Annotated in this window: 83 protein-coding genes and 1 pseudogene; 41 read left to right on the top strand and 43 right to left on the bottom strand. The window is 63.0% G+C overall.

Going from position 1 to position 115,343, the window contains the following annotated elements; translation table 11 throughout:
• Window positions 1–38 precede the first annotated feature (38 nt).
• Both AD662_RS16790 and AD662_RS16785 read left to right on the top strand, forming a co-directional pair.
• Window positions 39–596 carry an NADPH-dependent FMN reductase gene (locus AD662_RS16790; RefSeq protein WP_053180211.1) on the top strand — a complete coding sequence of 186 codons (558 nt, stop codon included), beginning with the start codon at window positions 39–41 and terminating at the stop codon, window positions 594–596.
• 228 nt (window positions 597–824) lie between these two features.
• Complete coding sequence (locus tag AD662_RS16785) at window positions 825–2,108, top strand: arsenic transporter (protein ID WP_053189018.1); 1,284 nt, start codon at window positions 825–827, stop codon at window positions 2,106–2,108.
• 103 nt (window positions 2,109–2,211) lie between these two features.
• On the opposite strand, the gene AD662_RS16780 is transcribed toward AD662_RS16785, so the two are convergent.
• Complete coding sequence (locus tag AD662_RS16780) at window positions 2,212–3,177, bottom strand: DUF1853 family protein (RefSeq protein ID WP_018605803.1); 966 nt, start codon at window positions 3,175–3,177, stop codon at window positions 2,212–2,214.
• 105 nt (window positions 3,178–3,282) lie between these two features.
• On the opposite strand from AD662_RS16780, the gene AD662_RS16775 reads away from it, so the two are divergent.
• The 8 genes from AD662_RS16775 (at window position 3,283) to AD662_RS16740 (ending at window position 13,649) form a co-directional block, all read left to right on the top strand.
• Window positions 3,283–4,173, top strand: a complete 891-nt coding sequence (locus tag AD662_RS16775; RefSeq protein ID WP_003202709.1) for an NAD(+) kinase — start codon at window positions 3,283–3,285, stop codon at window positions 4,171–4,173.
• Window positions 4,170–5,144 carry a metallophosphoesterase gene (locus tag AD662_RS16770; protein ID WP_172681158.1) on the top strand — a complete coding sequence of 325 codons (975 nt, stop codon included), beginning with the start codon at window positions 4,170–4,172 and terminating at the stop codon, window positions 5,142–5,144. The genes AD662_RS16775 and AD662_RS16770 overlap by 4 nt, the downstream gene beginning before the upstream one ends.
• Window positions 5,141–6,013 (top strand): rhomboid family intramembrane serine protease, encoded by an 873-nt coding sequence (locus tag AD662_RS16765; protein ID WP_018605811.1) that lies wholly within the window; start codon window positions 5,141–5,143, stop codon window positions 6,011–6,013. Before AD662_RS16770 ends, AD662_RS16765 begins: the two co-directional genes overlap by 4 nt.
• Window positions 6,014–6,058: 45 nt before the next feature.
• Window positions 6,059–6,319, top strand: a complete 261-nt coding sequence (locus AD662_RS16760) for a YeaC family protein (RefSeq protein WP_018605813.1) — start codon at window positions 6,059–6,061, stop codon at window positions 6,317–6,319.
• Window positions 6,316–7,146 (top strand): DUF2797 domain-containing protein, encoded by an 831-nt coding sequence (locus tag AD662_RS16755; RefSeq protein WP_053189014.1) that lies wholly within the window; start codon window positions 6,316–6,318, stop codon window positions 7,144–7,146. The genes AD662_RS16760 and AD662_RS16755 overlap by 4 nt, the downstream gene beginning before the upstream one ends.
• Before the next feature lie 13 nt (window positions 7,147–7,159).
• Window positions 7,160–9,817: an aminopeptidase N gene (gene pepN / locus AD662_RS16750; protein WP_053189012.1), complete on the top strand. Its 2,658-nt coding sequence runs from the start codon at window positions 7,160–7,162 to the stop codon at window positions 9,815–9,817.
• A gap of 360 nt (window positions 9,818–10,177) precedes the next feature.
• Window positions 10,178–11,230 carry a WD40/YVTN/BNR-like repeat-containing protein gene (locus AD662_RS16745; RefSeq protein ID WP_053189009.1) on the top strand — a complete coding sequence of 351 codons (1,053 nt, stop codon included), beginning with the start codon at window positions 10,178–10,180 and terminating at the stop codon, window positions 11,228–11,230.
• A 43-nt stretch (window positions 11,231–11,273) separates the two neighbouring features.
• The gene (locus tag AD662_RS16740) at window positions 11,274–13,649 is read left to right on the top strand and encodes an efflux RND transporter permease subunit (RefSeq protein WP_053189006.1); all 2,376 of its coding nucleotides are present in this window, start codon (window positions 11,274–11,276) and stop codon (window positions 13,647–13,649) included.
• A 206-nt stretch (window positions 13,650–13,855) separates the two neighbouring features.
• Here the strand turns inward: AD662_RS16740 and AD662_RS16735 are convergent, their stop codons facing one another.
• From AD662_RS16735 to AD662_RS16725, 3 genes are all read right to left on the bottom strand, one after another.
• The gene (locus tag AD662_RS16735) at window positions 13,856–18,538 is read right to left on the bottom strand and encodes a dermonecrotic toxin domain-containing protein (protein WP_053189004.1); all 4,683 of its coding nucleotides are present in this window, start codon (window positions 18,536–18,538) and stop codon (window positions 13,856–13,858) included.
• A gap of 113 nt (window positions 18,539–18,651) precedes the next feature.
• The gene (locus AD662_RS16730) at window positions 18,652–19,377 is read right to left on the bottom strand and encodes a FadR/GntR family transcriptional regulator (protein WP_018605822.1); all 726 of its coding nucleotides are present in this window, start codon (window positions 19,375–19,377) and stop codon (window positions 18,652–18,654) included.
• 305 nt (window positions 19,378–19,682) lie between these two features.
• A complete protein-coding gene (locus AD662_RS16725) occupies window positions 19,683–21,419 on the bottom strand; it encodes an IlvD/Edd family dehydratase (RefSeq protein ID WP_053189001.1) in 1,737 nt (578 codons plus the stop codon).
• Window positions 21,420–21,612: 193 nt separating this feature from the next.
• Here AD662_RS16725 and AD662_RS16720 point away from each other — a divergent pair, with 193 nt between their 5' ends.
• The 7 genes from AD662_RS16720 (at window position 21,613) to AD662_RS29955 (ending at window position 27,978) form a co-directional block, all read left to right on the top strand.
• On the top strand, window positions 21,613–22,935 hold the full coding sequence (locus AD662_RS16720; RefSeq protein ID WP_018605826.1) for an MFS transporter: 1,323 nt from the start codon (window positions 21,613–21,615) through the stop codon (window positions 22,933–22,935).
• 151 nt (window positions 22,936–23,086) lie between these two features.
• Window positions 23,087–24,079, top strand: a complete 993-nt coding sequence (gene araD1, locus AD662_RS16715; protein ID WP_053188999.1) for an AraD1 family protein — start codon at window positions 23,087–23,089, stop codon at window positions 24,077–24,079.
• A gap of 12 nt (window positions 24,080–24,091) precedes the next feature.
• Window positions 24,092–25,672, top strand: a complete 1,581-nt coding sequence (locus AD662_RS16710) for an aldehyde dehydrogenase (NADP(+)) (RefSeq protein ID WP_053188996.1) — start codon at window positions 24,092–24,094, stop codon at window positions 25,670–25,672.
• A 208-nt stretch (window positions 25,673–25,880) separates the two neighbouring features.
• On the top strand, window positions 25,881–26,180 hold the full coding sequence (locus tag AD662_RS16705; protein WP_053189488.1) for a DUF5629 family protein: 300 nt from the start codon (window positions 25,881–25,883) through the stop codon (window positions 26,178–26,180).
• The gene (locus tag AD662_RS16700; RefSeq protein ID WP_053188992.1) at window positions 26,167–27,342 is read left to right on the top strand and encodes a lactonase family protein; all 1,176 of its coding nucleotides are present in this window, start codon (window positions 26,167–26,169) and stop codon (window positions 27,340–27,342) included. The genes AD662_RS16705 and AD662_RS16700 overlap by 14 nt, the downstream gene beginning before the upstream one ends.
• 156 nt (window positions 27,343–27,498) lie before the next feature.
• The gene (locus tag AD662_RS16695) at window positions 27,499–27,678 is read left to right on the top strand and encodes a hypothetical protein (protein ID WP_053188990.1); all 180 of its coding nucleotides are present in this window, start codon (window positions 27,499–27,501) and stop codon (window positions 27,676–27,678) included.
• A 174-nt stretch (window positions 27,679–27,852) separates the two neighbouring features.
• Window positions 27,853–27,978, top strand: a complete 126-nt coding sequence (locus AD662_RS29955) for a hypothetical protein (protein ID WP_003180680.1) — start codon at window positions 27,853–27,855, stop codon at window positions 27,976–27,978.
• A gap of 147 nt (window positions 27,979–28,125) precedes the next feature.
• On the opposite strand, the gene AD662_RS16690 is transcribed toward AD662_RS29955, so the two are convergent.
• The 10 genes from AD662_RS16690 to AD662_RS16645 form a co-directional block, all read right to left on the bottom strand.
• Window positions 28,126–28,728, bottom strand: coding sequence for a glutathione S-transferase (locus tag AD662_RS16690; protein WP_053188987.1), 603 nt, complete (start codon window positions 28,726–28,728; stop codon window positions 28,126–28,128).
• A complete protein-coding gene (locus AD662_RS16685) occupies window positions 28,725–32,366 on the bottom strand; it encodes an AAA family ATPase (RefSeq protein WP_053188984.1) in 3,642 nt (1,213 codons plus the stop codon). Before AD662_RS16685 ends, AD662_RS16690 begins: the two co-directional genes overlap by 4 nt.
• A complete protein-coding gene (locus tag AD662_RS16680) occupies window positions 32,363–33,607 on the bottom strand; it encodes an exonuclease SbcCD subunit D C-terminal domain-containing protein (protein WP_053188982.1) in 1,245 nt (414 codons plus the stop codon). The genes AD662_RS16685 and AD662_RS16680 overlap by 4 nt, the downstream gene beginning before the upstream one ends.
• Before the next feature lie 280 nt (window positions 33,608–33,887).
• The gene (locus AD662_RS16675) at window positions 33,888–35,525 is read right to left on the bottom strand and encodes a BatD family protein (RefSeq protein WP_053188978.1); all 1,638 of its coding nucleotides are present in this window, start codon (window positions 35,523–35,525) and stop codon (window positions 33,888–33,890) included.
• Window positions 35,522–37,258 (bottom strand): tetratricopeptide repeat protein, encoded by a 1,737-nt coding sequence (locus tag AD662_RS16670; protein WP_053180176.1) that lies wholly within the window; start codon window positions 37,256–37,258, stop codon window positions 35,522–35,524. The genes AD662_RS16675 and AD662_RS16670 overlap by 4 nt, the downstream gene beginning before the upstream one ends.
• Entirely contained in the window at window positions 37,255–38,334 is a 1,080-nt protein-coding gene (locus tag AD662_RS16665; protein ID WP_018614340.1) for a vWA domain-containing protein, read from the bottom strand. The genes AD662_RS16670 and AD662_RS16665 overlap by 4 nt, the downstream gene beginning before the upstream one ends.
• Window positions 38,327–38,821: a DUF4381 domain-containing protein gene (locus AD662_RS16660; protein ID WP_014339081.1), complete on the bottom strand. Its 495-nt coding sequence runs from the start codon at window positions 38,819–38,821 to the stop codon at window positions 38,327–38,329. Before AD662_RS16660 ends, AD662_RS16665 begins: the two co-directional genes overlap by 8 nt.
• On the bottom strand, window positions 38,818–39,762 hold the full coding sequence (locus tag AD662_RS16655) for a DUF58 domain-containing protein (protein ID WP_014339082.1): 945 nt from the start codon (window positions 39,760–39,762) through the stop codon (window positions 38,818–38,820). Before AD662_RS16655 ends, AD662_RS16660 begins: the two co-directional genes overlap by 4 nt.
• A gap of 9 nt (window positions 39,763–39,771) precedes the next feature.
• Window positions 39,772–40,731 carry an AAA family ATPase gene (locus tag AD662_RS16650; protein WP_003202654.1) on the bottom strand — a complete coding sequence of 320 codons (960 nt, stop codon included), beginning with the start codon at window positions 40,729–40,731 and terminating at the stop codon, window positions 39,772–39,774.
• Between the two features lie 1,410 nt (window positions 40,732–42,141).
• Window positions 42,142–43,848: an ATP-binding cassette domain-containing protein gene (locus AD662_RS16645; protein WP_053188975.1), complete on the bottom strand. Its 1,707-nt coding sequence runs from the start codon at window positions 43,846–43,848 to the stop codon at window positions 42,142–42,144.
• 269 nt (window positions 43,849–44,117) lie between these two features.
• Here AD662_RS16645 and AD662_RS16640 point away from each other — a divergent pair, with 269 nt between their 5' ends.
• Complete coding sequence (locus AD662_RS16640; RefSeq protein ID WP_053188972.1) at window positions 44,118–46,271, top strand: WG repeat-containing protein; 2,154 nt, start codon at window positions 44,118–44,120, stop codon at window positions 46,269–46,271.
• Window positions 46,272–46,441: 170 nt separating this feature from the next.
• Here the strand turns inward: AD662_RS16640 and AD662_RS16635 are convergent, their stop codons facing one another.
• Window positions 46,442–46,795 carry a hypothetical protein gene (locus tag AD662_RS16635; protein WP_053188969.1) on the bottom strand — a complete coding sequence of 118 codons (354 nt, stop codon included), beginning with the start codon at window positions 46,793–46,795 and terminating at the stop codon, window positions 46,442–46,444.
• Between the two features lie 429 nt (window positions 46,796–47,224).
• On the opposite strand from AD662_RS16635, the gene AD662_RS16630 reads away from it, so the two are divergent.
• A complete protein-coding gene (locus AD662_RS16630; protein ID WP_018614352.1) occupies window positions 47,225–52,093 on the top strand; it encodes an NAD-glutamate dehydrogenase in 4,869 nt (1,622 codons plus the stop codon).
• A gap of 195 nt (window positions 52,094–52,288) precedes the next feature.
• Here AD662_RS16630 and AD662_RS16625 read toward each other — a convergent pair whose 3' ends face one another.
• The 3 genes from AD662_RS16625 to pdxR all read right to left on the bottom strand — a co-directional run bounded on the left by AD662_RS16625 (window position 52,289) and on the right by pdxR (window position 54,787).
• Window positions 52,289–52,693, bottom strand: coding sequence for a cupin domain-containing protein (locus AD662_RS16625; protein WP_053179384.1), 405 nt, complete (start codon window positions 52,691–52,693; stop codon window positions 52,289–52,291).
• A gap of 258 nt (window positions 52,694–52,951) precedes the next feature.
• Window positions 52,952–53,233 carry an antibiotic biosynthesis monooxygenase family protein gene (locus AD662_RS16620; RefSeq protein WP_053179386.1) on the bottom strand — a complete coding sequence of 94 codons (282 nt, stop codon included), beginning with the start codon at window positions 53,231–53,233 and terminating at the stop codon, window positions 52,952–52,954.
• A gap of 120 nt (window positions 53,234–53,353) precedes the next feature.
• Entirely contained in the window at window positions 53,354–54,787 is a 1,434-nt protein-coding gene (gene pdxR / locus AD662_RS16615) for a MocR-like pyridoxine biosynthesis transcription factor PdxR (RefSeq protein ID WP_018614358.1), read from the bottom strand.
• A gap of 194 nt (window positions 54,788–54,981) precedes the next feature.
• Between pdxR and AD662_RS16610 the strand changes: the two genes are divergently transcribed.
• The gene (locus AD662_RS16610; protein ID WP_053179388.1) at window positions 54,982–55,422 is read left to right on the top strand and encodes a carboxymuconolactone decarboxylase family protein; all 441 of its coding nucleotides are present in this window, start codon (window positions 54,982–54,984) and stop codon (window positions 55,420–55,422) included.
• Between the two features lie 126 nt (window positions 55,423–55,548).
• Here the strand turns inward: AD662_RS16610 and AD662_RS16605 are convergent, their stop codons facing one another.
• A complete protein-coding gene (locus tag AD662_RS16605) occupies window positions 55,549–55,899 on the bottom strand; it encodes a hypothetical protein (RefSeq protein WP_018614362.1) in 351 nt (116 codons plus the stop codon).
• Between the two features lie 193 nt (window positions 55,900–56,092).
• Here AD662_RS16605 and AD662_RS16600 point away from each other — a divergent pair, with 193 nt between their 5' ends.
• The 3 genes from AD662_RS16600 to AD662_RS16590 are packed head-to-tail and all read left to right on the top strand — an operon-like array spanning window position 56,093 to window position 58,258.
• A complete protein-coding gene (locus AD662_RS16600) occupies window positions 56,093–56,737 on the top strand; it encodes a secretin and TonB N-terminal domain-containing protein (RefSeq protein WP_018614364.1) in 645 nt (214 codons plus the stop codon).
• Window positions 56,734–57,279, top strand: coding sequence for a sigma-70 family RNA polymerase sigma factor (locus AD662_RS16595; protein WP_018614366.1), 546 nt, complete (start codon window positions 56,734–56,736; stop codon window positions 57,277–57,279). The genes AD662_RS16600 and AD662_RS16595 overlap by 4 nt, the downstream gene beginning before the upstream one ends.
• A gap of 37 nt (window positions 57,280–57,316) precedes the next feature.
• On the top strand, window positions 57,317–58,258 hold the full coding sequence (locus tag AD662_RS16590; protein ID WP_033062964.1) for a FecR family protein: 942 nt from the start codon (window positions 57,317–57,319) through the stop codon (window positions 58,256–58,258).
• Between the two features lie 339 nt (window positions 58,259–58,597).
• Here the strand turns inward: AD662_RS16590 and AD662_RS16585 are convergent, their stop codons facing one another.
• Window positions 58,598–59,209 (bottom strand): type II secretion system protein GspJ, encoded by a 612-nt coding sequence (locus AD662_RS16585; RefSeq protein WP_018614370.1) that lies wholly within the window; start codon window positions 59,207–59,209, stop codon window positions 58,598–58,600.
• A complete protein-coding gene (gene gspH, locus AD662_RS16580) occupies window positions 59,206–59,658 on the bottom strand; it encodes a type II secretion system minor pseudopilin GspH (RefSeq protein ID WP_018614372.1) in 453 nt (150 codons plus the stop codon). Before gspH ends, AD662_RS16585 begins: the two co-directional genes overlap by 4 nt.
• A gap of 117 nt (window positions 59,659–59,775) precedes the next feature.
• On the opposite strand from gspH, the gene AD662_RS16575 reads away from it, so the two are divergent.
• The gene (locus tag AD662_RS16575) at window positions 59,776–60,246 is read left to right on the top strand and encodes a type II secretion system protein N (RefSeq protein ID WP_053188965.1); all 471 of its coding nucleotides are present in this window, start codon (window positions 59,776–59,778) and stop codon (window positions 60,244–60,246) included.
• An 82-nt stretch (window positions 60,247–60,328) separates the two neighbouring features.
• On the opposite strand, the gene gspI is transcribed toward AD662_RS16575, so the two are convergent.
• Entirely contained in the window at window positions 60,329–60,706 is a 378-nt protein-coding gene (gene gspI, locus AD662_RS16570) for a type II secretion system minor pseudopilin GspI (RefSeq protein WP_018614376.1), read from the bottom strand.
• A gap of 148 nt (window positions 60,707–60,854) precedes the next feature.
• Here gspI and gspG point away from each other — a divergent pair, with 148 nt between their 5' ends.
• The 9 genes from gspG to AD662_RS16520 all read left to right on the top strand — a co-directional run bounded on the left by gspG (window position 60,855) and on the right by AD662_RS16520 (window position 83,574).
• Window positions 60,855–61,304, top strand: coding sequence for a type II secretion system major pseudopilin GspG (gene gspG / locus AD662_RS16565; protein ID WP_018614378.1), 450 nt, complete (start codon window positions 60,855–60,857; stop codon window positions 61,302–61,304).
• Window positions 61,305–61,312: 8 nt separating this feature from the next.
• Window positions 61,313–62,299: a type II secretion system minor pseudopilin GspK gene (gene gspK / locus AD662_RS16560; protein ID WP_053188963.1), complete on the top strand. Its 987-nt coding sequence runs from the start codon at window positions 61,313–61,315 to the stop codon at window positions 62,297–62,299.
• Window positions 62,296–63,477 (top strand): type II secretion system protein GspL, encoded by a 1,182-nt coding sequence (gene gspL, locus AD662_RS16555; RefSeq protein ID WP_053188960.1) that lies wholly within the window; start codon window positions 62,296–62,298, stop codon window positions 63,475–63,477. Before gspK ends, gspL begins: the two co-directional genes overlap by 4 nt.
• Complete coding sequence (gspM, locus tag AD662_RS16550; RefSeq protein ID WP_053188957.1) at window positions 63,470–64,042, top strand: type II secretion system protein M; 573 nt, start codon at window positions 63,470–63,472, stop codon at window positions 64,040–64,042. Before gspL ends, gspM begins: the two co-directional genes overlap by 8 nt.
• A complete protein-coding gene (gspD, locus tag AD662_RS16545) occupies window positions 64,039–66,399 on the top strand; it encodes a type II secretion system secretin GspD (RefSeq protein ID WP_053188954.1) in 2,361 nt (786 codons plus the stop codon). Before gspM ends, gspD begins: the two co-directional genes overlap by 4 nt.
• A gap of 187 nt (window positions 66,400–66,586) precedes the next feature.
• Window positions 66,587–68,005 (top strand): type II secretion system ATPase GspE, encoded by a 1,419-nt coding sequence (gene gspE / locus AD662_RS16535; RefSeq protein ID WP_053179400.1) that lies wholly within the window; start codon window positions 66,587–66,589, stop codon window positions 68,003–68,005.
• Window positions 68,005–69,216, top strand: a complete 1,212-nt coding sequence (gene gspF / locus AD662_RS16530) for a type II secretion system inner membrane protein GspF (RefSeq protein WP_053188951.1) — start codon at window positions 68,005–68,007, stop codon at window positions 69,214–69,216. Before gspE ends, gspF begins: the two co-directional genes overlap by 1 nt.
• A 521-nt stretch (window positions 69,217–69,737) precedes the next feature.
• Complete coding sequence (locus AD662_RS16525) at window positions 69,738–70,919, top strand: substrate-binding domain-containing protein (protein ID WP_053188948.1); 1,182 nt, start codon at window positions 69,738–69,740, stop codon at window positions 70,917–70,919.
• Window positions 70,920–71,133: 214 nt separating this feature from the next.
• On the top strand, window positions 71,134–83,574 hold the full coding sequence (locus AD662_RS16520) for a filamentous hemagglutinin family protein (RefSeq protein WP_053188945.1): 12,441 nt from the start codon (window positions 71,134–71,136) through the stop codon (window positions 83,572–83,574).
• Between the two features lie 327 nt (window positions 83,575–83,901).
• On the opposite strand, the gene AD662_RS16515 is transcribed toward AD662_RS16520, so the two are convergent.
• On the bottom strand, window positions 83,902–86,475 hold the full coding sequence (locus AD662_RS16515; protein WP_053188942.1) for a bifunctional diguanylate cyclase/phosphodiesterase: 2,574 nt from the start codon (window positions 86,473–86,475) through the stop codon (window positions 83,902–83,904).
• Between the two features lie 358 nt (window positions 86,476–86,833).
• On the opposite strand from AD662_RS16515, the gene AD662_RS16510 reads away from it, so the two are divergent.
• The 3 genes from AD662_RS16510 to AD662_RS16500 all read left to right on the top strand — a co-directional run bounded on the left by AD662_RS16510 (window position 86,834) and on the right by AD662_RS16500 (window position 89,087).
• Window positions 86,834–87,220 (top strand): HvfA family oxazolone/thioamide-modified RiPP metallophore, encoded by a 387-nt coding sequence (locus tag AD662_RS16510; protein ID WP_053179412.1) that lies wholly within the window; start codon window positions 86,834–86,836, stop codon window positions 87,218–87,220.
• 279 nt (window positions 87,221–87,499) lie between these two features.
• Window positions 87,500–88,345: an HvfB family MNIO-type RiPP peptide maturase gene (locus AD662_RS16505; RefSeq protein WP_053188939.1), complete on the top strand. Its 846-nt coding sequence runs from the start codon at window positions 87,500–87,502 to the stop codon at window positions 88,343–88,345.
• Entirely contained in the window at window positions 88,338–89,087 is a 750-nt protein-coding gene (locus tag AD662_RS16500) for an HvfC family RiPP maturation protein (protein ID WP_053188936.1), read from the top strand. Before AD662_RS16505 ends, AD662_RS16500 begins: the two co-directional genes overlap by 8 nt.
• A gap of 155 nt (window positions 89,088–89,242) precedes the next feature.
• Here AD662_RS16500 and AD662_RS16495 read toward each other — a convergent pair whose 3' ends face one another.
• From AD662_RS16495 to AD662_RS16480, 4 genes are all read right to left on the bottom strand, one after another.
• On the bottom strand, window positions 89,243–89,749 hold the full coding sequence (locus AD662_RS16495; protein ID WP_018613507.1) for an HvfX family Cu-binding RiPP maturation protein: 507 nt from the start codon (window positions 89,747–89,749) through the stop codon (window positions 89,243–89,245).
• A gap of 17 nt (window positions 89,750–89,766) precedes the next feature.
• Window positions 89,767–90,402, bottom strand: a complete 636-nt coding sequence (locus AD662_RS16490) for a ferric reductase-like transmembrane domain-containing protein (RefSeq protein ID WP_053179420.1) — start codon at window positions 90,400–90,402, stop codon at window positions 89,767–89,769.
• A 740-nt stretch (window positions 90,403–91,142) separates the two neighbouring features.
• On the bottom strand, window positions 91,143–92,453 hold the full coding sequence (locus tag AD662_RS16485) for an ATP-binding protein (RefSeq protein WP_053188933.1): 1,311 nt from the start codon (window positions 92,451–92,453) through the stop codon (window positions 91,143–91,145).
• Complete coding sequence (locus AD662_RS16480) at window positions 92,450–93,190, bottom strand: response regulator (RefSeq protein WP_053188930.1); 741 nt, start codon at window positions 93,188–93,190, stop codon at window positions 92,450–92,452. Before AD662_RS16480 ends, AD662_RS16485 begins: the two co-directional genes overlap by 4 nt.
• A gap of 225 nt (window positions 93,191–93,415) precedes the next feature.
• Between AD662_RS16480 and AD662_RS16475 the strand changes: the two genes are divergently transcribed.
• From AD662_RS16475 to AD662_RS16465, 3 genes are all read left to right on the top strand, one after another.
• The gene (locus AD662_RS16475) at window positions 93,416–93,679 is read left to right on the top strand and encodes a DUF2790 domain-containing protein (protein ID WP_053188927.1); all 264 of its coding nucleotides are present in this window, start codon (window positions 93,416–93,418) and stop codon (window positions 93,677–93,679) included.
• 175 nt (window positions 93,680–93,854) lie between these two features.
• Window positions 93,855–95,066: a cytochrome c biogenesis protein DipZ gene (locus tag AD662_RS16470; protein ID WP_053188924.1), complete on the top strand. Its 1,212-nt coding sequence runs from the start codon at window positions 93,855–93,857 to the stop codon at window positions 95,064–95,066.
• A gap of 222 nt (window positions 95,067–95,288) precedes the next feature.
• Window positions 95,289–95,618, top strand: a complete 330-nt coding sequence (locus AD662_RS16465; protein ID WP_053188921.1) for a hypothetical protein — start codon at window positions 95,289–95,291, stop codon at window positions 95,616–95,618.
• Here the strand turns inward: AD662_RS16465 and AD662_RS16460 are convergent.
• The 15 genes and pseudogenes from AD662_RS16460 to AD662_RS16390 form a co-directional block, all read right to left on the bottom strand.
• Complete coding sequence (locus AD662_RS16460; protein ID WP_053188918.1) at window positions 95,597–96,157, bottom strand: DinB family protein; 561 nt, start codon at window positions 96,155–96,157, stop codon at window positions 95,597–95,599. The two genes, AD662_RS16465 and AD662_RS16460, sit on opposite strands and share 22 nt — an antisense overlap.
• 150 nt (window positions 96,158–96,307) lie before the next feature.
• Complete coding sequence (locus AD662_RS16455; protein ID WP_053188915.1) at window positions 96,308–97,225, bottom strand: dihydrodipicolinate synthase family protein; 918 nt, start codon at window positions 97,223–97,225, stop codon at window positions 96,308–96,310.
• A 151-nt stretch (window positions 97,226–97,376) separates the two neighbouring features.
• A pseudogene (locus tag AD662_RS16450) lies at window positions 97,377–98,406 on the bottom strand (trans-3-hydroxy-L-proline dehydratase).
• 139 nt (window positions 98,407–98,545) lie between these two features.
• On the bottom strand, window positions 98,546–99,268 hold the full coding sequence (locus AD662_RS16445; RefSeq protein ID WP_053188912.1) for an amino acid ABC transporter ATP-binding protein: 723 nt from the start codon (window positions 99,266–99,268) through the stop codon (window positions 98,546–98,548).
• Window positions 99,261–99,911 carry an amino acid ABC transporter permease gene (locus AD662_RS16440; protein ID WP_053188909.1) on the bottom strand — a complete coding sequence of 217 codons (651 nt, stop codon included), beginning with the start codon at window positions 99,909–99,911 and terminating at the stop codon, window positions 99,261–99,263. The genes AD662_RS16445 and AD662_RS16440 overlap by 8 nt, the downstream gene beginning before the upstream one ends.
• A gap of 12 nt (window positions 99,912–99,923) precedes the next feature.
• Window positions 99,924–100,589 (bottom strand): amino acid ABC transporter permease, encoded by a 666-nt coding sequence (locus AD662_RS16435; protein ID WP_046062705.1) that lies wholly within the window; start codon window positions 100,587–100,589, stop codon window positions 99,924–99,926.
• Entirely contained in the window at window positions 100,582–102,360 is a 1,779-nt protein-coding gene (gene lhpI / locus AD662_RS16430) for a cis-3-hydroxy-L-proline dehydratase (RefSeq protein WP_053188907.1), read from the bottom strand. Before lhpI ends, AD662_RS16435 begins: the two co-directional genes overlap by 8 nt.
• A 10-nt stretch (window positions 102,361–102,370) precedes the next feature.
• Window positions 102,371–103,189 carry an ABC transporter substrate-binding protein gene (locus AD662_RS16425; protein WP_053188904.1) on the bottom strand — a complete coding sequence of 273 codons (819 nt, stop codon included), beginning with the start codon at window positions 103,187–103,189 and terminating at the stop codon, window positions 102,371–102,373.
• Window positions 103,190–103,422: 233 nt separating this feature from the next.
• Window positions 103,423–104,172, bottom strand: coding sequence for an AraC family transcriptional regulator (locus AD662_RS16420; RefSeq protein ID WP_024616201.1), 750 nt, complete (start codon window positions 104,170–104,172; stop codon window positions 103,423–103,425).
• Window positions 104,173–104,447: 275 nt separating this feature from the next.
• Window positions 104,448–105,704, bottom strand: coding sequence for an NAD(P)/FAD-dependent oxidoreductase (locus tag AD662_RS16415; RefSeq protein ID WP_053188901.1), 1,257 nt, complete (start codon window positions 105,702–105,704; stop codon window positions 104,448–104,450).
• Window positions 105,701–105,937: a 2Fe-2S iron-sulfur cluster-binding protein gene (locus tag AD662_RS16410; RefSeq protein WP_018609598.1), complete on the bottom strand. Its 237-nt coding sequence runs from the start codon at window positions 105,935–105,937 to the stop codon at window positions 105,701–105,703. The genes AD662_RS16415 and AD662_RS16410 overlap by 4 nt, the downstream gene beginning before the upstream one ends.
• 227 nt (window positions 105,938–106,164) lie before the next feature.
• The gene (locus AD662_RS16405; RefSeq protein WP_053188898.1) at window positions 106,165–107,280 is read right to left on the bottom strand and encodes an NAD(P)/FAD-dependent oxidoreductase; all 1,116 of its coding nucleotides are present in this window, start codon (window positions 107,278–107,280) and stop codon (window positions 106,165–106,167) included.
• The gene (locus AD662_RS16400) at window positions 107,277–108,209 is read right to left on the bottom strand and encodes a 4-hydroxyproline epimerase (protein ID WP_053188896.1); all 933 of its coding nucleotides are present in this window, start codon (window positions 108,207–108,209) and stop codon (window positions 107,277–107,279) included. The genes AD662_RS16405 and AD662_RS16400 overlap by 4 nt, the downstream gene beginning before the upstream one ends.
• A 112-nt stretch (window positions 108,210–108,321) precedes the next feature.
• On the bottom strand, window positions 108,322–108,993 hold the full coding sequence (locus AD662_RS16395; protein WP_053188893.1) for a GntR family transcriptional regulator: 672 nt from the start codon (window positions 108,991–108,993) through the stop codon (window positions 108,322–108,324).
• Window positions 108,994–109,249: 256 nt separating this feature from the next.
• On the bottom strand, window positions 109,250–110,416 hold the full coding sequence (locus AD662_RS16390) for an MFS transporter (RefSeq protein ID WP_053188890.1): 1,167 nt from the start codon (window positions 110,414–110,416) through the stop codon (window positions 109,250–109,252).
• Between the two features lie 137 nt (window positions 110,417–110,553).
• Between AD662_RS16390 and AD662_RS16385 the strand changes: the two genes are divergently transcribed.
• Both AD662_RS16385 and AD662_RS16380 read left to right on the top strand, forming a co-directional pair.
• Window positions 110,554–111,945: an aminotransferase-like domain-containing protein gene (locus AD662_RS16385; RefSeq protein WP_053188887.1), complete on the top strand. Its 1,392-nt coding sequence runs from the start codon at window positions 110,554–110,556 to the stop codon at window positions 111,943–111,945.
• Window positions 111,946–112,205: 260 nt separating this feature from the next.
• Complete coding sequence (locus AD662_RS16380) at window positions 112,206–114,353, top strand: TonB-dependent siderophore receptor (RefSeq protein WP_053179459.1); 2,148 nt, start codon at window positions 112,206–112,208, stop codon at window positions 114,351–114,353.
• A gap of 67 nt (window positions 114,354–114,420) precedes the next feature.
• Here AD662_RS16380 and AD662_RS16375 read toward each other — a convergent pair whose 3' ends face one another.
• Window positions 114,421–115,155 (bottom strand): SDR family NAD(P)-dependent oxidoreductase, encoded by a 735-nt coding sequence (locus tag AD662_RS16375; protein WP_053188884.1) that lies wholly within the window; start codon window positions 115,153–115,155, stop codon window positions 114,421–114,423.
• Window positions 115,156–115,343: the final 188 nt, after the last annotated feature.

Below are 115,343 nucleotides of genomic sequence, written 5' to 3'. Positions count from 1 at the left end.
CTACAGGCTCCTTTGAGCCGATAGTCGAGAAGCCTCTCATGAGTAATGTCTACACAGTGGCCGTTTTGGTGGGCAGCCTGCGCAAGGCATCGATCAACCGCAAGGTCGCGCTGGCACTGGCTGACCTGGCGCCCGCCAACCTCAAGCTGAACATTGTCGAGATCGGCGAGTTGCCACTTTATAACGAAGACATTGATGTGACACCGCCGGCAGCCTACACCACATTCCGTCAGCAGGTGGGTGCGGCTGATGCTTTGTTGTTCGTCACGCCTGAGTACAACCGCTCGGTGCCGGCGCCGTTGAAAAACGCCATCGACGTCGGCTCGCGTCCCTACGGCCAGAGTTGCCTGAGCGGCAAGCCGGGCGCGGTGATCAGTGCTTCACCGGGCGCCATGGGTGGTTTCGGTGCCAACCACCATTTGCGCCAGTCGCTGGTATTCCTTGACGTGCCCTGCATGCAGCAGCCGGAAGCCTACCTGAGCGGTGCCGGGACGGCATTTGACGAGGCGGGCAACCTGTCGGACTCGGTACGGCCCATCCTGCAGAAATTCATCGATGCCTACGGCAAGTGGGTCGAGCAACACAAGAAGGTTTGATACCTTTGCGCAACTTCAAGCCAATCACTTCTGTGGCGAAGTGATGTTCTGTGGGAGCAAGGCTTGCCCGCGATGGCCGCACCGCGGTTTAACAGTCGAACCGCGATATCGTTCATCGCGGGCAAGCCTTGCTCCCACAGTGGGATATATTCGCCCCGTCGCACCACCAGACCGTTCTTTGTCACGTCTGACTCCCTCTTTTCAATCAACCTTCCAAGGCTGTTGTGCATGTTCATCGCGTCATTGATTTTCCTGCTGACCATTACGCTGGTGATCTGGCAGCCCAAGGGGCTTGGCGTCGGCTGGAGCGCGACGCTCGGCGCGCTGCTGGCGTTGTTGAGCGGGGTGGTGCAGGTCGGCGACATTGCGCTGGTCTGGCAGATCATCTGGAACGCCACCGGTACGTTTGTCGCGCTGATCATCATCAGCCTGCTGCTGGACGAGGCCGGCTTTTTCGCCTGGGCGGCCTTGCACGTGGCCCGTTGGGGAAAGGGCAGCGGGCACAAGCTGTTTGCGTTCATGGTGCTGCTGGGGGCGCTGGTGTCGGCCCTGTTTGCCAATGACGGGGCGGCGTTGATCCTGACGCCCATCGTGATTTCGATGCTGCTGGCGTTGCGGTTTTCCCCGGCGGCGACCCTGGCGTTCGTGATGGGCGCCGGTTTCATTGCCGACAGCGCGAGCCTGCCGCTGGTGGTGTCGAACCTGGTGAACATCGTCTCGGCGGACTTCTTCGGCATTGGTTTCAACCGCTACGCGGCGGTCATGGTGCCGGTGAACCTGGTCAGCGTGGCGGCGAGCCTGGCGATATTGATGTGGTTCTTTCGTCGCGACATTCCGGGTGACTACGACCCCGAGCAACTGGACGATCCGGCGACGGCGATCCACGACAAGGCAACGTTTTATGCCGGCTGGGTGGTGCTGGTGATCCTGCTGCTGGGGTGCTTTGCCCTGGAGCCACTGGGGATTCCCATCAGCGCGATCTCGGCGGTCTGCGCTGCGCTGCTGCTGGCCGTCGCGGCCCGTGGCCACAAGATTTCCACCCGCAAGGCGATGAAGGAAGCGCCCTGGCAGATCGTGATCTTCTCCCTCGGCATGTACCTGGTGGTCTATGGCCTGCGCAATGCCGGGCTGACCGGCTACCTGGCCCAATGGCTCGACGGTTTCGCCGAATATGGCGTGTGGGGTGCGGCCATGGGGACAGGCCTGCTGACGGCGTTGCTCTCGTCGGTCATGAACAATTTGCCAACGGTGCTGATCGGCGCCCTGTCCATCGACGCCAGCCAGGCCACCGGGGTGGTGAAGGAGGCGATGATCTACGCCAACGTCATCGGCAGCGACCTGGGCCCGAAAATCACCCCGATCGGCAGCCTGGCGACCTTGCTGTGGCTGCATGTGCTGGAACGCAAGAACATCCAGATCGGCTGGGGGTATTACTTCAAGGTCGGGATTGTGCTGACGCTGCCGGTGTTGTTGGTGACCTTGGCGGCGCTGGCGGTGCGGTTGTCACTCTAAACCGTAGCGGCCCCTTCGCGAGCAAGCCCGCTCCCACAGGAGAGTGCATTCCAATGTGGGAGCGGGCTTGCTCGCGAAGACGGCCGTTCAGGCAGTACAAGACTCAACCATTACCCGGCACATTCGGCCAGAGATCGGCCACCAGGAACACCCGCTCGGCTTCTTCCCACTCGCCCTCGGTATTTTCAGTCAGGCGCACCATCAGTTGTGCCGGCGCCATCGGGTCCAGGTCCAGTCGCCAGGCCTCCAGTTGCGCAGTGCTCCAGGTCTGCTCGGCCGGATAATGCGCCGGGGCCAGCCAGGCGGCGCGGGGCAGGGGTTGCCAGCGACCCGGCGGATGTTGGGCGATGAACGCAAGCCAGTCCCGTTGATGCAGCCAGTGACCGCGCAAATGCCTGGGGTGGGCGCCGGCCGGCGGTTCGGCCTCGCCTGGCCAGGGGTACAGCAAATACCCGCCCAGCCAGAGTTCGGAGCGAAACAGTTCGATGCCTGAGGGCTCGATACCCAGTGCCGCCAGGGCGTCGCGGCTTTCCGGGCGGGCCGAGATTGGTAATTGGTGTTCGCGCAGATGCGCCAGCTTGCGGTCGAGCCGGTCATGGCAACCCGGGCCCAGCCATTGCGCGGCGTCCAGGCCGTTACCGTGCTGGGGGCCGAGGTACAACTTGATGGCCAGTTCCAGGTGATGGATGCCGTCGCGATCACGCAGCAGCAGGTCCAATTCACCTAGCGTATGGCCTTCGCGTCGGATCGGCAGGTTCGCGGCGATCAACTCGATGCCCGGGGCCTGCTGCACGGCAAACTGCCACAGCCTTTCGTAATACAGGCCCAGGCGGCGTGTCCGCCCTTGGGACAGGCAGTGCAGCAGTGGGTAGCTGTCACGGTCCAGTTGCCGCAGCCAGTGCTCCAGTCGACCAGGCTCCTGTACCCAGTCACTGCCGGCCAGGGGATGGCGCTGGGGCCAGGGCGTGTCGATGAGCATCGGCGGGGCGATGATCGCCCACGCGAGGTCGCGCACTTCGGGATGGCGAAGGCGGCGGGGCAAGTCCAGCAATTCAGGGAACAGGATCATTTTGCGAGCATAGCTGCTGCGACGAAGGCTTAAAGGATTTTGTCTATGGAGCGCTTTCGCCCATAATCGTGTTTTTCGCCCGCCGCAGACCCTCGCAGGAGCCTCATGGAGCAATTTCGCAATATCGGCATCATCGGTCGCCTGGGCAGTTCGCAGGTGCTGGACACCGTTCGCCGTCTCAAACGTTTCCTCCTGGAGCGGCACCTGCATGTGATCCTCGAAGATACCATCGCCGAAGTCTTGCCGGGCCATGGCCTGCAGACGTCGTCGCGCAAGATGCTGGGCGAGGTCTGCGACATGGTCATCGTGGTCGGCGGCGACGGCAGCCTGCTGGGGGCCGCCCGGGCCCTGGCGCGGCACAATATCCCGGTGCTGGGGATCAATCGGGGCAGCCTGGGGTTCCTTACCGATATTCGTCCTGATGAGCTGGAAACCAAGGTCGCCGAGGTGCTGGACGGCCACTACCTGGTGGAAAACCGCTTCCTGCTGCAAGCCGAGGTCCGTCGTCACGCCGAAGCCATCGGCCAGGGCGATGCCCTCAATGACGTGGTGCTGCACCCTGGTAAATCCACGCGCATGATCGAGTTCGAGCTGTACATCGACGGCCAGTTCGTCTGCAGCCAGAAGGCCGACGGCCTGATCGTCGCGACCCCGACCGGTTCCACGGCCTACGCGCTGTCGGCCGGCGGACCGATCATGCACCCCAAGCTCGACGCTATTGTGATTGTGCCCATGTACCCCCATACCTTGTCTGGGCGACCGATTGTGGTCGATGGCAACAGTGAGCTGAAAATCGTCGTGTCCAAGGATATGCAGATCTATCCGCAAGTGTCCTGTGACGGCCAGAACCATTTCACCTGCGCGCCGGGTGACACCATCACCGTCAGCAAAAAAGCGCAGAAGCTGCGCCTGATCCATCCGCTGGATCACAATTACTATGAAGTCTGCCGGACCAAGCTCGGCTGGGGCAGTCGGTTGGGGGGTGGAGGCGACTGATGCTCGATCCTGCGCGCAGTTACGATTTGATCGGTGACGTGCACGGATGCGCCCTGACCCTGGAACACCTGCTGGACCGACTCGGTTACCACAAGCAGGGCGGGGTCTGGCGGCATCCGTCGCGCATGGCTGTGTTCCTGGGGGACATCATCGACCGTGGCCCGCGGATTCGCGAGGCGCTGCACATCGTCCACGACATGGTCGTGGCCGGCCAGGCGCTGTGCATCATGGGCAACCACGAGTTCAACGCCTTGGGCTGGAGCACACCGGCGTTGCCGGGCAGCGGCCAGCGCTACGTGCGCGAACACACGCCACGCCACGCCCGCCTGCTCAACGAAACCCTGACCCAGTTCGAGCAGCATCCCGGCGACTGGCATGACTTTCTCAAGTGGTTCTATGAACTGCCGCTGTTTGTCGACGCCGGCCGGTTCCGGGTGGTGCATGCCTGTTGGGATGCGGGCCTGATCGAACCGCTGCGTGGCCTGTTCCCGGATGGTTGTGTCGACGAACATTTCCTCCAGGCCTCGGCGCAACCGGGCAGTTTTGCCTGCACGGTGTTCGACCGTTTGCTGCGCGGCACGGACATGCGCCTGCCCCATGGCCTGACGCTGACCGGTGGCGATGGCCTGACCCGTTCGTTTTTCCGCACCAAGTTCTGGGAAGACAACCCGCAGACCTACGGCGACATCGTGTTCCAGCCCGACGCCTTGCCGGAACCGGTGGCCCGCACGCCACTGTCGCCGGATGAAAAAAACAACCTGCTGCGCTATGGCGTCCATGAACCGTTGCTGTTCGTCGGCCACTATTGGCGCAGCGGCAAGCCCGCGCCCATTCGCCCGAACCTGGCCTGCCTGGATTACAGTGCGGTGCTCTACGGCAAGCTGGTCGCCTACCGCCTCGACCAGGAAACCCGCCTGGATCCGCACAAGTTTGTCTGGGTCGATGTCGAGCGGCCGGAGGTGTTGCAATGAGTGTCGTCGCGGTTCTGCGCCTGCCCCTGGCAGTCGACCTGAGCGGCTTCGTCAAGCTGCTGCAACGCATGCAGGTCCCCCATCGTGTCAGCGAAGAGGCGGGCGAGCAGGTGCTCTGGGTGCCGGATGAAATCAGTGAGGATGTGCGTTCGTTGTACGCACGTTTTCCCGCCGGCGATCCCGATCAGCAGTTGGAACTGCCAGACACGGGTGGCACTTCTCGGCGAGCGGGGTTCGTCCAGCAACTGACCCGCAGTCCAGTGACGGCCCTGGTGCTGTTGCTGAGCCTGATCGTCAGCGCGGTCACCCTGCTGGGGGATAATCTTGAGACCCTGCGCTGGTTGACCTTCCTCGAATTTCGCATCGTTGGCGACTACATCCAGTTCACACCGTTGGCCGATAGCCTGGCGGCGGGGCAGTGGTGGCGGCTGGTAACGCCGATGCTGATTCACTTTGGCTTCCTGCACATCGCCATGAACGGCATGTGGTACTGGGAACTGGGACGACGGATCGAAGCGCGTCAGGGTGGTATCAACTTGTTGGGGCTGACGCTGCTGTTCAGCCTCGTCTCCAATTTCGCCCAGTACTTTTTCAGCGGCCCGACGTTGTTCGGCGGCTTGTCGGGGGTGCTGTACGGCCTGCTGGGCCATTGCTGGATCTACCAACTGCTTGCACCGAACCCGGCCTATCACTTGCCCCGTGGGGTGCTGGTGATGATGCTGGTGTGGTTGCTGCTGTGCCTGTCCGGGCTGGTTTCGCTGATCGGTTTCGGTGAAATCGCCAATGCGGCTCACGTCGGCGGGCTGCTCGTCGGCTGCTTCACGGGGTTGTTGGGCGGACTGTTCGCTCGCCGTAAAATGGCCCTTTGACCGGCGCCTGTGCCTTTTGAAAATGCGCGATTGCGCGGAGAACCCATGTCTTCCTTCAACGAAATGATCAAGAACATCACCCCCGACATCTACCAGAGCCTGAAACAGGCGGTGGAAATCGGTAAATGGGCCGATGGCAACAAACTCACCGCCGAGCAGCGCGAGCTGTCGCTGCAGGCGATGATCGCCTGGGAAATCCAGAACCTGCCCGAAGACGAGCGCACCGGTTACATGGGCGCGCAGGAATGCCATTCGAAATCGACCGAAGTGCCAAATATCCTGTTCAAGTCGGACGCCATCCATTGATCGAGATTGGCCGCGGTGCAATCAGCAAGATGTCGGCGCGCCTTGACGGGCCGACCGTTCAATACGCCTTTCGCCTGGACGACGTCGAGGTGCCGGTCAACCCGTTGATTGGCAGCACGATACGCCTGGAGTACCTCGGTGCGATCCACTGCACCCACTGTGGACGCCGGACCAAGACCAGCTTCAGCCAGGGTTATTGCTACCCGTGCATGACCAAGCTGGCCCAGTGCGACCTGTGCATCATGAGCCCCGAGCGTTGCCATTTCGACGCCGGCACCTGCCGTGATCCAGCTTGGGGCGAGCAGTTCTGCATGACCGATCATGTGGTCTACCTGGCCAATTCCTCGGGCGTGAAAGTCGGCATCACCCGCGCCACGCAGTTGCCGACCCGTTGGCTGGATCAGGGCGCCAGCCAGGCGCTGCCGATCCTGCGGGTCGCCACCCGCCAGCAATCGGGGTTTGTCGAGGACCTGTTCCGCAGCCAGGTGGCGGACAAGACCAACTGGCGCGCCTTGCTCAAGGGCGACGCCGTGGCGGTGGACCTGCCGGCGATCCGCGACGCGCTGTTCGACAGCTGCGCCGAAGGTTTGCGGGGCCTGCAGGAACGATTCGGCCTGCAAGCGATCCAGACCATAGCGGACGTCGAACCCATCGAGATCCGTTATCCGGTGGAGCAATACCCGGCCAAGATCGTCAGCTTCAACCTGGACAAGAACCCGATTGCCGAAGGCACGCTGCTGGGGATCAAGGGCCAGTACCTGATTTTTGACACCGGCGTGATCAACATTCGTAAATACACGGCCTACCAGCTCGCCGTGCATCAGTAGAAGGATTCGACCCATGCGCACCGAACAACCGAAGATGATTTACCTCAAGGACTATCAGGCGCCCGAGTACCTGATCGACGAAACACACCTGACCTTCGAGTTGTTCGAGGACCACAGCCTGGTCCATGCGCAACTGGTGATGCGCCGCAACCCCGAGCGCGGTGCCGGGCTGCCGCCGCTGGTGCTTGATGGCCAGCACCTGGAACTGCTCTCGCTCAAGCTCGACGACGCCGATCTGGGGCAGGGCGACTATCAACTGGACGACAGTCACCTGACCGTTCACCCCAAGGCCCAGGCCTTCACGGTCGACACCACCGTCCGGATCCACCCGGAAGCCAACACCGCCCTGGAAGGTTTGTACAAATCCGGCAGCATGTTCTGCACCCAGTGCGAGGCCGAGGGTTTCCGCAAGATCACCTATTACCTCGACCGCCCGGATGTGATGAGCACGTTCACCACCACCGTGGTCGCCGAGCAACACAGCTATCCGGTGCTGCTGTCCAACGGCAACCCGATTGCCAGCGGCCCCGGCGAAGACGGCCGGCACTGGGCAACCTGGGAAGACCCGTTCAAGAAGCCGGCCTACCTGTTTGCCCTGGTGGCCGGCGACCTGTGGTGCGTCGAAGACACCTTCACCACCCTGAGCGAGCGCACCGTAGCGCTGCGCATCTATGTCGAGCCGGAAAACATCGACAAATGCCAGCACGCCATGACCAGCCTGAAGAAGTCGATGCGCTGGGACGAAGAGGTATACGGGCGCGAGTACGACCTGGACATCTTCATGATTGTCGCGGTCAACGACTTCAACATGGGTGCCATGGAGAACAAGGGCCTCAATATCTTCAACTCCAGCGCCGTGCTGGCCCGCGCCGAAACCGCCACCGATGCCGCGCACCAGCGGGTCGAGGCGATCGTTGCCCACGAATACTTCCATAACTGGTCGGGCAACCGCGTGACCTGCCGCGACTGGTTCCAACTGTCGCTCAAGGAAGGTTTCACGGTGTTCCGCGACGCCGGGTTCTCGGCCGACATGAACTCTGCCACGGTCAAGCGCATCCAGGACGTGGCGTACCTGCGTACCCACCAGTTCGCCGAAGACGCCGGCCCCATGGCGCACCCGGTGCGTCCGGACAGCTTTATCGAGATATCCAACTTCTACACCCTGACCGTGTACGAAAAGGGCTCGGAAGTGGTTGGCATGATCCACACCCTGCTGGGGCCTGAGGGTTTCCGCAAGGGCAGTGACCTGTACTTCGAACGCCATGACGGCCAGGCCGTGACCTGCGATGACTTCATCAAGGCCATGGAAGATGCCAACGGCGTCGACCTGGCCCAGTTCAAGCGCTGGTACAGCCAGGCCGGTACACCGCGGCTGGCGGTGAGCGAGTCTTATGACGCCGCTGCCAAGACCTACAGCCTGACCTTCAGCCAGAGTTGCCCGCCGACCCCGGACAAGATGGAAAAGCTGCCGTTCGTGATTCCCGTGGAGCTGGGCCTGCTGGACAGCAAGGGTGCTGAAATCCCTCTGCGCCTGGTCGGTGAAGCCGCGGCAGATGGCACGTCCCGAGTGATCTCGGTGACCGAAGCCGAGCAGACCTTCACTTTCGTCGATGTCGCTGAACAGCCGCTGCCTTCGTTGCTGCGTGGTTTCTCGGCGCCGGTGAAGCTGAGCTTCCCGTACAACCGCGACCAGTTGATGTTCCTGATGCAACACGACAGCGACGGTTTCAACCGCTGGGATGCCGGCCAGCAGTTGTCGGTACAGGTGCTGCAGGAACTGATCGCCCAGCATCAGCAGGGCGCCAGCCTGACGCTGGACCCGCGCCTGGTCAGTGCGCTGCGCAGCGTGCTGTCGGACGAGTCCCTGGACCAGGCCATGGTCGCCGAAATGCTCTCGCTGCCAAGCGAAGCCTACCTGACGGAGATCAGCGAAGTGGCCGACGTCGAGGCGATCCATGTCGCCCGTGATTTCGCCCGTCAGCAGTTGGCCGAGAACCTGTTCGAAGCCCTTTGGCTGCGCTATGCAGCCAACCGCGACCTGTCGAAGAAAACGCCTTACGTGGCCGAGGCCGAGCATTTCGCCCGCCGCGCATTGCAGAACATCGCACTGTCGTACCTGATGCTCACCGGCAAGCCTGAGGTGCTGAGTGCGACGCTTGAGCAGTTCGACACCGCCGACAACATGACCGAGCGCCTGACCGCGCTGGCGGTGCTGGTCAACTCGCCATTCGAAGCCGAGAAGGCCAAGGCCCTGGAAGTGTTTGCGGAAAACTTCAAGGGCAACCCACTGGTCATGGACCAATGGTTCAGCGTCCAGGCCGGCAGCCCGTTGCCGGGTGGCCTGGCGCGGGTCAAGGCATTGATGGAGCACCCGGCGTTCAATATCAAGAACCCGAACAAGGTGCGGGCGCTGCTGGGGGCGTTTGCCGGGCAGAACCTGATCAACTTCCACGCCGCCGACGGTTCGGGTTATCGCTTCCTGGCGGACCTGGTCATCCAGCTCAATGGCTTCAACCCGCAGATCGCCTCCCGGCAACTGGCGCCGCTGACTCGCTGGCGCAAATACGACAGCGCCCGCCAGGCGCTGATGAAAGCCGAGCTGGAGCGCATCCTGGCCTCCGGCGCGCTTTCCGCCGATGTGTTCGAAGTGGTGAGCAAGAGCCTGGCGTGACCGGGCTGCGCATTGCCTTTTTGTGGCGAGGGGATTTATCCCCGCTGGGCTGCGAAGCAGCCCCCAAACCATGCAACTCGGTGTGTCAGGAAAACTGAGTTCACTGCTTTGGGGCTGCTGCGCAGCCCAACGGGGATAAATCCCCTCGCCACATTCATCACCCTCGCGAATGTCTTCTGATTCACCCTTGGCCAATAGCCCCGTGGTTAACAAAAGATAACGCGGTGTCGATTGTCAGACCTTTCGAAAGCCCGATAGGATAGATCAGCTTCCGAAGTGGCTCTAGATTGCAGGTTTCAGGACTATGCTCCAGGACTGGCAACACACCAAGCCATAACAATAATAATGGGGGAAAGGTCTATGAATGAGCCTGTCATGGCTGTGGGCCGCAGCCGGCCGCCGATGCTGCGCAGAGTTGCGTTGCTGGCTTCGGCGCTCTCGCTGCTGGGCTCTGCGGTATTGTCGGCACCGGTGATGGCTGTTGCGGCGTCGACGTCCGATGTCATCTATTCCGTCGAGTCGGCCAAGGCCAGCAAAACCCTGATGCTCGATGTGGTCCACGCCGGCCAGCGCCTGGTGGCGGTCGGTGACCGTGGGCACATTGTCTATTCCGACGACCAGGGCACGTCCTGGACCCAGGCCAAGGTGCCGACTCGCCAACTGCTCACCGCGGTATTTTTCGTCGATGACAAACACGGCTGGGCCGTGGGGCACGACGCGCAGATCCTCGCCAGCGATGACGGTGGCAGCACCTGGACCAAGCAATTCGAAGACCTTACCCGCGAAGCACCCTTGCTGGACGTCTGGTTCAAGGATGCCAGCAACGGTTTCGCCGTGGGCGCCTACGGCGCACTGCTGGAAACCACCGACGGCGGCAAGCACTGGGAAGACGCCAGCGACCGCCTCGAAAACGAAGACCAGTTCCACCTCAATGCGATAGCCGCCGTGAAAGACGCCGGGCTGTTCATTGTCGGCGAGGCCGGCAGCATGTTCCGCTCCGCCGACTGGGGCCAGACCTGGGAAAAGGTCGAAGGCCCGTACGAAGGCTCGCTGTTCGGGGTCATCGGCACCGCCCAGCCGTCGACGCTGCTGGCCTACGGCTTGCGCGGCAACCTGTATCGTTCCACTGACTTCGGCGGCACGTGGGATCAGGTCGAGCTCAAGGCCGCGCGCGGTGCCCTGGAGTTCGGCCTGTCAGGCGCCACGCTGCTGGCGGACGGTTCCATCGTGATTGTCGGCAACGGCGGCAGCGTGGTGCGCAGTACCGACGACGGCGAGACCTTCAGCGTGTTCAACCGCCCGGACCGGATTTCCGTGGCAGCCGTCACGGCGGCAGGCAACGGCAACCTGATCCTGGCGGGGCAAGGCGGCGTGCGTGCCACCACGTCCACCGGCGCCGAACTGAGCAAATGAGTCAGTCCTGCAAGACGGGCACAAAAACAAGAAGGCGGAACCCATGAGCAGTCATCACCAAGACAAGGCGACGTTCCTCGAGCGCCTGATTTTCAACAACCGCCCGGCAGTGATCATCATTTGCCTGTTGGTCAGCGTTTTCCTGTTCTGGCAGGCCACGCTGATCCGGCCCTCCACCAGTTTCGAAAAAATGATCCCCCTCGAGCACCCCTTCATCCAGAAGATGCTCGAGCACCGCAACGACCTGGCGAACCTCGGCAACACGGTGCGTATTTCCGTGGAAGCCACCAATGGCGACATCTTCTCCAAGGACTACATGGAGACCCTGCGCCAGATCCACGACGAGGTCTTCTACATCTCCGGCGTCGACCGTTCCGGGCTCAAGTCGTTGTGGAGCCCCAGCGTGCGCTGGACCGAAGTGACGGAGGAGGGCTTCGCCGGTGGTGAGGTGATCCCCCAGAGCTACAACGGTTCGGCCGACAGCCTCGACCTGCTGCGCAACAACGTGCTCAAGTCCGGCCAGGTCGGGCGCCTGGTGGCCAACGACTTCAAGTCGAGCATCATCGACATCCCGCTGCTGGAGTCTTATCCCGACCCGCAGGACCAGGGCAAGTTGCTCGCCCTGGATTACCAGAAGTTCTCCCACGAGCTTGAAGACAAGATCCGCAACAAGTTCGAAGCCCAGAACCCCAACGTGCAGATCCACATCGTCGGTTTCGCCAAGAAGGTCGGCGACCTGATCGACGGCCTGATCATGGTGGTGCTGTTCTTCGGCGTGGCCTTCGTCATCACCCTGATCCTGCTGTACTGGTTCACCAACTGCATGCGCAGCACCGTGGCGGTGTTGACCACCACCCTGGTGGCCGTGGTCTGGCAACTGGGGTTGATGCATGCGGCCGGTTTCGGCCTGGATCCGTACTCGATGCTGGTGCCGTTCCTGATCTTCGCCATCGGCATCTCCCATGGGGTGCAGAAAATCAACGGCATCGCCTTGCAGTCCAGCGAGGCGGACAACGCCCTGACAGCGGCGCGGCGTACCTTCCGGCAGTTGTTCCTGCCGGGGATGATCGCGATCCTGGCGGACGCCGTGGGCTTCATCACCTTGCTGATCATCGACATCGGCGTGATCCGCGAACTGGCCATCGGCGCCTCCATCGGCGTGGCGGTGATCGTGTTCACCAACTTGATCCTGCTGCCGGTGGCGATCTCCTACGCCGGCATCAGCAAGCGTGCGGTCGAGCGCAGCAAGAAAGACGCGACCCGCGAACATCCGTTCTGGCGCCTGCTGTCGAACTTCGCCAGCGCCAAGGTCGCGCCGGTGTCCATTGCCCTGGCGGTGGTCGCCTTTGGCGGTGGCCTCTGGTACAGCCAGAACCTGAAGATCGGTGACCTGGACCAGGGCGCGCCGGAATTGCGTCCGGACTCGCGCTACAACCAGGACAACAATTTCATCATCAGCAATTATTCCACCAGCTCCGATGTACTGGTGGTGATGGTCAAGACCAAGACCGAAGGTTGCTCGCGCTATGAAGCCATGGCCCCCATCGACGAGCTGATGTGGAAGATGCAGAACACCGAGGGGGTGCAGTCGGCGATTTCCCTGGTGACTGTGTCCAAGCAAATGATCAAGGGCATGAACGAGGGCAACCTGAAATGGGAGACCCTGTCGCGCAACCCTGACGTGCTGAACAACTCCATTGCCCGGGCCGATGGCCTGTACAACAACAGTTGCTCCCTGGCGCCGGTGCTGGTGTTCCTCAACGACCACAAGGCCGAGACCCTGGACCGTGCGGTGAAGGCGGTGCAGGACTTTGCCAAGGAAAACAACCGCGATGGCCTGGAATTCATCCTTGCCGCCGGTAACGCCGGCATCGAGGCGGCCACCAATGAAGTGATCAAGGAATCGGAGCTGACCATCCTGGTCCTGGTGTACATCTGCGTGGCGACCATGTGCATGATCACCTTCCGTTCCTGGGCGGCGACGCTGTGCATCGTGCTGCCGCTGGTGCTGACCTCGGTGCTGGGCAACGCCCTGATGGCGTTCATGGGCATTGGCGTGAAGGTCGCGACCTTGCCAGTCGTGGCCCTGGGCGTGGGCATCGGCGTGGACTACGGCATCTACATCTACAGCCGCCTGGAAAGTTTCCTGCGGGCCGGGTTGCCGTTGCAGGAGGCTTACTACCAGACACTGAAATCCACCGGCAAGGCGGTGCTGTTCACCGGTTTGTGCCTGGCGATCGGCGTGTGCACCTGGATCTTCTCGGCCATCAAGTTCCAGGCGGACATGGGGTTGATGCTGACGTTCATGTTGCTGTGGAACATGTTCGGCGCGTTGTGGCTGTTGCCGGCGCTGGCGCGGTTCCTGATCAAGCCCGAGAAACTGGCGGGGCAGAAGGGCAATTCATTGTTTGCTCATTGATCGACGATAGAACCTGCCCAATGTGGGAGCGAGCTTGCTCGCGATAGCGGTGTGACAGTCAATGAAGGTGTTGAATGTCAGTGCGCAATCGCGAGCAAGCTCGCTCCCACAGGTTTTTCTGGTGCTCAGACGCTGATCATTCCTAGCCACAATGAATGACCCCGCCTTGGGTGAGCGGCATCACAACCCTTACGCTTGCGTTGTCATCAGGTCGCCAACGGCAAGAACTTGCTCTGCGCCATGAGCTTGCCGATGTTCCCTCGATGCACATTCACCACCGCGTAGGGACTATCCGCCTTGGCGAGCAGCGAGTGATAGTCTTCCCGGCGTTGTGCCTTGGTTTTCAGGTGGGCGACGCTGTAGTCGGCTTTCGGCGTATCGATTTTTTCGTAGTGAAAATGCGCGTACCAGAGGGGGAAGCCGTCACGGTTGTTGATGGCATATTCCTGGAGGAAGTCCTTGCGGGCGCCTTTCAACGCTTTGCGCTCACCCAGTCGCGCGACTTGTATCAGGTTCTGTTCGAACAGGTACTGGAGGTTGCCGTCGGTGGGCGGCAGGTGCAGGCTCAATTCGACACGCAGGGCGCTGCCCCTGGACGTCAGTCTGGAAATGGCCTCGGTCAACTGCCTGCCCAGCGCTTGATCGGCCGGCGTGCGTGGCGTTTGTGAGGCTGAGAAGGCCCTGTCGAGTTCTTCAGAAAGCGTACGGAAGCGACTGGCCTCATTGTTCATGATCTCTTCGATTTCCTGAGGATGACGGCAACGCTTTTTATAGCTTTCAGCGCGGCGAAGACGTTCTTCCAGCTCCTCCAGCAGTGTTCGCGCATCGCCCTTGATCGCGTTGACCGATCGGGTCCTGGGGGCTCGAGCCGGTCGGCGTACGTCGACAACGTCCCAGACGTCGTCGTGACGCGAATAGGTGGACAGCACCTGATCGTCGACTTGGGAGCGCAACTCGACGACTTCAATCGGCAAGGAGGTGCCGGCCGGTTTCAGGTCACCAATCAGAACGCCACTCCTGCGGGTCTTGATCACCTTTTTCTGAGGACTTCCGGAAGGTGCTTTGGGACGTTTGGGCGCGCGCTTGCGCGGTGTCGGTTCGGGTTTGACTTCTGCCGCCAGTTTGCCGGACGCATCCTGGTACAGGCTGTCAAGCAGCGTGGTCAGCTTCTCGAAATAGGCGTCGTTGATATCGTCGGCATAAAGGGTTTTCATGCCCTGCAAGGCGTCGAGGGCTTCGCCATAATGCTCGGTCAGGCTGGTCAGTACCTCAAGCTGCTCAGAGGCGCTCAGGTCGTACAGTTGCAGGTCAGCGTGGGAGCGTACTTGCTCGGCCAATGGCTTGACGATGCGATACAGGCTATCGGGCAAGTCGGTTTCCGGGTGTTTGATGGCCAGTATCGGCAGGGCGGCCAACTGCAGGGCCTTGGTGCCTATGACATTCCTTTCATTCTGCGGACGGCCGCGGGTCAGGCGGTCGAACGCTTGGGCCCCCACCGAATCCAGGTTCAATAGCTTCTCCAGGTACTCATCCTTGAGTTGCAGCCAATGGATGGCGCGATCATTGATGTCGCTCATGGCTTCGAGGAACACCACGTAGCGCTGCATGTCGCGAGCCACGTCTTCTTCCACAAACGTTCCGAAAAACTGCGGGTGAGCGGTATTGAGGGCCCGTTGATCCATTTCCACCATCAGGAAGGCCTTGCGGGCATTGTTGACGACATTCTCCATCAGCCCGCGGACGCTTGCGGAAGGCAAACCAATGCCCAGCCTTGCGCGTTCGGGCGCACTGTCCAGCAGTTTCAAATAGATGTCGGTCTGCTCGTTGAGCAGGTCATAAAACACCTTTCGTTTGGGTGCGCGCTGCTCCTCGGTATAAGCGCTTGCTTCTTCGAGCCTCGTCATCACTTGCTGGGCGATGTCCAGGGCTTTTCCCCGTCCGGACTCCTGGGAGAGGTATTCCGTTAACTCACCGGTCAAATCGGCGGCTCTTTGGGCATTGAGACGACGCTGGTCCGCCACGCGTTTGGGGGGAGAGCCTCCCAGCAGGCGTAAACGCAGGTCCATAGACCAGTTACCGTCAATGTCTGATTGCAGCGCAGGACCCGTTCGTGCGGGGTCGAGCGGATCGACAATCGTGGTGCTGCCGTCCGGATCCGGGCTGACCTGATACAGGCTGTCTTGCATGAATACGTGCCATTTGTTGCCGATCACGTACAAGCCCTTGAAAGGACCATATTGAATCGGCTCAGGCAGTGACGCAGGGCGCAGTACCTGCATGCGCCTTATGCGGGTGCGTTGCTCCGGCGTCAAATTGAAACGGGGAGTGGAGTACCTGAGATCGAGGGTCCTGCTGGCGACTTCGGATTGTTCGCCGGGCAAGGCAACGGACCCTTCCAAGATTCTCGGCGAGGCGGGTGCGGGCCACTGCTGCTCGACAACACGCGGTGCGGGGGAGCGCATCGCTTGTTCCTTGACCGATGTGGGCACGGATGCACGAGAGGGCGCACGGGCGGAGGGAAATTGGCTCACCAGCATGGCAAGGTTGACCAGCAAGTCGACGGCGGCGAGTTCCCGTGTCGTCGGATCTTCACTGCTCAGGGCCGGGATATCATGACTGGCGCTGGCCATCAGGCTCCATAGCCAGGCGACGGTCATGGCCGGGCCACGCAGCAACGGAAACAGCAGCGTATTGAACAGCAGGCTGCCGCCCTGGAGAAACACCGCCCAGCGGCTTTCGCTGTTGGAAACTGAATGGCGGTCGGCCTGGGTGACCAGCGCTTGGGCGTTGCAGCCATAGAGGTACTGCATCAGTTCGCCTTTGTGCAGGTATTGCAGCAGTTCGTCGTTGGCGCCATGGGTGGCGAGTGTCGCCGGAGCGGGTTTTTCGGGACGATTGAATTCGTCACCCTGGAAAAAACGCACAATGTGTGGCTCCGCGAAACCACCATTGGCATACACCGGGCGTGCGCTGTCGGACATCCAGGTCAGGATGCTGTCTTGCAAATCCCCTTTGGCGGCGACGGCCTGCAACAGGGCCTGGCGCGTCGGGAACGCCAGCAGCGACGGCGCGTACAGGGGGCGATACAAAAGGTGTGGACCCGTTTCGACGTCCTGTGCCTCGACGATGAACATGTTGGTCACGATGTCGGGCCGGGCCAGGGGCTTGCGCAGGAAGGCCAGGTGTCGAATGACCACGGGGCGGCCGTCAACCTGCCGACCAGCCGTGTCGGGTTGCAGCAGGGCCTCAATGAGACGCAGCCCTTGGCGGGTCATGCCGTTTTCGTCGTTGAGCGTTTGCTGCAGTGCCTCAAGCGGCAACTGCGCCGGGAGCTGTTCGGCAAACATTCGCTGGTATTCCTGCGCTTGAGGCGAGTCGCTCAACAGTTCCTGTTGCAGATAACGCGGATAGGTCATGCCGATGTCCGCCTGTTCGATCAGCCCGTCCTTGCGGGTAATGAAGTCCGGCGTTAACCAGGCAGGCAACGCCAGACCCAGGCGATGGCTGAGTGTCAGGTGCCCACTGGGGCGTGCAACGAGATTGTCGATGGCCAGCTGAGTCAGGCTCATCGTTCTTTTCTCACTGATGCCGACGGTCCCCGGATACCCCGCGGAGACGGTGAAAACCAGCGCCACATCGTCGGGTTGGAACTGGCTGGGGGGAGCCTTGGCCGGGCTGCTGTCATTGGTTTTGCTCATCAGCGTGAGTAAAGCGTCAGCCGTAAAAGTCTTGAGGTCACTGAGAGAGGTTCGTCCTTGATCGCGTTTCTTGGCACTGGCCAGCGCCAGGCTGTAGCGCTGGAACCTTGTTTGATCGGCCAGGGACGCCTGTTTCAACCATTCGGGTAGTAGCGGCTCGAGTCGTGTCGATGTTTCAGGCGTGAGGCGTGGCGCGTCGCGCAGATAGCGGGCCGGGTCGCTTAGCTCGTTGTAGAGCGTCTTGAGGTCTTGCAGGCCAATTCGGGAGGGCAATTGCACCGCCTTCAGGTCGGCCAATTGCTGCTCCAATATCAGGGCGGCCTGGGTGTCGAAGGCATTGCCGCCGATCTCGTAGCGTTGGCAGGTGACGGTGTCGACAATGTAGCGGCTGGCGATCCGTTCGCCCCAATGGCGATTGAAGGCGTCCATCGATGCGAAGGACTGCACGGCGCTGCCGGGGCTGCAAAGCAGAATGATGAGCCCGTAGCGTGTGTAATGAAGCAGGAGGATCTCGTTGCTGGGCAGTACGGTGCTGGAGGTGCCCTGGGTGACGGTACTTTCCAGGCTGTAGGCGTAGACGGGGGGCGTATTGCGGCTGAAGCGTTGCTCACGGTCCGGCCAGCGGACGATCTGCTCCAGGGTCTCGCGTGCTGGTTCCGTGAGGCCTGGCTGTTGCAGCCCACGGATATGCAGCAGGTTTTTGAGGGTGTCGCTGAGCCATTGCCAGCGGCTGGTATGGGTGTCGGTTTGGGCGTGGAGGCTGATGTCGGTGTTCCAATAGCGGGTCAGCGCATCCTCCAGCCCGATCGGTAGGGTCCAGGGCAGTTCAAGCAACAGCTTTTTGATGACCTGCATGTCCAGCTTTTCATCGCCTGACCAAAGGCGGTGTGGAATCGAGTCGGAAAGATAACAGTCAAGATGACCCCGTGAACTGAAATCCACGGGTGTGTCGAGGGCCAGGTAGTCAAGCACGAGGGGCATGAAGGGTTGGAAGTTCCAGGCGTGAACGGCTGCATTCGGCGTTGCCAATTGGGTCTTGGAGAGGTCGATGGTCAGCGAGGGGTATTTTGCCGTGATGGCTTGTTCAAGCATTTGTTGCGCGACCTGCTCGAAGGTCGGGCGGCTGGCGAATTGCTGGCTGACGTTTTGTGCCAACTCGGAGGGGGTGTCGGCCGGTGTGGGCGAGGTCATAAGAAGTCCTTTTCCTGAACTCATGGCCGTCGGGATGACGGCGAGAGTCAAGTGTCGGGATTTCCTTGCTCTGCGGGCGGTATATAGATACCACCCGTTGGGCCTGCGTTATGTCAGGCCTGGTCGGGATCGCTGCCCAGCACCACATTCAGCGCGCTGCGGGCATCGTCCAGTTGCACCAGCGTGGCATGGCGGGCACCGAGGGCGTCGCGGTTCTCGATGGCGGTGAGGATCGCCTTGTGGCGTGGCATCGCCAGCTCATGCAGGTTGGGCCGCTGGTTGGAATGCTTGAGCGCCTCGGCGATGGCCACCGACAACATGTTGCAGAGGTTGGCGAGCAGGTCGTTGTGGGTGGCGTCGGCGATGCGGCTGTGGAAGTCCAGGTCCGGTTGCAGCACGGCCTCGGGGGTCGGTGCCGCTTCCATGCGTTGGTAGGCCTCGCGGATGGAGGCGATGTCGGCCTCGTTGGCGAACTGTGCGGCGAGGGCGGCGGCGGCCGGCTCGATGATGCTGCGCACGCTGGTCAGCAGGTTGAAGAATTCATTCTGCGGGCTGCTCTGCATCAGCCAATGCAGCACATCCGGATCGAGCATGTGCCACTCCCGCCGGGCCTTGACCACCGTGCCCACGCGCGGTCGCGAATACACCAGGCCCTTGGCGACCAGCACCCGGGTGGCTTCACGCAGCACCGGACGGCTGACCGCGTACTCTTCGCACAACAAGGCTTCGGCGGGCAGTTTATCGTCCGGTTTGAAGCGCCCGGAAACGATCTGCATGCCCAGTTCCTGGACGATGCGCGCGTGCATGCTTTTGCGGTCGGAAGGTTTACGGTAATCCATGGGACGCGGCGCGATCCTGTGCGAGGGGAGTGCTGCGCATGATAGCAGGCGCGGCGATGGCGGGTCGCTAGTGCGATTTTTGATTTAGATACAGACCCATTGTGGGAGATACAGACCCATTGTGAGAGATACAGACCCATTGTGGGAGTGAGCTTTTTGTGGGAGCTGAGCTTGCTCGCGATGAGGTCCTTCCAGTCAACATCTCTGTTGTCTGTTACACCGCTATCGCGAGCAAGCTCAGCTCCCACAAAAGCTTGCATCCCACAGGGGGATGCCACAGGGGGATGCCACAGGGGATGGGTGGATCAGTGGGAGTGGCGTGGCACCTCGGCGCCGCGGCAGCCGACCAGGAAGTCGAAGTCGCAGCCCTGGTCCGCTTGCAGCACGTGCTCGATGTACAACTGGCGATAACCGCCCACCAACAGGTTCTGCGGTGGCGGCAGGTCGGCCAGGCGCGCGGCGAGTTCGGCGTCCGGGATGTCCAGGTGCAGGCGGCCGCTGGCGCAATCGAGTTCGATCCAGTCGCCTTCCTTCACCGCTGCCAGAGGTCCGCCGGCGGCGGCTTCCGGTGCCACGTGCAGGACCACCGTGCCGTAGGCGGTGCCGCTCATGCGTGCGTCGGAAATCCGCACCATGTCCGTCACGCCCTGAGCCAACAGCTTGGCGGGCAAACCCATGTTGCCGACTTCAGCCATGCCTGGATAACCCTTCGGCCCGCAGTTTTTCATCACCAGGATCGAGTTGGCGTCGACGTCCAGTTCCGGGTCGTTGATCCGTGCCTTGTACTCGTCGAAGTTCTCGAACACCACCGCGCGACCGCGATGCTGCATCAGTTCGGCGGTGGCGGCGGACGGCTTGAGCACCGCGCCCAGTGGCGCCAGGTTGCCGCGCAGCACGCAGATACCGCCGTCGGCGCGGATCGGGTTGTCCAGGGTGCGGATGACCTCGTCCTGGCCGTAGATCGGCGCGTCCTTGGTGTTTTCGCCGAGGCTCTTGCCGTTGACGGTCAAGGCGTTCGGATGGGGAATCAGGTTGGCTTCGCCGAGGCGACGCAGCACGGCGGGCAGGCCACCGGCGTAGTAGAACTCTTCCATCAGGAAGCGCCCGGACGGTTGCAGGTCGACGATGGTCGGCATGCCGCGACCGATGCGGGTCCAGTCGTCCAGGTCCAGTTGCACGCCGATGCGCCCGGCAATGGCCTTGAGGTGGATCACCGCGTTGGTCGAACCGCCGATGGCCGCATTGACGCGGATGGCGTTTTCGAAAGCTTCCTTGGTCAGGATCTTCGACAGTTTCAGGTCTTCACGGACCATTTCCACGGCGCGCATGCCGGACATGTGGGCCAGTACATAACGCCGTGCATCCACGGCCGGAATCGCCGCGTTGTGCGGCAGGGAGGTGCCGAGGGCTTCGGCCATGCAGGCCATGGTCGAGGCCGTGCCCATGGTGTTGCAGGTACCGGCCGAGCGGGACATGCCGCCCTCGGCCGCAAGGAAATCGTCGAGGGTGATGGTGCCGGCCTTGACCTGTTCACTCAATTGCCAGACCACCGTGCCCGAGCCGATGTCCTGGCCTTTGTGCTTGCCGTTGAGCATCGGCCCGCCGGTAACGACGATGGCCGGTACGTCACAACTGGCGGCGCCCATCAGCAGGGCGGGGGTGGTCTTGTCGCAGCCGGTGAGCAGCACCACGCCGTCAATCGGGTTGCCACGAATCGCCTCTTCCACGTCCATGCTCGCCAGGTTGCGGGTCAGCATGGCGGTGGGGCGCAGGTTCGACTCGCCGTTGGAGAACACCGGGAATTCCACGGGGAAGCCCCCGGCTTCGATCACGCCACGCTTGACGTGCTCGGCGATCTGCCGGAAGTGCGCGTTGCACGGCGTCAGCTCTGACCAGGTGTTGCAGATGCCGATGATCGGCTTGCCGTGGAACTGATGGTCGGCGATGCCCTGATTTTTCATCCAGCTGCGGTACATGAAGCCGTTTTTGTCGGCGGTGCCAAACCATTGGGCCGAGCGCAGGAAGGGTTTCTTATCAGACATGATCGATTCTCTTATTGTATGACTATATTGTTCTAGCTGAAGGGTAACATAAGCGCTATTTGTGCGGTTTGGAAGTGTTGTTGGGTAAATAGTATTACTATATAGTCCGATTCAATGGAGGGATTGTCCTGGCGGTCATTCGCGAGAGAAATCCCCCGAGGTTCCATAACAACAACAATCGGAGACCGGTCCCATGAGCCAGGAATTGCGGCTTATACGTCGCATCACGCTGAAACTGATTCCCTTCCTGATCCTGCTGTACCTGATCGCCTACGTGGACCGCTCTGCGGTGGGTTTTGCCAAGCTGCACATGGGCGCCGATCTCGGTATTGGTGACGCCGCCTACGGCCTGGGTGCCGGGCTGTTTTTCATCGGTTATTTCCTGCTGGAGATCCCCAGCAACCTGATGCTGGAGCGCTTCGGTGCCCGGCGCTGGTTCGCCCGGATCATGGTCACCTGGGGCGCGATCACCATCGGCATGGCGTTCGTACAAGGCCCGCATAGCTTCTATGTGATGCGCTTTCTGCTGGGCGCGGCCGAAGCCGGGTTCTTCCCGGGCGTGCTGTACTACATCACCCAGTGGTTCCCGGTGCGCCATCGCGGCAAGATCCTGGGCCTGTTCATTCTGTCCCAACCCATCGCGATGATGATCACCGGCCCGGTGTCCGGCGGCTTGCTGGGCATGGACGGCATCCTTGGCCTGCACGGCTGGCAGTGGCTGTTCATCGTCATCGGCCTGCCGGCGGTGCTGTTGACCTGGCCGGTGTTGCGTTACTTGCCGGACGGCCCGCAACAGGTGAAATGGATGGACCAGGCCGAGAAGGACTGGCTGACCGGTGAACTGAAAAAAGACCTGCAGGAATACGGCCAGACCCGCCACGGCAATCCGCTGCATGCCCTCAAGGACAAGCGTGTCTTGCTGCTGGCGCTGTTCTACCTGCCGGTGACCTTGAGCATCTACGGCCTGGGCCTGTGGTTGCCGACGCTGATCAAGCAGTTCGGCGGCAGCGACCTGGTGACTGGTTTCGTGTCGTCGGTGCCGTACATCTTCGGCATCATCGGTTTGCTGATCATTCCCCGCAGCTCCGACCGCTTGAACGACCGCTACGGTCACCTGGCGGTGTTGTACGTGCTGGGCGCCATCGGTCTGTTCCTCAGCGCCTGGTTGTCGGTGCCGGTGTTGCAATTGGCGGCGCTGTGCCTGGTGGCGTTCGCGCTGTTTTCCTGCACGGCGGTGTTCTGGACCTTGCCGGGGCGTTTCTTTGCCGGCGCCAGTGCGGCGGCGGGCATTGCGTTGATCAACTCGGTGGGCAACCTGGGTGGCTATATCGGCCCGTTCGTGATCGGTGCGCTGAAGGAGTACACCGGCAACCTGGCCTCTGGGTTGTATTTCCTGTCCTGTGTGATGGTGTTCGGCCTGGTGTTGACCGGCGTGGTCTATCGCCTGCTGGAGCGCAAGCATGTGTTGCCGGCGGACCAGTTCGCCGCCAGCGCCCGCGGGGCGACGCGTACCTGAAATTACTGCGATCAACTGTGGGAGCGGGCTTGCTCGCGAAGGCGGTGGGTCAGCTTGCACCAATGTTGGATGTGCCGCCGCCTTCGCGAGCAAGCCCGCTCCCACAAGGGGGCGGTGGTGAATTCAAGTTTTGTTTACAGGGAGAAAACCCATGCGTTTAGTTCAGTTCGAATTGAGTCACGGCGAACGCCGCGTCGGTGTGGTCGAGGGCGATCAGGTGCGCGAAGTGCAGGGCGCTCGCACCGTGCGCGACCTGGCTCTGGCGGCTATCGAAGCGGGCGTGAAGCTTGAGCAACAGGTCAATAGCCTGGGCCTGGGGACTAGCCATGACTACGCCCGGTTGCTCGGTGACCTGCGCATCCTGTCGCCGCTGGACCACCCGGACCCGGCGCACCTGTTGGTCAGCGGCACTGGCCTGACTCACCTGGGCAGTGCCTCGGCCCGGGACAAGATGCACCAGCAGGCCGGTGACGAAGCGGCCATGACCGACACCATGCGCATCTTCAAGTGGGGCGTGGAGGGCGGCAAGCCCCTGGCCGGGCAGGCTGGTGTGCAACCGGAATGGTTCTACAAGGGCGACGGCAGCATTGTGGTCCGCCCGGGCCATCCGTTCCCGCTGCCGCCCTTTGCCGAAGACGCCGGCGAAGAGCCGGAAATCAGCGGCCTGTATGTCATCGGCCACGACGGCAAGCCGTATCGCCTGGGCTTTGCCGTGGGCAACGAGTTTTCCGACCACGTGATGGAGCGCAAGAATTACCTGTACCTGGCCCATTCGAAATTGCGCAGTTGCAGTTTTGGCCCGGAACTTCGCGTGGGTGAACTGCCTCAACATCTGTCCGGGACCAGTCGTATCCTGCGCAACGGCGAAGTGCTGTGGCAGAACGAATTCCTCAGCGGCGAGGCGAACATGTGCCACAGCCTCGAAAACCTGGAATTCCACCATTTCAAGTACAGTCAGTTCCTGCGTCCGGGGGATGTCCACGTTCACTTCTTCGGCACCGCGACCCTGTCGTTCGCCGATGGCATCCGCACGCAGCCGGGGGATGTGTTCGAAATCAGCCAGGCTGAATTCGGCGCGCCGCTGGTCAACGGCATTGCCCCGGTGGACGCGGTGTTCAACCCGGGTACTATCGGCACACTTTAAAGGAGACTTGCGATGAACCAGATCCTTGGCCACAACTACATCGGCGGGGCGCGCAGCGCCGCCGGCCAGACTCGCCTGCAGAGCGTCGACGCCAGCACCGGCGAAGCCTTGCCCCATGACTTCGTCCAGGCCACGGCAGAAGAAGTCGACGCCGCCGCCAAGGCTGCCGCGGCGGCTTATCCCGCCTACCGCAGCCTGAGTGCGGTGCGTCGGGCCGAGTTCCTCGAGGCCATTGCCGATGAGCTGGACGCCTTGGGCGATGCGTTCGTGGCCGTGGTTTGCCGTGAAACCGCGCTGCCGGCGGCACGGATCCAGGGCGAGCGCGGTCGCACCAGCGGTCAGATGCGCCTGTTCGCCAAGGTCCTGCGTCGTGGCGATTTCTACGGTGCGCGCATCGACCGGGCGTTGCCTGAGCGCGCGCCGTTGCCGCGTCCGGACCTGCGTCAGTACCGCATTGGCCTGGGGCCGGTGGCGGTGTTCGGCGCCAGTAACTTCCCCCTGGCATTTTCCACCGCCGGTGGCGACACGGCTTCAGCCCTGGCGGCCGGTTGCCCGGTGGTGTTCAAGGCCCACAGCGGCCACATGGCGACCGCCGAGCACGTGGCCGATGCGATCATCCGCGCGGCTGAAAAAACCGCGATGCCGGCGGGTGTGTTCAACATGATCTACGGCGGTGGTGTCGGCGAATGGCTGGTCAAGCATCCGGCGATCCAGGCCGTGGGCTTCACCGGTTCCCTCAAGGGCGGGCGCGCCCTGTGCGACATGGCCGCCGCACGGCCGCAGCCGATCCCGGTGTTCGCCGAGATGTCGAGCATCAACCCGGTAATCGTCTTGCCCCAAGCGCTGGAAACCCGCGCCGAGAGCGTCGCGCGCGACCTGACCGCCTCGGTGGTGCAGGGCTGCGGTCAGTTCTGTACCAACCCTGGCCTGGTGATCGGCATTCGTTCGCCCCAGTTCACTGCCTTCACCCAGCAGGTGGCCGCGCTGATCGGCGACCAGGCACCCCAGACCATGCTCAACGCCGGCACGCTGCAAAGCTACGGCAACGGCCTGCAGAAGCTGCTGGCTCACCCGGGCATCGAACACCTGGCCGGGCGCGAACAGCAGGGCAACCAGGCCCAGCCGCAGTTGTTCAAGGCCGACGCCAGCCTGCTGATCAACGGTGACGAGGTGCTGCAAGAAGAAGTGTTCGGCCCGACCACGGTGTTTGTCGAAGTCGCGGACCAGGCGCAACTGACCGCCGCGCTGAGCGGCCTGCACGGCCAACTGACGGCAACGATGATTGGCGAGCCGGCGGACTTCGAGCGGTTCAGCGAACTGACGCCGCTGCTGGAGCAGAAGGTCGGCCGCATCCTGCTCAACGGTTACCCGACCGGGGTGGAGGTGTGTGATTCGATGGTGCACGGCGGGCCTTACCCGGCGACGTCCGATGCCCGTGGTACGTCGGTGGGCACCCTGGCGATCGATCGCTTCCTGCGCCCGGTGTGCTTCCAGAACTACCCCGACAGCCTGTTGCCCGAGCCGTTGAAGAATGCCAACCCGCTGGGGATCCTGCGGTTGGTGGATGGCGTGCCGGGGCGCGAGGCGCTCTGAGGGTTGCGGTAAGGCCGTTACATTCAAGTTGAATGTGCCGGCCTCTTCGCGAGCAAGCCCGCTCCCACATTGGAATGCGTTCCCATGTGGGAGCGGGCTTGCTCGCGAAGGCGATCTACCAGTCGAAATGGCTTTCGAACCTTATGGCCCAAGGCCCACGCCCACATTGGGTTATCATGATGACTTTCCCAATGAACGACTGATCGCCATGACTGCCGTAACCGACACCCTGCTGCACGCCCTCGAATCCTGCGACATGCTGATTATCGATGGGCTGCACGCGTTCGATTTCTCCCTCGACGAGCAGGACCAGTTGCACGTCGAGTGCATGAACGGCCGCACCCTCGAGCACTGGCGTTTCACGCCGGCGCAGATGCAGGCCGCGACCTTCGATAAAACCCTGAACCACTGGATCATCACCAGCGATTCGGGCGACCACCACTTGGAGTGCGTGGAGGCTACCAGCGGCCACGACGATGAGGACGACGAAGAAAATGAAAATGCGTAGTCTCTGGCCGTTGTTGATGGCCGGCAGCCTGGGCGCCATGGGCGTCCAGGCGGACACTGAAGAACGCCATCAACTGCTGGTGGGCTCCTACACCGCCGGGCAGAGCCAGGGTATCTACCGGTTGCAGTTCGACAGCCGCACCGGCCAGCTCGATGCCAACCCGTTGCAAGTGATCAAGACTGAAAACCCTTCATGGCTGACCCTTACCAAGGACATGAGCCGGCTGTTCGTGGTCAACGAAAACGGGCCGGGCCAGAAAGACCCGGTGGGCAAGGTCAGCAGCTACGCCATTGACCCGAAGACCCATGAACTGAGCCTGATCAACCAGGTGCAGTCCCTGGGCAACGAGCCGACCCATTCCAGCTTGAGCCACGATGGTCAGCATTTGTTGGTCAGTAACTATTCCGTCCTGGAAAACCCGGGCGGCACCTTGGTGGTGTTGCCGGTGGGGCCGGACGGCAAGCTGGCGCCGGTGGTCCAGTCGGGTAGCCATCAGCCGAGTCGGGTCAATCCCGAGCGGCAGAAATCCGCTCATGTGCATTCCGCGGTGCCGTCACCGGACGGCAAATACGTGTTCGCCAATGACCTGGGGGCGGACAAGGTGTTTGTCTACCGCTACGACCCCAAGGCCAACCCCGAACTGCCGCTGACGCCTGCCGATCCGCCATTCGTGCAACTGCCGCCGGGCAGCGGGCCGCGCCATCTGTTGTTCAGTGGCGATGGCAGGCACGCCTGGCTGACGATGGAGATGACCGCCCAGGTCGCGGTATTCGATTACCAGGACGGTCGCCTGACCCAGCGCCAGTTGGTCGATCTGGTCGACGCAAAGCCCCAGCCGGGTAAAGCGGCGGCAGCGTTGCATGCTTCCAGGGATGGCAAGTTCCTCTACGTCAGCAACCGTGGCACCACCAACGAAGTGCTGGTGTTCGCCATCGACCCGGCCGCCGGCACGCTCAAAGAGCTGCAGCGGCGCTCGGTCGAAGGCGATCATCCACGGGAATTCAGCCTCGACCCGAGCGGGAAATTCCTGCTGATTGCCAACCAGAAGAGCAACCAGATCGTGGTGATCGAGCGCGATCCGAAGACCGGCCTGCTGGGTAAAACCGTGCAGAAAATGCCGATGGATGCGCCCAGCGATTTGAAGTTCATGGTCCGTCAATAGACCGCAGGCCTCGTTTTTCGGGGCCTGCGTCGTTGTATCAACGAGACTGATATTCGCAAGTGATGCAAAGCATTTCAACGCAGGACGCCTCGGCGCGTAAGTTTGCTTCACGGCCCCACCGGGCAAGTCAGCCAACTGAATCCGAGGTCTACCGCCATGAACCTGAATCTCTTCTCCGTGATCGCCGCTTCCGCCATCTCCGCCACGGTGGCATTGCCAGCCAGCGCCAGCATCGAGATCAGCGACAAGAAAAATCGCACCCAGAGCTACACCGAGAAATACCTGCAACAAAGCGCCGCCTTCTATGCGGCGTTGGACCACAAGACCCAACACTGAACGATCGCGCAACGACTGAAGCCTGCGATCTTTTCATCTTCACTGAATATCAGGTGAAAGAGAAAAGATCGCAGGCTTCGTCGTTTCCAGAGAAATCCTGCTGTAATATCACTTGGCCATGTGTTTAAATTTGACGCTGACAAATTGACTCCTTTGCCGATAAGGATCGACACCATGGCGATGCGTCTGGCAGTGATGCTGCTGTTTCTCTATTCCACCCCGATTGTCTCCGCGGCCCAGCCGGATTCCGGCGAGTTGGAAGTGGCGCGTGAGCGATTATTGAGTTTGCTGAGTGACTGATCGGCTCAGGCCAGTTATTGATATTTTGTGGGAGCAAGGCTTGCCCGCGATGAAGGTGATGCGGTCCTTCAGAAATCGAGTCGCCTGTATCGCGGGCAAGCCTTGCTCCCACAGAAATCCCCTCGCCACAGGGGTGGGTGCAAATGGTTACTTGGCCATGATCGCCACGAACAGCTCGCCATCCAGAAACCTCTGCAACCAGTCCTGTAGCCGAGGGTAGGGCGCCTGGGCAAACCACTCGCGATCAACGTGGGCGAACTGGCGTATGAAGGGCATCACTGCCACGTCGGCCAGGCTCGGGTGATGCGCCGCCAGGAACGGCCGGGTTTCAAGCAGGGCCTCCAGCTTGCGCAGAAAGCTTTCACCCTCGCTACGGTAATGTTCCTTCGGGCATTCGGGATGGCGTTCGGGGTATTTGTAGCGATTCAAGTGCAGCTTGAACACCTGGTCGTTTTCCTCGATCAACGCCGCCGTCAGCGCCTGGCCTTCGGGATCGTCCCGTAGCCTCCAGTCTTGCGGATCGTGCCGGGCCAAGGCCCAGTTCATGATCTCCAGGCTTTCATCGATCACCCGGCCATCGACCTGCAGCACCGGCACCGTGCCTTTGCTGGAGAGTGCGAGCATCTCGGCTGGCTTGGCCTTCAGGCTGACTTCGACAATCGCCACCTCGACCGCGCTGTAGCGCAAGGCCATGCGCGCCCGCATCGCGTAGGGGCAGCGGCGGAAGGAATAGAGCGTGGCGTGGCTCATTTCACCTCCACTGTGCTCAAGCCGTTGCCCTGGCGACGCACCTGGATCTGCACCGGAATCCGCTCGTGCATTTCCTGTACGTGGGAAATCACCGCGACCTTGCGGCCCTGGGCCTGGAGGCCGTCGAGGGCGTCCATCGCCAGTTGCAGTGATTCGGGGTCGAGGCTGCCGAAGCCTTCGTCGATGAACAGCGATTCGATCTTCAGTGTGCTGGACGCCATCGAGGCCAGGCCCAATGCCAGGGCGAGGGAAACCAGGAAGGTTTCGCCGCCGGACAACGAATGCACCGAGCGCAGTTCATCGCCCATTTCCGTGTCCATCACCAGCAGCCCGAGCATGCTGCCGCCGCGCTTGAGCCGGTAGCGGCGTACCAGTTGCCGCAATTGGGCATTGGCGTGGTGCACCAGCAAGTCGAGGTTGTAGGCCTGGGCCAGCTTGCGGAAGCGGTCGCCGGTGGCCGAACCGATCAGGGCATCGAGGCGTGCCCAGCGCTGGTATTCGGCGTAGGCCTGTTCGATCTGCTGGGCCAGGGCCTGGTTGGCGTTCTGCCGGCGCTGATCCTCGGCCTGTTCGGCGCGCAGTTCGGCGCAGTGCTGTTCGCTGGCGGCGAATTGGCCTTGCAGTTCGGTGAGGGCTTGGGCGAGTTGCTCGGGCGCCAGGTTGCCGTTGTGTTGGGCCTGATGGTTTTGCAGGCGCTGCTCGCGTTCGGTGAGCAGGACGCGGGCCTGCTCGATGGCTTTTTCGCTGTTGAGCAAGCGCTGGCGCAACTGGCTGACATGGTGGTCGTCCAGGCCGAGCAGGGCCTCGAGGGCGGCATCGTCCAGTTCCGGATGGGTGGTGCGCCATTGCGCGATACCAGCGGCCAGCGCCTGAAGTTCGTGGTCCAGGGATTGCGCCTGTTCCTGGCGGGCCTTGAGTTCGGCGGCCAGTTGCACCAGGTCGTTGCGCAATTGCTGCAACTGCTGATTGGCCGTCGCCTCGGCATCCCGCGTCTGTTCCAGGCGCTGGTCGAGTTGTTGCTGCCACTGTTCGGCGCTGGTGTGCTCGCCGAGCAGTTGCGTGAGTTTCTCCTGGCAGGCCTGTTGTTGCTCGCTCAGGGCGCTGAATTGCAGGCGGGCCGCTTCCAGTTGTTGGAGGCGGGTCTGCTGGCGGTCCTGCTCTTTCTCCAGGGTCTGCTGGCGCTGGAGCTGTTCGCCCAGTTCGTCGCGCTGCTGTTCCAGTTGCTCCAGGCGCTGGGCGATCTGCCGGTCCAGTTGCAGGAAGGTTGCGGCGGGCTCGCTGCGCAAGGCCTGTAGGGTGTCAGCGGGTAGCAGGGTGCTGAAGTGGCTCAGCTCCTCGTCCAGGCGCTGGCGGTCGCGGGCCAGCTCCTGCTGCTGGTTGCCCAGGTGCTGTGACGCCTGTTGGCTGGCTGCCTCGGCTTCACGTAGCCGCTGTGCGATGCGCGCGGCGTCTTGCTGCAGGGTCAGCAGGGCGGTTTGCCGTTGTTCGTCCTGGCTGATGCGCAGGTTCAGTTGGCTGTTTTGCTGGGTCAGCCAGGCGTCGCGCTTGTTCGCGTCCTGGGTCAGCAGTTGCGCCGACAACGGGTGGGCTTCAAGGCTGGGCGTCAGGCTCTGTTGCTGGCTGGCAAGCTGTTCCTGCTGCTGTTTGAGTTCCTTGAGCTGGGCGATGACTCCGCTGTATTGCGCCCGCAGGTCGATGACTTTTTCATTGAGCAGGTCGACGGCCTTGCGGGCGTTGGCCTCTTCGGTTTCATCGAAGCGCCCGAGGTTTTCCAGCAGGGCTTCGGGCTGATGATAAGGATGCTCGACGCTGCCGCACACGGGGCAGGGCTGTTCAGCCTGCAACTGTGCGCGCAGTTGCTCGACGCTTTCGCTGCGGGCCAGGCGCTGGCGCTCCAGCAGCTCGCGGGTGACGGTCAGGGTCTGTTCGGCAATGGTCAGTTCGGCCTTGGCTTCGCCGCCTTCGCGCACCAGCCGGTCACGTTCCTGCAACGCTCGTTGCTGGCGTTGTTCAAGCTCGGCGCCACGTTTGTCCAGCTCTTGCTGACTGGCCCACAGCCGGGTCAGGTCTTCGAAGGCACGCAATTGCTTGCGGTTGTCTTGCAGCAGGGTGCCGAGCAACTGGATCTGTTCGGCCACAGCCTCCGGCTCGGCGCCAGCTTCCTTGTACAGCACTTCGAGGTCTTGCCGGCGGCTGGCCAGTTCCTCGGCGGCGCGGGTGGCGCCTTGTTCCAGCGTGGCGAGTTCGGCCTGGCCCTGGCTCAGGCGATTGCCGATCAGCATCAGTTGTTGGAGGCGATCGCGATAGGCGTTCCAGGCATCGCTCAGCGGTGCTAGGTGCGTGCTTTGCTCAAGCTCCCCGGCGATGCGCTGCAAGCGCTCGGCCACCCGCTTTTGCTGTTCGAGCAAGGTATCGATGGTGCGCTGGCCTTCGGTGCAGGCCTGTTGCGCCTGTTCCTGGCGCTCGGCGCCCTGGCTGGCGTCCCTGGCGAGGCGGGCCAGGGTGCTTTGCTCTTCAAAGGCCTGGCGCAGCAACGGCGCGCTGTCGCTGCTGTGTTGCCGGGCCGCAGCCAGCGCCAGTTGCGCGGCGCCCAGGCTTTTTTCCAGTTCGGCCTGCTGGTCATGGAGATTGAGCTGCTGCTGGGTAAGCTGCTGGATCTGCACGGCCAAGGGGTCGAGCTGTTGGCTCAGTTCGGCCTGGCGGATGAACTGATGGCGTTGGGGTGCCAGTTGTTCCAGGCGGACCAGTTTCAGGCGTTCGTCGGCCAGGGCGTTCCAATCGGCCTGGGCCTGTTGCAGCTGTTCGGCGGCGCTGGCGTGTTCATCCTGCAACAGGCCCAGGTCGCGCAGCCAGGTGTGCTGCTGCTCCAGTTGCTTGAGTTGCGCCTGTTGGGCCTTGAGTAGTTGCTGGGCGTCGTTGAAACGCTGGTCCAGCTCGGCCCGGGCCTCGGGGGGCAGCGGCGTGACACCGGTGGCCTGGTCCTGCAACTGCCGGTGGCTGTCCTTGGCTTGCTTGGCCTTATCGAAGGCGCGGCGGCCGAGGCGGGTATACAGGGCAGTGTCGGTGAGTTTTTCCAACAGTTCGCTGCGATCGTTGTCATCGGCCTTGAGGAACGCGCTGAACTCGCTCTGGGCCAGCAGCACGGCACGGGTGAACTGTTCGAAGTTCAGGCCCAGGGCCGCTTCGAGCTGGGTCTTGTATTCGCCTTTCTGGCTCGCCAGCAGTTGATCGTTGTCCAGGTCCCGCAGGCTCTGGCGGCTGGCTTGCAACTTGCCGCCGGCTTTTTCCCGGGCGCGATTGGCTTCCCAGCGGGCCCGATAGCGGCGCCCGTCGATGCCGCGAAAATCCACTTCGGCAAAGCCATCGCCGGTGCCACGGCGCAACAGCGTGCGTGGGTCGCCGGTGGCAATGTCGCCATCGACGTCCGGCACCTTGGCGTCGCGGCCGGTGTTGTTGAGGCGCGGCACGGCGCCGAACAGCGCCAGGCACAAGGCGTCGAGCAACGTGCTCTTGCCGGCGCCCGTGGGGCCGGTAATGGCGAACAGGCCGGCGCTGGCCAAGGGTTCGGCGGTGAAATCGATTTCAAACGGCCCGGCCAGGGATGCCAGGTTCTTGAGGCGGATCGCGAGGATCTTCATGGCTGCTCGCTCTCCATCTGCACGTCTTGCAACAGCACGGCAAAGTCCTTGAGGGTCTGTTCGTCCACTTCGTTGCCGTAGGTGTCCTGCCAGGCGCGGCTGAACAACTCTTGCGGGCTGAGTTGATCCAGCTCCACCAGCGCGCTGCCGTCATCGGCACTGCCGGCGCCCCCGTTGCCGGCGTACTCGGCGCCGATCCGCACCAGGCGTACGGCCTTGCCTTGCAGTGCGGTTTCAACCTGGTGACGCAGGTCGGGCTGCGGTTCGTCGAGGCGCACCCGTACTTCCAGCCAGGGTTGGCGCTGGACATCGGCCAACAGGTCGATGTCGGGCAGTTCCTTGAGTTGCCCCAGGAGATCGGCCAGGGGCGCCGGGCCCAGGCGTTGCAGGTTGACGGCCCGTGGGATCAGGCGCGGCTCGACCTTGACCAGGGCCTCGCGGTCCAGGGTGATGTCGAGGATCTGATGCTGATAGCCGATCTCCGAAAATGACAGTGGGATCGGCGAACCGCTGTAGCGGATACGCTCTTCACCGTTGACCTTCTGCGGCTTGTGCAAATGGCCGAGGGCGACGTAGCTGATGCTCGGGCCGAACAGGCTGGCGGGCAGGGCCTCGGCGTTGCCGATGATCAGGCTGCGTTCGGAATCCTCGGACACCGAACCGCCGGCCATGTGCGCATGACTGATGGCGATCAGCGCCTGGCCTTTCTTGCGCTTGCTGTTGGCCGCGGCGATCAGCCGCTCATGCACCTGGCCGATGCCTCGCAGGTAGTCGTCGCCCAGTTGCGCACCGGTGACTTCGGCAGGGCGCAGGAACGGCAGGGCCAGGCACCACGCCTTGACCTTGCCCTTGGCATCGGGCAACGGCAACAACAGGCGCTCGACGTCCAGTTGACCGTCGTCCAGCCACAGCACGCGGCCCAGGGCATGGGTGCGCAAGCGCCGCATCAGTGGCGCAGGCAGTTCGATACGCGAGCCGGAGTCGTGGTTACCGGCGATCATCACGATGGTCAGGTTGGCGTTTTGTTCATGGGCGCTGACGATGAAATCGTACAGCCGCTCCTGGGCTTTGACCGGCGGGTTGACGGTGTCGAAGATGTCGCCGGCGATCAGCAGCACGTCGGGCTTTTCGTGGGTCAGTTGACGCAGCAGCCAGTCGAGGAAACAGGCGTGTTCGAAATCGCGCTCCTGGCCGTGCAGGTTTTGCCCCAGGTGCCAGTCGGAGGTGTGAAACAGACGCAAGGTGAACTCCAGGAAACAGATGATGGCCGCGGTGAAGAGAAGGGCGGCTAAAAGAGGGAGAGTTTACTGGGAAACCGGGGGGAGGACTTGTTCAACTTCGTTGGATCCATGAGCACCGATCCTGTGGCAAGGAGATTTATGTGGGAGCAAGGCTTGCCCGCGATGAAGGCGACTCGATTTCTGAGGGACCGCATCGCCTGCATCGCGGGCAAGCCTTGCTCCCACCCGTTTCGCTCCCACCTAAATCCCCTCGCCATAAAGGTTACGAAAAAAAGCGGGTTTATTTGGGGTAAAGCGGCGGCAACCCCGAATCACCCGCCGAGCCCAGCCCCCCTTCGGTGGGCGGGATGGTGCGGATGGCCCGCCACAAGTCCTCTCCCTGCCAATGCTGGCCGGTCTCGCTGTAGAGCGCGCCGTTGAGGCCGTCCAGGGCGTCGGACAGCGGCACGAAGCGCGCCGCCATGTCGGCCAGGGTTTCCGGCTGCTGGCGGGCCCAGGCGTCGAGGGCCTGGCGGGTGGCGTGGGAGTCGTTGGCCAGGCAGGCGCGCTTGAGGTCGTCCAGCAGGGTGCGCGGGCTCGGTCCGGCCTGGGTCGAGCGCAGGATCGCTGGTTGCCAACGGGCACGCCACCACAAGCCAAAGCCGAGCAGTGTCGTGCAGGCGAGGAGGAAGGTGCTCAGTTGCCAGTACCATAGGGTCTCGCTGTCGACCGTCGTGACAATCTGCGTCGTGCCGGCCGGCGTATCCACCATCAGGCTCGGATTGTTCGCCACCTGCAGGGTCCGCGCCGGAAGGCTGGTGCGGTCCAGGTGATCTTCCAGGGTGTTCCACCAGACCACTTCCACCGGTGGCAGCTCGATGGTCCCGCTGCGGTTTGGCACCAGCGCCTCGCGGTCTTCGCGGCTGCCCACCAGCCCGCGCTCACTGCTGCGGCTGCTGAGTACCGGTTGGTCCGGGTAACGTCGCAAGCCATTGATCTCGGTGGCCGGCAGCGGTGGCAACTGGGCGCTGGCCAGGCCTTCGGCTTCCAGGGTCAGGCTGCGGGTCAGGGAATCGCCGACCTGGCTGTGGGTCGGTTCCGGGCTCCAGCTTTCGCTCAAGGACAGGCTGCGTGCGGGCAGCCAGGGTACGTCGGCCGGGTAGCTGGCAGGCTTGGGTTTGACGCTCAGCAGCAGTTGCTCGGAGCTGACCCGCATCAATTGGCCGGGTTTGGGGCCCGAAGGGGCGGCGTCCTGGGTCACCGGTTCGACCAGGGTGGCGCTGAATGCCTGGGCTGGGATCATCAGCTCGCCACTGCGCTGTGGGTAGATGCCATACCGCAGTTCGATCACGCCATGGCGCACATCGTTGATGACTTTTTCATAGGTGCGCGATTCGCCCAGCTGTTCGGTGCGGGCATCGGGGATGTGCAGCGGCGTCAGGCTGCTGTCGTCGTACAGTGACACCGAATGGTAGATACGCAGGGTCAGGATCGCCTGGGCCTGAACATACACTTCGGTCTGGTCGAGGCTGGCCTCGATGAACACCGCCGCCAGGGGCTCCGAGGCGTTGCGGGTCTCACTTTCGATCACTTGCAGGGTAATCGGCTGGCTGGTTACTTCGCCCAGTTGCAGCGACGGAATGACCACGGTGCCGCTTCGGCGCGGCAGCAGGGTCACGATCCAGCGGGTGGTGGCGCGGTTCTCACCGTCGAGGGTCGTCAACTGGTTGACCTGGCGGGTGCCGCGCACATCGAACAAGGCCTGGAGCGGGCCGAGGTCAGGTTTGCCGAACAAGGTGGCGTCGTTGGATTCCAGGGTCAGTTCCACCGTTTCTCCAGAGTTCAGGCGGCTGCGATCCACACTGGCAGTCAGCTGTGCAGCCTGGGTCCCAGAGGCCCAGAGCAGCAAGACGAGGAGGTAGGCGGTGAAGCGGGTCATTGGGTTTTTCCCTGGGCCTGATGGCTTTGCTGTTCATACCAGAATTTACGCCTGAGCAACTCGCCCGGATTATCCGGGATCTGGCGCAGCCATTGTTCCGTTGCCTGGCGCTGTTCTTCTTCATTGCGCTGGCCGGCGGCGGGACGCAGCGGCGGGGTGGTGGTCTGCTCGTCCGGCAGCTCGCTGCCCGGCACATCCTGGGCGGTGGGCGGTTGTGCCGTCCGTGGAGGCTGGGATTCGTCCGGCGTCGCAGTTGCCTCGGCGGATGGCTGGCCCGGTTCGGAAGACTGGCTGGGTGAATCGGCATCCGGTGCTTGTTCGGTGGGGCCCGGTTCCTCGCTTTCGGTGGGCTTGGGCTCCTGCGCCGGTGGTGTCTGCTCGTTCAACAGGCTCTGTACCAAGGTCTTGTTGGTTTGGGCTGGGCGCAGGTCGGGCTGTAACTCCAGGGCTTGTTCGTAGGCATCCAGTGCGGCTTCCAGCTCACCGCTGCGGGCCAGGGCATTGCCACGATTGTAGTGCGCGCGGGCGTCGTTGCCTTCGGCGAAGCGCCGGGCAGCTTCGCTGTATTGGCCGGCTTCGTACAGGGCAACGCCTTGCCACTGGCTGTCCTCGAAATGGGTGGCTGCCTCGGCGGGACGCTTCTGCTTGAGCAAGTGCTGGCCCTGTTGGTCGGCGCGCAACCACAGGTCCTGGAACTCGAAGGCATGGCCGGTTTGCGGCAGCACGAACAGCAGCGGCAGGCAAAACAGCCAGCCTCGCCGCCCGGCGCAGGCGGCCAGCAGCAACAGGGGCAGGAGCAGCCAATAGCCTTGGTCGGCCCAAGTGTCCAGGCGCAAGGTTTGTCCGTCGCTGCGCAAGTGGCGAGGGCCGGCCAGCAGGCCCAGGCCGCGCAGGTCGCTGTCGTCCAGCCGCGCTGGCCGGTAGCGGCCATCCAGCTCATTGGCGAAGGCCTTGAGGCCCGGGCTGTCCAGGCGTGGCACCAGGATCGCGCCCTGGGCATCCTTGAGGTAACTGCCATCTTCCTGGGCAACCGGGGCGCCTTCGCGGGTCCCGATACCCAGCATCAGCCATTGCGTGGCGGATCCGTCGAGGATCTGGCGGATGCCTTGGCGTTCCTGTTCATTCAACGACGAACCGATCAGCAGGATTCGACCGTGGCCGAGTTCGCCTTGGTCCAGCAGGGCCATGGCCTTGTGGACGGCCAGGTCGGCGCGATGGCCGCCTTGGGGCATGATCGACGGCGCGAGGGCTTCGAGCAGGTTGGCGCTGGTGGCCAGGTCGTCGGACAGCGGCACCAGTGTGTGGGCGCTGCCGGCATAGACGATGATTGCGGTCTGGGCATCGCTGCGGTTCTGCAACAGGTCCAGTACCTTGCGCCGGGCTTGTTCCAGGCGCGTCGGCGGAACATCGGTGGCGAGCATTTCCGGGGTGAGTTCCAGCACCACCACCAGCGGGTCGGCGGGTTTCTGGCTGGTCTGTTCGACCCGTGCCCAGCTCGGTCCCAGCAACGCCAGCACGATCAACAGCCAACCCAGCCCCAGGGCAATCCACGGCAACCGGCTTTCCCGGCCACTGCCGCCACTGAGCAGCACGGCGTGGAAGGCCGGCGGCAAGATCATCTGCCAACGGCCCACGCGTTTCTGCCGATGCCACAGTTGCCAGAGCAACCAGCCCAGCAACGGCAGCAGCAATACGAACCAGGGGCGCAGCCAGTGTGGCCAGAGGGCGATCATCGACGCCTCCGCAAGCGCAGGCGCTTGAGCCGCTGGCGCCACTCGGTGTGTTGGGCCGGCTGGAACAGCGGCTGGTTGAACAGGCGCTGCAACGGATTGTCCGGCCAGCGCGCGCGGGCCACCAGCAACATGCTCAACAGCAGTGCAACGGCCAGGGGCCAGTGATACAGCGCCTGGGCAGGGCGCGCCTGGGTCGGTTGCTGGGTCACCGGTTCGAGCTGGTCGAGGGTGGTCTTGATCGCCAGCAATTGCTCACCATCCTGGGCACGAAAATAACGACCGCCCGTGGCCTGGGCAATGTCCTTGAGGGCCGCCTCGTCCAGGTCCAGGCTCGGGTTGACGCCGAGAAAGCCCGCCGTGCCGCTCTGTTCCGGGTCGGCACCGATGCCGATCGGGTAGATTTTCACGCCTTCGTCGGCGGCCAGTCGCGCGGCGGTCAGTGGGTCGATTTCGCCGCCATTGTTGGCGCCGTCGGTGACCAGGATCAACACGCGGCTGTGGGCCGGCCGCTGTCGCAGGCGCTTGAGGGCCAGGCCGATGGCGTCGCCGATGGCGGTATTCTTGCCGGCGATGCCGATGCGTGCCTCATCGAGCCAATGGCGCACGGTGCGGCGGTCGAAGGTCAGTGGTGCCTGCAAGTAGGCCTGGCTGCCGAACAGGATCAGGCCGACCCGGTCACCTTCGCGGCCTTCGAGAAAATCCCCGAGCATATGCTGGACCAGCGCGAGGCGACTGACTTCTTCGTCCTTCCAGTGCATGTCGGGAAAGTCCATGGAACCCGAGACATCCACTGCCACCAACAGGTCGCGGCCGCTGGCGGCGATGGGCAAGGGTTCCCCCAACCACTGCGGTCGGGCCGCGGCGATCAGTAACAGCAGCCAGAGCAGGATGAAGGGCGACTGTTGCCGCCAGGTCGGCAGATTGGCCCGGGCTCGCCGGCCCACCAGGCCTTCCAGGTCCCCGAGGAAACTGACCTTGAGCGCCGGCTCGCCGCTGTCGGCCGCCGGCAGCACCAGGCGCATCAGCCAGGGCAGCGGCAACAAGGCAAAAACCCACGGCCAGGCGAACTCAAACATGTTTGCGAATCCAGATTTCGACTGCCTGGGTCAGGCCGGCGATGGCTTTGTCATCGAGCTTGCATTCGGGTTTGTAGGCGCCTTCCACCAATATCATCCAGCGCGTCAGGCCGGCGGCCGGGCAACGGTTATCCAGGAAGGCCAGCCATTTGCGCCCGTTGAGGGTGTGACTCTGGCTGTAAGGATAGTGGTTGCGGCACAGGCGCTTGAGCAGCCCGTTGAGCTGTTGCAGCCAGGCACCGGCCGGTGCACCGTCGTAGGGCTTGGGCAGCCGGGCGAGTTCGGCCAGGGCGGCCAGGCGCACCGGGTCCAGGGGTTGTTCGCTGCGGGCGGTGGTGCGCTGGATGGGAATGAACCGGCGCAATTGCCACAGTCCCAGGCCCAGTAACGGCAACACCACCAGCAGCAACCACCAGCCCGGTGCGGGCGGCCAGAAGCCGATGGGAGGCGGGGCCATCAGTGGCTGTAATTGATCGAGGCTGCTCATCGGCTTTTTCCGGCCCGCTTGGGGTTCAGGTATTCGCGCAGTTGCTCGACCATGTCGCCCTGGGTGCTCAGGGGCATCATCAGGATCCGCAGTTTCTGCGCCAGCAATTCCCAGCGCTCCTGGCGCGCCTCGGCCTGGGCGCGATAGGCCTGGCGCAGTTCGAAATTCAGGGTGTCGAGTTCCAGTTGGGCGCCACGCTGGGCGAAGCGCAGCAAGCCGGCGGCGGGCAAGGCGTGATCCAACGGGTCGGACAGCGGCAGCAGCAACAGGTCGCAATGGCGCGACAGCAGGCTCAGTTGCTGCTCGGCGCTGTCGGACAACGCACGCTCGTCGCAAATCACGATCACCAGGCTGCCGGGTCGTAGCACTTCCCGGGCTCGGCGCAGGGCGATGCCAAACGAGTCGCGGTCCGGCTCGGCCTCGGTGTGCAGCGACTGGTTGACCCGCACCAGCCGGTTGAGCAATTGCAGCAGGCTCTGTTTGCTGCGCCGCGGCTTGACCTCGTAATGGGTGTTGTTGCCGAACACCAGGCCGCCGACCCGGTCGTTGTGCCCCAGCGCGGCCCAGCCGATCAGGCTGGCGGCCTGGGCGGCGAGCACTGACTTGAACACCAGCCCCGAGCCGAAGAACAGCCGGTGGCTTTGCTCGATCATGATGAAGATCGGTCGCTCGCGTTCTTCGTGGAACAGTTTGGTGTGGGGCTCCTGGGTCCGGGCGGTAACGCGCCAGTCGATGGTGCGTACGTCGTCGCCGGCCTGGTAGACCCGCACCTGGTCGAAATCGACCCCGCGTCCGCGCAACTTGGAGTGATGCAGGCCGATCAGCGGACTGCGCTGTCCCGGTGTCGAGAACAACTGCACCTCGCGCACGCGATGGCGCATCTCGATCAGCTCCGAAAGGCTGACGCGGATGCCCGGTGCGGGCGCCAGAGGGTTATTCATGGTGCATGCTCAAGCGACAGCGACGACGTCGAGAATCCGCTGCACGACCCGGTCCTGGTCGATGCCGGCGGCCTCGGCTTCGAACGACAGAATGATGCGATGGCGCAGCACGTCGAACAGCACGGCCTGGATATCTTCCGGGCTGACAAAGTCGCGTCCGGCCAGCCAGGCGTGGGCACGGGCGCAGCGGTCCAGGGCGATGGAGCCCCGCGGGCTGGCGCCGTAGGCGATCCATTCGGCCATTTCCGGGTCGAACTTGGCCGGGTTGCGGGTGGCCATGATCAGTTGCACCAGGTATTCCTCCACGGCGTCGGCCATGTACAACCCGAGGATTTCCTTGCGTGCGGAGAAAATCGCCTGCTGGCTCACGCGGCGTTCGGGCTTGGTCTCACCGTTCAGCGCTTCCCCCCGGGCCTGCTGCAGGATGCGGCGTTCCACCGCGGCATCGGGAAAGCCGATCTTGACGTGCATCAGGAACCGGTCGAGCTGGGCTTCGGGCAGCGGGTAGGTGCCTTCCTGCTCGATCGGGTTCTGCGTGGCCATCACCAGGAACAACGGCGACAGTTCATAGGTGCTGCGCCCGACGCTGACCTGGCGCTCGGCCATGGCTTCGAGCAAGGCCGACTGGACCTTGGCCGGGGCGCGGTTGATTTCGTCCGCCAGCACCAGGTTATGGAAAATCGGCCCTTGCTGGAACACGAAGCTGCCGGTTTCCGGGCGGTAGATTTCCGTACCGGTGATGTCGGCGGGCAGCAGGTCGGGGGTGAACTGAATACGATGGAATTGCGCTTCGACGCCTTCGGCCAGCTCTTTGATGGCCTTGGTCTTGGCCAGCCCCGGCGCGCCTTCCACCAGCATGTGGCCGTCGGCAAGCAGGGCGATGAGCAGGCGCTCGATGAGTTTTTCCTGGCCGAGAATCTGCGTTGAAAGAAAGGTTCGCAGCGCAAGCAGCGCTTCACGATGTTCCATCGGTGACTGTTCCTGGAAAGGGTGGCCCCAGGCGTTCGGATAACGCCGGGGCTGGGGGCGTTACTTTAATGCATGGCGGGGGGTGGCGACTAACGGGATTTTGTCTGGCGTGCGGATTTGTGATCGGTTTGGATCTGGTGTGGGAGCGGGCTTGCTCGCGAATAGGCCGATACATCCAGCAGCATCGTCTCAGACAGACCGCTATCGCGAGCAAGCTCAGCTCCCACAGGGATTGGCAGTGGACACCGACTCCATGAACACCCGAGATCAGTGTGGGAGCCGAGCTTGCTCTCGATGACGGCGGCACATTCAACTTCAATGCAACCTGACCCACCGCTATCGCGAGCAAGCTCAGCTCCCACAGGGATTGGCGGTGAACACCGATTCCATGAGCACCCGAGATCAGTGTGGGAGCCGAGCTTGCTCGCGATGGCGATGGCACATTCAACTTCAATGCAGCCTGACCCACCGCTATCGCGAGCAAGCTCAGCTCCCACAGGGATTGGCAGTGGACACCGACTCCATGAACACCCGAGATCAGTGTGGGAGCCGAGCTTGCTCGCGATGGCGACGGTACTTTCAACTTCAATGCAGCCTGAGCCACCGCTATCGCGAGCAAGCTCAGCTCCCACAGGGATTGGCAGTGGACACCGACTCCATGAACACCCGAGATCAGTGTGGGAGCCGAGCTTGCTCGCGATGGCGATGGCACATTCAACTTCAATGCAGCCTGACCCACCGCTATCGCGAGCAAGCTCAGCTCCCACAGGGATTGGCAGTGGACACCGACTCCATGAACACCCGAGATCAGTGTGGGAGCCGAGCTTGCTCGCGATGGCGACGGCACTTTCAACTTCAATGCAGCCTGACCCACCGCTATCGCGAGCAAGCTCAGCTCCCACAGGGATTGGCGGTGAACACCGATTCCATGAGCACCCGAGATCAGTGTGGGAGCCGAGCTTGCTCGCGATGGCGACGGCACTTTCAACTTCAATGCAGCCTGACCCACCGCTATCGCGAGCAAGCTCAGCTCCCACAGGGATTGGCAGTGGACACCGACTCCATGAACACCCGAGATCAGTGTGGGAGCCGAGCTTGCTCGCGATGGCGACGGCACTTTCAACTTCAATGCAGCCTGACCCACCGCTATCGCGAGCAAGCTCAGCTCCCACAGGGATTGGCAGTGGACACCGACTCCATGAACACCCGAGATCAGTGTGGGAGCCGAGCTTGCTCTCGATGACGACGGTACTTTCAACTTCAATGCAGCCTGACCCACCGCTATCGCGAGCAAGCTCAGCTCCCACAGAGGGAGTGGCGGTGGGTGCGGGGTCAAGGCACGCCGCCGATCCAGTGTGGGAGCGAGCCTGCTCGCGATTACCGTAGTAGATCTGGTACCTCATATTTTCGCTAATTTTGCATCCGAATCTCATCCACCAGCAGCCTGATTGCTGGCGTATCGATCAGATCCCGCCACGGGCCATCCTCCACGATTGCCCCGTCATGCATCACAATGACCCGGTCAAACCGATGCAGGTGGTCAACGTCATGGGTGACACATATCAACCCCTGCCCGGCAAAAACGTCGAATAAAAGGTCCCAAAGGGGCGTGGTCAGCCTGGGTTCGATGGATGCGCTTGGCTCGTCGAACATATTGAATTTTCCGGGCTTGTTGATTAGGCGCAGCAGCGATAGGCGTTTGGCTTCGCCTCCGGAGATATTCGAGGCGTGCTCACTGATGGTCCGCTCAGAAACAATATCCTGTAGCTGCAGTTTTCGTATTGCCTGATCGAGATGAGGTGACGTTTCAGCGCCAAACAGAACCGACTTTTCAAAAGGACCCTCCAGGAAGCGAGGCTGCTGAGGGCAGTACCGCAATGCATTCAAGTGGAGGCGAGGGTTCAGTTGTGAAACGGGAGTTGCATCGATGCTCAACTGATTTCGCGTTTCTTGATCCAAACCAGCGAGGACTTCCAGCAGGGTAGACTTGCCTGCACCGCTCTGACCGATGATCGCCACTGATTGACCTTGAATAAATCTCAGGCTTTGTGTGATCGATAACCGAACGTCGCCATTTTCGGTGACTACGCACTGATCGAGAGTCAATGTCGATGCCCCCCGAAAAATGACTTCCAATTGCCGATCACAGTGGTCAAAGTTTGGGAGCGAAAGCAGGCTTTGAAGTCGACGCTGGTCGGCAAGAAACTGGTCCATCACGCGATAGCCCTCCGTTAATGCGACGATATTGAGTAAGTAACTGCCTGCAATGGAAAAAATGGCTACCAGTTGTCCGACACTGATGCTGGGCTGGCTCGACAGTTGATCGACAACCCCCCATCCCAGTAATCCGCCCGTGGAGAGGCTGACGAACAGAATCTTGGCAGCGCTCAAGAAGCCACCCGAGGTTGCTGCGGTCACCGCAGCATTGGCGTAGCGCTTGAAGGCCTCGTTTAGCGGCTGTGTGGCGGTAGGCTCGGCGTTTTCCAGCTTTATTGCTTTACCGGCATTGAGCGTGTTGTACAAATGGGCGCTCAATTCATCTTCCTGCTCGTTGACAGCGTCAATGTGCTTCCTGCGCCATTTGATAATTTTGTGGGCGACAATCAGGTAGATAATTCCTAAACCAGTCATGCTCACAAAAACTTCACTGCCTCCCATGTAAAAAAAAGCACCGCCAACGATCAAGAACTCCAAGCACAACGGCAGTCCGACGGTGACAAAAAACGTCAATAGTTGTTCGTGAGCGGTAATTCCGCGCTCGACAGACTTTATGAAATGACCGATTCGCCATGCATTGAACCGGGCGAACTCCTTGCGCATAAGGTTTGCCAGCCACTCAATGGATGCGGCCATGACAGTTTGCTGGACGAGCTTGGATAGGCAATGGGTCTGTAGCGGGCTGATAATTGCCTGAACACACCCAGCGAGAGCAAGGCCAGCCGTAAGCGCGAGCAATATGTTGGCTGTTTCGTGTTTCTCACCGTACAAGGTGTCGACAATGGTCCCCAGAAGTAAAGGTGGGGCGAGTGCGATGAGCTTGAGCGCTATGATTGTTGCAAGGGTGCATACCAGAAGGGGCGTATGTTTTTTGCAGGCAGTTCTAATGAGCGTTTGCATAGGATGGATACGATCGTCCGTGATTTGCGTGTTTATTTCGCAAGTGCATAATTAATAGCAGTGAGCTTTTGGGAGGGCCAGAGTGCAACTTCCGATGCCGATGTAGGCTTGTTCTTGATGATCAGTAGGATGCGCGTGTGGGAATCTGGGTTTGATCCCGGGTGTCGGCATGCCGAAGTAACAGAACCGGCCCCTCCAGGCGATTTGCAGCGCGTAAGGCCATGTGGTTAGCTGCCTGCCTTCCCCAACCCCTTACGACCGAAGCCTCCATGAACTTTACCCAGCCTCGTTTGAGATTGCTGTCGATACTGAGTGTGACCCTGTTGGTGGTGGGCTGTACGTCCTATTACCTGTTCCGCCACAGCGGCGCGCCGGCCGATGAAGGTTTCGCCGCCGAGCAACTGAACGAAGGGGGCATGGAAGACATCGGCACGCTGGCACCGCCCGAGGTGGAGAAACGCCTCAATTATTTGATTCAGGACACCGGTGAAACCCTCAGGTCCCTGGAGTTGGTCAGTGATGTGCAACTGAGCCTGACCGTCGAGACGACCGGGCCCGCCGACGAGCAGCCGTTGCAATACGAGCCGCTGTTTGTCCCGTTCACCAGCGCGCAACTAAAAACCGAACTGGCGTCGATCCAGGGCCTGCGTTTTGCCCAGAGGTTATTCGCCGACAGTTCCGAAGTGAGGCTCGACACCAGCAGCCTCGATCCGCTCTGGAAGCGCGCCGCGACGCCGGATGAGCCGACGACCGAGCAATACCTGCCGCAGCGCCTGCGTTTTCGCGATGGCAGCGAAAAAACCTTCGCCGATCTCAAGGCGCCGCCCAAGGTCGAGTCCGACGACATGATCGCGTCCCATGATGCCTTTGCACTTTCGGTGAACAAGCCGCTGGCGAGTCTTGGCCTGACGGTCGCTTACCGCAGCTATCCGGCGTTCAGGAAAGTGGTGCTGGACAAGGATCATCCGAAGGTGACCCTGGACGACGGCCAGTCCTTCCAGCTCACTGCCCTGGGTGATGGCAGCGCCTCTGTGCGCTTGAGTACGCCGAAAATGTCGACCTTCGTGGTGCAGGGGCTGGACGACGCGGGCAAGGCGCTCTACAGCAACGGCAATAACTCCCGGGCGTTTCCCTCCGACAGCGATATCGCGGCGTTGCATGACTATTACAAAGCGCTGCTGCAGACCAAGGACGATCTCAAGCAGCTCAAGACCGGCCAAGCGGTGCAACAGCAACTGGAGCGCTTGACCGAGGCGCTGGCCGCTCAGGTGGGGCCGTTGAAAAACACCGAGGTCGACTATCAATTCGAGGCCACCCCACAACGTATCGTCATCCATGTGCTCGATCCGATGGAAGACAGCAGCGTTGAGTTCACCCAGGTCGACAACGTCCTGGCAGCACAAGCGCGGTACATCGCCTTGGACCGCAAGGCCGAGCGCTACGGCTTCATCGACCAGGCCGGCCAGTGGTTGATCAAGCCCCGTTGGGTGCAGGTGCAAGATAGCCAGGTGGCCGATACCTACACGTTGTTTTCCCCGGAAAAGTCCAGCGACCCGGACTCGGACTGGCAGGCGTTGCGCAGCCAGCTCGCCTATTTTCCTGCCGGCAGCAACAAGCTCGTGGACCTGCCGTTCGAAAACATCGCCGAGGCGTTGAGCAATGGCCTGCTGTTGGTGGAGCGGGAAACCAACGGACCTTATGGGCTCTACGATGCCAAGGGGCATCGTTTCGTATTGCCGATGAAATTCGTCAACCCCTCCGTGACCGACAACCTGTTCATCGCCCGTCTCGGCATGCGAACCGATGTCACGGAAGGCCTGTACGGTGCCTATACCCTGGATGGCAAGCAGATCCTGCCGACGCAATTCTCGGGCATCGAGCACAGCGCGGGTTTGCTCTACGCCAGCTCTGCCGATCGGAGCCGCCAGGATGTTTTCGACCTGGACGGTAAACGGATCAACCTGCAGGGTGACAACGTGATAGGCCGGTTTGTCGGGCAACAACCGCTGTTGGTGCAGGACGCTAAAAGCAGGAAGTTTGCTTTTATCAATCGCCAGGGGACACGGTTACCCATCAAGTTACCGTATGACGAGGTGGAACCGTTTTCCAACGGCATGGCAGTGGTCGGACGCGATGGCAGCTATGGCGCCATCGACTTGGCGGGCAGGTTGCAGGTCCCGCTGGATTACAACCAGATCAACGCGTTCCAGACCCGTTACGCCGCGGCCATTCGGGCCGGGGGTGGTTCCGGGCTGGTCTTGATCAGTCAGAACAACAAGGTGATCAAGGAACTGGGCTCCTACACCAGCATGAAGGTGCCGGATAACGGCAATGAGGCCCGTTACTACGTGAGGGATCCGAAGAACGATGACGAGTACCTGGTCTATGACGCTGATGGCAATCTCGTGCAGAACGACGAATAAAGGCTGATTCACTGATCCCGTGGCGAGGGGATTTATCCCCGCTGGGCTGCGCAGCAGCCCTAAAGCTGTGAACTCAATCTTCCTGGCACACCGAGTTGCCTGGTTCGGGGGCCGCTTCGCAGCCCAGCGGGGATAAAACCCCTCGCCACAGCGGTGCGGCGCTTTTGGAGTCAGAGCTGGCTTATATAGGTCCCCGTCCCCTTGAGGATGTTCTGCAACGTCAGTTCCACTTCCGCCAGGTCCGCCGCATCGGTGTCATGGGTGATTTCCAGCTCGTCGTCGCCATTCAGTGCATCGGCATCCGCCGGGGCAATTTCAATCAGCAAGCGGGTAGGGCTGAGCGTGACCTTCACGCCGTCCAGCGTCGAAGGCTCGCCATCGAGGGTGATTTCCAGTTCGTCTTCGTCGGGGTAGCGTGTCATCAGGAACATTTCGCCCTGGGCGCTGTGGCAGCAGAGCATGGCCATGTTGTCTTCTTCGTCGTCGCACGGGTTGGCGATCAGAAGGGCGGTGGTCATTTGCATGGTGATGGCTCCAGGATCGAGTGCACCTGCGGGGTGCGAAAAGTGGATTCTGCCAGCCTGAAGGATTTTCTGCAGGTTTACCGCCTTGGGGTGCCGTTTGGTCCCCAGCCTGCTAGGGTTGTTCGGTGCGCACCGGCGGTTTAGCTTGCCGATGACCGAATATGTCGCAGCGCTGCAAGCAGGCACATTGTCGCACTCGTTAAGCTGCGCAACGGATGTGCACCTGCAAAGACCACCCCGGAGTGGTTTTTGCAGGTGTCCATGACATGAAATTACATGGAAAAGGATGTGACCTGCCGGTCCTGTCCAGCTTCATCCACCTGTCATCCTGTTTCCTCTGCCCGAGAATCAGGAACGGGATGGCCGACAGCCCCGCAGGGGTTGCACGCGACGCTTCAATCAATAACAAGCCCAAGCGGAGTACCACAGATGGCGTTCTTCACCGCAGCCAGCAAAGCCGACTTCCAGCACCAACTGCAAGCGGCACTGGCGCAGCACATCAGTGAACAGGCACTGCCACAAGTGGCGCTGTTCGCTGAACAATTCTTCGGCATTATTTCCCTCGATGAACTTACCCAGCGCCGGTTGTCCGACCTTGCCGGCTGCACCCTGTCTGCTTGGCGCCTGCTTGAGCGCTTCGACCACACGCAACCGCAGGTGCGCGTCTACAACCCCGATTACGAACGCCACGGCTGGCAGTCGACCCACACGGCCGTGGAAGTGCTGCACCACGACCTGCCATTCCTGGTGGACTCGGTCCGCACCGAGCTGAACCGTCGTGGCTACAGCATCCATACCCTGCAAACCACCGTGCTGAGCGTGCGTCGCGGCAGCAAGGGCGAGTTGCTGGAAATCCTGCCAAAAGGCACCCAGGGCGACGGCATCCTGCAAGAGTCGTTGATGTACTTGGAGATCGACCGCTGCGCCAACGCCGCCGAACTCAACGTCCTGAGCAAGGAACTTGAGCAAGTGCTGGGCGAAGTGCGCGTGGCCGTGGCTGACTTCGAACCGATGAAAGCCAAGGTCCAGGAAATCCTCGACAGCCTGGACAGCAGCGCCTACGCCATCGACGCTGATGAAAAGAGCGAGATCAAGAGCTTCCTGGAATGGCTGGTGGGTAACCACTTCACCTTCCTGGGCTACGAAGAGTTCGTGGTTCGCGATGAGGCCGATGGTGGCCACATCGAATACAACCCCGATTCGTTCCTCGGCCTGACCAAATTGCTGCGCGCCGGCCTGACCGCCGAAGACCTGCGCATCGAAGACTACGCCGTCAATTACCTGCGCGAACCGACGCCGCTGTCGTTCGCCAAGGCCGCACACCCGAGCCGCGTACACCGTCCGGCCTACCCGGACTACGTGTCGATCCGTGAAATCGACGCCGACGGCAAGGTCATCAAGGAATGCCGCTTCATGGGCCTGTACACCTCTTCGGTGTATGGCGAGAGCGTGCGGGTCATCCCGTACATCCGCCGCAAGGTCGCGGAAATCGAGCGTCGCTCGGGCTTCCAGGCCAAGGCGCACCTGGGCAAGGAACTGGCCCAGGTGGTCGAAGTGCTGCCCCGTGACGACCTGTTCCAGACCCCGGTGGACGAGCTGTTCAGCACCGTCATGTCCATCGTGCAGATCCAGGAACGCAACAAGATCCGCGTGTTCCTGCGCAAAGACCCGTATGGCCGTTTCTGCTACTGCCTGGCCTACGTGCCGCGTGACATCTACTCCACCGAAGTGCGCCAGAAGATCCAGCAAGTGCTGATGGATCGCCTGAAGGCCTCGGACTGCGAATTCTGGACCTTCTTCTCCGAATCGGTGTTGGCCCGCGTGCAGTTGATCCTGCGAGTGGACCCGAAGAACCGTCTCGACATCGATCCGGTCTTGCTGGAAAAAGAAGTCGTGCAGGCCTGCCGCAGCTGGAAGGACGACTACGCCAGCCTGGTCGTCGAAAGCTTCGGCGAAGCCCAGGGCACCAACGTGCTGTCGGATTTCCCGAAAGGCTTCCCGGCCGGCTACCGCGAGCGCTTTGCCGCGCACTCGGCCGTGGTCGACATGCAGCACCTGCTGAGCCTGAACGAAAAGAACCCGCTGGTCATGAGCTTCTACCAGCCGCTGGGCCAGGTCTCCGGCCAGCGCGAGCTGCACTGCAAGCTGTATCACGCCGACACGCCGCTGGCGTTGTCCGACGTGCTGCCGATCCTGGAAAACCTCGGCCTGCGTGTGCTGGGCGAGTTCCCGTACCGCCTGCGCCACACCAACGGCCGCGAGTTCTGGATTCATGATTTCGCGTTCACCGCCGCCGAAGGCCTGGACCTGGACATCCAGCAACTCAACGACACCTTGCAGGACGCCTTCGTCCACATCGTGCGTGGTGATGCCGAGAACGATGCGTTCAACCGCCTGGTACTGACCGCCGGCCTGCCATGGCGCGACGTGGCGCTGCTGCGTGCCTACGCCCGTTACCTGAAGCAGATCCGCCTGGGCTTCGACCTGGGTTACATCGCCAGCACCCTGAACAACCACACCGACATCGCTCGCGAGTTGACCCGGTTGTTCAAGACCCGCTTCTACCTGGCGCGCAAACTCACTGGCGATGACCTGGAAGACAAGCAGCTGCGCCTGGAGCAAGCGATTCTCTCGGCCCTGGACGACGTCCAGGTGCTCAACGAAGACCGCATCCTGCGTCGCTACCTGGACCTGATCAAGGCCACCCTGCGGACCAACTTCTACCAGACCGACGCCAACGGCCAGAACAAGTCCTACTTCAGCTTCAAGTTCAACCCGCACCTGATCCCGGAACTGCCGAAACCGGTGCCCAAGTTCGAGATCTTCGTCTACTCGCCACGGGTTGAAGGCGTGCACCTGCGCTTCGGCAACGTTGCCCGCGGCGGCCTGCGCTGGTCCGACCGTGAAGAAGACTACCGCACCGAAGTGCTGGGCCTGGTAAAAGCCCAGCAAGTGAAGAACTCGGTGATCGTGCCGGTGGGCGCCAAGGGTGGTTTCCTGCCACGTCGCCTGCCGTTGGGCGGCAGCCGGGACGAGATCGCGGCCGAGGGCATCGCCTGCTACCGCATCTTCATCTCGGGCCTGTTGGACATCACCGACAACCTGAAGGACGGCGCGCTGGTACCGCCGGCCAACGTCGTGCGTCATGACGACGATGACCCGTACCTGGTGGTGGCGGCGGACAAGGGCACTGCGACCTTCTCCGACATCGCCAACGGCATCGCCATCGACTATGGCTTCTGGCTGGGCGATGCGTTCGCCTCCGGCGGTTCGGCTGGCTACGACCACAAGAAAATGGGCATCACCGCCAAGGGCGCGTGGGTCGGCGTGCAGCGCCACTTCCGCGAGCGCGGCATCAATGTCCAGGAAGACAGCATCACCGTGGTGGGCGTCGGCGACATGGCCGGCGACGTGTTCGGCAACGGCTTGTTGATGTCCGACAAGCTGCAACTGGTCGCGGCCTTCAACCACCTGCACATCTTCATCGACCCGAACCCGGAGCCGGCCAGCAGCTTTGCCGAGCGCCAGCGCCTGTTCGACCTGCCGCGTTCGGCCTGGAGCGACTACGACGCCAGCATCATGTCCGAAGGCGGCGGTATCTTCTCGCGCAGCGCGAAGAGCATCGCCATCTCGCCACAGATGAAAGAACGCTTCGACATCAAGGCCGACAAGCTGACTCCGACCGAGCTGCTCAACGCCTTGCTCAAGGCGCCGGTGGACCTGTTGTGGAACGGCGGTATCGGCACCTACGTCAAGGCCAGCACTGAAAGCCACGCCGATGTCGGCGACAAGGCCAACGATGCACTGCGCGTGAACGGCAACGAACTGCGCTGCAAGGTCGTGGGCGAGGGCGGCAACCTGGGCATGACCCAACTGGGTCGCGTCGAGTTCGGCCTCAATGGCGGCGGTTCCAACACCGACTTCATCGACAACGCGGGCGGCGTGGACTGCTCCGACCACGAAGTGAACATCAAGATCCTGCTCAACGAAGTGGTGCAGGCCGGCGACATGACCGACAAGCAACGCAACCAGTTGCTGGCGAGCATGACCGACGAAGTCGGTAGCCTGGTGTTGGGCAACAACTACAAGCAGACCCAGGCCCTGTCCCTGGCGGCGCGCCGTGCCTTCGTGCGGATCGCCGAATACAAGCGCCTGATGAACGATCTGGAAGGCCGCGGCAAGCTGGATCGCGCCATCGAGTTCCTGCCGGCTGAAGAGGCGATCAACGAGCGCGTCGCGGCGGGCCATGGCCTGACCCGTGCCGAACTGTCGGTGCTGATCTCCTACAGCAAGATCGACCTCAAGGAAGCGCTGCTCAACTCCCTGGTACCGGACGACGATTACCTGACCCGTGACATGGAGACGGCTTTCCCGCCGACGCTGGTGAGCCAGTTCTCCGAGGCCATGCGTCGCCATCGCCTCAAGCGCGAGATCGTCAGCACCCAGATCGCCAACGACCTGGTCAACCACATGGGCATCACCTTCGTTCAGCGGCTCAAGGAGTCGACGGGCATGAGCCCGGCGAACGTGGCTGGCGCTTATGTGATTGTGCGTGACATCTTCCACCTCCCGCACTGGTTCCGTCAGATCGAAGCCCTGGACCACCAGGTCTCGGCCGACGTGCAACTGGAGCTGATGGACGAGTTGATGCGCCTGGGTCGTCGCGCCACGCGCTGGTTCCTGCGCAGCCGCCGCAACGAGCAGAACGCTGCCCGTGACGTCGCGCACTTCGGTCCGCACCTGGCCGCGTTGGGCCTCAAGCTCGACGAACTGCTGGAAGGTCCGACCCGCGAAGGCTGGCAGACCCGCTACCAGGCCTACGTGGCCGCCGGTGTGCCGGAACTGCTGGCGCGCATGGTTGCCGGCACCACGCACCTGTACACCTTGTTGCCGATCATCGAGGCGGCCGACGTCACTGGCCAGAACGCCGCCGATGTGGCCAAGGCCTACTTCGCCGTGGGCAGCGCCCTGGACATCACCTGGTACCTGCAACAGATCAGCGCACTGCCGGTGGAAAACAACTGGCAGGCACTGGCCCGTGAAGCGTTCCGTGATGATGTCGACTGGCAACAGCGGGCGATCACCATCTCGGTCCTGCAAGAGGGCGATGGCGCCCAGGACGTGGAAACTCGCCTGGCACTGTGGCTGGAGCAGCACCACGAAATGGTCGAGCGCTGGCGTGCCATGCTGGTGGACATCCGTGCTGCCAGCGGTACCGACTACGCCATGTACGCGGTCGCCAACCGCGAGCTGTTGGACGTGGCAATGAGCGGTCAGGCGGTCGTGACGGCCAACTGATCCGGCGTTGAATGAAAAAGCCCCGCATTGAGAGATGCGGGGCTTTTTTTGTCTTGATGCCCAGTTCGGCTTGAAATGGAGACATTGTGGGAGCGGGCTTGCTCGCGAAGGCGGTGTATCAGCCAACAACGCTTCGACTGATGCACCGCCTTCGCGAGCAAGCCCGCTCCCACAGGAGGATCGCGTTTTGGCGGCTCAGTTTTTCAGCGGTATCAACACCGCCTCATCCTCACCCATCACCATGAACACCAGCAGTTTCGCCGGTTGGCTCGCGCTGGCGTTTTTCGACACCAGGTGCTCGGACCCCGCCGCTTCATACCAGAACTCTCCAGCCTTGTAGGTCTTCGCCGGTTCACCCTTGACCTGGGAAGTGATGGCGCCTTCCAGTACGTAGGCCATGGCTGTGCCCTCATGCTTATGGGCAATGGACGCTTGGCCGGGTGCATAGTTGACAGTCAGCATCATGGTTTTTTTACCTGGAACGTTTTTCAGCAATTGCTCCTGCAGCACCGTGACCTTTTCCGAAGGCGCGGCTTCGTGGGCGTAGGTCTGGGTCATGGGCAGCAGGCTGAGGGCGGCGATCAGACAGAGTGTTTTCATGAAGGTAGGGCCTGTGTGGTTTCGAGTGATTTCGCGCTGTCGCGGCGATGGATTCACCCTAAGCCCCACGGTAGGACAAGCAAACGTCCAATCTTTCGGAAGGTGGATAGACCAATACCGCGATCCATCCAGTTTGAAAGGTAACCCTCTGTAGGAGCTGCCGAAGGCTGCGATCTTTTGATCTTTCGCTTGAGACTCAATTGGATTGGGCAAGATCGCAGCCTCGTTGCACTCGGCAGCTCCTACAGCCGCGGGGCGTCAGCTGTTGAAGTCGACGCTTCGGGCCAGGCGGTTGTCGATCAGGCTGATGAAGCCTTGCACTTCCGGGCAGTTGAAGTGGGCTTGCATGGCCGCTTCCGACTGCCAGCGGGCGCTGACGCTCCAGCGGTCGCCATCCTCCGGGCAACGGTCGACCAGGTAGGCATCGCAGCCCGGCTGGGCACGCAGGGTCTCGACGATTTGCTGCAATTGCCGGCCCAGTTCTTCCGAGCGACCGGCGGCGGCTTGCACCTGTACGGTATTGATCACTTGGCGAGACATTGTTCAGGCTCCTGAATCAAGTCGCAGGGGGTTGCTCAATATCAATGACACCCGTGCAGGATAGGCCCGTCGGCGCGAGGCTCAAACAGCCAATGGGCAGATAAATGCCCAGTCCAATCTTCAGGCCACCTGCTGCAGAATGTCGCGCAAACGGTCGAGGGCGATGTCGATGTCCAGGGTTTCGATCGCGCCGAAACCAAAGAACAGGCCCGGCCGCACCGGGGCCTCGTTGAAAAAGCCATCAAGGCTGTAGAGCCCGACTTCGGCTTTTTTCGCCAGTTCGATCACCAGCGCCAGGTCCATGGGGACCTTGCACAACACCGCCATATGAAAGCCCGCGGTGGTGGGCACGGCCTCGAACCAGGGCGACAAGTCCCCGGCCATGCGTGCCAGGATTCGCTCGCGACGACCGGCATACAGGGTGTGGCAGCGGCGGATGTGCTTGAGCAGGCAGCCCTCGGCGATGAACTTCGCCAGCGCCCACTGAGGCAGGGTCGAGGTGTGCTGGTCGGTGAGGCGCTTGGCCAGGATCACCGCTTCAAGAATCGCTGGTGGCAGGATCGCATAGCCGAGCCGCAGTTCCGGCAACAAGGTCTTGGAGAAGGTGCCGACGTACGCCACGATCCCGCGCTCATCCAGGCTCTGCAACGAATCGGCGGGCCGGCCTTCGTAGCGGAATTCGCTGTCGTAGTCGTCTTCGATGATGATCGCCCCCAGCTCATAGGCCCGCGCCAGCAGGGCCTCGCGGCGGGCCTGGCTCATGGGCATGCCCAAGGGAAACTGGTGGGAGGGCGTCACATAAATCAACCGCGTGCCATCGGGGATCAGGTCGACCCGCATGCCTTGCTCGTCCACTGGCACCCCGGCCACCGTGGCGCCCTGGGAGCCGAACAACAACCGCGCCGGCGGATAGCCCGGATCCTCCATGGCCACCAGGCTGCCGGGACGGGTCAACACCCGCGAGATCAGGTCCAGGGCCTGCTGCGCGCCGTTGCAGACCACCACGTCTTCATCCTGGCAATTGACCCCGCGGGAAAACGCGATGTGCCGGGCAATGGCATTGCGCAGCGACGGCAGGCCTTCGGGCTGGCTGTAGAAGCCCTTGGCACTGGCGATCTGGCGCAGCGCGTGGGCCGTGCAGCGCCGCCAGTCGTCCAGCGGAAACTGGCCCTTGCCGGTGGCGCCACCGATGAAGTCGTAGCGCAACGCCCCTTCGAGGGTGGGATGGCGCATCAGGTCGGGCATGGTGCGCCAGGCCTCGACGACGTCGGCACCGGCCAGCTCGCGGTGGCTCTGCTTGCGTACGATCCTGGCCGGCCGCGCGTTGACGTAGGTGCCTTTGCCGATGATACCGGTGAGGAAATTTTCGTAGGTCAGTTGGGCGTAGGTGTCGGAGACGGTCTTGCGCGAGACCCCCAGTTGTTCGGCCAGCAGGCGGCTGGGCGGCAGTTGCGTACCGGCCGCCAGGCGACCGCTTTCGATGGCGCTGCGCAATTGTTGATACAACTGGCTCGACAGGTCCTTGCGGCCGTTGATGACAACATGAAGTTCCATACCCGCAAGCTCCTGGGCGATTGTTGGCGGCCAGCGTCAAAGGCGCAAGATTACCCGCATTGTGCAACTGCATAGAAGTTGCGTGGGGAAAATCCCGCCCATTGGACTTGCCTCCGGGTTTTTCGCCGAATTGGACCTGTCATTGACCGGTCCCTGGGCCTACCGTGAAGGTCTCGAATGCCACGGAGCCCGCCATGAGCCCGCGTCTGGACTACTACACTGCATCGCCTGGGGCGATGAAAGCCATGATCGGCCTGGAAGCCCTGACCAGTCGCCTGAGTATCGAACCGGCGTTGCTGCACCTGATCAAGATCCGCGCTTCGCAACTCAATGGCTGTGCCTTCTGCACTGACATGCATTCGGTGGAGGCACGACGCCAGGGCGAGACCGAGCGTCGGCTCTACGCGGTGGCGGTGTGGCGCGACAGCGGTTTTTTCACGCCCCGCGAACGCGCCGCCCTGGCCTGGACCGAGGCGGTGACGCTGTTGGCTGAGAGCCAGGTACCGGACGACGTCTATGCCCAGGCCCGGGCCTGCTTCAGCGAGGAGGAACTGGTGGACCTGACCCTGGCGATCAGCACCATCAACAGCTGGAACCGGCTGGCGGTGAGTTTTCGCCAGAGTCCGGGTGGCTGATCCGCGAAAGCCAACTGTGGGAGCAAGGCTTGCCCGCGATGAACGATGATGAGGTGAATCTGGCGGACCGTGTCGCCTGGATCGCGAGCAAGCTTTGCTCCCACAGAGCAGGTCTGTCGTTTGCCTCTATTTATTTCCATTGGGCAGCGGCGAATTGCTGGCCGGAGCCGGCGGCCGCTGGGGCTTGACCGAAGTGCCAAATGTATTGCCCATGCGCACGCCAGTGGCCGCCGGGGTTGCCAGGCCGATGCTGTTCGGCGCGCGTTCGTTGACGGGCACATTCATGGCGTCCTGGGCCCGTTGCGTGGCTGTTGCAGCCTGCGGGTCGTTGCCCATCTGCCGGCTCAGGCAGTTGTAGTCGGGGGTCTTGTAGCCACCGACGGTCACCTCGATACACGCCGGGGCTTCTTCGCCCTGGGCCCAGGGCAGGGCCATGAGCAGGCCGAGGCCTGCTGTCATACGCATCCACTGTTTCATCATCGACCTCCTGGCCCGTCACACCGGACGGTTCGCTGTCAGGGCATCAGTCTAGTGCGGCCCGGGGGATTTGTATCAGTTGTCATACGACATTCATAAACTCCCCTCAGGATGACGGTTTTCAACGGATACGTCAGTCGTGCAGCAGGGCAGAGCCGGGGGCGGACGCGGACGTGGATTGACCAGGGCGCCCTTGGGCTGGCTGACGCTGTTGTTGTGTCTGCTGGCCGGGCCGATCCAGGCAGCCGGCCTGGTGGACCTGGATATCGCGCCCCAGGAACTGACCACGGCGCTGGAGCAGTTCAGCCGGGCGACGGGCATGGCGGTGCTGGTGGACCACCCGTTGTCGAGCCAGCGCCATACGCTGGGTGTCCAGGGGCAGTTCACACCTTCCGAAGGGTTGAGGGTGTTGCTCAGCGGCACCGGGTTGGCGGCGCACTATGCCCGGGCGGATGCGTTCACGTTGCAGCCGGTGCGGGTCCGCGAGGTGCCACTGCCTCCCGGCGTCACCCCAGGTTTGAGTGACAGCAACTACGCGGCAGCGATCCAGGCGGTCATCCAGCGCAATTTGTGTCGTTCACCGTTGACCCGCCCAGGCAGTTTCCGGGCGGTGCTGCAAGTGTGGATCGGCCGGGACGGCGTGGTCCAGCACAGCCGCCTGGTCAGTTCCACAGGCGACGTGATGCGGGATAAGGCCTTGGTCAACAGTTTGCAAAACCTCAGGATCGACCGCCCGGCGCCCAGCTCGTTGCGCCAGCCGGTGACCCTGCTTTTGTTACCCGACTCATCAGGAAGAAGCATGGAATGCATAGCAGGGGAAGGGGTGTCCGGGCAATGAAAGACTCCGGTCGCAGCCCGCTGGTGAAGTTGTTCCTCACCTCGTATGAGGATTTCAAGGTGCGCCTGCGCAGACGCCTGGGCTCCGAGGAACTGGCCAACGATGTGTTGCATGAAACCTACCTGCGGGTCGATCGCATGGTCGATACCCAGGAGATTGCCCAGCCCAACGCTTATTTGTATCGCATGGCCCTGAACATCGCCGCCGACCGCCGACAGGCCGATGCACGCCTGCTCACCGGCGATGAAATCGAGGAATTGCTGCAGGTCTCGGATGAAGCGCTGGATCCGGCTCGCGTGGTGGGTGGGCAGAAGGAGCTGCAGACCCTGCTCAAGGCCTTGTATGAACTGCCGGCGCGCCGTCGCAAGATATTCATCGCCGCACGCCTGGAAGAAGCGCCGCACCTGGAAATCTCCCAGCGCTTCGGTATTTCCACGCGCATGGTGGAGAAGGAAATCAAGGCGGCACTGGGGCACTGCGCCCTGCGCCTGGAAAGAAAAGTCATTCAGCGGTTCGGTCCCGGCGCGGGAAAACCGTCTTGAGAGTAGAGACCCGACCCTTTCGTGAGTGTGTGTGCGCTTGAACATCTTCAGCATCGCTTCCCCTGACGCCACGCCCCAGGCCCGATTGGCCAGCGAGGCCCGAGATTGGCTGATCCTGCTGACCTCGGGGCGCGCCACCGTGGCCGATGCCCGGGCCTTGCGCCAGTGGTGCGGGCAAAGCCCCGAACATGCCCGGGCCTTCGAACAGGCCAAGGCGCTGTGGCAGGGGCTGCAACCTGCCGTCGCGGCGGTGCAGGCGCCCCGGCATTTCGGTCGCCGGGCGTTGTTGGGTGGCGCCATCGCGGCTTCGGCGGCTTTGCTGTTGATCCGCGCCACGGTGCCCGGTGGTGTTTCCGGGTTGGGAGCCGACTACGTCACCGACGTCGGCGAACAGCGCCGAGTGGAATTGGCCGAGGGCGTCAGCTTGGAGCTCAACACCCAGACCCGCCTCAGCCGCCACGCGCTGGCCGATGGCGGACAAGGACTGGAGTTGCTCAGCGGCGAGATTGAAGTGCAGGGGCGTAGTGCCCAGGTGGTCAGCGTCCAGGCCGGTGCCGGCTGGATCAGCGCCGCCCGGGCACGCTTCAACATCCGCTACACCGACCAGAGCGTTTGCGCGACCTGCCTGGAGGGTGTGGTGCAGGTCGAGGTGCAAGGCCAGCGGTTTCGCCTGGAACCGGGCATGCAACTGACGTACGACCCTGGCCGGGTAGGTGCTCCCAAGCGTGCCGATGTGTCGGCCGCCATTGCCTGGCGTGAGCAGGTCCTGGTGTTCAACGACGCGACCCTGGCCAGCGTCATTGATGAGATCAACCGCTATCGGCCAGGCATGTTGCTGCTACTCAACCGCGAACTGGGCCAGCGCAAGGTCCAGGCGCGGTTTCGCCTCGACCAACTGGCGGGCGTAGCGCTGTTGATCCGCGATGCCTACGGCGCCAAATGCACCGAATTGCCGGGTGGGGTGGTGGTGCTGAGCTGAGTCCCGTGGTGCCTGGGCGGGCCACATCGCGAGCAAGCTCGCTCCCACAAGGGGATTAGTGGCGGGCTCACCATCTGAGAACACCCGGAGATCCTGTGGGAGCGGGCTTGCTCGCGAAGGCGGCATAACAGTCGACATTGATATTGAGCCTACAGGCCTCTTCGCGAGCAGGCTCGCTCCCACAAGGGGATTAGTGGCGGGCTCACCATCTGAGAACACCCGGAGATCCTGTGGGAGCGGGCTTGCTCGCGAAGGCGGCATAACAGTCGACATTGATATTGAGCCTACAGGCCTCTTCGCGAGCAAGCCCGCTCCCACATGGGGGGGTATTCGCTCGGCTTACTCCAACGGCCCCAGCACCTGTCGATATTTCTCTACGCCCTGAGGTGTCTGGCGGGTCAGGCTGATTTCGATGCCCATCGGGTTTTCCTGGCGGTTGCCGCTGAGTTTGCGCCAGCCTTTTTCCTTGTCCCAGAACCGCAGTCCGGCGTCGCTGACGTCACTGAGCACCGCCACGCCCGGGCCGGGTGCGGGCAGTGGGTAGCGACTGCGGGCCTGGCCTTGGGCGCGGTAAAGCGTGTCGCCCTTGATCCACCAGCGTACCCGTTGCAACTCGCCCTCCTGGGTCGCCGCCACGCGGATCACGTCCAGGCGCAAACCCCGGCCTTCGGTGCTGCGCACGGTGAGGGCGGGCGGGGCGGTCGAGGGCTCGTCGTCGACGCCGGGTTTTACCGGTTCGCTCAGTTCGATGCTGGCGCGCAGGGCGACGTCGCGCTCCAGTTGGTTCAAGACCCGCAGCAGCGCTTCGGTCTGTTCGGTACTGGCCTGCAAGTGGCTGTCGGCACGGGTCACGCTGTCCAACCCGCGCCAGGCGATCAGGCTGACCACCGCCATCAGCAGGATCGCCACCATCACCTCCAACAAGGTGAAGCCTGTCTGCCGGGCGCTCATTGGAGTTGCACCCGTCCGGCGGCGCTGCGTTGCACATTGAGGCTGTTCTGGCCGTCCGACAGGCGGATCTGCAAGGGCTCGCCGAGCCATTCGGCATTCAGCACGACTCGCTGCCTGGGCTCCACGCGAACCTCCATCGACGGGCTCTGCCAACGACGTGGATGCAGTTGCGGGTCGTCCTCGAAGCGATCGAGCCCGGCGCCCTGATCGATGCGGCGACTGAAACCAAAACCCTTGGCGTCCCAGCGCCAGGTAATCGGTCGCCCGTCGGTGCGGGCTTCGGTCTGGGCCAGTTGCAACAGTTGCACCAGCCGTTCGCCATCCTGACGCAGCAACTTCAATGGGTCCGGCTTGATGCTCAGGCTCACGGCGGCGCTGGCGATGCCGATGATCACCAACACCACCATCAGTTCGATCAGGGTGAAACCGCGTTGCTTGCCCCGGGTCATAGCGCGCTCCTTTGCGTGCGGACCATCCTGCACGGTGAAGATGATAGGGATGTGAAATAAAACGGAGAGAATTGGCGCGTACGCTGAAGGCCGGAATCAACAAAGGAGATTCAGGCCATGGCGTTCATCGAGCGTGTGTCCCCGGCGCAACTCGTCCAGGCCGTGGGCTTGTTGGCGGCGTTGGCCGGGGTGGCAACCTGGTCTTCGCTGTTGCTCACGTCGGCCGAGTCGCGCACGCCGGATGTCGCCCCGCAACGCATGGCCGAGCGTTCCGATAACCCGGCGCTGCAATGGTTCTCCAACCAGCCGGCAGCGGTGGACATCAAGGTCAGCGGTGTGATGGCTGGCACGCACACACCCGTGGCGATCCTCAGTCTCAACGATGGACCGCCGCGCAGTTTCCTGGTCGGTGAACGGGTGGCCCAAGGGGTACGGTTGGTGGCGATCGAAGCGCAGGCGGTGGTCATCGAACGTGGCGATGAGCAGACCCGGTTGGTCCTGGCTCGGTTGCCGGATTCGGTGAGTTTGCCGTCGCTGTGGGAGCAAGGCTTGCCCGCGATGAAGACGACTCAGTCTCCGGGGAAATGAGGCGCCTGCATCGCGGGCAAGCCTTGCTCCCACAGCGGGGATAAATCCCCTCGCCACAGGTGATGTGTGCATCCACGCTTATTCAAGGCTTTTCCCGGCTGACCCACGTCTCCAAGCGAGCCAACGGCGGTGCTTCGCGACTGCGGTCCGACACGCTCAGTTCAACCCGCAGCAGCCGGCCATTTTCCGCCGGGCGCAGGGTCTGTTCGCAACGCAGCAACAGTCGTCCCTGATCGCACTCGAACACTTTCGAGCCTTGGGCAAAACGGCCTTCCAGACGTAACTGCGCGAGTTGGCTGCGGGCGGCCAGCAGGGCGATGGATTTGTCGCGCAGCAGGCCGTTGCTCTGGGTCATCACCGCAGCCACGCGCACCGCTGCCGACATGGCCACGGCGATGATCGCCAGGGCCACCAACACTTCGATCAGGGTGAAGCCGGCTTGCGGAGCAGGGCGTGGCATGGCGCGGGCTCGGGGGCGAGGGCAGCCTTCAAGGCTAGCCCGCGTTCGTGACCGATTGACGACGTAAGCTCCAGAGCAATTTCAATATCACTGACATATTTTCTTGCAACACTGCGCCTCGAATCGAATCCAGCGAAGGACCGTCGAGATGCAGATCGCCCGTTACAACGCCCGTCCCCAAGGCCCTCGCGGGCAGCGGGGTTTCACCCTGATCGAAATCATGGTTGTGGTGGTGATCCTCGGCATCCTGGCGGCGATGGTGGTGCCCAAGGTGCTCGACCGTCCCGACCAGGCGCGGGCAACGGCGGCGAAACAGGACATTGGCGGCCTGATGCAAGCCTTGAAGCTTTATCGCTTGGACCACGGCAGTTACCCGAGCATGAACCAGGGCCTCAAGGTGTTGGTGGAGAAGCCGGCCGATGCGAAAAACAGCACCTGGCGTTCCTATCTCGAGCGCCTGCCCAACGACCCCTGGGGCCGTCCTTATAACTACCTCAACCCCGGTGCCAATGGCGAAGTCGATATCTTTTCCCTGGGGGCCGACGGCCAGCCTGACGGCGACGGCGTGAATGCCGACATTGGCTCCTGGCAGTTGTAAGGGCCGTGATGCAAACGGATTCGCCCCTTGCGGCGAAGCAGCGCGGCATGGCGGTCATCAGTGCCTTGCTGATCGCCGCCGTGGTGGCGGTGATCGCCGGCGGCATGCTGACCCGCCAGACCCTGTTCACCCGCAGCCTGGAGGCCGAGCAGTTGCGCGTCCAGGGCTCGGCGCGGTTGCAGGGCGGCCTGCAACTGAGTCGCCAGTTGCTCTGGGACGCCCGCCAGCGCGATCCGCTGACGCGCTTTGGCCAACCCTGGGCCAAACCCATCGTGATGCCGGGTTCGGGCCAGATCGACACGCCGTTCGAAGGCCAGTTGGAAGATGAACAAGGCAAGTTCAACCTGCGCAACCTCGTCGCCAATGAACGTGTGGATGAAGAACAAGTGCGCGCCTTCGAACGCTTGTGCGAGCAGCTTGGTGTGGCCGCGACGGTCCGTACGCGCATCGTCGAAAGGGTCGTCGAGGCTTATCCGCGCCTGTTGAATCCGCGGCGGGCGGACCAAGCGCCAAAGGCCAATACCTTCGACAGCGACCGGGACACCTCGCCGCAGGCCGACAACACGCCGCTGGCACCGACCCGCCCGATGCTGCGCACCTTGCAAGACTTGCGCAGCGTCAAGGGCGTCAATGTGCGGTTGCTGGAAACACTGGCGCCTTACGTGACGATCCTGCCGACCAACACCTGGCTTAATGGCAACACCGCCAGCGCCCCGGTGCTGGCCGCCTATGTGCCGGGGCTGTCGCTGCAGCGGGCCGAGGCACTGGTCCGGGAGCGTGATGGCGGCCACTGGTTTATCAATCGCGGGGACTTCGTCAATCGCCTGCGCATGCCGGAACTGGACACCGCCAGCGTCAAGGTCGGCATCACCAGCGACTGGTTCCGCCTGCGAGGCCAGGCACGCAGCGGACAACGGCGGGTCGAACTGGAGGCGTTGCTGCAACGCACCCAGGACCGCTTGCCTCAGGTGATCTGGTCAAGGGTGGGCGTATGACGCGCTTGCGCATCGCCCTGGCGCCGCTGGGCAGCCTGGATCTCGACAGCGAGGTGGCATTTGCCTGGCTGGATCGCCAGGGCCAGGTTCGCGAGCAGGGCCGCAGCAGCCTTCGGGGGTTGGGCCAGAGTGGTAAAAACCTTTCGGTGGAGTGTTTCCTTCATCCCCGCGACAGTTTGCTGACCCGCCTGGAGTTGCCGTTGTTGCCAGCGGCCAGGATCACCGCGGCTGTGACGTGCGCGGCCCAGGCCCTGATGCTCGGTGCCAGTGAACACATGCAGGTGGCCCACAGTCCGCGTGACCTTGACGGGCAGGTGCAGATCGCCTGGCTGGACCGTGAATCCCTCGCCAACCTGGGCCGGCTTGTGCACCAGGCTGGCATGAAGCTGCGCGGCCTCTATCCGGCGGCCTACGCCTTGCCGGTGCTGTCGGGGCCGGTGGCCTGTATCGAAGACGACCATCTGCTGGTGCGCCATGGCCTGCAGCACGCCGTGGTGCAACCGTTGCAGCAAGAGGCGCTGGACGAATGGCTGTTGGAAACGGGGCCCGGGTTGCACTGGGTGGGCGAAGCGCCGCCGCACGCTTCGATCAGTACCTTGGCCGAAACCCAGCGCTGGACCGGCCCTGCGCCGGGCTGGGGCTTGCATACCGGCCTTTCACGCAACGCCGCCGAGCGCGGCGGTTGGGGCCGGGCGGCGGCGATCTGTGCGACAGCGCTGGCGGTGTGGGTGGTTGGGCTGAACCTTTACGCCGCCCGTGAAGCGGCTCAGGGTCAACGGCTCAAGGCGCAGATGAGCCAGCGGGTGAAGCAGGCGTTTCCCGAGTTGCCGGTGATTCTCAACCCGCTGCAACAGGCGCGTCAGCAAATCGCCGCGCGCCAGAGCGGTGCGGCGACCGACCCGGCTCAACGCTTTGCCAGTCTGGTGCAACAGGCGGGCAGCGCCATGCCGTTCATGAGCGGCAATGTCCAGGCGCTGGTGTTCGAGAACGGTGAGTTGCGCCTGAATGTCGTGACCGAGGCGCAGAAAACCACTGCCGAAGAGGATTGGAAAATCCCCCTGGCCCAGGCCGGCATCGACGTCGCCGCCATCGATCAGGGCTGGACCCTGCGTGTGGCACCAGCCGGCCAGGGCAGCCAGGACACCCCCGACGAAACCCCGGACGCCGATGATGAATAAGCATTCTCTGGCACTGGCGTGGGGGCGTTGGCAAGCCTATCGCACGCGTTTGCGCACGTTCTGGCAGGGGCTGGCGGTGCGCGAACAGGCCGCCGTGGCCCTGGCTGCGCTGGTGTTGGGCGGCTGCCTGGTCTGGCTCGCACTGATCCAGCCGCCGCTCAAGACCATCGCCTACTGGCAAGCCGAAACCCCGAAGCTGCGTTCACAGACCGAAGCCCTCGAAGTGCTGTTGCGTGACGTCGCTGGGCCTGCACCCGACCAGCCCCTTGAAACCGCCTTGCGCCAGAGCCTGGACGCCAGTGGTTTGAGCCAGCACTACCAATTGCAAACGCCCGACGCCGAGCGGCCCAAGGCTTGGCAGCTCACGTTCGACAAGGCTCCGGCAGAGGCGGTGATCAGCTGGCTATTGGGCAACCCACGGCAATTCTCCCTGGAAGTGATCGAGGCCCGTTTACAGCGCACCGCCCTTGCCAATCCCGACAACCACGACAACGACAACACCGCCGGCACACTGTCCGGAACCGTTCGCATGGATCAGGCGCAAGGCGCTAAGGAAGCTTCATGAAAGGGGTCAGATACCCACGTCATTGGCGCAAGGCTGCACCGCTGTTGTTGCTCGCGTTGAGTGCGTGCAACAGCACGCCACCCGCGTCGCAGCCACCGTTGCTGGTGGACAGTGAGTTGGGCATTCCGTTGGGGAGTACCCAACGCAGCGGCGATGCATTGCTCGATCGCCAGCGGGCCCAGGACCTGCGTGAACATAAGCCCGCGGTGCGGCATCAGGTCGACCTCACCGCTCGCGCTCGCGAGCCGCGCAGCAATGCGTCGGCGCGTACGCCTTTGGGCGATCAACCGGTGACGCTGAATTTCGTCGAGGCGGATATCCAGGCGGTGGTGCGGGCCTTGTCCCGTTCCACCGGCCAGCAGTTTTTGGTGGACCCGCGGGTCAAGGGCAACCTGACGCTGGTGTCCGAAGGCCAGGTGCCGGCCCACCAGGCTTACGACATGCTGCTGGCCGCGCTGCGCATGCAAGGCTTCAGCGTGGTCGACGTCGGCGGCGTGGCCCAGGTGGTGCCGGAGGCCGATGCCAAGCTGCTGGGTGGGCCGATCTACAGCGCCGACAAACCGGCCGGCAACGGCATGCTCACCCGCACCTTTCGCCTGCAATACGAAAACGCCGTGAACCTGATCCCGGTGCTGCGCCCGATCGTGTCGCCGAACAACCCGATCAATGCCTACCCGGGCAACAACACCATTGTCGTCACCGATTACGCCGAAAACCTGTCGCGGGTGGCGCAGCTCATTGAAGGCATCGACACCCCCAGCGCCATCGACACCGACGTGGTACCGATCCACAACGGCATCGCGGTCGACATCGCGCAAATGGTCTCTGACCTGCTGGAAACCCAGGGCGGCGACCAGACCCAGAAGATCAACGTGATCGGCGACCCGCGCTCCAACTCCATCATCATCCGCGCCGGCAGCCCCGAGCGCACGGAGCTGGCGCGCAACCTGATCTACAAGCTCGACAACGCCCAGAACAACCCGAGCAACCTGCATGTGGTGTACCTGCGCAACGCCCAGGCCGGCAAACTGGCCCAGGCCCTGCGCGGCTTGCTCACCGGGGAAAGCGAAGGCGAGGGCAACGACAACTCGCGCTCGGTGCTCAGTGGCATGGGCGCCAGCACCAACGGCCAGAGCGGGCAGAGCAGCAGTGGCGATGGCACCAGCAGCACCACCAGCGGCAGTGCTTCGACCAGCGGCAATGGCTACGCCCAGGGCAGCAACGGCGCGACTTCCGCTTCGCCGAAAAACGAACAGAGCACTGCCTTCAGCGCTGGCGGCGTGACCATTCAGGCCGACGCCACCACCAACACCTTGCTGATCTCCGCGCCGGACCCGCTGTACCGCAACCTGCGGGAAGTCATCGATATGCTGGACCAGCGCCGGGCCCAGGTGGTGATCGAGAGCCTGATCGTCGAGGTCGGCGAGGACGACGCCAGCGAATTCGGCGTGCAATGGCAGACCGGCAACCTCGGTGGCAGCGGCGTGATCGGTGGGGTCAATCTCGGCGGCACGGCGCTCAACCTCAACGGCAAGACCAGCATCGATGTGTTGCCCCAGGGCCTGAACCTCGGCCTGGTCAATGGCACGGTGGACATTCCCGGCATCGGCAAGATCCTCGACCTCAAGGTTCTGGCCCGGGCCTTGAAGAGCAAGGGCGGCACCAACGTGCTGTCGACGCCGAACCTGCTGACCCTGGACAACGAAGCGGCGAGCATTTTCGTCGGCCAGACCATCCCCTTCGTCAGCGGCAGCTATGTCACCGGCGGCGGTGGTACCAGCAACAACCCGTTCCAGACCGTGACCCGCGAGGAGGTGGGTTTGAAGCTTAATGTCCGGCCGCAGATTTCCGAAGGCGGGACGGTCAAGCTCGACATCTATCAGGAAGTCAGCAGCGTCGACAATCGCGCCTCGAGCACTACGGGCATCGTCACCAACAAGCGCGCCATCGACACCAGCATCCTGCTCGACGACGGGCAGATCATGGTTCTGGGTGGGTTGCTGCAGGATGGCTACAGCCAGAGCAATGACGCGGTGCCATGGTTGTCGACCATTCCGGGGATCGGCGCGCTGTTTCGCAACGAACGGCGGCAGATCACCAAGACCAACCTGATGGTGTTCCTGCGGCCCTACATCATCCGCGACACGGCGGCGGGCCGCGGCATCACCCTCAACCGCTACGACTTCATGCGTCGCGCCCAGGGCCTGCTGCAACCGGAGCGCAGCTGGGCCTTGCCGGACATGCAAGCCCCGCAACTGCCGGCCTCGGCCCGGGCGATCCCGGGGGCCGCGCCGGTGAGCCTGCAAACGCCCAGGGCGGTGATCAAGGCGGTGCCGGTCGAAGGAGGCGCCCGCTGATGAACATCAACCCTGGAAACACTGCATTTGTGGCGAGGGGATTTATCCCCGCTGGGCTGCGCAGCAGCCCCCAAGCCGACACCAAGGTATGTCAGATAGATGTTGTTGGATTTTTTGGGGCCGCTGCGCAGCCCAGCGGGGATAAATCCCCTCGCCACAGGTACTGTATCGAGCGAGAGCTGTTGTCATGAACACCCTCCCATACGCTTGGGCCAAGGCCCAACGCCTAGTGCTGCGCCAGTCCGAAGAGGGCGCGGTACTGATGGTGTGCCCGTCCACGCCGGGCTGGTCCATCAGTGAAGTGCGCCGTCAGTTCGGCGAAGTGCGCCTGGAGCGGGTGCGCGACGAGGAACTCGACGGGTTGCTCAACAGTGCTTATGCCGACACTGGTAGTGCTGCCGCAGTCGTGGGCGCGGCGGAAAACGAAGTGGACCTCGACCGGTTGATGCAGGACATCCCCGAGATCACCGATCTGCTGGACACCCAGGACGGCGCGCCGGTGATCCGCATGATCAACGCCTTGCTGACCCAGGCCGCACGGGATGAGGCCAGCGACATCCACATCGAACCTTACGAGAGCCATTCGGTGGTGCGCTATCGCGTCGACGGCACCTTGCGCGATGTGGTTTCGCCGCGCAAGGCCCTGCACGGCGCACTGGTGTCGCGGATAAAGATCATGGCCCAGCTCGACATCGCCGAAAAACGCCTGCCCCAGGACGGCCGCATCGCCCTGCGCGTGGCCGGGCGACCGATCGATATCCGCGTCTCGACGGTGCCCACCGGCCACGGCGAACGGGTAGTGATGCGGTTGCTGGACAAGCAGGCCGGACGTCTGCAACTGGAAACCTTGGGGATGGACCCGGACGTGCTGGGCAAGCTCGATCACCTGATCCGCCAGCCCCACGGCATTGTCCTGGTCACCGGCCCCACGGGCAGCGGCAAGACCACCAGCCTCTACGCCGCCCTGGCCCGGCTGGACGCTAGCGTGCACAACATCCTCACCGTGGAAGACCCGGTGGAATACGACCTGCCGGGCATCAGCCAGATCCAGGTCAACGCCAAGATCGACATGACCTTCGCCCTGGCCCTGCGCGCTATCCTGCGCCAAGACCCGGACATCATCATGATCGGCGAAATCCGCGACCTGGAAACCGCGCAAATCGCCGTGCAGGCCTCCCTCACCGGTCACCTGGTGTTGGCGACGCTGCACACCAACGACGCGGTGTCGGCCGTCAACCGCTTGATCGACATGGGCGTCGAGCCGTTCCTGCTGGCTTCGTCGATGCTCGGCGTGCTCGCCCAACGACTGGTGCGCAGGCTCTGCCCACAGTGCAAACAGCCGGATCCGGCCACGCCCGGCACCTGGCGCCCGGTGGGTTGCCCGACCTGTAACCAGACCGGCTACAGCGGCCGAACCGGTATCCATGAACTGTTCTGCATCGACGATGACATTCGCACGCTGATCCACCAGGGGGCAGGGGAGCAGGCACTGCGCGCCGCTGCCCGCCGAGCCGGGATGTTCAGCATGCGCGAGGACGGCGAGCGTTGGGTGCGCAGTGGCACCACGGCCCCTGAAGAAATCCTGCGCGTGACACGGGACGCCTGATGAATCGCTATCGTTTCGAGGCCGCCGACGCCCAGGGCAAGATCGAATCCGGACACTTGGAAGCCGACAGCCAGGGCGCGGCCTTCAACCTGTTGCGCAGTCGCGGCTTGACCGCGTTGCAGGTGCAGCTCGAGCGCAACACGACGCAAGCCAACGGCGGTGGTTTGTTCAGCGCCAGGCTCTCGGACAACGACCTGGCCTGGGCCACCCGGCAACTGGCGAGCCTGCTGGGCGCGAGCCTGCCGTTGGAAGCTGCGTTGAGCGCCACGGTGGAGCAGGCCGAGCGCAAGCACATCGCCCAGACCCTGAGCGCGGTGCGCGCCGATGTGCGCAGCGGCATGCGCCTGGCCGAAGCCCTGGCGGCACGGCCGCGGGACTTTCCGGAAATCTATCGGGCGTTGATTGCCGCGGGTGAAGAGTCCGGCGACCTGGCCCAGGTCATGGAGCGGTTGGCGGACTACATCGAGGAGCGCAACAACCTGCGGGGCAAGATTCTCACGGCGTTCATCTACCCCGGGGTGGTGGGGCTGGTGTCGGTTGCCATTGTGATTTTCCTCCTCAGCTACGTGGTGCCCCAGGTGGTCAGTGCGTTCTCCCAGGCCCGGCAAGACCTGCCCGCGCTGACCGTGGCGATGCTCACCGCCAGTGATTTCATTCGTGCCTGGGGCTGGTTGTGTTCCGGTGTGCTGGCCAGTGGGTTCTGGAGTTGGCGTATGTACCTGCGCAAACCGGCGGCGCGGTTGAGTTGGCACGCGCGGGTGTTGCGCCTGCCGCTGATCGGGCGTTTTGTACTGGGCCTCAACACCGAGCGTTTTGCCTCGACCCTGGCGATTCTCGGCGGAGCCGGGGTGCCGTTGCTGCGAGCCCTCGAGGCCGCACGCCAGACGCTGTCCAACGACCGCCTGAGCCAGAGCGTCAGCGATGCCACGGCCAAAGTCCGCGAAGGGGTCAACCTGGCGGCGGCGTTACGGGTGGAAAAAGTCTTCCCGCCAGTGCTGATCCACCTGATCGCCAGCGGCGAGAAAACCGGCTGCCTGCCGCCGATGCTCGAACGCGCCGCGCAAACCCTGTCCCGCGACATCGAACGCCGCGCCATGGGCATGACCGCACTGCTGGAGCCGTTGATGATCGTGGTCATGGGCGGCGTGGTGTTGGTGATCGTCATGGCGGTGCTGTTGCCGATCATCGAGATCAATCAGTTGGTTCAATAAACCCACCGCGCAAAAAACCGTGGCGAGGGAGCTTGCTCCCGCTGGGCTGCGCAGCAGCCCTAAAACCTGACACCCCGGTATATCAGATGGATCGCGTTCGACCTGTTTGGGGTCGCTTCGCAACCCAGCGGGAGCAAGCTCCCTCGCCACAAAAAAAGCTGATCGAGCGGAATCTTTTTCAACGCTTGAGATATCTCCCGAGCCTTGCCCGCGCCAAACTCGGGTTCCTCGTTCTGTCATCTTCCGCCGCCCGGCAACCGTGCGCCGCCACCTCCACGGCCAGCCCTCGCCATCCCCCTGGAAAATCCGCCTGAACCCACGGCGCAGAGCCCTCGAACACCCGAGGAAAAAACTCGAAAAACAGCCCTCAGCTCCCGAGGTTTTTTCCTTTATCTGTCACCGGAAGCTGCGAATTTCTAACCCATGGCCTCACCCCATCGCCATCGGCACAGGACCGAGCGCCATGACGGCAAGCACGTGTCACCCAACCTACGTACGAACACGATGAAAGGAGATTCTTCATGTTTAAGCGCAACGTTCTCGCGGTATCCCTGACCCTCGCCGGCCTCTGCGCCGCTCAGGCCGCCATGGCTGATGTCAATGGCGGTGGCGCTACCTTGCCTCAGCCGCTGTACCAGACTGCGGGTGTACTGACTGCCGGTTTTGCCCCTTACCTCGGTGTGGGCAGCGGTAACGGCAAACTGGCTTTCCTGAACAACGACTACACCAAGATCAAGCCAGGTGACACTAGCAACCCACCGAAGAACGTGCACTGGGCTGGCAGCGACTCCAAACTCAACGCCACTGAGCTGAGCGGTTACGTCAGCGCTCACGGTACTGCCTGGGGTCCATTGATCCAGGTGCCTTCGGTCGCCACTTCGGTTGCCATTCCGTTCAACAAGACCGGCACCGCTAACGTCAACTTGAGCGTTAATCAACTGTGCGGCGTGTTCTCCGGTCGCTTGACCGATTGGAGCCAGATCACCGGTTCGGGCCGTACCGGCGCGATCACCGTGGTTTACCGTGGCGAGAGCAGCGGCACTACCGAGCTGTTCACTCGCTTCCTGAATGCCAAGTGCACTGAAACCGGCACGTTCGCCATCACCACCAACTTCGCCTCCAGCTACAGCGGTGGCCTGCCAGCCAACGCCCTGGCGGCTACTGGTAGCCAGGCTGTGATGACTGCGGTGAACGCAGCCCAAGGCCGCATCACCTACATGAGCCCGGACTACGCAGCGACTACCCTGGCCGGTCTGGACGACGCCACCAAGGTTGCCCGCGTCGCCGGTGTTTCCCCAGCACCCGCCAACGTATCGGCTGCCATCGCAGCTGTTCCTGTACCAGCCACCGCCAACCGCGCCAACCCGAACGCCTGGGTGCCGGTATTTGCCGCGACCACCAACCCTAACGATCCAAGCGTCGTGGCTTACCCAGCCACCGGCTATCCGATCCTGGGCTTCACCAACGTGATCTTCAGCCAGTGCTACGCCGACGCTGCGCAAACCACGCAGGTGCGCGACTTCTTCAACCGTCACTACAACGCCACGGCAGCGAACAGCAACGACGCAGCCATCACCGCCAACCGCTTCGTACCTCTGCCTTTGACCTGGAAAAACGCCATTCGCGGCAGCTTCGTGACCGCAACCAACACCCTTAGCATCGGCAACACCAACGTCTGCAACGGCATCGGTCGTCCGCTGTAACACCGCGCTTGAGCGACACGCAACACCGATCAGCAACGGCGCAAACCGTTGCTGATTTTTTGCTTTGGTGCCGCGACCAACACAGCCCCATGAAATTTTCATGACAACCGTTCGGTCCCGAGCGGCTGTAACCGCCTATCCCCTATAACCAACGCTGGCAGCCTGACAGCACTGCGTTGCGACCCCTTAAAGCGAACCCGAAAGGATGAGTAGGATGCTGCGCTGCAAACCCCAGACGAACCTGAATGCTCCACGTCGCGATGGCGAGTTGTCGATGTTGCGGCTCAAGCCACTGGCCCAGGCCATTGCCCTGCTGATGGTGGCCGGCAATGCCCAGGCGGCGACGGCGTTCAGTTCGGCCTGGTTTGCCGCCAAGGGTGCGTCCCAGGCCGGTGGCGCGGCGCGGCCCACGACGGCGCAGCCAGGCATGCCGCCGCCCCTGGCGCAGCAGCAACGGGCCAATGCGCAGTTGCAGCGTTCGTTGACCAACCTCAACAACACCGTGGCCGCCATCGCCGCCCAGCAGGCGGCCCAGGCCGCCGGACGGCAAGCCGCGCTCGGTCAGGTACAGGTCGTGCCTGACGGCTTGGGCGAGGGCGGGCTCAAGGTCGATAACAGCCTGACCCAGGGCTGGCTCAACGCCAAGGGGCCGCAGCAGACCCAGGCCGGTGGCAAGACCACGGTGAAGATCGAACAGACCGCCGACAAGGCGATTCTCAACTGGGAAACCTTCAACGTCGGGCGCAATACCACGGTGGATTTCCAGCAGCAGTCGGACTGGGCCGTGCTCAACCGGGTCAACGACCCTCAAGCGCGACCAAGCCAGATCCAGGGCCAGATCAAGGGCAACGGCACGGTGATGCTGGTCAACCGCAACGGCATCATTTTCAGCGGCAGCAGCCAGGTCAACGTGCGTAACCTGGCGGCGGTGGCGGCCAACATCAGCGATGAGCAATTCAGCAACCGCGGCTTGTTCGTCGATGCCACTGGCACCCAGCCGACCTTCACTGACGCGGCGGGCAAGGTCGAAGTGCAGCAGGGCGCGTTGATCGAAACCCACCGTGCCGCCACTTCCACGGCCGGGGGCGGCTATGCCTTGCTGCTGGGTAGCGAAGTGGAGAACGCCGGTTCCATCATCACCGCCAAGGGCCAGACCACCCTGGCGGCGGGCGACAGCTTCTACATCCGGCGTGGTCAGGGCACCAGCGGCAACCTGCGATCCACCACCCGCGGCAACGAGGTCGCGACATCCCTCAAACCGGGCAGCAGCGCCGGCACGGTGATCAACAGCGGCCTGATCCAGGCCAGCACCGGCGACATCACCCTTACTGGGCACAATGTGCAGCAGAACGGCGTGGCCGTCGCCACCAGTTCAGTGGACACCCGTGGCACCGTGCACCTGCTCAACGCCTTCAGCGACAGCAGCGGTAGCGTGACCCTGGGGCAGGGCAGCGCCACGGCGGTGCTGCTCGACGCCGCGGGCGGCAGTGCTCTGGACAGCCAGCGCAATGCCGGACCGGCCGGCCTGGATGGCACGCCGAACAACCTGATCACCGGCCAGTTCAACAACCTCAGCAGCGTGGTCGACCGCAGCGATCAGTCGCGGGTCGAGATCGTCAGTGGCGGCAGCGTCGACTTCCAGAACGGCTCCATCACCCTGGCCACCGGCGGCCAGGTCGCGGTCAGCGCCGCCGGTCGCAGCCTGGTGCGCGATGGCGCGGTGATCGATGTCTCCGGCGCCATCGGCGTCAAGGTGGCAATGGAGTCGAACTCCATCAAGGTCAACGTGCAGGGCAACGAGCAGCGCGACGCACCGGTCAACCGCGAGGGCGGAAAACTGACCAACAACGATGTCTGGGTGGACGTGCGTGACTTGATTTACGTGCCGGCGGGCACCAACGGCTACGCCACCGACCGTTGGTACACGGCGGGTGGGCTGTTGGAAGTCGGCGGTTATTTGGGGACCCGAGGCCACAGCGCCGGTGAATGGGCTGCTCAAGGCGGCACCCTGACGTTCACCGGCAACGACGTGGTGACCCAGCAGGCGGCGCAGTTGAACCTGTCTGGCGGTACCCTGGATGTGCAGAGCGGCTACCTGCGTCAGTCCTGGCTCAAGGGTCCCAATGGGCGTTTGTATGAATTGTCCAAGGCGCCGGGAGACATTCTCTATACCGGCATCTACAAGGGCTACGAAGACCACAGCCAACGTTGGGGCCAGACCGATTACTACTACAACCCGCTGATTGCTCCGCGCGAGCGTTTTGAATCGGGTTATACAGTCGGTCGCGATGCCGGCAAGCTGGTGGTGTCGACCCGCAACGCCGTGCTGGAAGGCCAGATTGTCGGCGAGGTCTACCAGGGCGAACGCCAGACCCAGGCGCCGAACCTCAACCTCGACGGCTACCAGCAATCGCAAAACGCCGTGGCCCGACGGGCGCAGTTGTGGGTGGGCAGCTACACGCCGATCTATGACAAGGCCAGCGGTGTGATCAACAGCGGCTTGAACCCCACGCTCGATCAGGTCACCGTCGGCAAGGTGGCCGACAAGATTGCCGCGGGCCTTGACCTGACCTCGGTGGTTGGCACTGATCGGCAAGGCAAACTGGTTCTGGATAACGATCTGCTCAACGGCTTCCAACTCGGCGCGGTCAAGGTGGCGGCGCTTGAGGGCATCAAGGTCGATGGCGCGCTCAAGGTAGCCGATGGCGGCGATATCACGCTTTATGCACCGCAGGTCGAAGTGAACACCGACCTGACGGCCCGCAGCGGTCGCATTGCCTTGGGTAACGTGCTTAAACAGATCAGAACCGATAATTTCCAGATGGGCGATGTCGTGCTTTCGCCCGCCACAGGTCAGCGTGCTGTGGTCACGTTGGGCGAGGGCGTGACGTTGAACACCGCTGGCCGCTGGAGCAACCTGCTGCTTGACGGCAACGATCACGAGAACCTGCCGTTTATCAACGGCGGTGCCGTGGTCGTGCGCAGCGACAATATCGATGTGCGCCAGGGCAGCCTGATCGACGTCAGCTCCGGCGCCGCGGTCATGGCCGATGGCAAGACCCGCGGTGGTAAGGGCGGGGACCTGACGCTGACGGCAGCGACCAATGCGTCGTCAAGCAGCGGCGACTTGAGCCTGGACGGTGAACTGCGCGGCACCGGGGTGAGCGGTGGCGGGACCTTGAAGCTGGCGGCCAATAAAGTGCTGATCGGCGACAGCGGCTCGCCACTTGAACCGGGCACCCTGCAACTGGGCGGTGACTTCTTCGACAAAGGCTTCTCGGCCTATGACATCACCGGTAATGAAGGCCTGACGGTGGCCGACGGGACCCGGGTCGATGTGACGATGCCGGTGTACCGTTTTGGCGAGCAGGCGTTGAGCACCGGCAGCGATGCAGAGCCGGCCGAGGCTTTGCAGCGCTGGACGCCGGAGCTGTACCAGGAAGATGCGATCAAAGGCGTCCTGACCCAGCGTCGCGGCGCGAGCCTGAGCCTCACTGCCGGTACCGCGAACGCCAGCGCCGCCGACATGGCGAGCACGGTGTTGAACCTGGGCAAGGGTAGCGTGATCAGCGTCGATCCGGGCCAGGGCATCGATGTGCGCAGCATTGGTCAACTGACTGCCAACGGTACCCTTAATGCGTGGGGTGGGCGGGTCAGTCTCACCGAGTTGAGTGTCTCGGGTGCGGACGGCGAAGGGGTCAATGCCCAGGGCCACGGTCGTTCCATTTGGCTCGGCGAACAGGCGCTGATCGACGTCTCCAGTCGCGCCGTGACTGCCCAGGATATGCGCGGCCAGACCTACGGCCTGGTGCGCGACGGCGGGCAGATTGTCATCGGCGGTCAGATCGATGCCGCGAAAGGTTCTGCTTCCGCATCCGAACTGTTTGTGGTGGTGCGCGACGGTGCGCGTCTGCAAGCGGACGGCAGCCAGGCCGTGCTGGATATTCCCGGCCAGGGACGTACGTCGGTGGCGAGCAATGGCGGCAGTATTTCCCTGGCATCGGCCAATGGTTTGTACCTGGACGGCGACTTCAGCGCTCGTTCGGGTGGCACAGGGGCGGCAGGCGGCAGTTTGTCAGTAGCCCTGGAAACGCCCTATTACCGCAACGATGCGGTCAGTGATCGGGTCTTGCAAGTACGTGAGCTGGTGCTGGGGCAAAACGCCCAGGCGACCCTGCTGGGCGACACAGCCGAAACCTCGGCGGATTCACTGGTCTACGGTCACGGTCGGTTGGGCGTGGATCAGGTGCAGTCGGGCGGCTTCGACAGCCTTGCCTTGTTGAGCAATGGCTTGTTGAGCGCCGATGGCGACGTGTCACTGTCTCTGGGCCAAAGCCTGAGTCTGTATGCCCGCAGCTTTGGGCCGAGTGCAAATGCGCCAGCCAATACCCGGGTCCAACTCAATGCCTCCCATGTGCTGCTGTCCGGGCCTGCGGCCGCTCGACCGAATATGGACGGGTATACTCGGCCCGCGGTCGAGGGCGGCGGTGTGTCGCTGTTGGCAAACAAGGCAGTGTTTTCCGTTAACGCAGACCTGCTGGATGTACAGGGCAGTGTGATATTTAGCGGCAAAGGCACGCTGAGGCAGGCCGACGGCACTACCGTCGAGCTGGAGCGCGCCGGTTTCGACCGGGTCCAGCTAAGCAGTCGGGGTGATTTACGATTCCTGGCAGGGTTCTCTGGCGGCGGTATGCCTGAAGGCTTCACTACCCAATTGCTGACCCCTTCGGACATGATCTTGCAAGCGGCGCAGTTGTATCCCGCGACCGGGGTCGGCGCACGGATATTGGCAGGATATGGCTGGGGCACTGAACCCGGTAGCGGCATGATTCTCTATGATCCGGCGCGTAGCCTGGTCATCGGACGCACCACCCAGGTAGCACTTCAAGTGCCTTATTCGGTGTTCGGTCGCTTGCAACTGGGTAGCGCCAAGATCGAACAAGGTGGTGTTGTCCGTGCACCTTTGGGGTTGCTTGAAATCGGCACAAACAACAGCTTGGCGGGTGTATCGGCTCGAGTAGACTTGTTGCCGGGCAGCCTGACCTCGGTCAGCGGCCTGGGGTTGTTGCTGCCTTATGGCGGCACTGTCGATGGGCAGAGCTATCAGTACGCTGGAAAGAAGGTTGTGTTGCTAGGGCAAGGAGCGACTGCCGGCAATGGTGACCTGAATATCGGCGTGATTCTCGGCGGTAAATCGGTGGCAGCCCAGGAAGGCTCGGTGCTCGATCTTTCCGGGGGCGGTGAGCTGCTCGGCGCCGGTTTTATCTCTGGCCGAGGCGGCTCCACCGATGCGCGCTTCAACCCGCTGGTACAAATCGGTGCCAATGGCGGTTTCACTTTGCCGGGACTGTCCAGCAATCCGGTCTACGCCATCGTGCCGGGCAACCAGAGCCAGTATGCGCCGGTCGCTGCCGAAGGCGGTGCGGTGGATCCGAGGGTAGGGCAGCAAATCACCATCGGTGCCGGTGTGCCCGGGCTAGCTGCCGGCACCTACACCCTGATGCCGTCCACCTATGCCTTGCTGCCGGGGGCGTTCCGAGTCGAGGTCAATGGTTTGGCGGGGCAAGGGGTCACAACGGGCGCGCAACAGATGCGCAACGGTTCGTGGACCGCCGCCGGGGTGCTGTCGGTGGCCAATACCGGGCAGCGCAACAGTTTGTCCAGCCAAGTCATCCTGACCTCGGGAGATGTGCTGCGTCGCTACTCGCAATACAACGAAACCAGCTATGCCCAGTTTGCCGTGGCCGACGCCGCACGCTTGGGCGTTCCCAGGGCTTTGTTGCCGGTAGATGCCAAGACGTTGAAGTTGAACCTGGCAAAGGGCGCTGGAGACCAGGCCTTCTCCTTCAAGGGCATCGGCAAGTTCGCGCCTCAGACCGGGGGATACGGCGGCACCGTCGCGGTGGTCGCCAGCAATGGTACCGCGCTGGAGGTGGTCGCCGAAGGACGCGGGGCCACGGCCGGCTTCGAGGGGGTGACCCTCAATGCCGAAAGCCTCAATGCATTGAATGCCTCACGGCAAGTGATCGGCGGCCAGTTTTCGGTGCTCTATGGCCAAGGTGGCAACTACATCACGCCGCAAAACGTGTCCCGCAGTGTCGCGCTGCGTGAAGGTGCGACTCTGTCGGCGCCTGAGGTATTCCTCCTGGCCGATGGTGGCGAACTGTTGATGGAGCAAGGCGCCGCCATCAACACCATAGGACGGGGCAAGGCCGCTTACGATGCTCGTGATGGTTTTATCTATAACCTCAATGTGCAAAACCAAAACTACAGCTTGCTGGCTGTCTCCAATGGTTTGCTCAATGTATTGGCCCCTCTGTCAGGCACCAGCGGCACAGTCAACATCGGCGGATGCAGCCTGACGCCGTGCAGCGGCGTGACCCGGATTCACTCCGAAGGCAGCATCGTCGCTGCGTCCGGCAGCAGCCTGCAGCTTGACGACCAGGTGCGCTACGGCACCCGTCACCTGACCCTGGCCCTGAGCAACATCAACGTCGGCACCGCCCAGGCCCTGAGCAACGCGGCGACGCGCCAGGTCCTGCCTGCCGGTCTGACCTTGAGCCAGACCGTGCTCGATCGCCTGTTGCGCGGGGACACCGAATACGGTGCTCCCGCCCTGGAAACCCTCGAACTGTCGGCCAGTCAGGCGCTGAATTTCTACGGCACCGTCAGTCTCGACACCTTTGACCCGACAACAGGCAAGTCGCGCCTGAATAACCTGATGCTCAGCACACCGGCCATTTATGGCGCTGGCGGTGCCAGCGACGTGGCGACCATTCGCACCGCCAACCTGATCTGGAACGGCGCTGTCGGCGCGCCGGGTTCGGTGATTGCCGGCGGGGCCGGCACTGGCGCCGGTCGCCTGGACATCCAGGCCCAGCGCATCGAATTCGGCTACGGTGACTTCGCCCAGCCTAGCTCGGTCACCACCCTGAACCGCCTTGCTTTGGGATTCGCCAACGTCAACCTCAGCGCCAGCGAGCGCCTGACGGCCAACCACAAAGGCAGCCTGGCGGTGTATCAAAGCCAAGGGGCCTATGACGCGAAAACGGGCTACGCCTACAGCGGCGGCAACCTGAATATCCTCACACCGTTGCTCACCGGCGAAGCCGGTTCGGTCAACCGCATTACCGCGGGCGGGGCGGTCAATGTGACAGGCACAACCGCTAAGCCGGGCGCTGTCTCCGGGCTTGGGGGCGAGTTGTCCATCAAAGGCGCGAGCCTCAACCTTGCCAGCGCGGTGGTGCTGCCCAGCGGCAAGTTGACCCTGAGCGCGACGGACGACCTGACCCTGTCCGATGAGGCGCTGATCGACGTGGCGGGCCGTGCAGTCACCTTCAACGATGTGACACGCTACAGCGCCGGTGGCGAGGTGATCCTGCAAAGCCAGAGCGGCAACATCCGCCAGGCGGATGGTTCAAGCATCGACGTCTCGGCCCGACACAACCAGGCCGGTCGGCTCAGTGCGGTGGCTCTGGACGAGGCCGCCGGGATCGTTGATTTGCAGGGACGAATTCTCGGTAGCAGCACCGGCGAATATGACGCCGGCGGCACCGCCATGCCGTACTTGGCCGGTGGCGTGGAGATCCAGGCCCAGCGCCTGGGCGGTAGCGGCAACCTCAGCGAACAGTTCGCGGCGTTGAACCAACGGTTGAACGACGGGCAGGTGTTCGGCTCTCGCAGCTTCCAGCTCAAGCAAGGCGACCTGGTGATCGGCAACGAACTCAAGGCCTCATCCATCAACGTGTCCCTGGACAATGGCAGCCTGCAGGTCAACGGCACGGTGGACGCCAGCGGTGAGCGGGTCGGCAGCATTTATCTGGCCGCCAAGAATGCCCTGACCCTGGGCAGCGGTGCTGTGCTCGACGCCCATGGTCGGCGCCTGCGGGTAGACAGCTACGGCAAGATCATCGACTCGCCGAACCGCGCCATTGTCGACTTGACTGCTCGGGAAGGCCTCCTGACCTTGGGCAACGGCGCCCGCATCGACCTGCGCCACGGCACCGAGGTCGCGCTGGGCAGTGCGCCCGGCCTGAATGACGGTCGTGCTCGCGGGACGTTGCAACTCAGCGCACCACGATTGGGTGGCGTGTCGGGGGGCGACGTGGCTGTCGATGCCAGTGGTGCGCTGGATATTCAAGGCGCCCGCTCGATCGCGCTGGTTGCCATGTGGCAATACAGCGATGCGCCGCTGATTAACGTGCCGGCTGCCAGTGGTCGGCCTTATCAGGTCATCAATCAGGCGTGGCTGGAGGATGTGCATGACGACAACACTGCTTTTATCACTAACGCCCTCGACAACAACGATCTGTTGCAGCGCAAACTCGCCGGGTTGAACAACAGCCGCTATCGCGACGTGTTGCATCTGCGCCCCGGTGTGGAGGTGGTGAGTGCGACGGCCGACGGTGACCTGGTGGTCCAGGGTGACCTGGACCTGTCGCGCTATCGTTATGAGAGCCTCAATCCGCATAACGCCCTGAGCGGGATCTACGGCTCCGGCGAATCCGCTAGCCTGACCCTACGGGCCGGCGGTGACTTGAACATCTACGGCAGCATCACCGACGGGTTTGCCCAGCCACCGGCCAGCAACGATGACAAAGGCTGGGTGCTGTTGCCGGGCATTGATTTCGCGGCGGGCGATATCGTCGTGCCCGGCAGCGGCGTGACCCTGGCGGACGACACGGCGTTTCCGGCGGGCTCGGTGCTCAACTTCGACGTGCCGCTCAAGGGCGCTACCTTGGCGGCGGGAACGCGCCTGCCGGTCGCCGCGACACTCGATCAGCCAATGGTGCTGCCGGCGGGCACGGTCCTCGCCGCAGCGGTGCATGACGCCTTCGGTAATCTGTTGTTCGCCGCCGGCACGTTGTTGGCTTCGACTCAGACTCTTGAGGCAGGAACAGTGCTGGGGGCCGGCAGCTTGCTGGGCAGCAGCGCAACAATAGGCAGCCTGATCTGGCCCAAAGGCGTTGCCTTGCCAGGCATTGCGGACGCGACCCATGGCTTGACCAACGTCCTGCGTCTCAGCGGTCCCCTGGCACTGAGTGTGGGTTCGAAAATCCCTTCAGGTACCGACATCAAGCTGCCGGCCGGTGTCGAGTCGGTGCAGTTGCGTCCGGAAGTGGCGGGGAGCAACTGGGCCATCGCACCGATGTTGGCCGAGGGCTCGCAGTCCTGGTCGTTGCGCCTCGTGGCGGGCGCCGATACACAGGCGGCGGACAGCCGGGTCGTGCAGCCTGCCTCGGCCCGTGGCGATCTTCATCTGGCTGACAGTCATTACGGTGTATTTGGCGTGCCGAATATGGTCTGGACCGAAGCCGGATCGCTGGAGTTTTTTGGTGACTCCAGCATGGTAGGGCAACCCGTGGACTTCGTTGGGTTCGGCGATCCTAATCTGTGCATCGACGACCCGTCTCGTTGTGAAGAGGATGGTCCCCCCGGGTATAAGCCGGGCAGCCAACGCTGGAGTGTCATTCGCACTGGCACGGCAGACCTTGAGTTGCTATCGGCAGATGATCTGAAAATGGACTCCCTTTATGGGGTCTACACCGCCGGCAGTTCGGCCAGCGCGACCTACGCTGGCGATCCGTACAATCAGCCCAAGGCGTTGGGGGCAGGAGGTACGGTGCTGAATGACGCAACAGGTGAAAACGAGCAATTTGTGGACGGCGGCATCAACAGTGTCTATCGCGCTTGGTACCCTGACTCTGGCGGTAACCTGACCCTGAAGGTCGGTGGTGACTTGATCGGCAACGCCATGGATGTTTCCAGCAGCAATTATGGGCGGCCCAACCCATTCGATACCGGTTACGACACGGTCAACGTTGGTAACTGGCTGTGGCGCCAAGGCAACGGCTCAGTTGCCACGGGTACCGGGGCACAACCGTCCGCCTGGTGGATCAACTTTGGTAGTTACACCGCTGCGCAGGATCCTATCAATGCTGACCTGATGGTTGGTTTTACCGGTTTCGGTACGCTGGGCGGGGGGGATCTGAACGTCCAAGTGGCCGGCGATGCCGGAATACTCGATCAACTGGCGGGCAGTCTTCTTGAGCCGCGCAGCAACCGCCGCAGCCAAGGACTGGTGCTTGCCGTGGGCAGCACCGGGCGCGTGGGCGCTGATGGCAGCCTGCAACTGACCGGCGGCGGCGACCTCAACCTGCGTGTGGGTGGTGCTTTGAATCCCGAGGGCCTGTTCGTGAGCGGGCATCTCAACGGCGCGGTCATCAACCTGCGGGGCCACGCGCAGATCGACAGCGGCGCCATCGGTCGAATCGACCTTCAATACGGCAATGCTGTCGCAGTACAGTCCCCTGGAGAAACGCGGGCCTACGATTCCTTCAAATCCACACGAGGGTTTGCGACCGGGGGACTGACCCTCATGCCGGGCGATGCTACCTTCGATCTGACGACTTCAGGCGACCTTGTGGTGATGGACGTCGCCGATCCGGGGCGGGCGCCGATGATGAGTGCCTCACGCTTCAAGGACGGTAACACCAACGGATCGGGCGTCAGCTGGTTCACGCTGTGGACGGCCAATACTGCGGTCGACTTGTGGTCGTCGGGCGGTAACCTGACGCCTCTCACCTTCGGCACCGCAACGGATCTGGCGGTCGTCTATCCGTCGATTCTGAGGGCTGTGGCAGCCGGTGGCAGTCTTTATTACGGGAAGTCCTCGGAGCTGTATGACGCAGGCTACAACGGCAACAATCGCCCAGCCCTGCTGCTCGCTCCCGGCATCAACAGTGAGCTGCAATTGATGGCCGGCGATTCCATCTACGGCGGTGATATGTCGGTCAGTCGCTCCGGAGCATCGTCTGCAGCCCTGGCTACACCGTTCAGGCCGGCCTTTGCCGGTATCGTCGATGGTTTCGTCATAAAGACCAGCAATCTCTCAGCCGATGGCAACCCCGCTCGCCCTAGTGCGAACATATTGCCGCTGTTTGCCTTCGACACCAGCAGCGCTTCAAGTGAATGGGCCCTCAATGTCGATCCTGCTCGCTTCTATGCGCTTGAAGGTGACTTGCTGGCAGTCGCCACTGGACGGTCGATGACCTCAGTCTCCACAGGCAGATGGCCGGGGCGAATCGCATACGAAGGCGCCGGACCTGTACGGATGATGGCTGGGCGGGACATTGTCAGCAGCGGCATACCGCTGGGCGGGTCACTGAATGAGGACCCCAACATGGGGGGCGCGGGAAACTACACCAGCAACGGCAACCTCTTCATCCACAACAACCCCACCGACATCTCCATCGTTTCAGCCGGGCGCGACATCCTCTACAGCAACTTCAACGTCGCCGGCCCCGGCCTGCTGGAGATCACCGCCGGGCGCAATATCCTGATGGACGACAAAGTCAGCATCACCAGTATCGGCGCGGTGGTGCCAGGGGATTCCCGCCCCGGCGCGAGCCTGGTGCTGCAAGCCGGCGCGGGCCTCAATGGCGCGGATTACGAGCGCTTCGTCAAGGCGTATCTCGACCCGGCGAACCAGGCCTTGGCCGGTGTGCCCCTGGCGAACCAGGACGGCAAGGTCGCCAAGACCTACGAGGCTGAGCTGGTGGATTGGCTGGAGAAACGCTTCGGCTTCAGCGGCGACACCGAGCAGGCCCGCAGCTTCTTCGCGGCATTGCCGGCGGAGCAGCAGCGGGTGTTTGCCCGGGATGTGTACTTCGCCGAACTCAAGGCCGGTGGTCGGGAGTACAACGAAGTGGGCGGCGTGCGCCAGGGCAGCTACCTGCGCGGGCGGGAGGCCATCGACTGGTTGTTCCCGAGCAAGGATGTGGCGGGCAACGCGATCACCTACAAGGGCGACATCACCATGTTTGGCGGGGCGGGGGTGCACACCGATTTCGGCGGCAGTATCCAGATGCTCACCCCGGGCGGCGGGCAGACGTTCGGCATCGAGGGCAGCGCACCGCCGTCCACCGCCGGGGTCATCACCCAGGGCGAGGGCGATATCCAGTTGTATGCGCAGAACAGCATCCTGCTGGGGCAGAGCCGGATCATGACCACCTTCGGCGGTTCGATTCTCGGCTGGTCGGCCCAGGGCGATATCAACGCCGGTCGCGGTTCGAAGACCACCGTGGTGTACACGCCGCCCAAGCGTTTGTACGACACCTGGGGCAACGTGACCCTGTCGCCATCGGTGCCGAGCACCGGGGCGGGTATCGCCACCCTCAACCCGATTGCCGAAGTGGCGCCGGGGGATATCGACCTGATCGCGCCGCTGGGCACCATCGATGCGGGCGAGGCGGGGATCAGGGTGTCGGGCAACGTCAACATCGCCGCGTTGACCGTGGTAAACGCGGCCAACATCCAGACCCAGGGCAAATCCTCCGGCGTGCCGCTGGCGGCCTCGGTGAACACTGGGGCCATTACCTCGGCCAGTTCGGCGGCGTCTTCGGCGACGCAGGCGGCTGAAGACGTGGCGCGTCAGCAACAGAACGCGGCGCGGCAGAACCAGGCGTCGGTGTTTACCGTGCAGGTGGTGAGTTTTGGCTCCGAGCAACTGGCCCCATCACGCGACGGCGCCAGCCGCGAAGCGCCTCGGGCCTATGACCCGGCTAGCCCGGTCCAGGTACTGGGCGCAGGGCCTTTGGACGAACAGAACCGCCAGCGGTTGACTGAGGAGGAGCGGGGGCGGTTGAGTTTGTAGGGGGAGGTTGCCGGCTAGTTTGTTTGGGGCGGGGTAATTCTGCTGGCAGTGATGTTGGCTGATCCACCGCCTTCGCGAGCAGGCTCGCTCCCACAGAAATCCTGGGTGCTCATGAGTTTTGCATTCATCGCAGAACCCCTGTGGGAGCGGGCTTGCTCGCGAAGACGTCGGCACAGCCAACATATATGCCAGCAGGTCCACCGCCTTCGCGAGCAAGCCCGCTCCCACAAGGTTATTGGGTGACCTCAAGTTTCGGGCACAACACCGGCTCCCTTGTGGGAGCGAGCCTGCTCGCGAAGGCGGAGGATCGGCTGGCACAGAGGTTGGCTATAACCACCTCGGGGTGGTGAAGAACGAGGCCATTTCCGAGCGGGCCAGGGCCTCGCCGAAGTAGGGGCCCTGGACATGGTCGCAGGCTACGTTGCGCAGTTGGCTGAATTGCCGGGCGTTTTCGATGCCTTCGGCAGTGACCATCAGCCCTACACTGCGGCTCAAGCGGATCATCGCCAGGACGCCTTCCTTGTCATCTTCCAGACCCAGCTGCGTCAGGATGTTGCGATCGAAGCGGATGCCATCGAACGGCTGGTCCAGTACCTCGCGCAGGGAGGCGATGCTGGTGCCGAACTTGTCGATGTTGATCCGCACGCCGAGGTCCTTGAGCGCATGGAGGGTGCTGGCGACGGTCTTGTGGTCGGCCAGCAGCACCCCTTCAGCCACTTCCAGGGTCAGCCGCTGAGGTGCCAGGCCACTCGCTTCGAGGGCTGTCTGTACCTGGTTGAGCAGGAAACTGCTGTTGAACCATCGGGGTGAAACTGCGATGGAGACGTTGACGGCGCTCGGCCAGGTGGCAGCCTCTTCACAGACGTTGATCAACATCCAGGTGCCCAGTTCTTCAAGCTGGCCCGAGGTTTCGGCCACCGGTATGAAGTCGGCCCCACCCAATTCACCTTTCTCGGGGTGGTGCCAGAAGGTCTGGGCTTCGAAACCGTGCAGTTGCTCGGCGCTCACGTCGAAGCGAGGCAAGTAGCGCAGTTCCAGTTGATCCCGTTGCATGGCGTCGCGCAGTTGCTGTTCGTATTGCCGCCGGTCGCGGGCCAGGTTGCCCATGGCTTCTACATACACGCGCCAGGTGTTGCGGCCGGCTGCCTTGGCCGCATACAACGCGATGTCGGCGTGGCGCAACAGTTCATCGGCACGTTCGTCTCCGGGCTGCGCCCAGGCAACGCCGATGCTCACCCCCAGGTAGAGAGTATTGCCGTCCAGGTGCATGGGCCGTTGCATGCAATCGATCAGCCGTTCACAGAGTTGATCGAGATCGCCGGCATCGCCCGGGTCGGGCATGACAATGACAAACTCATCACCGCCCAGGCGGGCCACCAGATCAGTGCCGCGCACGTTTTGCTGGAGGATATGCGCCACTTCCTTGAGCACTTTATCGCCCACGGCATGCCCCAGGGAGTCGTTGACTGGTTTGAACCGGTCCATGTCCAGGTTCAGCAGCGCCAGGGGCGGACGATCGGCTCGGCCCAGGTGTTCGCGCAGGCAATCGAACAAGCGGTTGCGGTTGGCCAGCCCGGTCAGTGGATCATGCAGGGAAAGGTGCTTGATCTCGGCCAGTGCGCGCAATTCGTCGGTGATATCGGTGGCGGTGCCACGAAAACCCAGGGTGCCAGCTTCGATAGCTCGCACCGAGAGTTTGCAGGTGCGGATGCGCTGGTTGCGCGCGGTGTACTCGCACAGCAGCGGTACCGAGGAGACGCTGTTGGCGCCGCCGAGCAGCCATTGGGCAATCGAGATCGAGCCGCCATGGGGGTGGAGCAGCCGGTGCAGAGGTTTGCCCAGCCACTCCGTGGGACTGAAGCCGGTCACTTGTTCGAAGCGCTCCGACAGATAGGTCAGGGTGCCGGTCGAATCGACCTCCCACAACCAGTCGGAGGACACTTCGGCAATGTCGCGGAAACGTTCTTCACTGCGTTCCAGCGCCTTGCGGTGGGCCAGCAGGCTGGCGTACTGGTGTTCCTGGGCGCGGAGCATGGCCAAGGCATGGCGCAGAACGGTCAGGGCCAGAATCCCCAGCACCAGTAACGCCACGGCCAGCAACGGCAGGAGGAATTTTCGCAGATCCTGGCCCGGGGTCTGCGGCCGCCAGGCCAAGGCTTCCAGGGTCAGGTCGTCGAGCAGCAGTTGGGCGGTATCGGCTGGGCCCGGTGTCCTGGCGATATGGGCATCGGGCAGGGCGAAGTCCCGCGCCAGGTTTTCCAGGGCTCCGGAATCAAGGACCTTGACGAAGAGCAACAGGCTGGGCGGGCCGGGGATTTCGGGCACGCTGCTGTCCGTGCCGATGGTGATGACGGACGCGGCGACAAACGCAGGGGCGTCCTCGTGATGCAGCATCTCGACGACCACTTCGTCGTGATTTTCCGCGGCGTTGGCTTTTTTCAACAGCGCTCGCAAGTCGCCGGTCAGCCAAGTCTCGGCATCGACCTCACTCATCTGGCCATCGATTACCGAATAAACCGTCTTGCCGCTGGGCGCGATGACAAACACCGCCTGGTAGCCATAGAGCGAAAACACGCTGCTGCCGACGTTTTCCTGGTCATAGGCCCATTCCTTGTCGACGTCGACATGCAGGTGCCGGTAGGCGTCGCTCCACTTGGAGTAGTCACTCAGATCCCGTCCGATACCCGTGCGGATCCCCTCGATGGCCCGCTGGGCGAAAAACAGGCTCTGTTCACGGGCGCGCTGGTCCTGGGCGCCAGTGATGTTGAGCAGCACGGCGATCGCCAGTGCAGACATGACAAACAGCAGCAGCATGATGGCCGGGAAAGTGCGACGGGTGAAACTACGGGTTGGTGAGCCCGGGGAAAGGACAGTCGAGTCATTGCCAGCATTTTCAATCATAGAAATAAGTCATCAGCAAAAAAGCGATTTCACCCGCACCTGTCTTATATCGGCTGTCGGGCTGATTTACTTAGTCGTGATCACAAATGGTGCGCCTGGCTGAGCTGCCGCCAGGTGGGACGGCATGCAACGGTTCGTCGGGACACGCTGTCCAGAGCTTCCTTGCTCAAGAGCAAGGACCTGTGGCCGAGGCGGGTTTGTATCGCAGTGTGTACCGCGCGGCCCTGGATACACCGGCTTGACGAAGACCCGGGCCGGCGACACAGGCCCGATACACACCGACGATTAACTACGCCAGCCAGCCGGCACCGAGCCTCGGTGCGGGTGACTGGCGTATTGATCGTTCGAGGAATACCCCATGCTCAACTTCTCCCGAAACTCATCCCTTGCACTCGGCCTGGCCCTGGTCGGCGGCCTGGGTCTGTCCACGGCGGCTTCGGCCTTGACCATGAATGACTTGGCCCAGGGCTACACCCTGGCGGCAGCCGATACCGTGAAGAAACCCGCCGAAGGCAAGTGCGGCGAAGACAAGTTCGCCAAGACCGACACCAACCACGACGGCCAGGTCTCGCGTGATGAGTTCATCGCCGCGGCCCCGGAGCGCGCCGCTGAGTTCGACAAGATCGACGCCAACCGTGACGGCGGTATCTCGTTGCCGGAAGCCAAGCAATACCTGTCGGCCCAGACCAAGAGCGCGGAAGGTAAATGTGGCGAAGGCAAGTGCGGGGCGGCTATCGAGTCCTGATTGGCCCCAGTGGCGAGCCTGATGAGTTGATGCCAGCCCACTGATGCGGCATCGAACAAAGAACCCGTTAGGTCTATGTAGGAGCTGTCGAGCGAAGCGAGGCTGCGATCTTTTGATCTTTCACTTGAGATTCAAGTGTCTGGGGAAAGATCGCAGCCTCGCTTCGCTCGACAGCTCCTACACAGCTCCTACAGACCCAGCCACGGGTGTTCGGCTTTCTATCGTGCGATTGATCGTCTCATGAGGCTCACCACATCTCGTTTCCCCAGGAGATGTGTCATGTTGAATCTACCCCAACCCTCAGCAGGCCTCGGCCTGCGCCGGGCCTTGCTCGATGAGCTGCGCCAGGCGCCGGCCGGGGATTTCGACTTTCTCGAAGTCGCCCCGGAAAACTGGATCGGAATCGGCGGTGCCCATGGCGCCGCCTTGCATTGGCTGGCCGAACGTTATCCGTTGACGTGCCATGGCCTGTCATTGTCCCTGGGTGGGCCGGCGCCGCTGGACCTGACGTTTCTCGGGCAGGTGCGCGCTTTTCTTGAGCGTTTCGACGTGCCGTTGTACAGCGAACACTTGAGCTACTGCGGTGATGAAGGGCATTTGTATGACCTGTTGCCGCTGCCCTTTACCGAGGAAGCAGTGCATCACGTGGCAGCGCGGATCCGTCAGGCCCAGGATGTACTGGGGCGACGCCTGGCGGTGGAAAACGTCTCCTATTACGCCGCGCCCCATCAGGAAATGAGCGAGCTGGAATTCACCCGGGCGGTGTTGCGCGAAGCCGACTGCGACCTGTTGCTGGACGTCAACAATGTCTACGTCAACTCGATCAATCACGGCTTCGATCCCCAGGCATTCCTGGCGGGCCTTGAGCCGGGGCGGGTGGTCGCGATGCATGTGGCCGGGCATTACGACGAGTCCGACACGCTGAAAATCGACAGCCATGGCGCGCCGGTCAAGCCGGTGGTCTGGGCGCTGCTGGCCCAGGCCTACGCGCGGTTTGGCGTACAGCCGACCTTGCTCGAACGGGACTTCAACTTCCCGCCCTATGCCGCGCTGGTGGGCGAATTGCAGACCATTCGTCAGTTGCAACACCAGACCGTTACCCGGCAGGCGGTGATCCATGGCTGAGCCCCGGCAGACACTGCATCAGCAGCAACAGGCGCTGACCCGTTACCTGCGCGACCCTGAACACTGCCCGGTCCCGGCCGGCATGGACGCGGTGCGGGCGCAGGTGTACCGCGACCTGATTTTCGAGAACATGCGCTCGTTGCTCAGCGGCACCTTCCCGGTGCTGGTGAGCGTGTTGGGGCAGGACCACTGGCGTGCCTGCGTGCGCCGCTTTCTGCGCGAACATCGCTGTGCCACCCCCCGGTTCGGTGAAATCGCCGAGGAATTCGTCGGTTACCTCGCTGCTCACTCGTCGCCGGATTGGCCGCCGTTCGTGGCAGAGCTGGCGCACTACGAGTGGGTCGAGATGGCGCTGCTGCAATCCCAGGCCGAGCCGTTGCCGACACCTGACGAGGCCTCCTGGCTCGACCAGTCGCTGCGTGTCTCGCCCCTGGCCTGGCCGCTGGCGTACCAGTGGCCGGTGCATCGCCTGGCGCCGAGCTACCAGCCCTTGACGCCACCGGCCCAGCCGACGCTGCTGCTGGTGCGGCGAACACCTGGGTTTGCTGTGCGCTTTTCCGAACTCAGCCCGTTGGCCTGGCGGCTTTTGCAGCGTATCGAGGAATATCCCGAGTTGGCGGGGCGAGGGCAGTTGCTGGCGTTGGCGCGGGAGGCGGGGGTGGATTCATCCGCGTTCATGGACAGCGCGGTGGCGCTGCTGCGGCAGATGCAGGACGAAGGGGTTGTTGGCGTACAGCAGTAATCTGCCCATTTGAAGTGCTAACCCCTGTGAGGGCCTGCTGTGGGAGCAAAGCTTGCTCGCGATGGGTCGCCCTCGGTCTGACTGATTGACCGAGTCGTCTGTATCGCGGGCAAGCCTTGCTCCCACAGCAAGCTCGCTCCCACAAGGGATTTTTGTCAGGCCTTGTTTCGCTGGTGTACACCGATCTTCAGCAGCGCATCCACGCTCAACTTCCCAGCCCCCTGCAACAGCAACGGCAGCAACGCCACCAGGTAGATCAACGGCAGCTTGAAGTTGCCATGTCCCTTGTTGGTAATCCCATAGCCCTGGGCCAGTTCGCTCAAGCTTGACCAATCCGCCGGCCAGTGCACGGCGGCAGTCGCCACCACGGTGACGACGATCAGCGCCAGCGCCGACAGGCGCGTACCCAGGCCGATCAACAGGGCGATGGCGCCGATCAGTTCGGCCCACATCGCCAGTTCCCAGTTCCACTGGGCCGGCACATGGTTGAAGGGGAACAGGAAGGCGGACTGGATCTCGGCGAACCAGTTCTCGCCGTTCCATTTCTCCAGGCCGGACTCGAAGAACTCCCAGGCCAGGAACAGGCGCAGGCCCAGCGGCGCGAGCCATGCACCTGCGTGATCGAGATGAAGGTGCAGCGTTTTCAAGGCGTTTGAATACATGATCGATTCCCCTGGGCTCAAGCCGCGTGTGGCGGCCGTTGGCGTCGCTGGGTGGCCTGGGCCAGCTTGCCCACCAGGCGGATGGCGGTGGCGGCGCAGATCAGGCCGAAGGGCAGCACATACCAGGCGCTCATGGGGATGCGTTTGAAGTTGGAATAAGCAAAGATCGCCGCCAGCACCCACATGCCGGTGACGTGCAGGCGCTTCCAGGCCCTGAAACCGATCAGGCGCGTGGTGCTTTTGAACGAGGTCAGCGCCAGCAGCAGGATGAACACGTAGCCCACGGTACCTGGCACGTTGCCAAGGGTGGTGCGGCCGGGCCAGAACTCGGGATTGAGCTGGCCGTAGCTGTAGATCAGCACGGCATGGACCAGATGGGAAAACGCAAAGGCCAGCCCGATGAAGCGCCGTTCGCGCACCAGCGACCGGCTCAGGGGCGAGGGCACCAGCACCGCGAATGCCGAGGCGGTGAAGGCCAGCAGGAACAAGATAAAAGACGAGCGCGCCGTGGCGCGAATGGCGCTGCGCACGCCTTCGGTCAGGTCCGGGTTGAGCACCAGGATCAACCCGGTCATCAACAGCACCAGGGCGGCGAGCAGGCTGAACAGCGACCAGCCCTGATAACGAAAGGGGGATGCAGTTGCGATAGGCATGTAAAGGCTCCTTGGATGGTGAGACCCGGTCGTGACAGCAGCCGGGAACAGGGGGGAGTCTTTCAAACAGGTGTAAGCGGGGTGTGTCCGCAACGCAGGACTGTGCAAGTTTGTGTATGCCGATCATCCGCAGACACACTGGCATACAAACCCGCATCCAAATCCAACCCCTGTGGGAGCGAGCTTGCTCGCGATGGCGTCAGGTCAGTTGAACAGGTGCTGGCAGATACACCGCTATCGCGAGCAAGCCCACAGTTGGATTGGGGTACGGCTGGAGAGTAGGCCGGCTGTCAGGCCGCCTCGCGAGCAAGCTTTGCTCCCACAGGTCCTGCTCAAACAGATCTGATGGGTGTACGACCGGGAGAGCCAGGTCGGCTACTAGGCCGCCTCGCGGTGGACGTTGATCTCGGGCGCCCCGTTAACCACGATGGCCGAACGCAGGCATTGTGGAGTGGGTATCCCGGCATGGATGCCGGGATAGCCGCGCTGGGCCATGGATGGCCCTTCGCGGCGGGCCCACGGAGCAATGCCGGAGTGAGGGCATGCCGAGCCTAAGCGAGGCACCGAGTGGTGGGGCAATGCGCTTTTGGTTACTTTTGGCGCTCTTCCAAAAGTGACCCGCCGTCAGGGCGGAACCCTAAGCAGCCGTTACCGCAGCAATGGATGTGTACTCAATCAACAACATCCCAGCCGACGGTCAGGCCGCCATCGCGAGCAAGCTCGCTCCCACAGGGGCTGTGTCAGCTTGCGAATGCCAGGCGCAACTCGGCGCACAGGCCGCCGCCGTCGCGGTTGCTCAGGGTCAGTGAACCGCCCATGGCGATCGCCAGTTGCTGGGCGATGGCCAAGCCCAGGCCGGTGCCGCCGGTTTCCCGGTTGCGTGAGCTTTCCACCCGGTAGAACGGCTTGAGCACCTCGGCCAGTTCCTGCTCGTTGATCCCGGGGCCGCGGTCCAGGACCTGGATCGCCAATTGCCCGTTGTCGGCGAGTTGCACCTGGATCTGCGCCGCGCCGCCAAATTTCAAGGCGTTGTCCACCAGATTGACCAGCACCCGCCGCAGGGCATGGGGGCGGGTGTCGATGACGGCGGCGTTTTTCCCGGACAGTTGCACATCCTTGCCCGTGTCCTGGTAGTCGAACACCAGGCTGTCGAGGAACGCATCCAGGCTGATCCGGCAACTGGCCTCGGTGGCGCCGTGGATGCTGCGGGCATAGGCCACGCCTTCACGCACCAGGTGCTCCATTTCGCTCAAGTCGCTCCATAGCTTGTCTTTTTCGATCCCCTCGTCCATGAATTCGGCGCGCAGCTTCATGCGCGTGATGGGCGTCTGCAAGTCGTGGGAAATCGCCGCCAGCAACTGCATGCGCTCCTTGAGGTAGGCAGCGATGCGGTCCTGCATGGCGTTGAACGCTTTGGCGGCATGCACCACTTCGGTCGGGCCTTTCTCGTCCAGGCGTACACCGTGGGCGTTCGGGTCTAGAGTTTCCACCGCTTGGGCCAGCCGGGTCAGTGGGCCGACGGCGAGGCGAACGGCCAGCCAGGTGCAGCCGATCAACAGCGCCAGTTGCCCCAGCAATACCATCGGCAGCCAGGGGGAGAGGGGCGTCATCGCCGGGCGAACGTCGATGGTCAGCGGGCTGCCGTCCCCCAGACGCAGGTGCGCCTGATAGTGCATTTTTGGCCCGGGAATCTGTTTGAACGTCAGGCCATAGGCCTGGCCGATGGCTTCCTGGATTGAACTGACCGAGATCGGCGCGTCGGCCAGATCCATCGGTTGGCCGGCCTGGCCTTCGTCGAGCAGGTAGGCATAGTTGCGCCGGGCGAGTTTCGGCAGCCAGGCCTGGCGTTCGGCGGCAGGCAGGCGGTCGAGAATGGCGACGGAGGTCGAAACATCGGTTTCCAGGTTGCCGAGCATGGTCGACTTGGCGCTCTGGTAGCGCTCGTAGTACTGGACGCCGAAGGACAGCCCCTGGGCCAGGATCAGGCCGATCAGGAAGATCAGCGACAGCCTCGAGGCCAGCGTCCGCGGCCAGCGCAACGACAGGCTCATACCGAGGCCTCAAGGATCTCCACCGGCAGCGAGAACACGTAGCCTTCGCTGCGCACGGTCTTGATGTAGGCCGGCTCCCGGGCGTCGTCCAGCAGGCGCTGGCGCAGGCGGCTGACCAGCAAATCGATGGAGCGATCGAACAGGTCGGCGTCCCGGCCCTGGGTCAGGTTAAGCAACTGGTCGCGATTGAGCACCCGTTGCGGATGGTCGAGGAAGACCCGCAACAAACGATATTCGGCGCCGCTCAAGGCAACCATGGTGCCGTCGGTGTCCAGCAGGTGGCGGGCGGTGGTGTCCAGGCGCCAGCCACCGAACGCCAGCAGGCGACCGCTTTCGGTGACCACCAGGTTGGGCGGCAGCATGCGGGTGCGGCGCAGCACGGCATTGATACGGGCCAGCAGCTCACGGGCGGCGAAGGGCTTGACCAGGTAATCGTCGGCGCCCATTTCCAGGCCGATGATGCGGTCGGTTTCGTCGTTGCGCGCGGTGAGCATCAGTACCGGCGTGGCCTTGTGCTTGCCGGCCCGCAGCTCCCGGCACAGCACCAGGCCGTCATCGCCGGGCATCATGATGTCCAGCACGATCAGGTCCACCGGGGTGGTTTCCAGGAAGGCGCGCATTTGCCGGCCATCGGCAACGACAGTGGTGCGCAGGCCGTTCTTTTTCAGGTAGTTGCCAACCAGCTCTCTGATCTCGCGATCGTCATCCACTATCAACACGTGATCGACATGATCCATGGTGTCCAGCTCCTCGGCGTTTCGTTGTGAGCAGTCTACAGGCGCCGGCCGGCCGGGCTCGCGGCGGTTTGTATTGCAGTGTATCTGGCGCGCGACGGATACACAGCGATGCAAAAAGCCACCTGGCTCGATACAGGTGCGATACCTGCGCGGCATTCAATGGCACCCATCGAGGCGACACAACAGGCCTCGGCAGATAACCCCCCATTGAATCGAGGAATCGCCATGAACACCAAAGCCCTCTACGCCGCCTGCCTTTTCGCCGCACTGAACATCTGCACCCTGTCGGCCCGGGCCGAAAGCAACGTGCCGGCGCAAACCTACACCTACGGCACCCACCTGGACGTCCAGAAGGTGCTGTCCCTTAGCGAAGACGCCGAGCCGATCTGCGGCGTGGTCAACGCCCACATGACCTACCTGGATTCGGCAGGCCACAAACAGGCGCTGGACTATCGCAAGCTTTCCGATAACTGCAATGACGGTAACTGAGTCGCCGTGGAAGCCAACTTGTGACAGTAAACCTGTGGGAGCAAAGCTTGCTCGCGATAAACGATGACGCGGTGATTGCCAGTAATCGAGGCGCCTGCGTCGCGAGCAAGCTTTGCTCCCACAGAGGCGCTGCCCGATTTGGTGTGTTCTATCTACCTACCATTGAGGTATTGCCATGCTTCTGATCGCTTTTCTCGGCGGGATCCTGACGATCCTCAGCCCCTGCATTCTTCCGGTGGTGCCGTTTCTGTTCGCCCGGGCCGAGCGCTCCCGTGGCTCGGTGCTGCTGACCCTCGGCGGCATGGTCCTGACGTTTGCCCTGGTCTCCAGCCTGGCGGTCGTCAGCAGCGAGTGGGTGTTGCGCGCCAGCAGCGTCGGCCGGCAAGTCGCCTTGGTGGTGATGGTGGTGTTTGCCTTGTCGCTGATCTTCAGTCGGGTCGGCACCTGGCTGGCGCGGCCGCTGGTCAGCCTGGGCAATCGCCTGGACGCCGGGGCCGGGCGGATGGCCGGGCCTGTGGCGTCGGTGCTGATCGGGGTCGCCACCGGGCTGCTCTGGGCACCGTGCGCCGGACCGATACTCGGGGTGATCCTGACCGGGGCCATGCTGCAAGGCGCCAGCGCACAAACCAGCCTGCTGTTGCTCGCCTATGGCCTGGGCAGTGCCTTGTCCCTGGGGACGCTGATCCTGGCCGGGCGCGGACTGGTCGGACGCCTGAAACTCTCGCTGCCGATCACCACTTGGCTGCGCCGGGGGACGGGAGCGGTGGTGTTGCTGGCGGCCGTGGCGATTGGCACGGGGGCGGATGACCGCTTGTTGGCGGCGACTTCCTCCCAACAATCGGCCAGCTTGGAAAAAAGCCTGCTAGAGAACGTGCCCAAGGCCCTCGACTATGTGGTGAGCAAGGCTGGCGCAAGTTCCATGCCGGCCCTCGAATCCCAGGGCGCCATGCCTGCGCTGGACGGCGCGGTGCAATGGCTGAACTCGCCCCCGCTGAGCAGCGAATCACTCAAGGGCAAGGTGGTGCTGGTGGACTTCTGGACCTACGACTGCATCAACTGCCAGCACACCTTGCCCTATGTGAACGGTTGGGCGAAGAAGTATGAAAAGGACGGCTTGGTAGTGATCGGTGTCCACACCCCGGAGTACGGCTACGAGAAGATCATCGACAACGTCCGCGAGCAGGTGCGCAAGCTGGACATCCACTACCCGGTGGCGATCGACAATCAGTATGCGATCTGGCGCGCCTTCAACAATCAGTACTGGCCGGCTCATTACTTCATCGATGCCAAGGGGCAGGTGCGCTACAGCCATTTTGGCGAAGGACGCTATGGCGAGCAGGAGCAGGTGATCCAGCAACTGCTGCAGGAGGCGAAGGCAGGTCAATGACTGTGGCGGGGGAGCTTGCTATTGGCAAGGGGATCTGTGGGAGCAAGGCTTGCCCGCGATGAAGTTCGCACGGTCTATCGGGAACCGAGTCGTCTGCTTCGCGGGCAAGCCTTGCTCCCACAGATAATCCCCTAGCCACAAAAATTGCACAGCCGTGCTGGCCCCTTGCTCAGTTACATAAGGTCAAACTTCTTTCCTTTCAGAAAGTTGGGCGACAAACCTATGCGTATTTCTATGTGGGTCGTGGCGACGTTTCTCCTGGCCGCTGTTTCGCTTGAGGCCCAGGCCAGGGTGCTGACGCAAAACCAGCAGTCGGTGTGCCGCTGGGGTTCGGACATCGCGGCAGGGGCACAGGCGTCGAAGCTTTCCGGCGTCAGCCTGTACGGCGCGCGCAAGAAACTGCAAGTACGCAGGTTTCCCCGGCCCTGGATGCGCATGACCGCCCTGGGCATTACCGAGCAGACCTACAACAGCGCTTCGCGTCTCAAGCCTGCTGCCGTCAAGCAAACCTACTACGAGCAATGTGTGCGTCATGAACTGGCGCGCCGATAGGCCCGCCAGACGTTCTCCTCGTTGAGTTGCAATGGCTGCGCTTCTTTTTGCCGAAACCTGCCGTCGCAGTCGAGGAAGAACTCATCGAGCTGCGGTGGCTTGATGCCGGTGCCACTGAGCATCCCATGGACCTGGCCGCGGTGGTGAATCTGATGTTCGAACAGGTGCAACAGCAGCCGGTCGATTCGTTCGCGCACCACGCCGTCGACACGCACCAGCTCCACGGAGCGGGCGAGGTCTTCCTCCCGCAGGGCTTCGCAGAACGCCACCAACCGCTGATCGGTTTGGGTTTGGCTTTGCTTCAGTTGGGCAAAGGCCAGGGTCTCGGAGAAGTCTTTTATCTGGCCATCGCGGTCGCCTTCCAGGGCGGTGAGGTAATAGCGGTCCACTTCCAGGATGTGGCACAGCGTGGCTTGGATGGACGGGAAGAACCCCGTGCGCGGCGCTTCGTATTCGGCCTTGCTCAACTGCGCGCAGGCGCTGAGCAGCCTGTGGTTGGCCCATTGATTGTTCAGGGCCTGGGCCAGGAAGTAATTCATGGGAAGCCTCCCTATCATGTCCGCCACAAATCCTGTGGGAGCGGGCTTGCTCGCGAAGACGGCGGCACACACAGCATAGTCATATCAGATAGACCGCTTTCGCGAGCAAGCCCGCTCCCACACAGGGCGCCCTTACCTCAGGGGGCAGTCCTAAAGCCCCACATCCGGCAACATAGGCCGATTGGCCAGGGCCTTGGCCATGATCTGCTCCACATACACCCGGTCCGCTTCCGGCAGGGCCAGGCGCGGTGGGCGGGTGAGGGCGCTGCCGCGGCCGGCGATGGCTTCGCACAGCTTGATGCATTGCACCAGGTCGGCGCGGGCGTCCAGGTGCAGGATCGGCATCAGCCATTCGTAGATTGGCATCGCCTCGGCGAAGCGTCCGGCGCGGGCCAGGCGGAAAATGGTCTCGCCTTCCTGCGGGAACACGTTGGACATGCCCGAGACCCAACCTTCGGCCCCCACGGCGAGGCTTTCCAGCACCACGTCATCGAGGCCTGCAAACAACACAAAGCGATCGCCGACCTCGTTGCGCACGTCGATAAAGCGCCGGGTGTCACCGGAGGAATCCTTGAAACACACCACGTTGTCGCAATCGGCCAGGGAAATCAGGATGTCCGGCGTCACGTCATTCTTGTAGATCGGCGGGTTGTTGTAGACCATCAGCGGCACGTCGGCATTACGGGCCACGTAGCGGAAATGCTCGGCGGTCTCGAAGGGCTTGGAGCCGTAGACCAGCGCCGGCATCAGCATTACCCCGTCGACGCCGACCTTGCGCACCGCGTTGGCAACCTTGGCGGCTTGCACGCTGGTGAATTCGGCCACGCCGCAGATCACCGGCACGCGGCCACGGGAAGCGTCTACCGCGACTTCGGTCACGGCGATTTTTTCCTCGGCGCTTAAGGAAGTGTTTTCCCCCACCGACCCGCAGACCACCAGGCCGGAAACACCGTCACGAATGACGTTGGAAATCACTTGGTGGGTTTTTTCCAGGTTGATGGAAAAGTCATCGTTGAATTGAGTGGTGACGGCAGGGAAGACGCCGCTCCAGTTGATGCGTTTGCTCATGGGTTGTCTCCGGTTGTTAATGGTTTGTGGCGAGGGGGTTTGTGGGAGCAAAGCTTGCTCGCGATGCAGGCGCCACGGTTCCCATGGAGACCGTGTCAGCTTCATCGCGGGCAAGCCTTGCTCCCACAGGGGGCGAAGCCAGTTCAAAAAGTCATGCACCCGGCCAGGTATCCGAAAGCCGGTATCCTTGCGGCCACGGATCGGCCGGGTCGAGCAACAACTGATGGGTCCCGGTGATCCACGCCCGTCCGGCGATGCACGGGTAAATCGCCGGGCGTCCGGCCACCTCGGTCAGTGAATCGATGCGGCAGTGGAATTCGGAACCGATGATTGAGCGGCCGATAAAACCCTCGCCGACCTGCATCAAGCCCTTGGGCCTGCAGCACCGCCATGCGTGCCGAGCAGCCGGTGCCGGTGGGGGAGCGGTCGATCTTGCCGGGCTGGATCACCACGGCATTGGCGCCGGTGGCGATGCCGTTTTCCTGGACGATGGGCGCGGCGATCTGGCAGAACGAGATGTGTGACCAGTCGGGGTTCAGCGGGTGCACGAAGCCCAGTTGTTCGTTGGCGGCGCGGGTGATCTTCAAGCCCACGGCCACCAGTTCGGCGGCTTCCTCCGGGCGAATGGCAAAGCCCAGGCGCTGGGCGTCGACGATGACAAAGCTGTCGCCGCCATAGGCCGTATCCACCTGCAACGAGCCCAGGCCCTCGACTTCGATCCAGGCATCGAGGCGGTCGGCGAAGGAGGGCACGTTCTTGATCTCGACCCGTTGCACCTTGCCGTCGCGGCAGTCGGCCACGGCTTCGATCAGGCCGCCCGGCGCTTCGAGCACCAGGCGGGTCTGGGGCTCGGTCATTGGCAGGATGCCGCTGTCCAGCAGCACGGTGGCGACGCACAACGAGTTGGAACCGGACATCGGCGGGGTGTCGGCCGGTTCCATGATGATCCAGGCCATTTGCGCCCGCGGGTCCTTGGCCGGCACCAGCAGGTTGACGTGGCGGAACACACCGCCGCGTGGCTCGTTGAGGACGAAGTTGCGCAGGGTCTGGTCCTGGGCGATCCAGCGTGACTGTTCCCACACCGTGGCGCCGGGTGGTGGGGCGACGCCGCCGACGATCACATCGCCGACTTCGCCTTCGGCGTGGCAGCTGATTACATGGATGACTTTTGATGAGCGCATGGATCAAATCCTTGTGTTGTCTGGTCGGGCCTCATCGCGGGCAAGCCTTGCTCCCACAGGGTTCTGGGGTGGACACATGGATTGGGCTGTGTACACAAAACCCCTGTGGGAGCGAGCTTGCTCGCGATGAGGCCATCGGCTATTTCACCGACTTGAGAAAAGCCGCCGTCTCCGGCTGCACCGGATTGCCAATCACCTGGTCCGGCGCTCCGATCTCATGGACCCGGCCATTGCAAAAGAACGCCACGCGGTCGGACACGTCCCGGGCGAAGCGGATCTCGTGGGTCACCAGCACCATGGTCATGCCGTCTTCGGCGAGCATGCGCATGGTGTCCAGCACTTCGCCCACCAGTTGCGGGTCCAGGGCCGAGGTGGCTTCGTCGAAGAGCATGTAGTCCGGCGACATCGCCAGCGCCCGGGCGATGGCCATGCGCTGTTGCTGGCCGCCGGAAAGCTTGCCGGGGAAGGCCTTGAGCTTGTCCCCCAGGCCCACATGCTCAAGCTGCTGCACCGCCAGCGCTTCGGCGTCCTGCTTGCTTTTGCCCAACACCTTGCGCGGCGCCAGCATCACGTTTTCCAGCACGGTCAGGTGGGGGAAGGCGTTCCATTGCTGGAACACGATGCCGATCTTCTGCCGCAGGCGATTGAGATCAGTGGCGTGGTCATGGACCTCGATGCCGTCCACGCGGATGCTGCCTCTCTGGATCGGCTCCAGGCCGTTGATGCACATCAGCAGGGTCGACTTGCCAGAGCCGGAACCGCCGATGATCGACACCACTTCGCCCTTGTCCACGGTCAGGCTCACACCTTTGACCACTTCCAGGTCACCGAAGGATTTGTGTACGTTTTCGATCTCAATCATTTTCCTGCCACCTTCTTTCCAGGCGTGCGCCGAGGCGGGCGACCACCAGGCTCATGACGTAGTAAATGAGGCCCGCGATGCACAGCACCAGCAGGGGTTCCTGAATGCGCGTGACGATGGTTTGCGAAGCGCGCAGCAATTCGACGATGCCGATCCACATCACCAGGGCGGTGTCCTTCATCACGCCCAGCACCAGGTTCAGCCAGCCGGGAAAGGCCACCCGCGTGGCAATCGGCAGGACGATGAACCGCAGGTCCTGCACATAGCTCAGGCCCAGCGACCGGCTGGCCCGGCGGGTGCTCAACGGCACCGCCAGCACGCCACCGCGGACGATCTCGGTGAAGTACGCGGCGGCGTAGACGCCGAGGACGATGCAACCGACGGCAAAGGCGCTGAGGTTCAGGCCGGCGATGCTCTTGAGCGAGTTGAACAGCACGAACTGGATCAGCAGCGGCACGCTGCGGAACACGTCCAGCAACCAGGCCAACGGCAGGCTGGCCCGCGGCAACAACGCCCGCGACAGGCCAAACAGCAACCCGGCCAAGGAGCCCAAAAGGATCGACCAGACGGTCAGTTGCAGCGTGACCCTGGCCCCCTCGAGCAAATACAGCAGGTCGTTAACGCTGAGGCTTGTAGAAAACATGACCCACCCTCCTCAATAACGAAACAACCGCCAGGACAACAGCCGGGCCAGCCCGACGATCAGCTTGGCGATCAGGTAATACAGCAGCGCCGCGAGGGCGAAATATTCGAAGGTGCGGAAGGTCTTGACGTTGTATTCCTGGGTGACACCGGTGAGGTCGTTGTTCAGGCCGACGACCACGCCCAGGGACGTCATCAGCACCGCCCAGACCATCTGGTTGGTCAACGGGTAGAAGACGATGCGCAACAGTTGCGGGACGATGATCATCCGGTACGCCTGGAAGGCGCTCATCCCCAAGGAGCGGGCGGCGCGCATTTGCGTACTGGGCACGGCCTTGAGGCCGCCGCGAAAGTTTTCCGCCAGGTAGCCGGCGTTGTTGAAGGTGATCCCGGCCAGCAAGGCCAGCCACGAACTGACATGCAGGCCGAGGGAGCCGAGGCCGAAGTAGAGGATGTAGATCTGGAACAGCGAAGGCGTGTTGCGGGCGATGGACACCCAGCCATTGCCCACGCCCCGCAGCCAGCGATTCGGGGCCTGGCGCATCACCGTCAGCAGCAGGGCGATCAGCACGCCGAAAATCATCGACAGCGCGGCGGTCTCGAACGTCACCCAGGCCCCGGCGAGCATGTCGGGCAGGGCGCGCAAGGCCGGGCGCCATTGGAAGCTGTAGTCAAACATGGGTCGGGCTCCCCGTGCGGGCGGTGGATTGCAGCCATGCCGGCGGTTGGCCGCGGGCCGCGGCGGTGCAGGCGGCCTCGACGCAGTCGGCGAGGGCGGCAAAGTGCACCCCGCGACCGACCAGGCCCGGTGCGTAATGGGCGTATTTGCCGGAGTTGGTCATCAGGGTGGTGGCGTGGGGCGGGATCACCGGTTCGCCCAACATGCACCAGCAGGTGTCGGTCACCAGCACCGCGCCGAAGGTCTCGATGGCGGTCAGGTACCCGGCTTTGCGGGCCTGTTCCAGTACCGCTCGGCCGCAGGTGATTGCCAGCACCACGTAGGGATGCTTGATCCGGCCCGTGCACAAAGCCGCGAGAGCGGCGAATTCGCTGAGGGAGAAATGCGGGTTGCCCAGGGACACCACGTCCACCCAATTGTCCCGGGCGCTGTTGAGCTCGCGCCAACTGGCAAGCAGGCCGGCGGCATCGACGCGTTCCTGCGGCAAGCTGACGTCGCTCTCCAGGACATCGGCCGGGTCGAGGGCTTCCGGCGTCACCCCGGCGATGTGGAACAACGGCGCGGCGCTGGTGGTGGCGAACGCGGCGCCGAAGGCCTTGAGGTCGTCCAGGCTCGGCGCGGCGTGTTCCAGCCCACGTATCAGCGGGATGCGCCGGCCCGCCAGGCTGCCGATGTGGTAGCCCAGCAGCGGATAGAAACTGTCATCCACCTGACCCAGCGCCGGCGCATCGACGATCAGCCGGGCCTTGCGCGGGTCGTCGAGATGGCAGCCGGTCAACGGCGCCCGCCCGCACAAGGCGATGCAGATATCGAGGAAGTCCGGGTACTTCTGCGTGCGCGCGCCCAGCACGCTGTTGGCGTAGACCACCGCGTTGGATTCGGCCCAGACGATTTGTTCGCCGGCCTTTGGCGCGGTGTCCAGCAGGTAGGGCGCGCAGGTGAAACTCAGTTGGGCGCCCATTGCCATGTAGGCATCGCCCAAGGCACTGGCCGGCTCGCCCAGGGCTGGATCGACGCCCAGTTCGCGCCAGCGGCGCTGGTCCACGGAGATGGAGTTGAGGGTGGTGGGTACACGCACCTTCGCCCCCCACTGCACCAGTTGTTCGGCAAAGCGCAGGCTGGCCGGGCCGGTGTAGATGCAGCCGTCGATGTGGGCCTGGGTCACGTCCAGCAATTGCGTGGCGCCCTGGAGCTCGGCCATGCGCAGCACGATGTGCATCGCCACTTGGGCGGCCTTGCCGTGGGTACCGTCGAGCAACGCCTGGTCCTGTTCGCTCAGCGCCAGGGTTGAAGGCATGGGCGGCTGCGACGCTGCGTCCGAACCGTGCCAACTGTCGTTGGGGCGGCGCCCAGTGAGGGTCAGAACGTCGCCTTCCAGGCGCACGAAACCCTGGCCGCGCAACCCATCGAAGGCCTCGTGCCCCACGCACAGCACCGGCAGCGAACGCTGGAAAATCACCTGCGCCACCAGCACGCCCAGGGTCAGGATTTCATCGGCTTCGGCGAGCACCAGGGCGGCGGGGGCGTGGCCGTTGCTGATCAGTTCCATCAACACGCTGCTGCCGGTGCAGGAGCCGCGTCCGCTGGGAATCGCCAAGACGCGCCCGGCCAGGCGCTGGCCACTCAAGGGATGGTGGCGGTCGATGACCTCGCCGCTGGCTGGATCGACCCCGCCCCAGAAACTCAGCCCCACCTCGGCGAACAGCAGGGCGCCCTGGGCGGCACCCTCCACCAGGCTGCGGCCTTTCACACGGACAGGCGTGCTTGGCATGCGCCGATCCTCAGTAGTAGACCTGGGGAACGGTCAGGTTGGCCGGCGGGATGTCGGTGCCGACCCATTTGACGAACAGCTCCTTGTAGCGGCCCGTGCGCACCTGCTGGTTGACGAACAGGTTGAGGTAGTTGAGCAGGCCGTACTCGCTGCGCTTGGCGCCGAGGGACACGTAGTCGATGACGTAGGGCGCATCACCGGCGATCTTCAGGCCCTTGTACTTGCCCGACTTGAGGGTCGCGGCGGCCACGGTGTTGGTCACCACGGTGGCATCGATGTGCCCCTGGGCGACGGCCAGCAAGGTGTCGTTCTGCGATTGGTAGGCGCGGAAGCTGCCGCTGCCCCAGCTCTTCTGGTCCTTCTCCAGGGCGATGGCTTCGTAGGTGCTGCTGGTGTTGCCCAGGGCTTTGCCCTTGAGGTCGGCGTAGCTGTTGATGCCAGTGTTGTCGCGGGTCAGCACAACCATTTGGAAGGCGAAGTAGGGCACGGTCAGGCCAACGGTCTTGGCCCGCTCCAAGGTGTCGGAGGTGGAGGCGACGATGACGTCGGCGCGACCGGACAGCAGCGCGGGGATTCGGTCGGAGAACGGGGTTTCCACCACTTCGGCATCGACACCGAGAACCTTCGCCAGATCGTTGCAATAGTCCACGTCGAAGCCCGCCGGTTTGTTGCTTTCGTCGCGAAAGCCCATCGGGGGGAAGTCCAGGGTCACGGCGCAACGCAGCTTGCCGGAGCCGATGATGTCATCGAGCTTGTCGGCGTGGGCGGGGGCGATGAAAAGCGGGGTGAGGACAACGGTGAGGGCTACGGCCAATGCAGGGTTTTTCATAAATGCCTCGCTGTCGAATAAATGCGGTGAGATATCGTATTGAGGATTTCGTATACGATATTAGATAAGCAATCGGCGTGCCTGTTTCTGCTTGCGCGCAGTAATCGTGCTGGAGGGCTGACCTAGAGGCGTTCCTGACGGGCGGTACACATAAGCGCGGGGTGCTACGTTGGATTCGGGGTGTTACAGATGGGAGCAGCCACAGGATCCGACGCCCCATCAGGGAACAAGAATCAGCGCTGATTCTCGCGATATTGGCTGGGCGACAGGCTGGTCAGGGCCCGAAACTGGCGGCTGAAGGCGCTGTGGTCGGTGTAACCGCAGCGCAGGGCGATCTCGGTGATCGGCAGGTCTTTGTCGAGTAACAGCCGCGAGGCCTCTTCCAGTCGTGCCTTGTGAATCATCTGCCGCGGCGTGAGTTGGAAGATGCGTTTGCAGTGCCGCTCCAGTTGCGCCACCGACAATTCGGCAATGGCGGTCAGCTCGGCAAGGCTGATGGGGCGGGCGAAGTGCTGCTTGATATGGGCGTCCACCGCCGCCAGTTTGTGGAACGCCGGATGGCTCGATTGAGGCAGTTGCAAGTCGCGGGAAATACCGGCCAGGCCGACGATCTGACCGTCTGGATCGTGCAGGGCGAGCTTGTGGGTCAGGCACCAGACGGGCTGGTTACCGTAATACAAATGCAGTTCGAGCTGGTCGGCCAACTCCCGCCCGCTGGCCAGCACCCGGCGGTCCTGTTCGGTGTACAGCGGGCCGAAGCGCTCGGGGAACACCTGGTCGGCGGTGAGGCCGAGCAGGTCACCGCTGTGCTTGAAACCGCAGCGCCGGGCCAGGGTCTGGTTGACGAAGGCGTAGCGGGCCTGTTTGTCCTTGATGAAAAACACCACGTCCGCGAGGGTGTCCAGCAGCGGGGCGATGGGCTGCAGGCTGCGCAGCAGGGTATCGAGGTCGCAGGGGGCTAGGGACGTGAGTGAGGGGTACATGGCCGGCGTTGTCTTTTTTGTGGGAGCGATGGCGGAGTGTCAGTCGAAAATGTAGTGCCTGTCACGCCGCCATCGCGAGCAGGCTCGCTCCCACAGGATTCCGGTGTGTTCACAGAACTGGGGGTTATGGCAATCCCCTGTGGGAGCCGAGCTTGCTCGCGATGACGGCGGCACAGGCAGCATCTCTACCAACTGACCCACCGCTATCGCGAGCAAACTCAGCTCCCACAGGGGATTTGTGATGAGTACAGGTCTGAGTGGGATGTGTGTCGGGTTCAGGTGGGTGGGGTCTCTTCCAGGTTCAGCAAGGTTTCGATCCGCGCCGGGCTGAAGGGTGGGCGGGGTGTGGGCGGTGTCCAGCCGAACAGGTGTTCCAGGGCGGCGCCGCACACTCGGCCCTGGCAGGCGCCCATGCCGCAGCGGCTTGCCAGTTTTGCTTCGCGCCAGTTCTCGTGGCCGACCAGTTCGCCGTACGGTACGTCTTCGCAGCGGCAGACCAGGGTGTCGCTGCAGGCCAAGGTCTTGAGCCGTGGATCGAGGGCGAAGGCCTTGTTCAATGCCCCGGCGAAACCCTGCCAACGCGCGCGGCGCGGCCACAGCTGCTGGGCAGCTGCGCTATTGCCGACGGCGGCATGGCCGGCAATGGCGCCTTCCACCAGCGCCAGTTCGCTGCCACCAAAACCGGTGCATTCTCCAGCGGCGTAATGTTCATGGCGAGTGGTCGCTTGCCAGGCGTCAACCGCCAACGCCTGGTCTTCAACCGCGCAACCCAGGGCCTGGCCTAATTGGGTATTGGGAATGAGCCCGAAACCACAGGCGAGCCGGTCGCAGGCCAATTCAATCGTCTTGCCTTGCTGATGCAGGCGCACGCCCTCCAGCCGTTCCCGACCGAGCGCTTCCACCACGTGGGTGTCGGTGCGGTAGTGTCGGTCGAACAGACTGAACGATTGGCAAAACTTCCCCGGCCAGCGCGGCAGTTGTGCGGCGAAACCGGCGACGGCGCCGCGACGGGCCTGCTCGGCGATGCGCAGCACCTGTGCACCTTGATGCTTTGCCGTGGCGGCGCTGGCCAGCAGCAAGGGGCCGCTGCCGGCGATGACCAGCCGTTCGCCGCGCACCGGCAAGCCCCCTTTGATCAGCGCCTGCAACCCGCCGGCACCGGTCACGCCGGGAAGTGTCCAGCCGGGAAACGGCAGCAGCAGCTCACGGGCACCGGTGCAGAGGATCAAGCGTTCGTAGCTGATCTGCCAGCCGCGCTCGGCATCTTCCACCAGCAAGGTTTTATCCGCCGCGCAGGCGACCACGCGAGTACCGGCATGGCAGCGTACGTTGGCGTAGGTGTGCAGTTGCTCGCGCAGGCGTCGGGCGGCGCTGGGCAGGTTGGCCTGGGGGCCGTCACGCCAGATCTGCCCGCCGGGCAGCGGGTTGTCGTCCAACAGCACGATGCGTGCGCCGCTGCTGGCCGCGGCGAGGGCGGCGGCCATGCCAGCGGGGCCGGCACCGATGATCAGCAGGTCGGTGGTTTCGTTCATGGTCGGGTCTGCACCTGCATGCCATCGAGACACAGGGTCTGGCAGGCCAGGCGTCGACGACCGTCGATCAGCACCCGGCATTCCTGGCAGATGCCCATGCCGCACAACGGCGCACGGCGCTGGCCGCTGACCGAGGTGCGACTGCAACCATCCGCGCCCAACGCCAATGCCGCCGCGACGCTGGTGCCGTTGGCGACGGACAGTGGGCGGCCGTCCAAAAACAAGTCAGGCATGGGGACAATCCTCCTTGGCTAAGCGGATGCCTTGAGCACACCCAAAACCTGTGGCGAGGGAGCAAGCTCGCGCCGGGTCTGTAGGAGCTGCCGAGCGGAGCGAGGCTGCGATCTTTTCCCTGATAGCTCGAATCTCAAGCGAAAGATCAAAAGATCGCAGCCTTCGGCAGCTCCTACGGTGCCCAGCGCGAGCTTGCTCCCTCGCCACAGGGGATGTGTGTCGGGCTTCAGGCATAGGCCGGTTCTCCCAAAAAACGCTGCGGCAGGTAAGGCTGCGCGGCCAGTGGTGAGGTTTCGTCGAACAGCTGCGCCACCAGCAGGTCGGCCGTCGCCGGCGCGGTGGTGACGCCCAGGCCCTCGTGTCCCACCGCCAGCCACAGCCCTTTGCGCTGCGGATGTTGGCCCACCAGGGGTAAGCCGTCGGGGCTCGCCGCGCGAAAACCGGTCCAGGCCCTGATGCCGTTCAGATGCGCCAACCCTGGCAGGTATTCGACGGCGCGCTTGAGCATCTTCGCCAGCATCCAGCCTTCCACCTGCGGGTCAAGGGTGCCGAACTGCCGCGAGGCGCCAATGAACAATTGTCCGGTCGGGCGTGGTTGGATATTGCACGCCACCGACGGTCCGCTGGCGTTATGGGCGCTGGTGACATAGCCCAGTTCGACCAGGGTGTGGGTGACAGTGGCGAGGTAGCGGTCGGTGATCAGCAGGTGGCCTTTCTTCGGCACGATCGGCAGTTCCGGGCACAATTCAGTGGCCTGGATGCCATTGGCGAGAATCACCGCTTCGGCGCTCAACCAGCGACCGTCGTCGAGGCGCACGCGATGACCGTCGACTTCGCTGACCTGCGCCCGTTGCTGGCGAATGTTGGGCGCGTCCAGCATCCAGCGAGCGGCCGCCGGAGCGTAGAGGATGCCGTCGCCCTTGATCAGCAGCCCACCTTCCAGCCCCGGGCGCAGCTCGGGTTCACGCTGATGCAGCGCGGCGTGGCCGATCAGTTCGCAGGCTTCGCCATGGGCCAGCAGGTTCAGGTATTTGCTATGGGCCACCGCCATTTCTTCGGCATTGGCCGCCAGCCACAAGGTGCCGTTGTTGCGCCAGGCGCAGCCGTCGGGCAGGGCTGGGGCAAGCTCGCGCCAGCGTTGCAGGGAATATTGACTGAGGGCCAGTTCCGCCGGGTTGTCATCGAGCACCAGCAGGTGCCCCATGCCGGCCGCCGTGGCGCCGTGCCAACCGGCGTCCAGCACCAACACGTTGACGTTGCGTCGGGCCAACGCCTGGGCGCAGGCCGCACCGATGATGCCCGCGCCAATGATGATCACGTCGGCGACATGGCCCTCGCTCACGGACGAATGCCCCAGGCGAACGGGTCATCCGCTTCGATGATCAGTGTGGTTTCGGCGCTGATGTAGGCGCGACCGCGAATGGTCGGCACGATGCGCTCGCCCGAGCGCTCGTAGGAAGCCTCGAACTCGCTGCCAATGACACTGGCCTGGCGCCAGATCTGCCCGGGTTGCAGTTTTCCATCGGCCGCCAGGCACGCCAGTTTGGCGCTGGTGCCGGTGCCGCAAGGGGAGCGGTCATAGGCCTTGCCCGGGCAGAGCACGAAGTTGCGGCTGTCGGCTTGCGGGTCGTCGGCAAACAGTTCGATGTGGTCGATCAGGCCGCCGTCCTCGCCGCGAAAACCCTGTTGTTCCAAGGCTTGCTGCACGGCGTAGGTGTAGGCGGTCAACGCGTCGAGGTTATCGCCGGCCACGCGTTGGCCATGTTCGGCGACCAGGAAAAACCAATTGCCGCCCCAGGCCACGTCGCCCACCACCGGGCCGATGCCGGGCACCTCCAGGGCCAGGGCCTTGCGGTAACGGTAGGCCGGCACGTTGCGCACGCTGACCGAGCGGTCTTCGTGCAAAGTTGCCTGTACCGTGCCTACCGGGGTTTCGATGCTGTGCACGCCGGGGTCGATCCTGCCCAGGTGAGCCAGTGACGCCACCAGGCCGATGGTGCCGTGGCCGCACATGCCCAGGTAGCCGCTGTTATTGAAAAAGATCACGCCGGCACAGGCGCTGGGGTCCACCGGTTCACAGAGCAGCGCCCCCACCAGCACATCGCTGCCCCGGGGTTCGAGCACGCAGGCGCTGCGCCACGCATCATGTTCCGTGGCCAGGCGTTGCTTGCGCTCGGCCATGCTGCCCTGGCCCAGGTCAGGAAAACCGTCGGTGACCAGTCGGGTCGGTTCGCCGCCGGTATGGGAGTCGATCACGGTGATGCGTTTCATGGGAGGGCCACGTCCGTTCAGATGAGTGACGGCAAGCGTGGCCCGCGCCAGGGGGCGACGGCTTGATGGTTTTACCTGTCGCCGATGACGAAATCGGCACAGCGTTGGCCCATCAATGGCTGGAAGGCAGGAACTTGAACAAGGTCTCGCAGACCCCGGCGATGTGTTCGTCCAGCAGCGCCACGGCCTGCTCGACATCACCGGCGCGGCAGGCCTTGATGATTGCCCGGTGCTCGTGATCGGCACGGTCCTTGCCCGCCGAAAGGCTCATTTGCATGCGCAAGTAGCGCTCCAGCTTGTCGTGCACCGAGCGGATCAGGCTCACCATGAAGGGCCGTTGCGCCGGTTCGTAGAGGCAGGCATGCAGTTGCCAGTTCAGTTCGGCCCAGCGCCCGACGTCGTCTTCACCGATGAACTCCTGGCAGATGCTTTCGGCGCGGGCGAAGGTGGCTTCGGTCATGTTGGGAATCGCCAGGCGTAGCACTTTGTCTTCCAGGAGCATGCGCACCTCGAACATCTGCGCCAGCTCCGCCTCGGAAATGCGCGTCACCATCGCCCCGCGATTGCGCTGGAACATCACCAGGCCCTCGGCCTCCAGGCGCTTGAGGGCTTCGCGCACGGGGATCTTGCTGACGTTGAACTGCCGGGCGATATCATCCTGGCGAATCGGCTCGTCCTCGGCAAAATGCCCGGCCACGATGGCATCGCGCAGGTGGCGGGTGATGATTTCCGAGGTGGAAGGGGTGTTGCCCAGGTCAGGCAGGTTGAACTTGGATAAAGTCACGGCGGCGGGTCGTTCGGCTTAGGTGGGGATATGGTATACGACTTTGCCGAGCGCGGTCCTTGAAGCAGGCGATGAAGCCGTCAAGGATACGAAAACTGTGGCGAGGGGATTTATCCCCGCTGGGCTGCGCAGCAGCCCCCAAGATGAGCAGATCCTATCTGCCTGACACACCGCAATGTCAGGTTTTAGGGCTGCTGCGCAGCCCAGCGGGGCGGTGCGACGTTTCGCTAAATCCCCTCGCCACAAGGTTTTGTGTTCAGCCGTGGGACAGATGGGCCACATACGCCTGCGTCCGGACTATGCGCCATCCCGTGACAACCGCCCCCGCCAACAACGCCAGGCCAAACACGATCAACGCCACATCAGCGCCAAAAGCGTCAGCCAACAACCCGGTCACCACCACCGGGAGGCTGAACCCGACATAGGCGAACAGGAAGAACCCGGCGCTGACCCGGGCCTTTTCCGTGCCGGCCATGGCCGTGACGGCCGATAACCCGCCCAGGTACAGGAAGCCGTAGCAAGCGCTGCTGGCGCCCAGTGCTCCGAGCAACACGGCGAGCAGGGAGCCGGTGCTCGCGCCCCAGGCCAGCAACGCGTAGCTCGCAGGCAGGATCAACAAGCCCAAGCCCGTGGCCCTGGCCGGTTGCATGCGCCGAACCCAGGGCTGGAAGAGCAAGCCGCAACTGATGACCGTGAAGGTCGACAGGCCAGACCAACGCTGCAAGTCGTGGGTCGCCAGCACTGACGGCAATATGGCGATGACCAGGCCCGAGGTCGCCCAGGCCAATAGCATGGAAAAACTGTAGGGCAGGCTGCCGGCGGGAAACAACGGCAGGCGCAGCAATGGTGCGTCTTTGATGTTCAGCGCCGGGTCCGGTAACCGCCAGACCACGACGATCGCGATGGCAGCCAACATCAGCTGCAACCAGAAGCTGCCGGGCGTGGAGCTGTGATGGACGAACAGGAACAGACTGGTCAACGCCGCGCCCAGGCCAAAGCCCAGGGAGGTGCTGGCGGTGACCCGGTTGGCCGGCGAGCGGGGATCGCGGGTTGCCATGAGCTCGGCCATATAGGCGGTTGATGTGGCCGAGGCCAGCCCTGTGCCGATCCCCATCATCAGGCGCGCCACGCCCAGCGCCTCGAGGCTCGGCCAGAGCAGTGTCACCAGCGTCGCCAGCATCGACAGCCCGAGGGCGACCAGGATCAACGGCTTGCGTCCCACCCGGTCGGCCAGCCCACCGAATGCCAGCAGGACCGGCAGCACGCCCAGCACATAACCGGAAAACGCCACCGCCGTGGCACCGGCCCCGTAGCCGGACAACTGTGCGTAGGTGGTGTACAGCGGCGCCTGCAGGTTGACCGCGAGGGTGATCAGGCAAAGGCCGAAAGCCAGCCCCCAGGAATGTCGATGCGATGGGTTCAAGGGTGTTCCTTAAAGGGTGTGCATGAAGTCCCGGGGACTATCACTGCCGGGCACAGCGCAAACAAGGAACAGACCCAGGCCATTTGTGCTTAACTGTTCGCTAAAAATTCGAGAACACTTAGCCAAGAGTGCCAGCCGTGGACCTGAAGATTGATCGCAACGTTGCCGAGCCCGTGATCCGGCAACTCGTGACGCACCTCATGGGCTGGATCAACGCCCATGGCATCCGCCCCGGCGCGCGCATGCCGTCCATTCGCCAACTGGCCCGGGAAAACAGCCTGAGCCTGTCGAGCGTGATCAAGGCCTATGACCAACTGGTCGCCAGCGGGGTGCTCGAGTCTCGGCACGGTGCGGGCTTTTTTGTCGCGCAGCAGTTGGTCCGGCCCGTGGAGCCGGAGCCCGAAATGGATAACGCGCGGTGGCGGTTGTTCGACAATGAGTCGACGCAGCTCAAGCTTGGTTGTGGCTGGCTGCCCGACGCCTGGCGCGACGACACCGACCTGGGCCAGGCGATCCGCCAAGTGGTGCGCAGCGACAACCACGCGTTGTTCAACTACAGCACCCCGCTGGGCTCGCCTCATCTGCGCCTGCACCTTCAAAAGCGCCTGGGCCTGATCGATATTCATGTCGACCCGGCGCAAATCATCACCACCCAAGGTGCCAGCCAGGGCCTCGACCTGCTGGTGCGAACCTTGCTCAAGCCCGGTGACCTGGTGCTGGTGGAAAGCCCTGGCTACTACAACCTGTTCAATCTGCTGAAACTGCATGGGGTCCAGACCGTGGCGGTGCCAAGAACCGCGCAAGGCCCGGACATCGCCCGCCTGGAACAGCTTCTCGGCGAGCACAAACCCGCGTATTTCTTCATCAACAGCATGTACCAGAACCCCACTGGCACCAGCCTGGCGCCGAGCGTGGCCTATCGTCTGCTGCAACTGGCAACCGCCCATGACTTTCGCCTCATCGAGGATGACATCTACGCCGATTTCCAGAACGGTCCGACCTCACGCCTGGCCTCCCTGGATGCCCTGGACCGGGTGATCTACCTGGCGAGTTTTTCCAAGACACTGTCCAGTTCGCTGCGCATCGGTTACGTGGTCGCTCATCCCGAGATCATCCAGCGCCTGGCCGAAGTCAAGATGATTACCGGCATCGGTTGTTCGCTGCTGGCGGAAAACGTGGTGGCGACGTTGCTGGCCAACGGTGCTTATCGCAAGCTGATCCAGCGCTTGCGCCAGCGCCTGAACAAGCAGATGGCGAGCACGCTGCGCCAATTGGACCCGGCCCACTGGGAGGTATTTGCCGAGCCGATGGGGGGCCTGTTCGTCTGGGCCAGGCCGCGGTGGCTGGCGGCACAACGAGTGCAGCAGATCGCCCGGGAGCTGCAAATCCAGTTGTCCCAAGGCTCGACGTTCCTGCCCCAGGGCGAGGCGTGCGATTGGTTGCGGTTGAACGTGGCTTATACCCAGGATCATCGTGCGCAGGTGTTCTTCCAGCGGGTGGAGCAGGAGTCGATTGCGGCGGGTCAATAGGGTCGGGGGTGATTGTTCTGGCGCCATCGCGAGCAAGCTTTGTTCCCACAGGGTGAGGCAGGGGCCAACCACAAGACTTGTTCCCGCTGAAGATCCCTGTGGGAGCAAAGCTTGCTCGCGATGACGGACTGACCGGTCACAAAAAACGTCAGTGTTAATGGGAATAGATATCAAACGACAATGAGTTACTGTATCTTTCGCGACACATTTTTGTCAGCCTCCCGATGTGGGTGGCTTGTTTCCATTAGGATTGTGCATCGATGCGTCGGATTCTCGTTTCACTGTGTGTGCTCCAGGCTTATTCCATTCCCACCTGGGCCGAAGAGCCAATCCCTGCCAAGCCGGCCTCCCTTGAGTTGCAAGCCACGGATATCGTCGGTAACGCCGACTATGAATCAGCACAAGGTCCAGTGAAGGGCTATCACGCCACCCGTTCGGCCAGCGCCACCCGTACCGACACGGCGATCCATGAAACCCCGCAATCGATTTCCGTGGTGTCTCGCGACGTGGTCGAAGACCTCGGCGCTACGCGCCTGCAGGACGCCCTCGATTACGCCGGCGGGGTAGGCCGGGGCAACAACTTTGGCGGCCAGGGCCTGACCACCTTCACCGTACGCGGTTTCACCACCGGAGAGTTCTACCGCAACGGCTTCCCGATCAACCGTGGCTACCCGAACATGCCGGACGCCAACACCATCGAGCGGCTGGAAGTCCTGCGCGGCCCGGCCACCATGCTTTATGGCCGTGGCGACCCGGGCGGTACCTTCAACGTAGTGTCCAAGCAGCCGTTGGCCGAGCGCACGGTGACCCTGGGCAGCCAGGTCAGCGACCAGGGGATGCGTCGCGGTACGTTGGACGCCTCCGGTCCATTGGACGAGGAAGGGCGCCTGGCTTATCGTCTGAACGTGATCGGTGAGGGTGGTGACACGTTCCGCGACCACGTCGAGACCGAGCGCTACGGCATCGCGCCAGTGGTGAGCTGGCAGGTCAACGACACCACGCGCCTGACCTTCGAAGGCGATTTCATGCGCAACAATGCGCCGCTGGACCGTGGCTTGACCCATTACCCCGGCCAGCGCGGCACCGCGTCGCGCGATACGTTCTTCGGCGAAAAAGACGCCGGCAAGCTGCACAACGACAACAACATGCTGCAGGTGCGTTTCGAGCACATGCTCAACGACGACTGGACCCTGGCCGGCGGTACCCAATGGCTCGACGGCACCTTGCAGGGCAATGCCGTGGAGGGCAACAGAATCGGCGCCGATGGGCGTACCCTGAGTCGCAACTTCAACTACCGCAAGCTGGAATGGACCGACCGCGACACCCAGCTCAACCTCACCGGGCATTTTTCCACCGGCGGGTTCGAGCACACGTTGCTGACAGGCATCGAGTATGAGGACTACGACTACCAGTCCATCATCCAGCGTTCCTCCGGCGCCGCCGGTGCCTACCCGATCGATATCTTCGACCCGGTGCATGGCCAGCCACGCCCGGCGTTGACGCGCAAGCCCACCGATGACCAGGAAAACCTCAAGACGTTTGGTGTGTTCGTCCAGGATCAGGTGGCGCTGACTGAGCGCCTGAAGGTGTTGGCAGGGGCGCGTTTCGAGCATTTCGAGCATGAGTACGAATCCTTCGTCCCTCAGGCTCGGCCCGGTAGCCGTAACTGGGACAAGACTGAAAATGCCGTCACCCCACGCCTGGGGGTGATCTACGATCTGACCGATACCGTTGCGCTCTACGCCAACACCGCGCGCTCGTTCAAACCCAACACCGGAGCGAGTCGCCAGGGTCAGGGTGAGGGGTTTAAGCCGGAAGAGGGCAAGTCCTACGAAATGGGCGTCAAGTGGGAAGCGCTGGATCGCCAGTTGAGCGTTGACGCGGCGATCTACCAGATTGAAAAGCGCAACGTCCTCACGCCCGACCCGCTGGACGCCACCTTCAACGTGGCTGCCGGGGAAGTGCGCAGCCGTGGCTTTGACTTGAACGTGGCGGGCAATTTGACGCCAGAATGGCGCGTGATCGGTGGCTACGCGTATGTGGATGCCGAAGTGACCAAGGACATCAATATCCCGTCCGGCACCCGCCTGCTCAACGTGCCCAAGAACTCCTTCAGCCTGTTGAACGTCTACGAGTTCCAGGACGGTGGCCTCAAAGGTCTCGGCCTGGGCCTGGGCGCCAAGTACGTCGATGAGCGGGCCGGCAATACGGCGGCCAGCACCTTTACCATGGACAGCTACACCGTCGTGGACCTGCTCGGTTACTACAAGGTCAACGAGCGGATTCGCCTCAACCTGGACCTGAAGAACCTGTTTGACGCCGACTACGAAGAGGGTGCATTCGGTGGCGTCTATGCCTACCCAGGCGCCCCGCGAACCGTGCAGGCCGGCATCTCCTACACGCTCTGAGTTCCGCGTTTCATGAAAACCCCGAAGGTTCTGCCTTCGGGGTTTTTCTTTATTACCACTTGCCTCTCTACCACTTGCCTGTGCTCATCCCGCCGTCCACCGGCAGTATCGCGCCCGTCGTGAAATCGGCGCCCGCCAGGTACAACACCGCCTCGGCAATTTCCTCGACGGTGCCCACGCGACCGGCCGGGGCCAGGTTGTCGAGGAATTCGCGGTGAGCCGGGTCGTGCATGGGCGTGTCGATGATGCCGGGGGCGACCGCGTTGACCTTGATGTTGTGGGGCGACAGTTCCAGGGCCAGGGCGCGGGTCATCTGGTTGACGCCGCCCTTGATCAACACCGGCAGTGCTGCCGGCACCTGGATGTTCGGTTGCAGGGCCACGGCGGCTGAAATGTTGATGATGAAGCCTTGCTGGCGCCCGATCATGTGCGCCGCAGCGGCCTGGCTGGCGTAGACGAGGCCCTTGAGGTTGGTGTCCAGCAGCGCGTCCAGGTCTTGGGGGCTGTATTCGACGAAGGGTTTTGGCAGGAAGAAACCGGCGTTGTTCACCAACCCGTCAACGGCGCCAAACGCCTTGACGGCTTGAGTGATGAGGGCGGTTGAAGTAGCCGGGTCCGCGATGTCGCCGGCCACGCCGATGAAACCGGCCGGGTGGCCGAGCTCGGCGGCGGCAGCGTCCAGGCCGGACGAGGAGCGGGCATTGCCCACCACGTTATAATCCCGACCCAGGAACGCCTTGACCAAACCCAGGCCGATCCCGCTGGAAGCGCCGGTAATGATGACGGTTTTTTTGAGACTCATGATTGACTCCTGATCACATTGAGTTGAACCGGTGCGCCTGTGTCGGCGGTGGTTGAGCTCAGGGTATTGATGCCTCAGGGTTTGATAAATAAGGCTTCTGGTACTTGAGTTGATACGTCATGTAATCAATCTAAAATACCCATAAATCCCTGTGGGAGCGGGCTTGCTCGCGAAGGCGGTGTGCCAGT

Source organism: Pseudomonas kilonensis (genome assembly GCF_001269885.1).
Classification (GTDB): Bacteria; Pseudomonadota; Gammaproteobacteria; order Pseudomonadales; family Pseudomonadaceae; genus Aquipseudomonas; species Aquipseudomonas kilonensis.
Note: the sequence above shows the minus strand (reverse complement) of the source record. Positions and strands in the feature narration are given on the sequence as shown.

Excerpts from the sequence above, each read along its gene's own strand:
- lhpI (WP_053188907.1), bottom strand. The coding sequence starts at position 102,360 with ATGCCAAGCACGCCTGTCCGTGTGAAAGGCCGCAGCCTGGTGGAGGGT.
- AD662_RS16400 (WP_053188896.1), bottom strand. The coding sequence starts at position 108,209 with ATGAAACGCATCACCGTGATCGACTCCCATACCGGCGGCGAACCGACC.
- AD662_RS16695 (WP_053188990.1), top strand. The coding sequence starts at position 27,499 with ATGAACCTGAATCTCTTCTCCGTGATCGCCGCTTCCGCCATCTCCGCC.
- AD662_RS16760 (WP_018605813.1), top strand. The coding sequence starts at position 6,059 with ATGTCTTCCTTCAACGAAATGATCAAGAACATCACCCCCGACATCTAC.
- AD662_RS16475 (WP_053188927.1), top strand. The coding sequence starts at position 93,416 with ATGAACACCAAAGCCCTCTACGCCGCCTGCCTTTTCGCCGCACTGAAC.
- pepN (WP_053189012.1), top strand. The coding sequence starts at position 7,160 with ATGCGCACCGAACAACCGAAGATGATTTACCTCAAGGACTATCAGGCG.
- gspD (WP_053188954.1), top strand. The coding sequence starts at position 64,039 with ATGAAAGGGGTCAGATACCCACGTCATTGGCGCAAGGCTGCACCGCTG.
- AD662_RS16730 (WP_018605822.1), bottom strand. The coding sequence starts at position 19,377 with ATGGATTACCGTAAACCTTCCGACCGCAAAAGCATGCACGCGCGCATC.
- AD662_RS16420 (WP_024616201.1), bottom strand. The coding sequence starts at position 104,172 with ATGTACCCCTCACTCACGTCCCTAGCCCCCTGCGACCTCGATACCCTG.
- AD662_RS16500 (WP_053188936.1), top strand. The coding sequence starts at position 88,338 with ATGGCTGAGCCCCGGCAGACACTGCATCAGCAGCAACAGGCGCTGACC.
- AD662_RS16445 (WP_053188912.1), bottom strand. The coding sequence starts at position 99,268 with ATGATTGAGATCGAAAACGTACACAAATCCTTCGGTGACCTGGAAGTG.
- AD662_RS16610 (WP_053179388.1), top strand. The coding sequence starts at position 54,982 with ATGAGCCCGCGTCTGGACTACTACACTGCATCGCCTGGGGCGATGAAA.
- AD662_RS16520 (WP_053188945.1), top strand. The coding sequence starts at position 71,134 with ATGCTGCGCTGCAAACCCCAGACGAACCTGAATGCTCCACGTCGCGAT.
- AD662_RS16645 (WP_053188975.1), bottom strand. The coding sequence starts at position 43,848 with ATGCAAACGCTCATTAGAACTGCCTGCAAAAAACATACGCCCCTTCTG.
- gspG (WP_018614378.1), top strand. The coding sequence starts at position 60,855 with ATGCAGATCGCCCGTTACAACGCCCGTCCCCAAGGCCCTCGCGGGCAG.
- AD662_RS16425 (WP_053188904.1), bottom strand. The coding sequence starts at position 103,189 with ATGAAAAACCCTGCATTGGCCGTAGCCCTCACCGTTGTCCTCACCCCG.
- AD662_RS16625 (WP_053179384.1), bottom strand. The coding sequence starts at position 52,693 with ATGAAAACACTCTGTCTGATCGCCGCCCTCAGCCTGCTGCCCATGACC.
- AD662_RS16415 (WP_053188901.1), bottom strand. The coding sequence starts at position 105,704 with ATGAACGAAACCACCGACCTGCTGATCATCGGTGCCGGCCCCGCTGGC.
- AD662_RS16675 (WP_053188978.1), bottom strand. The coding sequence starts at position 35,525 with ATGACCCGCTTCACCGCCTACCTCCTCGTCTTGCTGCTCTGGGCCTCT.
- AD662_RS16595 (WP_018614366.1), top strand. The coding sequence starts at position 56,734 with ATGAAAGACTCCGGTCGCAGCCCGCTGGTGAAGTTGTTCCTCACCTCG.
- AD662_RS16745 (WP_053189009.1), top strand. The coding sequence starts at position 10,178 with ATGAATGAGCCTGTCATGGCTGTGGGCCGCAGCCGGCCGCCGATGCTG.
- AD662_RS16650 (WP_003202654.1), bottom strand. The coding sequence starts at position 40,731 with ATGGAACATCGTGAAGCGCTGCTTGCGCTGCGAACCTTTCTTTCAACG.
- AD662_RS16470 (WP_053188924.1), top strand. The coding sequence starts at position 93,855 with ATGCTTCTGATCGCTTTTCTCGGCGGGATCCTGACGATCCTCAGCCCC.
- AD662_RS16670 (WP_053180176.1), bottom strand. The coding sequence starts at position 37,258 with ATGATCGCCCTCTGGCCACACTGGCTGCGCCCCTGGTTCGTATTGCTG.
- gspI (WP_018614376.1), bottom strand. The coding sequence starts at position 60,706 with ATGCCACGCCCTGCTCCGCAAGCCGGCTTCACCCTGATCGAAGTGTTG.
- gspK (WP_053188963.1), top strand. The coding sequence starts at position 61,313 with ATGCAAACGGATTCGCCCCTTGCGGCGAAGCAGCGCGGCATGGCGGTC.
- AD662_RS16380 (WP_053179459.1), top strand. The coding sequence starts at position 112,206 with ATGCGTCGGATTCTCGTTTCACTGTGTGTGCTCCAGGCTTATTCCATT.
- AD662_RS16465 (WP_053188921.1), top strand. The coding sequence starts at position 95,289 with ATGCGTATTTCTATGTGGGTCGTGGCGACGTTTCTCCTGGCCGCTGTT.
- AD662_RS16690 (WP_053188987.1), bottom strand. The coding sequence starts at position 28,728 with ATGAGCCACGCCACGCTCTATTCCTTCCGCCGCTGCCCCTACGCGATG.
- AD662_RS16785 (WP_053189018.1), top strand. The coding sequence starts at position 825 with ATGTTCATCGCGTCATTGATTTTCCTGCTGACCATTACGCTGGTGATC.
- AD662_RS16635 (WP_053188969.1), bottom strand. The coding sequence starts at position 46,795 with ATGCAAATGACCACCGCCCTTCTGATCGCCAACCCGTGCGACGACGAA.
- AD662_RS16720 (WP_018605826.1), top strand. The coding sequence starts at position 21,613 with ATGAGCCAGGAATTGCGGCTTATACGTCGCATCACGCTGAAACTGATT.
- AD662_RS16725 (WP_053189001.1), bottom strand. The coding sequence starts at position 21,419 with ATGTCTGATAAGAAACCCTTCCTGCGCTCGGCCCAATGGTTTGGCACC.
- AD662_RS16505 (WP_053188939.1), top strand. The coding sequence starts at position 87,500 with ATGTTGAATCTACCCCAACCCTCAGCAGGCCTCGGCCTGCGCCGGGCC.
- AD662_RS16480 (WP_053188930.1), bottom strand. The coding sequence starts at position 93,190 with ATGGATCATGTCGATCACGTGTTGATAGTGGATGACGATCGCGAGATC.
- AD662_RS16490 (WP_053179420.1), bottom strand. The coding sequence starts at position 90,402 with ATGCCTATCGCAACTGCATCCCCCTTTCGTTATCAGGGCTGGTCGCTG.
- AD662_RS16410 (WP_018609598.1), bottom strand. The coding sequence starts at position 105,937 with ATGCCTGACTTGTTTTTGGACGGCCGCCCACTGTCCGTCGCCAACGGC.
- AD662_RS16485 (WP_053188933.1), bottom strand. The coding sequence starts at position 92,453 with ATGAGCCTGTCGTTGCGCTGGCCGCGGACGCTGGCCTCGAGGCTGTCG.
- AD662_RS16655 (WP_014339082.1), bottom strand. The coding sequence starts at position 39,762 with ATGAATAACCCTCTGGCGCCCGCACCGGGCATCCGCGTCAGCCTTTCG.
- AD662_RS16460 (WP_053188918.1), bottom strand. The coding sequence starts at position 96,157 with ATGAATTACTTCCTGGCCCAGGCCCTGAACAATCAATGGGCCAACCAC.
- AD662_RS16765 (WP_018605811.1), top strand. The coding sequence starts at position 5,141 with ATGAGTGTCGTCGCGGTTCTGCGCCTGCCCCTGGCAGTCGACCTGAGC.
- AD662_RS16710 (WP_053188996.1), top strand. The coding sequence starts at position 24,092 with ATGAACCAGATCCTTGGCCACAACTACATCGGCGGGGCGCGCAGCGCC.
- AD662_RS16435 (WP_046062705.1), bottom strand. The coding sequence starts at position 100,589 with ATGTTTGACTACAGCTTCCAATGGCGCCCGGCCTTGCGCGCCCTGCCC.
- AD662_RS16585 (WP_018614370.1), bottom strand. The coding sequence starts at position 59,209 with ATGAGCGCCCGGCAGACAGGCTTCACCTTGTTGGAGGTGATGGTGGCG.
- AD662_RS16605 (WP_018614362.1), bottom strand. The coding sequence starts at position 55,899 with ATGAAACAGTGGATGCGTATGACAGCAGGCCTCGGCCTGCTCATGGCC.
- AD662_RS16515 (WP_053188942.1), bottom strand. The coding sequence starts at position 86,475 with ATGATTGAAAATGCTGGCAATGACTCGACTGTCCTTTCCCCGGGCTCA.
- gspL (WP_053188960.1), top strand. The coding sequence starts at position 62,296 with ATGACGCGCTTGCGCATCGCCCTGGCGCCGCTGGGCAGCCTGGATCTC.
- gspM (WP_053188957.1), top strand. The coding sequence starts at position 63,470 with ATGAATAAGCATTCTCTGGCACTGGCGTGGGGGCGTTGGCAAGCCTAT.
- AD662_RS16735 (WP_053189004.1), bottom strand. The coding sequence starts at position 18,538 with ATGACCTCGCCCACACCGGCCGACACCCCCTCCGAGTTGGCACAAAAC.
- AD662_RS16525 (WP_053188948.1), top strand. The coding sequence starts at position 69,738 with ATGTTTAAGCGCAACGTTCTCGCGGTATCCCTGACCCTCGCCGGCCTC.
- AD662_RS16685 (WP_053188984.1), bottom strand. The coding sequence starts at position 32,366 with ATGAAGATCCTCGCGATCCGCCTCAAGAACCTGGCATCCCTGGCCGGG.
- AD662_RS16455 (WP_053188915.1), bottom strand. The coding sequence starts at position 97,225 with ATGAGCAAACGCATCAACTGGAGCGGCGTCTTCCCTGCCGTCACCACT.
- AD662_RS16665 (WP_018614340.1), bottom strand. The coding sequence starts at position 38,334 with ATGTTTGAGTTCGCCTGGCCGTGGGTTTTTGCCTTGTTGCCGCTGCCC.
- AD662_RS16700 (WP_053188992.1), top strand. The coding sequence starts at position 26,167 with ATGAAAATGCGTAGTCTCTGGCCGTTGTTGATGGCCGGCAGCCTGGGC.
- AD662_RS16660 (WP_014339081.1), bottom strand. The coding sequence starts at position 38,821 with ATGAGCAGCCTCGATCAATTACAGCCACTGATGGCCCCGCCTCCCATC.
- AD662_RS16440 (WP_053188909.1), bottom strand. The coding sequence starts at position 99,911 with ATGTTTTCTACAAGCCTCAGCGTTAACGACCTGCTGTATTTGCTCGAG.
- gspH (WP_018614372.1), bottom strand. The coding sequence starts at position 59,658 with ATGACCCGGGGCAAGCAACGCGGTTTCACCCTGATCGAACTGATGGTG.
- AD662_RS16790 (WP_053180211.1), top strand. The coding sequence starts at position 39 with ATGAGTAATGTCTACACAGTGGCCGTTTTGGTGGGCAGCCTGCGCAAG.
- AD662_RS16575 (WP_053188965.1), top strand. The coding sequence starts at position 59,776 with ATGGCGTTCATCGAGCGTGTGTCCCCGGCGCAACTCGTCCAGGCCGTG.
- AD662_RS16375 (WP_053188884.1), bottom strand. The coding sequence starts at position 115,155 with ATGAGTCTCAAAAAAACCGTCATCATTACCGGCGCTTCCAGCGGGATC.
- AD662_RS16640 (WP_053188972.1), top strand. The coding sequence starts at position 44,118 with ATGAACTTTACCCAGCCTCGTTTGAGATTGCTGTCGATACTGAGTGTG.
- gspE (WP_053179400.1), top strand. The coding sequence starts at position 66,587 with ATGAACACCCTCCCATACGCTTGGGCCAAGGCCCAACGCCTAGTGCTG.
- AD662_RS16620 (WP_053179386.1), bottom strand. The coding sequence starts at position 53,233 with ATGTCTCGCCAAGTGATCAATACCGTACAGGTGCAAGCCGCCGCCGGT.
- AD662_RS16780 (WP_018605803.1), bottom strand. The coding sequence starts at position 3,177 with ATGATCCTGTTCCCTGAATTGCTGGACTTGCCCCGCCGCCTTCGCCAT.
- pdxR (WP_018614358.1), bottom strand. The coding sequence starts at position 54,787 with ATGGAACTTCATGTTGTCATCAACGGCCGCAAGGACCTGTCGAGCCAG.
- AD662_RS16740 (WP_053189006.1), top strand. The coding sequence starts at position 11,274 with ATGAGCAGTCATCACCAAGACAAGGCGACGTTCCTCGAGCGCCTGATT.
- araD1 (WP_053188999.1), top strand. The coding sequence starts at position 23,087 with ATGCGTTTAGTTCAGTTCGAATTGAGTCACGGCGAACGCCGCGTCGGT.
- AD662_RS16775 (WP_003202709.1), top strand. The coding sequence starts at position 3,283 with ATGGAGCAATTTCGCAATATCGGCATCATCGGTCGCCTGGGCAGTTCG.
- AD662_RS29955 (WP_003180680.1), top strand. The coding sequence starts at position 27,853 with ATGGCGATGCGTCTGGCAGTGATGCTGCTGTTTCTCTATTCCACCCCG.
- AD662_RS16705 (WP_053189488.1), top strand. The coding sequence starts at position 25,881 with ATGACTGCCGTAACCGACACCCTGCTGCACGCCCTCGAATCCTGCGAC.
- AD662_RS16495 (WP_018613507.1), bottom strand. The coding sequence starts at position 89,749 with ATGTATTCAAACGCCTTGAAAACGCTGCACCTTCATCTCGATCACGCA.
- gspF (WP_053188951.1), top strand. The coding sequence starts at position 68,005 with ATGAATCGCTATCGTTTCGAGGCCGCCGACGCCCAGGGCAAGATCGAA.
- AD662_RS16510 (WP_053179412.1), top strand. The coding sequence starts at position 86,834 with ATGCTCAACTTCTCCCGAAACTCATCCCTTGCACTCGGCCTGGCCCTG.
- AD662_RS16630 (WP_018614352.1), top strand. The coding sequence starts at position 47,225 with ATGGCGTTCTTCACCGCAGCCAGCAAAGCCGACTTCCAGCACCAACTG.